General features: G+C 67.8%; 99 protein-coding genes and 1 pseudogene. 51 read left to right on the forward strand and 49 right to left on the reverse strand.

Annotated elements, in window-relative coordinates:
* Positions 1 to 153: 153 nt before the first annotated feature.
* Both exbD and exbB read right to left on the reverse strand, forming a co-directional pair.
* Positions 154 to 576, reverse strand: a complete 423-nt coding sequence (exbD, locus tag SZ55_RS02270) for a TonB system transport protein ExbD (RefSeq protein WP_044400642.1) — start codon at positions 574 to 576, stop codon at positions 154 to 156.
* Positions 577 to 579: 3 nt separating this feature from the next.
* The gene (gene exbB / locus SZ55_RS02275) at positions 580 to 1,725 is read right to left on the reverse strand and encodes a tonB-system energizer ExbB (RefSeq protein ID WP_044400645.1); all 1,146 of its coding nucleotides are present in this window, start codon (positions 1,723 to 1,725) and stop codon (positions 580 to 582) included.
* Between the two features lie 195 nt (positions 1,726 to 1,920).
* Between exbB and SZ55_RS02280 the strand changes: the two genes are divergently transcribed.
* The 3 genes from SZ55_RS02280 (at position 1,921) to SZ55_RS02290 (ending at position 4,285) form a co-directional block, all read left to right on the forward strand.
* Positions 1,921 to 2,778: an NAD-dependent epimerase/dehydratase family protein gene (locus SZ55_RS02280; protein ID WP_044400648.1), complete on the forward strand. Its 858-nt coding sequence runs from the start codon at positions 1,921 to 1,923 to the stop codon at positions 2,776 to 2,778.
* Between the two features lies 1 nt (position 2,779).
* On the forward strand, positions 2,780 to 3,580 hold the full coding sequence (locus SZ55_RS02285; protein ID WP_044400650.1) for an AraC family transcriptional regulator: 801 nt from the start codon (positions 2,780 to 2,782) through the stop codon (positions 3,578 to 3,580).
* Between the two features lie 84 nt (positions 3,581 to 3,664).
* On the forward strand, positions 3,665 to 4,285 hold the full coding sequence (locus SZ55_RS02290; RefSeq protein WP_044400653.1) for a LysE family translocator: 621 nt from the start codon (positions 3,665 to 3,667) through the stop codon (positions 4,283 to 4,285).
* Between the two features lie 13 nt (positions 4,286 to 4,298).
* Here the strand turns inward: SZ55_RS02290 and SZ55_RS02295 are convergent, their stop codons facing one another.
* The 6 genes from SZ55_RS02295 to SZ55_RS02320 all read right to left on the reverse strand — a co-directional run bounded on the left by SZ55_RS02295 (position 4,299) and on the right by SZ55_RS02320 (position 9,659).
* Positions 4,299 to 5,036 (reverse strand): hypothetical protein, encoded by a 738-nt coding sequence (locus SZ55_RS02295; protein ID WP_044400656.1) that lies wholly within the window; start codon positions 5,034 to 5,036, stop codon positions 4,299 to 4,301.
* Positions 5,037 to 5,096: 60 nt separating this feature from the next.
* Entirely contained in the window at positions 5,097 to 5,477 is a 381-nt protein-coding gene (locus tag SZ55_RS02300) for a RidA family protein (protein ID WP_044400660.1), read from the reverse strand.
* A gap of 120 nt (positions 5,478 to 5,597) precedes the next feature.
* Positions 5,598 to 7,706: a bifunctional GTP diphosphokinase/guanosine-3',5'-bis pyrophosphate 3'-pyrophosphohydrolase gene (spoT, locus tag SZ55_RS02305; protein ID WP_044400662.1), complete on the reverse strand. Its 2,109-nt coding sequence runs from the start codon at positions 7,704 to 7,706 to the stop codon at positions 5,598 to 5,600.
* A gap of 61 nt (positions 7,707 to 7,767) precedes the next feature.
* On the reverse strand, positions 7,768 to 8,031 hold the full coding sequence (rpoZ, locus tag SZ55_RS02310) for a DNA-directed RNA polymerase subunit omega (RefSeq protein WP_044400664.1): 264 nt from the start codon (positions 8,029 to 8,031) through the stop codon (positions 7,768 to 7,770).
* Positions 8,032 to 8,163: 132 nt separating this feature from the next.
* On the reverse strand, positions 8,164 to 8,784 hold the full coding sequence (gmk, locus tag SZ55_RS02315; protein ID WP_044400666.1) for a guanylate kinase: 621 nt from the start codon (positions 8,782 to 8,784) through the stop codon (positions 8,164 to 8,166).
* An 11-nt stretch (positions 8,785 to 8,795) separates the two neighbouring features.
* Positions 8,796 to 9,659, reverse strand: a complete 864-nt coding sequence (locus SZ55_RS02320; RefSeq protein ID WP_044400669.1) for a YicC/YloC family endoribonuclease — start codon at positions 9,657 to 9,659, stop codon at positions 8,796 to 8,798.
* 131 nt (positions 9,660 to 9,790) lie between these two features.
* Between SZ55_RS02320 and rph the strand changes: the two genes are divergently transcribed.
* A complete protein-coding gene (rph, locus tag SZ55_RS02325; RefSeq protein ID WP_044400672.1) occupies positions 9,791 to 10,510 on the forward strand; it encodes a ribonuclease PH in 720 nt (239 codons plus the stop codon).
* Between the two features lie 29 nt (positions 10,511 to 10,539).
* On the forward strand, positions 10,540 to 10,905 hold the full coding sequence (locus SZ55_RS02330) for a DUF4870 domain-containing protein (protein WP_044400674.1): 366 nt from the start codon (positions 10,540 to 10,542) through the stop codon (positions 10,903 to 10,905).
* Positions 10,906 to 10,959: 54 nt separating this feature from the next.
* Here SZ55_RS02330 and SZ55_RS02335 read toward each other — a convergent pair whose 3' ends face one another.
* Entirely contained in the window at positions 10,960 to 11,739 is a 780-nt protein-coding gene (locus tag SZ55_RS02335) for an exodeoxyribonuclease III (protein ID WP_044400676.1), read from the reverse strand.
* A gap of 84 nt (positions 11,740 to 11,823) precedes the next feature.
* Here SZ55_RS02335 and pyrE point away from each other — a divergent pair, with 84 nt between their 5' ends.
* On the forward strand, positions 11,824 to 12,465 hold the full coding sequence (gene pyrE, locus SZ55_RS02340; RefSeq protein ID WP_044400679.1) for an orotate phosphoribosyltransferase: 642 nt from the start codon (positions 11,824 to 11,826) through the stop codon (positions 12,463 to 12,465).
* A gap of 26 nt (positions 12,466 to 12,491) precedes the next feature.
* Positions 12,492 to 13,076 (forward strand): DUF4124 domain-containing protein, encoded by a 585-nt coding sequence (locus tag SZ55_RS02345; protein WP_044400682.1) that lies wholly within the window; start codon positions 12,492 to 12,494, stop codon positions 13,074 to 13,076.
* A gap of 1 nt (position 13,077) precedes the next feature.
* On the opposite strand, the gene SZ55_RS02350 is transcribed toward SZ55_RS02345, so the two are convergent.
* From SZ55_RS02350 to coaBC, 5 genes are all read right to left on the reverse strand, one after another.
* Entirely contained in the window at positions 13,078 to 13,524 is a 447-nt protein-coding gene (locus SZ55_RS02350) for an acyl-CoA thioesterase (RefSeq protein ID WP_044400684.1), read from the reverse strand.
* 109 nt (positions 13,525 to 13,633) lie between these two features.
* Positions 13,634 to 14,539 (reverse strand): acetylglutamate kinase, encoded by a 906-nt coding sequence (argB, locus tag SZ55_RS02355; RefSeq protein WP_044400686.1) that lies wholly within the window; start codon positions 14,537 to 14,539, stop codon positions 13,634 to 13,636.
* A gap of 15 nt (positions 14,540 to 14,554) precedes the next feature.
* A complete protein-coding gene (gene algC / locus SZ55_RS28500) occupies positions 14,555 to 15,949 on the reverse strand; it encodes a phosphomannomutase/phosphoglucomutase (RefSeq protein ID WP_201774858.1) in 1,395 nt (464 codons plus the stop codon).
* Between the two features lie 1,271 nt (positions 15,950 to 17,220).
* Positions 17,221 to 17,676 (reverse strand): dUTP diphosphatase, encoded by a 456-nt coding sequence (gene dut / locus SZ55_RS02365; RefSeq protein WP_044400693.1) that lies wholly within the window; start codon positions 17,674 to 17,676, stop codon positions 17,221 to 17,223.
* Positions 17,677 to 17,682: 6 nt separating this feature from the next.
* Positions 17,683 to 18,891: a bifunctional phosphopantothenoylcysteine decarboxylase/phosphopantothenate--cysteine ligase CoaBC gene (coaBC, locus tag SZ55_RS02370; RefSeq protein ID WP_044400696.1), complete on the reverse strand. Its 1,209-nt coding sequence runs from the start codon at positions 18,889 to 18,891 to the stop codon at positions 17,683 to 17,685.
* 141 nt (positions 18,892 to 19,032) lie between these two features.
* Here coaBC and radC point away from each other — a divergent pair, with 141 nt between their 5' ends.
* On the forward strand, positions 19,033 to 19,707 hold the full coding sequence (gene radC / locus SZ55_RS02375; protein WP_044400699.1) for a RadC family protein: 675 nt from the start codon (positions 19,033 to 19,035) through the stop codon (positions 19,705 to 19,707).
* Here the strand turns inward: radC and SZ55_RS02380 are convergent.
* Both SZ55_RS02380 and SZ55_RS02385 read right to left on the reverse strand, forming a co-directional pair.
* Positions 19,704 to 20,264: a DUF2867 domain-containing protein gene (locus tag SZ55_RS02380; protein WP_044400702.1), complete on the reverse strand. Its 561-nt coding sequence runs from the start codon at positions 20,262 to 20,264 to the stop codon at positions 19,704 to 19,706. The two genes, radC and SZ55_RS02380, sit on opposite strands and share 4 nt — an antisense overlap.
* Positions 20,261 to 21,838, reverse strand: a complete 1,578-nt coding sequence (locus SZ55_RS02385; RefSeq protein ID WP_044400705.1) for an ABC transporter substrate-binding protein — start codon at positions 21,836 to 21,838, stop codon at positions 20,261 to 20,263. The genes SZ55_RS02380 and SZ55_RS02385 overlap by 4 nt, the downstream gene beginning before the upstream one ends.
* Positions 21,839 to 22,178: 340 nt before the next feature.
* Here SZ55_RS02385 and rpmB point away from each other — a divergent pair, with 340 nt between their 5' ends.
* Positions 22,179 to 22,415, forward strand: coding sequence for a 50S ribosomal protein L28 (gene rpmB / locus SZ55_RS02390; RefSeq protein WP_044400708.1), 237 nt, complete (start codon positions 22,179 to 22,181; stop codon positions 22,413 to 22,415).
* 10 nt (positions 22,416 to 22,425) lie between these two features.
* Positions 22,426 to 22,581 carry a 50S ribosomal protein L33 gene (rpmG, locus tag SZ55_RS02395; RefSeq protein ID WP_012703270.1) on the forward strand — a complete coding sequence of 52 codons (156 nt, stop codon included), beginning with the start codon at positions 22,426 to 22,428 and terminating at the stop codon, positions 22,579 to 22,581.
* A gap of 132 nt (positions 22,582 to 22,713) precedes the next feature.
* On the opposite strand, the gene SZ55_RS02400 is transcribed toward rpmG, so the two are convergent.
* Positions 22,714 to 23,076 carry a cupin domain-containing protein gene (locus SZ55_RS02400; RefSeq protein WP_044400718.1) on the reverse strand — a complete coding sequence of 121 codons (363 nt, stop codon included), beginning with the start codon at positions 23,074 to 23,076 and terminating at the stop codon, positions 22,714 to 22,716.
* Between the two features lie 314 nt (positions 23,077 to 23,390).
* Here SZ55_RS02400 and SZ55_RS02405 point away from each other — a divergent pair, with 314 nt between their 5' ends.
* Positions 23,391 to 24,884: an aldehyde dehydrogenase gene (locus SZ55_RS02405; RefSeq protein WP_044400721.1), complete on the forward strand. Its 1,494-nt coding sequence runs from the start codon at positions 23,391 to 23,393 to the stop codon at positions 24,882 to 24,884.
* 178 nt (positions 24,885 to 25,062) lie between these two features.
* Positions 25,063 to 26,220: an MFS transporter gene (locus tag SZ55_RS02410; RefSeq protein ID WP_044400724.1), complete on the forward strand. Its 1,158-nt coding sequence runs from the start codon at positions 25,063 to 25,065 to the stop codon at positions 26,218 to 26,220.
* A gap of 3 nt (positions 26,221 to 26,223) precedes the next feature.
* Here SZ55_RS02410 and SZ55_RS02415 read toward each other — a convergent pair whose 3' ends face one another.
* Together SZ55_RS02415 and dadR are read right to left on the reverse strand one after the other, a co-directional pair.
* Complete coding sequence (locus tag SZ55_RS02415; RefSeq protein ID WP_044400727.1) at positions 26,224 to 27,555, reverse strand: NAD(P)/FAD-dependent oxidoreductase; 1,332 nt, start codon at positions 27,553 to 27,555, stop codon at positions 26,224 to 26,226.
* A gap of 114 nt (positions 27,556 to 27,669) precedes the next feature.
* Positions 27,670 to 28,158, reverse strand: a complete 489-nt coding sequence (dadR, locus tag SZ55_RS02420) for a transcriptional regulator DadR (RefSeq protein WP_044400730.1) — start codon at positions 28,156 to 28,158, stop codon at positions 27,670 to 27,672.
* 156 nt (positions 28,159 to 28,314) lie between these two features.
* Here dadR and dadA point away from each other — a divergent pair, with 156 nt between their 5' ends.
* From dadA to SZ55_RS02445, 5 genes are all read left to right on the forward strand, one after another.
* Positions 28,315 to 29,613 (forward strand): D-amino acid dehydrogenase, encoded by a 1,299-nt coding sequence (dadA, locus tag SZ55_RS02425; RefSeq protein WP_044400733.1) that lies wholly within the window; start codon positions 28,315 to 28,317, stop codon positions 29,611 to 29,613.
* Complete coding sequence (locus tag SZ55_RS02430) at positions 29,588 to 29,941, forward strand: RidA family protein (protein WP_044400736.1); 354 nt, start codon at positions 29,588 to 29,590, stop codon at positions 29,939 to 29,941. The genes dadA and SZ55_RS02430 overlap by 26 nt, the downstream gene beginning before the upstream one ends.
* 60 nt (positions 29,942 to 30,001) lie before the next feature.
* Entirely contained in the window at positions 30,002 to 31,069 is a 1,068-nt protein-coding gene (alr, locus tag SZ55_RS02435) for an alanine racemase (protein WP_044400738.1), read from the forward strand.
* A gap of 185 nt (positions 31,070 to 31,254) precedes the next feature.
* Entirely contained in the window at positions 31,255 to 31,803 is a 549-nt protein-coding gene (locus SZ55_RS02440; RefSeq protein WP_044400741.1) for a cupin domain-containing protein, read from the forward strand.
* Between the two features lie 127 nt (positions 31,804 to 31,930).
* Positions 31,931 to 32,353, forward strand: a complete 423-nt coding sequence (locus SZ55_RS02445) for a c-type cytochrome (protein WP_044400744.1) — start codon at positions 31,931 to 31,933, stop codon at positions 32,351 to 32,353.
* Between the two features lie 110 nt (positions 32,354 to 32,463).
* Here the strand turns inward: SZ55_RS02445 and SZ55_RS02450 are convergent, their stop codons facing one another.
* A complete protein-coding gene (locus SZ55_RS02450) occupies positions 32,464 to 33,036 on the reverse strand; it encodes a xanthine phosphoribosyltransferase (protein ID WP_044400746.1) in 573 nt (190 codons plus the stop codon).
* A gap of 115 nt (positions 33,037 to 33,151) precedes the next feature.
* Complete coding sequence (gene rep, locus SZ55_RS02455) at positions 33,152 to 35,164, reverse strand: DNA helicase Rep (RefSeq protein WP_044400749.1); 2,013 nt, start codon at positions 35,162 to 35,164, stop codon at positions 33,152 to 33,154.
* Positions 35,165 to 35,445: 281 nt separating this feature from the next.
* Between rep and SZ55_RS02460 the strand changes: the two genes are divergently transcribed.
* The gene (locus SZ55_RS02460; RefSeq protein WP_044400752.1) at positions 35,446 to 37,119 is read left to right on the forward strand and encodes a putative bifunctional diguanylate cyclase/phosphodiesterase; all 1,674 of its coding nucleotides are present in this window, start codon (positions 35,446 to 35,448) and stop codon (positions 37,117 to 37,119) included.
* A gap of 3 nt (positions 37,120 to 37,122) precedes the next feature.
* Here the strand turns inward: SZ55_RS02460 and SZ55_RS02465 are convergent, their stop codons facing one another.
* Positions 37,123 to 38,514, reverse strand: coding sequence for a NorM family multidrug efflux MATE transporter (locus SZ55_RS02465; protein ID WP_044400755.1), 1,392 nt, complete (start codon positions 38,512 to 38,514; stop codon positions 37,123 to 37,125).
* Positions 38,515 to 38,651: 137 nt separating this feature from the next.
* On the opposite strand from SZ55_RS02465, the gene SZ55_RS02470 reads away from it, so the two are divergent.
* The 3 genes and pseudogenes from SZ55_RS02470 to SZ55_RS28965 all read left to right on the forward strand — a co-directional run bounded on the left by SZ55_RS02470 (position 38,652) and on the right by SZ55_RS28965 (position 41,707).
* Positions 38,652 to 39,569 (forward strand): LysR substrate-binding domain-containing protein, encoded by a 918-nt coding sequence (locus SZ55_RS02470; RefSeq protein ID WP_044400758.1) that lies wholly within the window; start codon positions 38,652 to 38,654, stop codon positions 39,567 to 39,569.
* Between the two features lie 161 nt (positions 39,570 to 39,730).
* Positions 39,731 to 40,852, forward strand: a pseudogene (locus tag SZ55_RS28960) (Cache 3/Cache 2 fusion domain-containing protein); the annotation flags it as partial.
* A 132-nt stretch (positions 40,853 to 40,984) separates the two neighbouring features.
* Positions 40,985 to 41,707, forward strand: coding sequence for a methyl-accepting chemotaxis protein (locus tag SZ55_RS28965; protein ID WP_373870815.1), 723 nt, complete (start codon positions 40,985 to 40,987; stop codon positions 41,705 to 41,707).
* A 40-nt stretch (positions 41,708 to 41,747) separates the two neighbouring features.
* Here the strand turns inward: SZ55_RS28965 and betT are convergent, their stop codons facing one another.
* From betT to SZ55_RS02490, 3 genes are all read right to left on the reverse strand, one after another.
* Positions 41,748 to 43,724, reverse strand: coding sequence for a choline BCCT transporter BetT (gene betT, locus SZ55_RS02480; protein WP_044400764.1), 1,977 nt, complete (start codon positions 43,722 to 43,724; stop codon positions 41,748 to 41,750).
* A 106-nt stretch (positions 43,725 to 43,830) separates the two neighbouring features.
* A complete protein-coding gene (locus SZ55_RS02485) occupies positions 43,831 to 45,324 on the reverse strand; it encodes a YifB family Mg chelatase-like AAA ATPase (protein WP_044400767.1) in 1,494 nt (497 codons plus the stop codon).
* A gap of 37 nt (positions 45,325 to 45,361) precedes the next feature.
* A complete protein-coding gene (locus SZ55_RS02490) occupies positions 45,362 to 45,625 on the reverse strand; it encodes an accessory factor UbiK family protein (protein ID WP_044400771.1) in 264 nt (87 codons plus the stop codon).
* Between the two features lie 410 nt (positions 45,626 to 46,035).
* Here SZ55_RS02490 and glnK point away from each other — a divergent pair, with 410 nt between their 5' ends.
* From glnK to sutA, 4 genes are all read left to right on the forward strand, one after another.
* Positions 46,036 to 46,374, forward strand: coding sequence for a P-II family nitrogen regulator (glnK, locus tag SZ55_RS02495; RefSeq protein ID WP_003457590.1), 339 nt, complete (start codon positions 46,036 to 46,038; stop codon positions 46,372 to 46,374).
* A 34-nt stretch (positions 46,375 to 46,408) separates the two neighbouring features.
* On the forward strand, positions 46,409 to 47,728 hold the full coding sequence (locus SZ55_RS02500) for an ammonium transporter (protein WP_044400778.1): 1,320 nt from the start codon (positions 46,409 to 46,411) through the stop codon (positions 47,726 to 47,728).
* A 117-nt stretch (positions 47,729 to 47,845) separates the two neighbouring features.
* A complete protein-coding gene (locus SZ55_RS02505) occupies positions 47,846 to 48,271 on the forward strand; it encodes a secondary thiamine-phosphate synthase enzyme YjbQ (RefSeq protein ID WP_044400781.1) in 426 nt (141 codons plus the stop codon).
* Between the two features lie 75 nt (positions 48,272 to 48,346).
* Positions 48,347 to 48,667 (forward strand): transcriptional regulator SutA, encoded by a 321-nt coding sequence (gene sutA / locus SZ55_RS02510; RefSeq protein ID WP_044400784.1) that lies wholly within the window; start codon positions 48,347 to 48,349, stop codon positions 48,665 to 48,667.
* Positions 48,668 to 48,724: 57 nt separating this feature from the next.
* On the opposite strand, the gene SZ55_RS02515 is transcribed toward sutA, so the two are convergent.
* From SZ55_RS02515 to lptM, 6 genes are read right to left on the reverse strand one after another with little or no spacing between them, the layout of a single operon-like run.
* Positions 48,725 to 49,429 (reverse strand): HAD family hydrolase, encoded by a 705-nt coding sequence (locus SZ55_RS02515; RefSeq protein ID WP_044400787.1) that lies wholly within the window; start codon positions 49,427 to 49,429, stop codon positions 48,725 to 48,727.
* Positions 49,426 to 50,328 carry a tyrosine recombinase XerC gene (gene xerC / locus SZ55_RS02520; protein WP_044400790.1) on the reverse strand — a complete coding sequence of 301 codons (903 nt, stop codon included), beginning with the start codon at positions 50,326 to 50,328 and terminating at the stop codon, positions 49,426 to 49,428. The genes SZ55_RS02515 and xerC overlap by 4 nt, the downstream gene beginning before the upstream one ends.
* 22 nt (positions 50,329 to 50,350) lie before the next feature.
* Complete coding sequence (locus SZ55_RS02525; protein WP_044400793.1) at positions 50,351 to 51,052, reverse strand: DUF484 family protein; 702 nt, start codon at positions 51,050 to 51,052, stop codon at positions 50,351 to 50,353.
* A 13-nt stretch (positions 51,053 to 51,065) separates the two neighbouring features.
* Positions 51,066 to 51,896, reverse strand: coding sequence for a diaminopimelate epimerase (gene dapF, locus SZ55_RS02530; protein WP_044400797.1), 831 nt, complete (start codon positions 51,894 to 51,896; stop codon positions 51,066 to 51,068).
* 4 nt (positions 51,897 to 51,900) lie between these two features.
* Positions 51,901 to 53,148, reverse strand: coding sequence for a diaminopimelate decarboxylase (gene lysA / locus SZ55_RS02535; protein WP_044400800.1), 1,248 nt, complete (start codon positions 53,146 to 53,148; stop codon positions 51,901 to 51,903).
* Between the two features lie 9 nt (positions 53,149 to 53,157).
* Entirely contained in the window at positions 53,158 to 53,283 is a 126-nt protein-coding gene (gene lptM, locus SZ55_RS27240; protein ID WP_074966982.1) for an LPS translocon maturation chaperone LptM, read from the reverse strand.
* A 150-nt stretch (positions 53,284 to 53,433) separates the two neighbouring features.
* Between lptM and SZ55_RS02540 the strand changes: the two genes are divergently transcribed.
* From SZ55_RS02540 to rnk, 4 genes are all read left to right on the forward strand, one after another.
* Positions 53,434 to 54,471, forward strand: a complete 1,038-nt coding sequence (locus SZ55_RS02540; RefSeq protein ID WP_044400803.1) for an AraC family transcriptional regulator — start codon at positions 53,434 to 53,436, stop codon at positions 54,469 to 54,471.
* Positions 54,472 to 54,510: 39 nt separating this feature from the next.
* Complete coding sequence (gene cyaY, locus SZ55_RS02545) at positions 54,511 to 54,843, forward strand: iron donor protein CyaY (protein ID WP_044400810.1); 333 nt, start codon at positions 54,511 to 54,513, stop codon at positions 54,841 to 54,843.
* Positions 54,824 to 55,027, forward strand: coding sequence for a DUF1289 domain-containing protein (locus SZ55_RS27245; RefSeq protein WP_044400811.1), 204 nt, complete (start codon positions 54,824 to 54,826; stop codon positions 55,025 to 55,027). Before cyaY ends, SZ55_RS27245 begins: the two co-directional genes overlap by 20 nt.
* A gap of 147 nt (positions 55,028 to 55,174) precedes the next feature.
* Entirely contained in the window at positions 55,175 to 55,582 is a 408-nt protein-coding gene (gene rnk / locus SZ55_RS02555) for a nucleoside diphosphate kinase regulator (protein WP_044400812.1), read from the forward strand.
* Positions 55,583 to 55,600: 18 nt separating this feature from the next.
* Here rnk and SZ55_RS02560 read toward each other — a convergent pair whose 3' ends face one another.
* The 4 genes from SZ55_RS02560 to SZ55_RS02575 form a co-directional block, all read right to left on the reverse strand.
* Positions 55,601 to 58,447, reverse strand: coding sequence for a class I adenylate cyclase (locus tag SZ55_RS02560; RefSeq protein WP_044400819.1), 2,847 nt, complete (start codon positions 58,445 to 58,447; stop codon positions 55,601 to 55,603).
* Positions 58,448 to 58,532: 85 nt separating this feature from the next.
* Complete coding sequence (locus SZ55_RS02565) at positions 58,533 to 58,787, reverse strand: TIGR02647 family protein (protein WP_044400821.1); 255 nt, start codon at positions 58,785 to 58,787, stop codon at positions 58,533 to 58,535.
* Positions 58,788 to 58,854: 67 nt separating this feature from the next.
* Positions 58,855 to 59,625 carry a substrate-binding periplasmic protein gene (locus SZ55_RS02570; RefSeq protein ID WP_044400824.1) on the reverse strand — a complete coding sequence of 257 codons (771 nt, stop codon included), beginning with the start codon at positions 59,623 to 59,625 and terminating at the stop codon, positions 58,855 to 58,857.
* Positions 59,626 to 59,693: 68 nt separating this feature from the next.
* On the reverse strand, positions 59,694 to 59,969 hold the full coding sequence (locus SZ55_RS02575; protein WP_044400827.1) for a hypothetical protein: 276 nt from the start codon (positions 59,967 to 59,969) through the stop codon (positions 59,694 to 59,696).
* Between the two features lie 144 nt (positions 59,970 to 60,113).
* Between SZ55_RS02575 and SZ55_RS02580 the strand changes: the two genes are divergently transcribed.
* A complete protein-coding gene (locus tag SZ55_RS02580; RefSeq protein WP_044400830.1) occupies positions 60,114 to 60,779 on the forward strand; it encodes a glutathione S-transferase family protein in 666 nt (221 codons plus the stop codon).
* 59 nt (positions 60,780 to 60,838) lie between these two features.
* Here SZ55_RS02580 and argH read toward each other — a convergent pair whose 3' ends face one another.
* The gene (gene argH, locus SZ55_RS02585) at positions 60,839 to 62,233 is read right to left on the reverse strand and encodes an argininosuccinate lyase (RefSeq protein WP_044400833.1); all 1,395 of its coding nucleotides are present in this window, start codon (positions 62,231 to 62,233) and stop codon (positions 60,839 to 60,841) included.
* A gap of 225 nt (positions 62,234 to 62,458) precedes the next feature.
* Here argH and SZ55_RS02590 point away from each other — a divergent pair, with 225 nt between their 5' ends.
* From SZ55_RS02590 to SZ55_RS02615, 6 genes are all read left to right on the forward strand, one after another.
* Positions 62,459 to 63,538 carry a sensor histidine kinase gene (locus SZ55_RS02590; RefSeq protein ID WP_044400836.1) on the forward strand — a complete coding sequence of 360 codons (1,080 nt, stop codon included), beginning with the start codon at positions 62,459 to 62,461 and terminating at the stop codon, positions 63,536 to 63,538.
* A complete protein-coding gene (locus tag SZ55_RS02595) occupies positions 63,535 to 64,281 on the forward strand; it encodes a LytR/AlgR family response regulator transcription factor (RefSeq protein ID WP_044400839.1) in 747 nt (248 codons plus the stop codon). The genes SZ55_RS02590 and SZ55_RS02595 overlap by 4 nt, the downstream gene beginning before the upstream one ends.
* A gap of 91 nt (positions 64,282 to 64,372) precedes the next feature.
* Positions 64,373 to 65,311, forward strand: coding sequence for a hydroxymethylbilane synthase (gene hemC, locus SZ55_RS02600; RefSeq protein WP_044400842.1), 939 nt, complete (start codon positions 64,373 to 64,375; stop codon positions 65,309 to 65,311).
* A complete protein-coding gene (locus tag SZ55_RS02605; RefSeq protein ID WP_044400845.1) occupies positions 65,308 to 66,078 on the forward strand; it encodes a uroporphyrinogen-III synthase in 771 nt (256 codons plus the stop codon). The genes hemC and SZ55_RS02605 overlap by 4 nt, the downstream gene beginning before the upstream one ends.
* A 16-nt stretch (positions 66,079 to 66,094) precedes the next feature.
* The gene (locus SZ55_RS02610; protein ID WP_044400848.1) at positions 66,095 to 67,267 is read left to right on the forward strand and encodes a uroporphyrinogen-III C-methyltransferase; all 1,173 of its coding nucleotides are present in this window, start codon (positions 66,095 to 66,097) and stop codon (positions 67,265 to 67,267) included.
* Entirely contained in the window at positions 67,264 to 68,496 is a 1,233-nt protein-coding gene (locus SZ55_RS02615) for a heme biosynthesis HemY N-terminal domain-containing protein (protein WP_044400851.1), read from the forward strand. The genes SZ55_RS02610 and SZ55_RS02615 overlap by 4 nt, the downstream gene beginning before the upstream one ends.
* On the opposite strand, the gene SZ55_RS02620 is transcribed toward SZ55_RS02615, so the two are convergent.
* Positions 68,484 to 69,569, reverse strand: a complete 1,086-nt coding sequence (locus SZ55_RS02620; RefSeq protein WP_044400854.1) for a PQQ-dependent sugar dehydrogenase — start codon at positions 69,567 to 69,569, stop codon at positions 68,484 to 68,486. The two genes, SZ55_RS02615 and SZ55_RS02620, sit on opposite strands and share 13 nt — an antisense overlap.
* Before the next feature lie 104 nt (positions 69,570 to 69,673).
* Here SZ55_RS02620 and SZ55_RS02625 point away from each other — a divergent pair, with 104 nt between their 5' ends.
* Together SZ55_RS02625 and SZ55_RS02630 are read left to right on the forward strand one after the other, a co-directional pair.
* Positions 69,674 to 70,165, forward strand: coding sequence for a disulfide bond formation protein B (locus SZ55_RS02625; RefSeq protein WP_044400857.1), 492 nt, complete (start codon positions 69,674 to 69,676; stop codon positions 70,163 to 70,165).
* Positions 70,166 to 70,406: 241 nt separating this feature from the next.
* Positions 70,407 to 70,871 (forward strand): Rsd/AlgQ family anti-sigma factor, encoded by a 465-nt coding sequence (locus tag SZ55_RS02630; protein WP_044400860.1) that lies wholly within the window; start codon positions 70,407 to 70,409, stop codon positions 70,869 to 70,871.
* On the opposite strand, the gene SZ55_RS02635 is transcribed toward SZ55_RS02630, so the two are convergent.
* A complete protein-coding gene (locus tag SZ55_RS02635) occupies positions 70,872 to 71,513 on the reverse strand; it encodes an FKBP-type peptidyl-prolyl cis-trans isomerase (protein WP_044400863.1) in 642 nt (213 codons plus the stop codon).
* Positions 71,514 to 71,641: 128 nt separating this feature from the next.
* Here SZ55_RS02635 and SZ55_RS02640 point away from each other — a divergent pair, with 128 nt between their 5' ends.
* Positions 71,642 to 72,598, forward strand: coding sequence for an AlgP family protein (locus tag SZ55_RS02640; RefSeq protein WP_044400865.1), 957 nt, complete (start codon positions 71,642 to 71,644; stop codon positions 72,596 to 72,598).
* Here the strand turns inward: SZ55_RS02640 and SZ55_RS02645 are convergent.
* Entirely contained in the window at positions 72,595 to 73,053 is a 459-nt protein-coding gene (locus tag SZ55_RS02645; RefSeq protein ID WP_044400868.1) for a TIGR02444 family protein, read from the reverse strand. The two genes, SZ55_RS02640 and SZ55_RS02645, sit on opposite strands and share 4 nt — an antisense overlap.
* A 50-nt stretch (positions 73,054 to 73,103) precedes the next feature.
* Between SZ55_RS02645 and SZ55_RS02650 the strand changes: the two genes are divergently transcribed.
* From SZ55_RS02650 to SZ55_RS02665, 4 genes are all read left to right on the forward strand, one after another.
* A complete protein-coding gene (locus tag SZ55_RS02650; protein WP_044400871.1) occupies positions 73,104 to 75,020 on the forward strand; it encodes an ATP-binding cassette domain-containing protein in 1,917 nt (638 codons plus the stop codon).
* Entirely contained in the window at positions 75,020 to 75,559 is a 540-nt protein-coding gene (locus tag SZ55_RS02655; RefSeq protein ID WP_044400874.1) for a mechanosensitive ion channel family protein, read from the forward strand. The genes SZ55_RS02650 and SZ55_RS02655 overlap by 1 nt, the downstream gene beginning before the upstream one ends.
* 80 nt (positions 75,560 to 75,639) lie before the next feature.
* The gene (locus tag SZ55_RS02660; RefSeq protein ID WP_044400877.1) at positions 75,640 to 76,272 is read left to right on the forward strand and encodes a LysE family transporter; all 633 of its coding nucleotides are present in this window, start codon (positions 75,640 to 75,642) and stop codon (positions 76,270 to 76,272) included.
* A gap of 88 nt (positions 76,273 to 76,360) precedes the next feature.
* The gene (locus SZ55_RS02665; protein ID WP_044400880.1) at positions 76,361 to 76,699 is read left to right on the forward strand and encodes a hypothetical protein; all 339 of its coding nucleotides are present in this window, start codon (positions 76,361 to 76,363) and stop codon (positions 76,697 to 76,699) included.
* Positions 76,700 to 76,743: 44 nt separating this feature from the next.
* Here the strand turns inward: SZ55_RS02665 and SZ55_RS02670 are convergent, their stop codons facing one another.
* From SZ55_RS02670 to SZ55_RS02685, 4 genes are read right to left on the reverse strand one after another with little or no spacing between them, the layout of a single operon-like run.
* Positions 76,744 to 77,487 carry a hypothetical protein gene (locus tag SZ55_RS02670; protein ID WP_044400883.1) on the reverse strand — a complete coding sequence of 248 codons (744 nt, stop codon included), beginning with the start codon at positions 77,485 to 77,487 and terminating at the stop codon, positions 76,744 to 76,746.
* Positions 77,488 to 77,490: 3 nt separating this feature from the next.
* Positions 77,491 to 78,084 carry a penicillin-binding protein activator LpoB gene (lpoB, locus tag SZ55_RS02675; RefSeq protein ID WP_044400886.1) on the reverse strand — a complete coding sequence of 198 codons (594 nt, stop codon included), beginning with the start codon at positions 78,082 to 78,084 and terminating at the stop codon, positions 77,491 to 77,493.
* Positions 78,085 to 78,115: 31 nt separating this feature from the next.
* Complete coding sequence (locus tag SZ55_RS02680; RefSeq protein WP_044400889.1) at positions 78,116 to 78,472, reverse strand: YcfL family protein; 357 nt, start codon at positions 78,470 to 78,472, stop codon at positions 78,116 to 78,118.
* 8 nt (positions 78,473 to 78,480) lie between these two features.
* The gene (locus SZ55_RS02685; RefSeq protein WP_044400892.1) at positions 78,481 to 79,878 is read right to left on the reverse strand and encodes a COG3014 family protein; all 1,398 of its coding nucleotides are present in this window, start codon (positions 79,876 to 79,878) and stop codon (positions 78,481 to 78,483) included.
* A gap of 258 nt (positions 79,879 to 80,136) precedes the next feature.
* On the opposite strand from SZ55_RS02685, the gene SZ55_RS02690 reads away from it, so the two are divergent.
* Positions 80,137 to 80,589, forward strand: a complete 453-nt coding sequence (locus SZ55_RS02690) for a YaiI/YqxD family protein (protein WP_044400895.1) — start codon at positions 80,137 to 80,139, stop codon at positions 80,587 to 80,589.
* Here SZ55_RS02690 and SZ55_RS02695 read toward each other — a convergent pair whose 3' ends face one another.
* From SZ55_RS02695 to SZ55_RS02705, 3 genes are all read right to left on the reverse strand, one after another.
* Positions 80,590 to 81,060 (reverse strand): thioesterase family protein, encoded by a 471-nt coding sequence (locus SZ55_RS02695; RefSeq protein ID WP_044400898.1) that lies wholly within the window; start codon positions 81,058 to 81,060, stop codon positions 80,590 to 80,592.
* 146 nt (positions 81,061 to 81,206) lie between these two features.
* Positions 81,207 to 81,866, reverse strand: a complete 660-nt coding sequence (elbB, locus tag SZ55_RS02700; protein WP_044400901.1) for an isoprenoid biosynthesis glyoxalase ElbB — start codon at positions 81,864 to 81,866, stop codon at positions 81,207 to 81,209.
* Between the two features lie 13 nt (positions 81,867 to 81,879).
* The gene (locus SZ55_RS02705) at positions 81,880 to 82,713 is read right to left on the reverse strand and encodes a dienelactone hydrolase family protein (RefSeq protein ID WP_044400904.1); all 834 of its coding nucleotides are present in this window, start codon (positions 82,711 to 82,713) and stop codon (positions 81,880 to 81,882) included.
* Positions 82,714 to 82,829: 116 nt separating this feature from the next.
* Here SZ55_RS02705 and SZ55_RS02710 point away from each other — a divergent pair, with 116 nt between their 5' ends.
* A complete protein-coding gene (locus SZ55_RS02710; RefSeq protein WP_044400908.1) occupies positions 82,830 to 84,062 on the forward strand; it encodes a sterol desaturase family protein in 1,233 nt (410 codons plus the stop codon).
* A gap of 1 nt (position 84,063) precedes the next feature.
* Here SZ55_RS02710 and SZ55_RS02715 read toward each other — a convergent pair whose 3' ends face one another.
* Complete coding sequence (locus SZ55_RS02715; protein WP_162484930.1) at positions 84,064 to 84,660, reverse strand: DedA family protein; 597 nt, start codon at positions 84,658 to 84,660, stop codon at positions 84,064 to 84,066.
* A 236-nt stretch (positions 84,661 to 84,896) separates the two neighbouring features.
* Here SZ55_RS02715 and hemB point away from each other — a divergent pair, with 236 nt between their 5' ends.
* Both hemB and ppk1 read left to right on the forward strand, forming a co-directional pair.
* Positions 84,897 to 85,910, forward strand: a complete 1,014-nt coding sequence (hemB, locus tag SZ55_RS02720; RefSeq protein ID WP_044400911.1) for a porphobilinogen synthase — start codon at positions 84,897 to 84,899, stop codon at positions 85,908 to 85,910.
* 19 nt (positions 85,911 to 85,929) lie between these two features.
* Positions 85,930 to 88,134, forward strand: coding sequence for a polyphosphate kinase 1 (gene ppk1 / locus SZ55_RS02725; RefSeq protein WP_044400914.1), 2,205 nt, complete (start codon positions 85,930 to 85,932; stop codon positions 88,132 to 88,134).
* 60 nt (positions 88,135 to 88,194) lie between these two features.
* Here ppk1 and ppx read toward each other — a convergent pair whose 3' ends face one another.
* The gene (gene ppx / locus SZ55_RS02730; RefSeq protein ID WP_044400917.1) at positions 88,195 to 89,700 is read right to left on the reverse strand and encodes an exopolyphosphatase; all 1,506 of its coding nucleotides are present in this window, start codon (positions 89,698 to 89,700) and stop codon (positions 88,195 to 88,197) included.
* Positions 89,701 to 89,987: 287 nt separating this feature from the next.
* On the opposite strand from ppx, the gene trxA reads away from it, so the two are divergent.
* From trxA to SZ55_RS02750, 4 genes are all read left to right on the forward strand, one after another.
* Complete coding sequence (trxA, locus tag SZ55_RS02735) at positions 89,988 to 90,314, forward strand: thioredoxin TrxA (protein WP_044400919.1); 327 nt, start codon at positions 89,988 to 89,990, stop codon at positions 90,312 to 90,314.
* A gap of 240 nt (positions 90,315 to 90,554) precedes the next feature.
* Positions 90,555 to 91,817 carry a transcription termination factor Rho gene (rho, locus tag SZ55_RS02740; RefSeq protein WP_044400922.1) on the forward strand — a complete coding sequence of 421 codons (1,263 nt, stop codon included), beginning with the start codon at positions 90,555 to 90,557 and terminating at the stop codon, positions 91,815 to 91,817.
* 129 nt (positions 91,818 to 91,946) lie between these two features.
* Complete coding sequence (gene ubiD / locus SZ55_RS02745; RefSeq protein ID WP_044400925.1) at positions 91,947 to 93,413, forward strand: 4-hydroxy-3-polyprenylbenzoate decarboxylase; 1,467 nt, start codon at positions 91,947 to 91,949, stop codon at positions 93,411 to 93,413.
* A 52-nt stretch (positions 93,414 to 93,465) separates the two neighbouring features.
* Positions 93,466 to 94,431, forward strand: coding sequence for a CDP-6-deoxy-delta-3,4-glucoseen reductase (locus tag SZ55_RS02750; protein ID WP_044400928.1), 966 nt, complete (start codon positions 93,466 to 93,468; stop codon positions 94,429 to 94,431).
* A 27-nt stretch (positions 94,432 to 94,458) separates the two neighbouring features.
* Here SZ55_RS02750 and SZ55_RS02755 read toward each other — a convergent pair.
* Positions 94,459 to 95,177 (reverse strand): LysR substrate-binding domain-containing protein (locus tag SZ55_RS02755; RefSeq protein ID WP_044400931.1); only part of this gene is annotated, 719 nt, incomplete at its 5' end.

The raw sequence follows: 95,177 nt of genomic DNA on the forward strand, positions 1-95,177 counted from the left end.
GTGTTCGAGCTGCACCATCATGGCCGGCGGCGGCAGCTCGATGGGCTCGGCGCTGACCTTCCAGAACAGGGCCCAGCAGAACAGGGCGACGTGCAGGCCGAGCACCACCAGCAGGCTGATGGCCCAGGACAGGTTTCGCTTTGCCTGGCTCATCTAGTTCCCGACCGTCTCGAGTCCCACCAGGCCGATCTTCAGGTAGCCGGCGCCGCGCAGGGCGTCCATCACTTCCATCAGCCGGCCATAGTCCACCGCCTTGTCGCCACGGACGAAGATGGTCTTCTCTTTGTCGCCGCCGGTGCGCTGGTCGAGCACGGCAGCCAGTTGCGCCTGGTTCACCGGGTCGTTGTCCAGGAACAGGCTCTTGTCTTCCTTGATGCTCAGGTAGATGGGCTTGTCCGGACGTGGCGCGGGCTTGGCGGTGGAGGCTGGCAGGTCGACCTTGATGTCCACCGTGGCCAGGGGCGCCGCGACCATGAAGATGATCAGCAGCACCAGCATGACGTCGATGAATGGGGTGACGTTGATCTCGTGGCTTTCCTGGAGATCGTCACCGCCTTCGTTCAGATGCAGTCCCATGGATCAGCCCACTTTGACCATGTGCGGGGCCGGTGCGCGGTCGGCCGGGGGGTGGTCCAGGTCACGGCTGACCAGCAGCAGGACCTGGGCGGAGGCGTCCGCGACCTGGGCCTTGTAGCCGGTGATGGAACGGGCGAAGACGTTGTAGATGACCACGGCGGGGATGGCCGCGACCAGGCCCATGGCGGTGGCCAGCAGGGCTTCGGCGATGCCGGGGGCGACAACGGCGAGGTTGGTGGTCTGGGATTTGGCGATGCCGATGAAGCTGTTCATGATGCCCCACACGGTGCCGAACAGGCCGACGAAGGGCGCGGTGGAGCCGATGGTGGCGAGCACGCCGGTGCCCATGCTCATCTTGCGGCCGCTGGCGGCGACGAGGCGCTCCAGGCGGAAGCTGACGCGTTCCTTGATGCCGTCCTTCTCGCGGGTGTTGGTCGAGAGCTTCAGCTCGTCGAGGGCGTCCTGCACCAGCACCTGGGACAGGTTGTTCGGGGCGGCGGTCTTGTCGGCGGCTTCCGGCAGGTTGCGCGCGGCCTTCAGGGCCACCAGTTCGCGGCGCAGGCGGCGCTTGGCACCGAGCAGCTCGATGCTCTTGGCCAGCCAGATGGTCCAGGTGAGGATCGAGGCGAGCACCAGGCCGATCATCACGCCTTTCACCACGATGTCGGCGTTCTGGTACATGCCCCAGGGCGACAGGTCGTGGGCCGGCAGGCCTTCTTCGACGGCTTCGGGCGCGGTGCCGGCCAGGGCGGCGGCGAGGCCGTCGCCCAGGCTCAGGCCCTGGTCGATGGCGGCGAGGGTCTTGTCGATCTCTTCCGGGGCAACGCCCTGTGCCTGCAGGGTCTGGCGGGCGGTGTCGCGGATCTGCTCCGGGGTGGCCTGGGGGCCGAGGGCCTGGAGCGTGCTCAGCAGTTCGGCGTTGGCCGGTGCGGCGGGCGCGCTGGCGATCGGCTGTGCACCTTCGGTCGGTGCGGTAGCGCTCGGCGTTGCGGCCGGTTGGGCGCTGGCCGTAGCGGCGGCCGGTGCAGTGGGCTCTTCGGCGAAGGCTGCGCCGGCAGGCAGCAGGGCCAGGCCGAACAGGAGCGCCGCCAGGGGGCGGGCGCGACGGGAAAGCAGAGCGGGCTGGGCGTTGGGTGCAATAGGTTTCATGGCCGGACCTGAAGGTTAATTGCGGTTTCGCCCGCTGGGGGTGTGCGGGTGCGGACAAAGGCTGAATATTATTGCAAGTAATTCTTGTTTGTAAAAGTGATAATGTAACCCCCAATGCGCGATCCGGACGGACGCGCGCGATTTCGCATCCCCCTTCCCAGCCCTTATCCTCAGCACTTTTACGGAGACGCTCCCATGTCCGAATCCCCGCGTTTGCTCATTGCCGGCTGTGGCGATGTGGGTAGCCGACTGGCCCTGAGGATGTTGGCTGAAGGCTGGCGGGTCCATGGCCTGCGGCGAAATGCCTCGGCGCTGCCGGAGGGCGTGCTGCCCATCGCGGGTGACCTGGAGCGCGCCGAGCGGCCGGTCGACTGGCCGACGGACGCGCTCGATGCGGTGGTGTTCTGCGTGGCGGCGAGCCGTCATGACGAGGAGGGCTACCGCGCCGCCTATGTCGAAGGCCTGCGCCACGTGCTGGCCTGGTTGCGCGAGAGCGGGCAGCAGCCCCGGCGCCTGCTGTTCGTCTCCAGCAGCGGCGTCTACGGGCAGCGCGATGGCGAGTGGATCGACGAAGACGCCCCCGCCGAGGCGGATGGCTATTCGGGTCGCGTCATGCGCGAGGCCGAGCAGCTGGCGCTGGACAGCGGCCTGCCGGCCACCCTGGTGCGCCTGACCGGGCTCTACGGGCCGGGCCGCGAGTGGCTGCTGAACCAGGTGCGCATGGGTTACCGGGTGGCGAGCGAGCCGCCGCTCTACGGCAACCGCATTCATGTGGACGATGCCGCCGGCCTGCTGGCCCACCTGCTGCGTGTTGAACAGGCCGGGACGCCGCTGGCGTCCTGCTACTTGGGCGTGGACGATGCGCCGGCACCGCTTGATGAGGTGGTGGCCTGGCTGCGCGAGCGCCTGGGGGTGACGCACTGGTCGGAGTCCTCCACCGTGCGTCGGGCCGGCAGCAAGCGCTGCAGCAATGCCCGGGCCCGGGCGTTGGGTTGGGAGCCACAGTACCCCAGCTTCCGCGAGGGCTACGCGGCGATCCTCAAGGACGCCTGAGGTGGATGCCAACCGGCTGCTGGCCAAGGCCTGGCTGCCTGGGGTCGAGCTGTTCCATGCCGACTTCTCCGGCCAGCCCTTTGGGCGTCACAGCCACGATGCGTTCGCCATCGGTGCCATCCTGCATGGCGTAGGTGGATACCAGTGTCGGGGTGCGCGGCATGCCCTGCCCGCTGGCACCCTGTCGCTGATGAACCCGGAGGAGCCTCACACGGGACACGCCGAGTCGCCCCGGCTGGTGTACCGGATGCTCTACGTGGAAGAAGCCCGTCTGCCGGCCCTGCTAGGGCGCAAGGCCCTGCCACGGGGGTTTGGCGCGCTCAATCCGGGCGATGACGGTGCCGTGGCCCAGGCCTTGGCACGTCTGGCCGGGGAGTTCGAGCGAGGCGACGCACTGGCGCTGGAAAGCGAGCTGCTGGAGCTGCTGGAGCTGGTGTTCGTGCGCCATGGGGGGCTGCGCCCCACGGGCAGCAGTGCGCGCGACGGCGGGGTGAGCGCCCAGTTGCGCGATTACCTGGAGTCGCACTACCGCGAGGCGGTGAGCCTGGAGCACCTGGCCGGTCTGCTGCAACGCCATCCACGCCACCTGATCGAGGCGTTCCGTCGTGCCTACGGAGTGCCGCCCCACACCTACCAGCTGCAGCGCCGGGTGCGTGAGGCGAAGCAGCGGTTGCTGGCAGGCGAACCCTTAGCGAGTCTGGCGCTGGAGCTGGGGTTCTACGACCAGGCGCACTTCTCCAGCACCTTCCGCCGTTTCACCGGGGTGACGCCCGGCCGTTTCCGCCGCGAGGCGCTGCGCTGACGGGCGCCCTGCCCGACCCGACTTTCTTCCAATACGCGAGCACCGGGCCCTGGCGAGACTCCACCGCCTTGCCGTGGAGGTCATATGCTCGCTCTGTTCCTGCTGGTCGCCAGCACCCACTTCGCTGCCTTGTTGTCACCCGGTCCGGATTTCTTCCTATTGTTGCGCGCGGGACTCACCCGTGGGCGCCTGCACGCCGCCGGCTGTGCCTGGGGCATCGCGTTGGCGAACCTGGCGAGCATGTTGCTGGTATTGCTGGCGCTGAGCCTGCTGCCTGCGGAGGGCGGCTGGGTGTGGCGCGCCCTGCAACTGCTGGGTGGGGGCTACTTCCTGTGGCTGGGCGCTCAGGCCTTGATGGCGCGGCGCCGGCTCGACCTGCCCGAAGCCAGCGCTGATGCGGGCCTTGGCTCCTGGCGAAGGGGTGTGCTGGAAGGGTTGCTGGCCAGCAGCGTCAATCCGAAGTTGCCGATCTTCTATGCCGGGCTGTTCGGGGTGCTGCGCTCGGCGCAGATGCCCGACTGGGGCCTGGCCCTGTGCATGGCCTGGATGACCCTGGTGGTGCTGGGTTGGGACCTGGGGCTGGTGCGCCTGGTGTCACACCGCCGCTGGCAGGCCTGGCTGCAACGGCGGGTGGTGGTGCTGGATCGGCTGTGTGGCGGGTTGCTGGCGTTGCTGGGGGGCTGGCTGGTGGTCGGGGCCTTTTAACGGCGGCCTGGCCTCACTGGCGCTCCAGTACCCAAGCGCGCTTGCCGGGGTAGTACTCGGGCATCTCATCGATCTGGGCGCGGTTGCCGGTCTCGAGGATTTCCAGGCGGTTGCCGTCGTGGACGAAGATCCAGGGCGCGCCCTGGTCGCCGAGTTGCAGCCACATGCTGTCGTTCTCGCCGCTCATGGCGGCACAGTCGCCGGCCAGGCAGAGGGCGAAGCGGTCGGCGCCGGGCAGCCCTTCCAGGCGACCGTCGGGGTGGAACAGCACCAGGCCGCCCTGCCCCGTGCCTTCGAGGATCTTCCAGGTGCCGCCGAGGTAGGTCTTGTAGAGGGCGTATTCGAAGCTGCTGCCTTCCGGTGCGCCGTCGGCGGCGGGTTCGGCTGGGCGTACGAAGTGCTGTTCGGGGAAGTTCTCGCTGGCTTCCTGGATCAGCTGGCGCCCCTTGAGGTTCAGGTGCTCGTGGTAGTCGTCGCCGTAGAAGTCCACTTGCCAGCGGCCCTTGCCCTGGGGGACCAGGCGGCCCTCGCCCAGTTCGAAGCCGTTGCTGTAGTTGGCGGTCCCGGCGTGGGTGTCGAGGCTCCACTCCAGGTTGGGGCCGTAGGCGAGCAGGGCCTCGCGCAACTTGCCTTCACGGGCGGCTTCGTCGATGGCGGTCTGGTTGATCCAGACGCCGCTGGGGTCGCTGGGCGTGCCGGCACAACCGGCCAGCAGGGCGGCGCAGATGAGGGGGATGAGGGCTTGGCGCATGGCGGGGTTCCTTCCTTTGGCCGGGTGCAGCGGGCAAGGTGCCCGCTGCGGCCATCGGGTTTACTCGAGGACCAGGATGGCGTCCATCTCGACCTGAGAGCCACGGGGCAGCGCGGCCACGCCGATGGCGGCGCGGGCCGGATAGGGCTGCTCGAAGTAGCGGCCCATCACTTCGTTGACCTTGGCGAAGTGGGACAGGTCGGTGAGGAAGATGTTGAGTTTGACGATGTCCTTGAAGGAGCCACCGGCGGCTTCGGCGACGGCCTTCAGGTTCTCGAACACCTGGACGGTCTGGGCTTCGAAGCCTTCCACCAGCTCCATGGTCTTGGGATCGAGGGGGATCTGCCCGGACATGTAGACGGTGTTGCCGGCCTTGATCGCCTGGGAGTAGGTGCCGATGGCGGCGGGAGCCTTGTCGCTGTTGATCACGGTCTTGCTCATGGAAACTCCTTGTACAGGTGAAAGCACCCCGGGCTGTACCCGGATGGGCGCGGTTGGAGACGGGCCTGGCCATGGGCGGGTGTGCCCGGGCGGCCTCGCCTCCGTGGGTTCAGCGGGCCGTCAGGCGCGCACCCGGGTGATGCGGATCACCCCCTTGAGGGCGCGCAGTTTCTTGATGACCCGGGCCAGGTGCACGCGGTCGTGCACGCTGATCACCAGCTGGACGACACTGATGCGGCCATCGCGCTCGTCCATGCCGATCTTCTCGATGTTGCCGTCGGCGGCGTTGACGCTGCTGGCCAGCAGGGCGATCAGGCCGCGTTGATGTTCCAGCTCGACGCGCAGCTCGACGTTGAATTCGCCGGTGACGTCCTTGGCCCAGGAGAGTTGCACGCACTTCTCCGGGTTGTGGCGGATGTCGCCGATGTTCTTGCAGCTTTCCAGGTGCACCACCATGCCGCGGCCGGCGGAGAGGTGGCCGACGATGGGGTCGCCGGGGATCGGCGTGCAGCACTTGGCGTAGCTGAGCACCAGGCCTTCGGTGCCACGGATCGCCAGCGGGCCTTCGGGGCTGGGCAGCTGTTCGCCATCGCTGGCCAGCAGGCGGCGGGCCACGACGTAGGCCATGCGGTTGCCGAGGCCGATGTCTTCCAGCAGGTCTTCCAGTACTTCCAGGCGGTATTCGCCGAGGACGGCCTGGATGCGCTCGGGGGTGATCTTGTCGAGGCTGCTTTCGAAGCCGGCCAGCACCTTGTTCAGCAGGCGTTCACCGAGGTTGATGGACTCGGAGCGGCGCTGCAGCTTGAGGGCGTGGCGGATGTGGGTGCGGGCCTTGCCGGTGACCACGAAGTTGAGCCAGGCCGGGTTGGGCCGTGCGCCGGGGGCGGTGACGATTTCCACCGTCTCGCCGCTCTGCAGCGGCTCGGACAGGGGCGCCAGGCGACGGTTGATGCGGCAGGCGATGCAGGTGTTGCCGACGTCGGTGTGGACCGCGTAGGCGAAGTCGACCGCGGTGGAGCCCTTGGGCAGCTCCATGATGCGGCCCTTGGGCGTGAAGACGTAGACCTCGTCGGGGAACAGGTCGATCTTCACGCTCTCGATGAATTCGAGGGAGTTGCCGGCACGTTGCTGCAGTTCCAGCACGCCCTTGACCCACTGGCGCGCGCGGGCGTGGGTGCCCTTGGGCTGGTCGTCCTCGGCGGACTTGTACAGCCAGTGGGCGGCGATGCCGTTGTTGGCCATCTCTTCCATTTCGCGGGTACGGATCTGGATCTCGATGGGCACGCCGTGCATGCCGAACAGGGTGGTGTGCAGGGACTGGTAGCCATTGGCCTTGGGAATGGCGATGTAGTCCTTGAAGCGGCCGGGCAGCGGTTTGTACAGGTTGTGCACGGCGCCGAGCACGCGGTAGCAGGTATCCACCTTGTCGACGATGATGCGGAAGGCGTAGACGTCCATGATCTCGTTGAACGCCCGGCGCTTGCCGCGCATCTTCTTGTAGATGCTGTAGAGGTGCTTCTCGCGGCCGATCACCTCGCCTTCCATGCCTTCGCGGGCGAGGCAATGGGTGAGGGATTCCTCGATCTTGGCGACGATTTCCTTGCGGTTGCCCCGGGCCCGGCGGACGGCGGCACGGATGCGCTCGGAGCGCATGGGGTGCATGGCCTTGAAGCCGAGGTCCTCGAATTCCACGCGCATGCTGTGCATGCCCAGCCGGTTGGCGATGGGGGCGTAGATTTCCAGGGTTTCCTTGGCGATACGCCGGCGCTTTTCGCCGGAGAGCACTTCCAGGGTGCGCATGTTGTGCAGGCGGTCGGCCAACTTGACCAGGATCACGCGGATGTCGCGGGCCATGGCCATGGCCATCTTCTGGAAGTTCTCGGCCTGGGCCTCGGCCTTGGACTCGAAGTTCATCTGGGTCAGCTTGCTGACCCCGTCCACCAGCTCGGCCACGGTGTCGCCGAACTGGGCGGTGAGCGCCTCCTTGGCGATGCCGGTGTCCTCGATCACGTCGTGCAGCATGGCGGCCATCAGGCTCTGATGGTCCATGTGCATGTCGGCGAGGATGTTAGCGACGGCCAGGGGGTGGGTGACGTAGGCCTCGCCGCTGCGGCGACGCTGCCCGTCATGGGCCTGTTCGGCGTAGTAGTACGCCCGGCGGACCAGGTTGACCTGGTCCGGGCCGAGATAGGTCGAGAGCCGTTCGGCGAAGGTTTCTATGCCAGGCAAGGCAGTTCTCCTTTCCGGCTATGGCCTCCCTGCGCCGTGCGACGTCGACCGGGCATGGGAATCAGAGCGCCTCGTTGGACTCGTCCTCGAAGGCAGCGAACAGCGGCTCTTCTTCCACGATGTCTTCCTGGGCGATGACTTCGTAATCAACCAGGCCGGCGGCGATCTCACGCAGGGCGACGACGGTGGGCTTGTCGTTTTCCCAGGCTACCTTCGGCTCCTTGCCGCCGGTGGCCAGCTGACGGGAACGCTTGGTCGCGAGCATGACCAGCTCGAAGCGGTTATCGACGTTTTCCAGGCAGTCTTCAACGGTAACGCGGGCCATGGTGTTCCTCGTAGCACAGAGTGGGGTGGCGATGGCTTTGCCCGGAACGGGCGGAGCGGACTGGATAGTCTAAAAAATCACCAGCATTAAGGGAAGCGCTGAATGTTCAGCGCTTCCCGGTGGTCATGTCGATCAGGCCAGCAGACGGGCGAGAAGCGCGCCGTGGGTGATCTGCTGGCTGGCCTGGGCGAGGCGCTGGCTGCGGAAGATCGCGCGCAGGTCCTCCAGGGCGACGGCGAAGTCGTCGTTGATCACCAGGTAGTCGTATTCGACGTAGTGGCTCATCTCGCTGACGGCTTCGCGCATGCGGCGCTCGATGATCTCGGCGCTGTCCTGGCCGCGGTTGTCCAGGCGCTGGCGCAGGGCTTCCTGGCTCGGCGGCAGGATGAAGATGGACTTGGCCTGGGGCATCAGGTGGCGGACTTGCTGGGCACCCTGCCAGTCGATCTCGAGGATCAGGTCGTGGCCTTCGGCGAGTGCCTGCAGCAGCCAGCGCTGGGAGGTGCCGTAGAGGTTGCCGAAGACTTCGGCGTGCTCGATGAAGTCGCCGTGCTCGAGCATGTGCACGAAGGCTTCGCGGCTGACGAAGTGGTAGTTCACGCCATCGACCTCGCCGGGGCGCATGCCGCGGGTGGTGTGGGAGACCGAGACGCGGATGCGCGGGTCGGTGTCCACCAGGGCCTTGACCAGGCTGGTCTTGCCGGCGCCGGAGGGGGCCGAGACGATGTACAGGGTGCCGGGGGTGACGGTCATGGATGGGTCTCTTACTCGATGTTCTGCACTTGTTCGCGCATCTGTTCGATCAACACCTTGAGGTTGACCGCTGCCTGGGTGGAGCGTGGGTCGAAGGCCTTGGAGCCGAGGGTGTTGGCTTCGCGGTTGAGTTCCTGCATGAGGAAGTCGAGGCGGCGGCCGGCGGCGCCACCGGCCTTGAGTACGCGGCGTACTTCGGTGATGTGGGTGCCGAGCCGGTCCAGCTCCTCGGCCACGTCGCTCTTCTGCGCCAGCAGCACCAGCTCCTGCTCCAGGCGCTGGGGGTCGAGCTCGGCCTTCATTTCGGCGAAACGGTCGAGGATCTTCTGCCGCTGCAGGCCGAGCATCTGCGGTACCAGTTCTCGCAGGGCGACGACTTCCTCCTGCATGGCGTCGAGGCGCTCGTTGAGCAGGCGGGCCAGGTCGGCACCTTCACGGGCGCGGCCGGTCTTGAGTTCTTCCAGGGCCTTGCCGAAGGCCTCCAGGGCCGCGGCGTTCAGGGCCTGGGGGTCGGCGGCGTCGGCTACCAGCACGCCGGGCCAGGCGAGGATCTCCAGCGGGTTGAGCGGCGCCGGCTGGCTGACCAGGGCGGCCACGGCTTCGGCGGCGGCCACCACCTGGGCGGCCCGCTCGCTGTCGACCTGCAGGGGCTTGCCGGCCTCGGCTTCGGCGAAGCGCAGGGTGCATTCGACCTTCCCGCGTGACAGGCCCTGGCGCAGCGCTTCGCGCACGGCACCCTCCAGGTCGCGGAAGGCTTCTGGCAGGCGCAGGTGGGGTTCGAGGTAGCGGTGGTTGACCGAGCGCAGTTCCCAGCTCAGGGTGCCGTGGGTGCCGGCCTGCTCGACGCGGGCGAAGGCGGTCATGCTGTGCACCATGGGGAGTCCTCTCGGTGTGGGTAAGGGCGGCGATTGTAGCCGACTCCGTGGCCCCTCCCAACGCGATGATGTCCCGGGGGCGGAGGCCCCCCTATAATGGCCGGGATTTTCCCTCCGACAGGTATTCCCAGATGAAACGTCCCAGTGGCCGCGCAGCTGACCAGCTGCGTTCGATCCGCATCACCCGCAACTACACCAAGCATGCCGAAGGCTCGGTGCTGGTCGAATTCGGGGATACCAAGGTGATCTGCACCGCCAGCGTCGAGGCCGGCGTGCCGCGCTTCCTCAAGGGCCAGGGTCAGGGTTGGCTGACTGCCGAATACGGCATGCTGCCCCGCTCCACCGGTGAGCGTAACCAGCGCGAGGCGAGCCGTGGCAAGCAGGGTGGCCGCACCCTGGAAATCCAGCGCCTGATCGGCCGCTCCCTGCGTGCCGCGCTGGACATGAGCAAGCTGGGCGAGAACACCATCTACCTGGACTGCGACGTGATCCAGGCTGACGGCGGCACCCGCACGGCTTCCATCACCGGCGCCATGGTGGCCCTGGTGGATGCGCTGAAAGTGCTGAAGAAGCGCGGTGCCCTGAAGGGCGAGCCGCTCAAGCAGATGATCGCCGCCGTCTCCGTCGGCGTTTACCAGGGCGAGCCGGTGTTGGACCTCGATTACCTGGAGGACTCGGCGGCCGAGACCGACCTGAACGTGGTCATGACCGACGGTGGTGGCTTCATCGAAATCCAGGGCACCGCCGAGGGCGAGCCCTTCCAGCCCGAGCAGCTCAATGCCATGCTGGCCCTCGCCCGCCAGGGCATGGACGAACTGTTCCGGATCCAGAAGGCCGCTCTGGCCGACTGAGCCGGCCCATCACGACGAGGACGCACCCCATGAATGAGCCCACCCCCGTACAGCAACCGAACCAGGACGTCAGGCAGTGGGCGATGTTCTGCCATTTCGCTGCGTTCCTCGGTGCGGTCTTTCCCTTCGGCAACCTGCTGGGGCCGCTGATCCTCTGGCAGATGAAGAAGGACGTGGACCCCTTCATCGATGCCCAGGGCAAGGAGGCGCTGAACTTCCAGATCACCGTGAGCCTGGCGGGGCTGCTGTGCATCCTGCTGATGTTCGTGGTGATCGGCGTCTTCCTGCTGCCCCTGCTGGGCATTGCCGCGCTGGTGCTGACCATCATCGGTGGCATCAAGGCCAACGAGGGCAAGGACTATCGCTACCCCTTCGCCTGGCGGCCATTGAAGTAGCGCATGCACGAACGAAAAAGCCGGCGAATGCCGGCTTTTTTATGGACGCTGCACTCAGATGCTCAGCAGCCAGTCGTAGTCGACGATCAGCGGAGCGTGCTGGGAGAAGCGCGGCTGGCGAGGCAGGCGGGCACTGCGTACGGTGCGACGCATGCCGGGCGTGAGGATGTGGTAGTCGAAGCGCCAGCCGAGGTTGAGCATCTCGGCCTGCTCGCTGTCCGGCCACCAGCTGTACTGGTCGCCTTCGCGGCTGACTTCGCGCAGGGCATCCACATAACCCATGTTGCCGAACACTTCGTCCATCCATGCGCGCTCGGGCGCCAGGAAGCCGGGGAGCTGCTGGCAGTCGCGCCAGTTCTTCACATCCAGCTTCTGGTGGGCGAGGTAGAGCGACGAGCAATAGATGTACTCGCGACGCTTGCGGCGCTGCTTGTTCAGGTAGTGCGCCAGGTCTTCCATGAACTTGAACTTGTGGTTCAGGTTCTCATCGCCACCCTGGCCCGAAGGCAACAGCAGGGAGGCGATGCTCACTTTGTCGAAATCCGCCTGCAGGTAGCGCCCATAACGATCGCAGGACTCGAAACCGAGACCCCAGATCACTGCCTTGGGTTGCAAGCGCGAATAAAGCGCCACGCCGCCTTGGCTTGGCACTTCAGCATCGCTGGCATAGAGGAAATAGCCATCCAGTTGGAAGGCCGGGTCGTCCAGGTCATAGGCAGAGGCACGGGTGTCTTGCAGGCAGATCACGTCGGCATTCTGTGCTTGCAACCAGCTGAGGAGTCCTCGCTCGGCTGCAGCATGAATACCATTCACGTTCACACTGATGATCCGCATAAATGGCCCCCAAAAACTCGTGCGTGTATGATACCCGAGCTCTTTCTATTTAGCTAAATCCGTGCCGTCCGGGGCTTTTTCACCATGCAGGCGTATCAGCGCGACTTCATTCGCTTTGCCATCGAACGCGGTGTACTGCGTTTTGGCGAATTCACCCTCAAGTCCGGGCGCACCAGCCCCTATTTCTTCAACGCCGGCCTGTTCAACAGCGGCCTCGCGCTGGCTCGCCTGGGGCGCTACTACGCGTCGGCGATCGTCGACAGCGGGCTTTCCTTCGACGTCCTGTTCGGCCCTGCCTACAAGGGCATCCCGCTGGCGGCTTCCACCGCCGTGGCGCTGGCCGAACACCATGACCGCGACCTGCCCTGGTGCTTCAACCGCAAGGAAGCCAAGGATCACGGCGAGGGCGGCACCCTGGTGGGCGCACCGCTGGCCGGGCGTGTGCTGATCATCGACGACGTTATTACCGCCGGTACCGCGATCCGCGAGGTGATGCAGATCATCCAGGGCCAGCAGGCCCAGGCGGCGGGCGTGCTGATCGCCCTCAACCGCCAGGAGCGTGGCAAGGGCGAGCTGTCGGCGATCCAGGAAGTGGAGCGTGACTTCGGCATGCCGGTGGTGAGCATCGTGTCCCTGGAGCAGGTGCTGGAATATCTGGCCGGTGATGCTGAACTGAAGTCGTACCTGCCTGCGGTGGAGCGTTACCGCGCAGACTACGGAATCTGACTCTCCAGCGACCACAGGGTGTGCCGATGCTGAAGCCGGGTGCGATCCGACTTGCCTTGATCCTGGGTGCGATGGCACCGCTGGCCGCCCAGGCCGAGCTGTACCGCTACACCAATGAAAAGGGTGTCACCGTACTGGATCGCCTCGGCGTTCCGCCGCAGTTCATCGACAAGGGCTACGAGGTCCTCAACGACCAGGGCCGGGTGGTGAAGACCGTGCCGCCGGCACCCACCCTCGAGGAACGCCAGCGCATGCAGGCCGACAAGGCCCGTGCTGGCTCCGATGCCCAGCTGCTGCGGCTCTACACCAGCGTCGAGGACGTCGACCGCGCGCTCCAGCGCAAGCTCTCCGAGCTGGACGGGTTGATCACCGTGGCCAAGGGCAACCAGCAGTCCCTGCGTACCCAGCAGGCCAACCTGCAGGCCCAGGCCGCCGACAACGAGCGTGCCGGACGCCAGGTGCCCGAGGCGCTGGTGGCCCAGATCGACAACGTGCGCAGCGAGTACAAGCGCCTCGACGACGACATCGCCCGCTACCAGGACGAGCGCAAGAAGGCCCAGGCGACTTTCGCCGCCGACCGCGCCCGCCTCGCCGAGCTGTTGAACCGCTGAGTCACTCCTCGGCGGCGCAGCGCTCGAAGCCTCTCACCTTTTCCCTCAGCCAGGCTGGCAAGGACCGGCTCGTCCGCGTCGTTGCATCGGCGTGTACGTAGACGATCTCCCCGCTGGTCAACGCCTCCTCGCCCCGCCAGATGCCCAGCGCAAACGTCAGGCTCGAACCGCCCAACCGGCGTGTCCGGATGCCCAGGGTGAGTTCGTCGTCGAAGCGGGCTGGTGACAGGTACTCCAGCAGTGTGCGCACGGCGAAGAAGTCCCCGTCGTCGGCGATCAGGTCCTGTGGATAACGTACACCCAGCGCGCGGAAGTACTCGGTGATGGCGACGTCGGCGTAGGTCAGGTAGTGGCCGTTGAAGACGATCCCCTGAGGATCGACCTCGGCCCAGCGTACGCGCAGCGGGTGAAGGAAGGTGAAGACGTTCCGGTCGGGTGGTGCGGGCATGGCACGGCTCCTGATGAGGTTGTGCCGAGCATTCCCGTCGGGGTGGAGGGATGCAAGCCGGATCGGGGAAATGAATAAGCCGGATCGCTCCGGCTTATTCGGGTGGGGCTCAGGCGCGGCGGCGGTTGCTGATCAGGGTGCCGACGCCACTGTCGGTGAAGATCTCCAGCAGCACGGCGTTGGGCACGCGCCCGTCGATGATGTGCGCGCTGGTGACGCCACCCTGCACCGCGTCGAGGGCGCAGCGGATCTTCGGCAGCATGCCGCCGTAGATGGTGCCGTCGGCGATCAGCTCGTTGACCTGCTCGGTGGTCAGGCCGGTGAGCACCTTGCCTTCCTTGTCCATCAGGCCGGCGATGTTGGTCAGTAGCATCAGCTTCTCGGCCTTGAGGGCCTCGGCCACCTTGCCCGCCACCAGGTCGGCGTTGATGTTGTAGGACTCGCCGTCCTGGCCGACGCCGATGGGGGCGATGACCGGGATGAAGTTACCCTTCACCAGCATGTTCAGCAGCTCGGTGTTCACGCTGGTCACTTCGCCCACATGGCCGATGTCGATGATCTCCGGCTGGGTCATCTCCGGGGTCTTGCGGGAGACGGTGAGCTTCTTCGCACGGATCAGCTCCGCGTCCTTGCCGGTCAGGCCGATGGCGCTGCCGCCATGGCGGTTGATCAGATTGACGATGTCCTTGTTCACCTGGCCGCCGAGCACCATCTCCACCACGTCCATGGTCTGCGCGTCGGTGACGCGCATGCCGTCGATGAAGTGGCTCTCGATGGACAGGCGCTTGAGCAGGTCGCCGATCTGCGGGCCGCCGCCATGCACGACCACCGGGTTGATGCCCACGGCCTTCATCAGGACCATGTCGCGGGCGAACCCGGCTTTCAGCTCGTCGCTTTCCATGGCGTTGCCGCCGTATTTCACGACCAGGGTCTTGCCGACGAAGCGGCGGATGTAGGGCAGTGCTTCGGACAGGACCTGGGCGACTTGGGATGCGGCGTCACGGCTGAGGGTCATGCGGGGCTCCGTGGATCAGAACGGCAGGTTGATATCGGGGGCGACGGCGTAGAGCTGGGCGCGGAACACTTCCTTGATGCGCTCCAGTTCCGCCTCGGAGTCGGCCTCGAAGCGCAGCACCAGCACCGGCGTGGTGTTGGAGGCGCGCACCAGGCCCCAGCCCTTGGGATAGTCGACGCGCACGCCGTCCAGGGTGGTGAGGTTGGCATCGCCCCAGGTGCCGTCGCGCTGCAGGCGCTCGATCAGGCGGAACTTGCTCTCGTCGGTGACGGTGATGTTGATCTCCGGGGTGGAGATGTCCTTCGGGAAGGCGGTGAACACGTGTTCGGCATCGCGCTTGTCCTGGCTGAGGATCTCCAGCAGGCGGGCGGCGCTGTAGATGCCGTCGTCGAAGCCGTACCAGCGCTCCTTGAAGAAGATGTGGCCACTCATCTCGCCGGCCAGCAGCGCGCCGGTTTCCTTCATCTTCTTCTTGATCAGCGAGTGGCCGGTTTTCCACATCACCGGACGGCCGCCGTAGCCGCTGATGAGGGAGGTCAGGCGGCGGGTGCACTTGACGTCGAAGATGATGTCGGCGCCCGGGTTGCGGGACACCACGTCCTTGGCGAAAAGCATCAGCAGGCGGTCGGGGTAGATGATGGTGCCTTCGTTGGTCACCACGCCCACCCGGTCGCCGTCGCCGTCGAAGGCCAGGCCCAGGTCGGCGTTCTCTTCCTTCACCTTGGCGATCAGGTCTTCCAGGTTCTCCGGCTTGCCCGGGTCCGGGTGGTGGTTGGGGAAGGTGCCGTCGACGTCGCAGTACAGCGGGATCACGCTGCAGCCCAGGGCCTCGATCAGCTTGGGTGCGATGACGCCGGCCACGCCGTTGCCGCAGTCCACCACCACGCGCATGGGCTTGGCCATGGCGATGTCGTCGCGGATCTGCTGGAAGTAGCGGTCGAGGATCTCGACCTGCTGGACGCTGCCCACGCCAGTGGCCAGGTCGTTGTTCTTGATGCGGGTGTGCAGGGCGGTGATCTGCTCGTTGGCCAGGGTCTCACCGGCGACCACGATCTTGAAGCCGTTGTAGTCCGGCGGGTTGTGGCTGCCGGTGAGCATCACGCCGGACTTGCCGTCCAGCACGTTGGCGGCGAAGTACAGCACCGGGGTCGGCACCATGCCGATGTCGGTGACATGGCAACCGCAGTCCATCAGGCCCTGGATCAGCGCCTGCACCAGCTCGGGGCCGGAGAGGCGGCCGTCGCGGCCGACCGAGACGTTCGGCTCACCACGGGCGAGGCTTTCGGAGCCGATGGCACGGCCTACCCAGTAGGCGGTTTCGGCAGTCAGGGTATCGCCGACCACGCCGCGGATGTCGTAGGCGCGGAAAATGCTGGCGGGCAGGTTGGGGGCGGCTTGCGGGGTGCTCATGGCAGGGGTTTGCTCCAATCCCAGGAGGTCCTGGTCTTCGTCGAGAATGTCGATATCGAGGATGTCGGTATCTTGGAAAAGCGGGTTGGCCAGCTCCAGGGGTTCGATCACCTTGGCCGGTGCGGCAGCCGGGGCTGCTGCAGGGCTGGCCTTGCGCTCGTCGCCGACGCTGGGCGCCACCGGTTCCGGTTTGCGCCGCAACTGCCGGGCCAGTGACTGGGCCAGCGCATCCAGCGCCGGCAGCCGCAGGCTGTTGGGTTTGACGCTTTTGCCGCTGGAGAGTTCTTGCACCAGTTGGCTGAGCTGGGTGACGTCTTCCCTCAGCTTGCGTTGCAGGCCGCCATGCACCAGGTACAGGCCGGCCAGGGCGCCCACCAGGGACAGCAGGGCGGCGAGTCCGAGCAGCGGCACCGGCATGCCCGAACTGCCCAGCTGGCTGCTGGGCGTGAAGGTCAGTTTCCAGTTGGGGTTGCCACTGGCCACGGCGATGGGCGTGCCGTCGGCGGCACTGCCGCGCTGGGCCAGGGTCTGGGCGGGGGCGTTGCCGAACTGCTGGGTGAACTGCAGCTGGCCGGTGCCATCCGGCAGCGGGGCCAGGGCGCTCAGCAGGCGCTCCAGGTCCACCACCAGCAACAGCGTGCCCTGGATCGGGGCGTTGTCGGCCAGGCGGATCGGCGCGGCGCTGTAGACCAGCCAGCGCTGGCCGACCTTGTAGGCCTCGGGTGCGGGCTTCTGCCCGCTTTCGGCGCGGCGCAGCATGTCCAGGGCGGCGAAGTTCATCGGCGCTGCGCGCTGGCTGTTCTGCTGGGCCTGACCGGGCAGGTTGAGGTGGGCATCCACCACGGCATTCCAGTAGCCCAGGCCGCGCTCGGCGACCTGCACGCGGGACGGGTCGCCGCTGTTGAGGGCGTCCGCCAGCGCCGGATTGCGGGCGGCGGCGGCGGTGTCGGCAACCAGCTGGCCGAGGGCCTGGCGCAACGAGGCGCCCTGGCTGTCCGCCCAGGCCTGCGCCAGTTGGGCGCGCTGGGCTTTTTCGCCGCTGTCCACCAGGGTGAGCCAGAGCAGCGCACTGCCCGCGGCCACGCCGACGGCGGAGGCGATCAGCCCGGGCATCAGGTCGGTGAGCAGGCCGCTGCCGGCCTTGGCGCCCTTGGCGGGCTCCTTGGCTTCGGTGGGGCTGGCCAGCATGCCGGTGTCGGTGTCCTTGGCATTGCGCTTGAAGAGTTTCACTGAAGGTCTCCCCCGCGATTCATCCTGAGGTCAATGCGGAATCAGTGGCTGCCCGAATGGCCGAAGCCGCCGGCGCCGCGCTCGCTCTGGCCGAACTCGTCGACGAGTTCGAAATGCGCTTGCACGACAGGCACCAAGACTAGCTGGGCCAGGCGTTCGCCGACGGCCAGGGTGAAGGCGCTCTGGCCACGGTTCCAGCAGGACACCATCAGCTCGCCCTGGTAGTCGGAATCGATCAGGCCCACCAGGTTGCCGAGCACGATGCCGTGCTTATGGCCCAGCCCGGAGCGCGGCAGGATCAACGCGGCCAGGCCCGGGTCGGCGATGTGGATCGAGAGGCCGGTGGGAATCAGCACGGTCTGGCCGGGTTCCAGCGTCAGGTCTTCCTTGAGCATGGCGCGCAGGTCGAGGCCGGCGGAACCGGGGGTGGCGTACTGGGGCAGCGGGAATTCGCTGCCGAGGCGGGGGTCGAGGATCTTGGCTTGCAGTGCGTGCATGGAGTCTCAGGCCTGGTTGAGGCGGTCGGCGATGAAGGCAACCAGCTGGCGGGCGATCTTGCTCTTGCTGGTCTGGGAGAAGCTGGTCTGGTGCAGCCCGCGATCGATGATGGTGATCGCATTCTCCTCGCTGTTGAAGCCGATGCTGGGGTTGGCCACGTCATTGGCAACGATCAGGTCGAGGTTCTTGTCGCGCAGCTTGCGCGAGGCGTACTCCAGCAGGTTCTCGGTCTCGGCGGCGAAGCCGACGCTGAAGGGGCGATCGGGCCGGCCGGCCAGGGTCGCGAGGATATCGGGGTTGCGCACCAGCTGCAGCAGCAGGCCTTCGCCGCTGGTGGGGTCCTTTTTCATTTTGTGCGGTGCGACCACTTCGGGGCGGTAGTCCGCCACGGCTGCCGCAGCGATCAGCAGGTCGCAGGGCATGGCCGCTTCGCAGGCCGCGAGCATGTCGCGGGCGCTGACCACATCGACCCGGTTGACCCGGTCGGGGGTCGGCAGGTGGACGGGGCCGGTGATCAGGGTGACCTTGGCGCCCGCCTCCACCGCCGCTTCGGCCAGGGCGAAGCCCATCTTCCCGGAGCTGTGGTTGGTGATGTAGCGGACCGGGTCGATGTTCTCCTGGGTCGGACCGGCCGTGATCAGCACGTGGCGGCCGGTCAGTGCCTGGTGTTCGAACAGGTTGGCGGCCTGCTGGGCCAGGTCGTTGGCCTCCAGCATGCGGCCCGGGCCGACATCGCCGCAGGCCTGGCTGCCGGCTGCCGGGCCGAACAGGTGCAGGCCGCGCTGGGCCAGGCACTGGGCATTGGCCTGGGTGGCCGGGTCGCGCCACATGGCCTGGTTCATCGCCGGGGCCAGGGCGACCTTGGCGTCGGTGGCCAGCACCAGGGTGGTCAGCAGGTCGTTGGCCAGGCCCTGGGCCAGGCGCGCCATCAGGTCGGCGGTGGCCGGGGCGATCAGCACCAGGTCGGCCCAGCGGGCGAGCTCGATGTGGCCCATGGCGGCTTCGGCGGCCGGGTCCAGCAGGTCGAGGTGCACGGGGTGGCCGGACAGGGCCTGGAGGGTCAGCGGTGTGATGAACTCGCGGCCGCCCTGGGTCATCACCACCCGGACTTCCGCGCCCTGGTCGCGCAGGCGGCGGATCAGCTCCGCACTCTTGTAGGCGGCAATGCCGCCGCCCACGCCCAGGACGATGCGTTTCCGATAGAGCCGCTGCATAGGCCTGCCTTAATAATAGAGGTGGAGTGGTGCGCTGCGGTGTCGGCGCCTCCCCAGGGCCGGATCACCGCGCAAAAAAGGTTGGCTAAGATAGCACAGCGCCCGCATGGGAACAGTGGCGCAGCTGACCAGGGAGGTGTCATGAGCATCCGTCATTGGCCCGCAGCGGAACGCCCGCGGGAGAAGCTACTCGAACAGGGCGCGGCGGCCCTTACCGACGCCGAACTCCTCGCCATTTTCCTGCGCACCGGGCTGCCGGGGCAGAGTGCCGTGGACCTCGCGCGCCAGATTCTGGTCCAGTTCGGCGGGCTGCGCCCGCTGCTGGAGGCGGACCTGGCCACGTTCTGCCAGCGGCCGGGTCTCGGACCGGCCAAGTTCGCCCAGTTGCAGGCGGTGCTGGAGATGGCCCGTCGGCACCTGGCCGAGGGATTGCGGCGGGATTCTGCACTGGAGAACCCCCGGGCGGTGCGGGATTACCTCAAGGCCCAGTTGCGGCACGAGCCCCACGAAGTGTTCGGCTGCCTGTTCCTCGATACCCGCCACCGGGTGCTGGCCTTCGAGGTGCTGTTCCGCGGCACCATCGACGGCGCCAGTGTCTACCCGCGCCAGGTGGTCAAGCGCGCCCTGGCACACAACGCCGCCGCGCTCATCCTCACCCACAACCACCCTTCCGGCATCGCCGAACCCAGCCAGGCCGACCGCGACCTGACGCATCGCCTGAAGGATGCGCTGGCGCTGGTGGATGTGCGGGTGCTGGACCACTTCGTGGTGGGCGATGGCGAGCCGCTGTCCCTGGCCGAGTACGGCTGGCTCTAGGCCGCGCTCGCGAGCTGGCGGCGAATGGCTGCCAGCATGCGCCGCCGGATCAGCCCGCTGGCGGGGCGGATGGCCAGCCAGTAGGGGGTGAACAGCAGGCGGCTGTGGCGATCCGGGCAGTGGACGCGCGTCTCCGTGTGCAGGCGAACTCCCGCCGGGCGTGGTGAGCAGTGGAAGGTCATCACCAGCTTGGCGACGCCCGGTTCCTCATACCTCATGAAGGCCTGTGCGTCAGGGACCGCTTCCAGACCGAAATCCGTACGCCAGAAGCGCCCGATCAGGCCGTAGGCCATTGCCTGGTCGCCGTTGCGTTCCAGCAGCGTGAATTCATGCAGGCCGAAGGCCGGCCGGGCCTCCAGTGCGTTGCGCCAGCCCAGTCGGTTGGCCAGGCGCGCGGGGGCTTCGCGCAGGCGGAGCAGGCTCCTGACCAGCGGATCGTCGTGGGTGGAGAGCTGGCTGGCAGCGTCCAGTGCCTGTGCAGCGGAGGTGTCCAGGTCGAGGTGATGACGCTCGACGAACTGGAAATCCGGCAGGTAGCGCTCGGCCAGCTCGTTCAAGGCGCCAGCTCCACCTTGGAGAAGTCCTGCCGGCCGAAGGGGTTGGCCTCATAGCCGCGCACATTGGCACGCACCAGGGCGAATGCCGTGGGGTGGGCCAGGGGCAGCCACAGGGCCTGCTCGTGGATGATCGCCTGGGCTCGGGCGTAGAAGTCGCTGCGCGCCGTGGTGTCCGGCGTGGCCTTGGCCTGGCTGATCAACTGGTCGAGGTCCGTATTGCAGTAGCGGGCGAAGTTCAGGCCCGACTGCACCGAGGCGCAGGCGAATTGAGGCGTGAGGAAGTTGTCCGGGTCGCCGTTGTCGCCCGCCCAGCCCATGAACAGCAGGTCGTGCTCGCCGGCCTTGGCGCGCCGGATCAGTTCGCCCCACTCGATGACGCGGATGTCGGCGCGGATGCCCACCTTGGCCAGGTCGGCCTGCAGCATCTGCGCACCCAGGTTCGGGTTGGGGTTGAGCACGCTGCCGGAGGGGCGTGTCCACAGGGTGGTGCTGAAACCGTCCGGCAACCCGGCTTCGGCCAGCAGCGCCTTGGCCTTGCCAGGGTCGTAGGCGTAGCCGGGCAGGTCCTTGGCGTAGCCCCAGGTGGTGGGCGGGAACGGGCCGTCAGCCGGTGTGGCGGTGCCTTCGAACACGGCCTTTATATAGCTGGCCTTGTCGAAGGCGAGGTTGATCGCCTGCCGCACCTTGGCCTGGTCCAGCGGCGGATGCTGGCTGTTCAGCGCGACGAAGGCGGTCATGAAGGCCGGGGTCTCCACGACCCGCAGGTTGCTGTCCTGGCGTGCCTGCCCCACATCCAGCGGCTTGGGTGACAGGGCGATCTGGCATTCGCCCCGGCGCAGCTTCTGCAGGCGCACATTGGCATCCGGGGTGATGGCGAACACCAGGTTGTCCACCGCCGGCTTGCCGGCGAAGTAGTCCGGGTTGGCGCTGTAGCGGATCGCCGCGTCCTTCTGGAAGCGCTTGAACACGAAGGGGCCGGTGCCGATGGGCTGGGCGTTGAGCTTCTCCGGCGTGCCGGCTTTCATCAGCTGGTCGGCGTACTCGGCGGAATAGATAGAAGCGAAGCCCATGCTGAGCATCGCCAGGAAGGTGGCATCGGGGTGGGTCAGGTTGAAGCGGACGGTGCGCGCGTCGACCTTCTCCACCGAGCGCACCAGGCCCGGCAGCTGCATGGACTGGGCGTGGGGGAAGCCGCTTTGCGCCACCTTGTGCCAGGGGTTGGCCGGGTCGAGCATGCGCTGGAAGCTGAACAGCACGTCGTCGGCATCCAGCTCGCGGCTCGGGGCGAAGTAGTCGGTGTGGTGGAAGCGCACCCCCGGGCGCAGATGGAAGCTGTAGCTGAGGCCGTCCTCGGACACTTCCCAGCGCTCTGCCAGGCCCGGCACCAGGCGGGCGGCCTGGGCATCGAACTCCACCAGGCGGTTCATCAGCACGTCGGCCGAGGCGTTGGTGGTGGTCAGGGCGTTGTACTGCACCACGTCGAACCCGTCCGGGCTGGCTTCGGTGCACACGCTCAGGTTGGCCGCCTGTGCCAGCAGCGGGGCGAACAGCAGGGGGAGCAGGGCAAGGCGCATGGCGGATTCCTCGGGATGCGTTGGCCAGGAGGCGAACGCTAGCCTAGCCAGCGCGGTGGGGCAATCGCAGTTGCCGACGAATGGTCGCCAGGGCGAGGCGCCCCGCCTCGCGGCAGAACGCACGCCGTGGCCGGGCGGCAGGGTGTGGGTAAGTTGGTGGAGCCCTTGCTGCACTAGGGGTGTTCTGGTATAAAGCAGCGCTCTTTTCTGGGGCCCGGTCTTTCGCAATCACTGTGCGGCCGGTAAGACCCTGACGAGACGGGCGCTAAACACGCCCACAATTGAGAGTTCAAGCGGCCAACCCATGCCGGGTTGGGCATGAGGTTTAGAGGGCTGAGGCATGTCTAGAGTCTGTCAAGTAACCGGTAAGGGTCCGGCTACCGGGAACAACATTTCCCACGCAAACAACAAAACCCGTCGTCGTTTCCTGCCGAACCTGCAGCACCATCGCTTCTGGGTCGAGTCCGAGAAGCGCTTCGTGCGTCTGCGCGTTTCCGCCAAGGGCATGCGCATCATCGACAAGCGTGGCATTGACGTCGTTCTGTCCGAGCTGCGCGCTCGCGGCGAAAAGGTTTAAGGAGCAAATCATGCGTGAACTGATCCGTTTGGTGTCCAGCGCCGGTACCGGCCACTTCTACACCACCGACAAGAACAAGCGCACCACTCCCGACAAGATCGAGATCAAGAAGTACGATCCTGTCGTGCGTAAGCACGTGATCTATAAGGAAGCCAAGATCAAGTAATTGATCCGGCCCTTGCGAAAAGCCCGCCTCATGGTGGGCTTTTTCATGCCTGCGATTTGGCGTGGCGGGCGCGGGACATAAAAAAGCCCGCTTTCGCGGGCCAGGGGTGACAAGCATCGGGTGTCGGCAGGCTTATTTGGCCTGCTCGAAGATGACGTAGACCTTGCGGCAGGCTTCCAGCACTTCCCAGGTGCCGGAGAAGCCGGCCGGGATCACGAAGCGGTCGCCCGCGCGCACGGTCTTGGCGCTGCCGGCGGCGTCGCGGATGACGGAGACGCCCTGGAGGATCTCGCAGTACTCATGCTCGGTGTAGTTCACCGTCCACTGGCCGACCGCGCCCTCCCAGATGCCGACGTTGAACTGCCCGCAGGGGCTACCGTAGTGGTTGCGCACACTCTGTTCGGGGTCGCCCTTGAGGATCTTCTCGGGCGCGGGGCGGTAGTGCTCGGCGGTGGCGGGGCTGGTGGCGAAGTCGACGATGGATTCGATGTTCATGGCGATTCCGTAGCGGCGTTGTGGAGGTCGCGCAGGGCGGCCTGTTTCTTATTCTGCCCGGCAGGTGTTCGGAATCCCGACATGCACGGTGGCGGGAAATGCGGAACGCGGGCGTACCGGTCCTGAGTCTATGTTTAATAAAATGAACATTACAAGGCCCCTGCTCCCGGCAGTGTCAAAAATATTGAAAATCCAGGGGCCTCTGGTTTAGGGTGTCGCACAGCTTTGGCCGCGTGTAGGCCTTGCAGAATTCTTGACAGTGTCGGTCCCTCCCCTGCCGGCACTTCCACTAATAAAAGTAAGAGGAACGCCCCATGACCACCCTCACTCGTGCCGACTGGGAACAGCGCGCCAAGTCCCTGCAGATCGAGACCCGCGCCTTCGTCCATGGCGAATACACCCCGGCTGCATCCGGTGCCACCTTCGAGTGCATCAGCCCTGTGGATGGTCGTGTGCTGGGCCTGGTTGCCAGCTGTGACCTGGCCGACGCCGAGGTGGCGGTCAAGGATGCCCGCGCCACTTTCGAATCCGGTGTCTGGTCGCGCCTCGCCCCGGTGAAGCGCAAGGAAGTGATGATCCGCTTCGCCGACCTGCTGGACGCCCATGCCGAAGAGCTGGCCCTGCTGGAAACCCTGGACATGGGCAAGCCGATCGGTGACTCGCTGAACATCGACGTGCCGTCAGCGTCCCGTGCCATCCGCTGGAGCGGCGAGGCCATCGACAAGATCTACGACGAAGTCGCCGCCACCCCGCACAACGAGCTGGGCCTGGTGACCCGCGAGCCGGTGGGCGTGGTCGCCGCCATCGTGCCGTGGAACTTCCCCTTGCTGATGACCTGCTGGAAGCTCGGCCCGGCGCTGGCCACCGGCAACTCCATCATCCTCAAGCCGTCCGAGAAGTCGCCGCTGACCGGCATCCGCATCGCCCAGCTGGCCATCGAGGCCGGCATCCCCGCGGGCGTGTTCAACGTGCTGCCGGGCTTCGGCCACACCGTCGGCAAGGCCCTGGCCCTGCACATGGACGTCGACACCCTGGTGTTCACCGGCTCCACCAAGATCGCCAAGCAACTGATGATCTACGCCGGTGAATCCAACATGAAGCGCGTCTGGCTGGAAGCCGGCGGCAAGAGCCCGAACATCGTCTTCGCCGACGCCCCGGACCTCAAGGCCGCTGCCGAGTCCGCTGCCGCCGCCATCGCCTTCAACCAGGGCGAGGTCTGCACCGCCGGCTCGCGCCTGCTGGTGGAGAACTCCATCAAGGAGAAGTTCGTGCCCATGGTGGTCGAGGCCATCAAGGGCTGGAAGCCGGGCAACCCGCTGGACCCCGCCACCAACGTCGGCGCGCTGGTGGACACCACCCAGATGAACAACGTGCTGTCCTACATCCAGGCCGGCCATGACGACGGCGCCAAGCTGGTGGCCGGCGGCAAGCGCGTGATGGAGGAGACCGGCGGCACCTACGTCGAGCCGACCATCTTCGACGGCGTGACCAACGCCATGCGCATCGCCAAGGAAGAGATCTTCGGGCCGGTGCTGTCGGTGATCGGCTTCGACAACGAGGCCGAGGCCGTCGCCATCGCCAACGACACCATCTACGGCCTGGCGGCTGCGGTGTGGACCAGCAACCTGTCCCGCGCCCACCTGGTGGGCAAGGCCCTGCGGGCCGGCAGCGTGTGGATCAACCAGTACGACGGCGGCGACATGACCGCGCCGTTCGGTGGCTTCAAGCAGTCCGGCAACGGTCGCGACAAGTCCCTGCACGCGTTCGACAAGTACACCGAGCTGAAGGCCACCTGGATCAAGCTCTGAACAGCGGCGGTCTGACCGCCTGACACGGCGCGGCCGGTTCCGGTCGCGCCAAGGTCCGCCCTCCTCTCGGGGAGGGCCGGCTCCGCGAGAGCCACACCTGCGGCCGGGTTTCCCTTCGGGAGCCCGGCCGTTTTTGCTTTTCCGCCAGCCAGTAGCCGTAAACGGGAGGAACACCGTCATGCGTTGGGGCACCTATTTCGCTGTGTGTGGCGCCGTCATCAGCATCGGCCTGGCGCTGGGCGTGACCATGCCACTGGTGTCGCTGCGCCTGGAGAGCTGGCACTACGGCTCGTTCGCCATCGGCGTCATGGCCGCCACCCCGGCGGTGGGCGTGCTCCTCGGCGCCTCCCTGGCCGGACGCCTGGCGGCGCGCTTCGGCACCGTCCCGCTGATGCAGCTGTGCCTGCTGCTGGGGGCAGCCTCGGTGGCGCTGCTGGCGCTGGTGCAGAGTTACCCGGTCTGGTTGCTGCTGCGGTTGTTCATCGGCGTGGCGCTGACCGTGGTGTTCATCCTCGGCGAGAGCTGGATCAACCAGCTGGCGGTGGAGCAGTGGCGTGGCCGCCTGGTGGCGCTGTACGGCACCGGCTATGCGCTGAGCCAGCTGTCCGGCCCCCTGCTGCTGACCCTGCTGGGCAGCGACACGGACCGCGGCTTCTGGACCGGCACCGGCCTGTTGATCGGCGGTTCGCTGCTCTTGCTCGGGCGGGGCGGCGCGCCCCAGGTCGACGAGCACGGCGCCTCCGGGCGTGGCCTCTGGGTCTTCTGCCAGCGTATGCCGACCATCGCCTGGGCGGTGGTGCTGTTTGCGGCCTTCGAAGCGATGATGCTCACCCTGTTGCCCGTCTACGGCCTGCGCCAGGGCTTCACCCAGGAGGTGGCCCTGCTGATGGCCAGCGTGGTGGTGGTGGGTGATGCGGCCCTGCAATTGCCCATCGGCTGGATGGCGGACCGAGTACCCCGGCGTGCGCTGTTCCGGGCCTGCGGCCTGGCCCTGCTGCTGTCCAGCCTGAGCGTGCCGCTGGTGCTGCACACGGTGCTGATCTGGCCGGTGTGGGTGGTGTTCGGTGCCAGCGCCGGCGGGCTGTTCACCTTGGCGCTGATCCTGATCGGCGAGCGTTTCCGGGACGATGAACTGGTGCGGGCCAATGCCCATGTCGCCCAGCTCTGGGGCATCGGCTGCCTGATCGGGCCGCTGGTGACCGGCGCCGCCAGCCAGTGGATCAGCGGCCATGCGTTGCCGCTGATGATGGCCGTGGGGGCGGCGGGGTTCGTCTGGCTGGCCTGGACCCGGGAGCCGATGGGCGAAGACGCCCCGGCCGGCTCCCCGGGCGCCTGAGGGTCAGCGCGCCAGGCTGTTGCCCAGCGTCTCGCGCAAGCGGTACCAGAGCATCCCCAGCGCCAGCAGCGGCGAGCGCAGCAGCTTGCCGCCGGGGAAGGTGATGTGGGGCACCTTGGCGAACACCTCGAAACCGCTGCCCTGCTCGCCGCAGATGGCTTCCGCCAGCAGCTTGCCCGCCAGGTGGGTGGCGTTCACCCCGTGGCCCGAGTAGGCCTGGGCGAAGTAGACGTTCGGGTGTTCGGGCAGTCGGCCGATCTGCGGCAGGCGGTTGGCACCGATGCCGATCATGCCGCCCCACTGGTAGTCGATGCGCACGTCGGCCAACTGAGGGAAGGTCGCCAGCATCTTCGGCTGCATGTAGGCAGCGATGTCCGCCGGATCACGCCCGGAGTAGTGGCAGGCGCCGCCGAACAGCAGGCGGCGGTCGGCGGAAAGGCGGTAGTAGTCCAGGGCCACGCGCTGGTCGCAGACCGCCATGTTCTGCGGCAGCAGCTGCCGCGCCAGGTCTTCGGGCAGCGGCTCGGTGGCGATGATGTAGCTGCCGGCCGGGAGCACCTTGCCGCCCAGGGTCGGGTCGAGGTCGTTGATGTAGGCGTTGCAGCCCAGCACCAGGGTGGCGGCCTTCACCTGGCCGCTGGCGGTATGCACCGTCACCTCAGGGCCGTGGTCGATGCGCGTGGCCGCGGAGTGTTCGAATATCCGCACGCCCAGGGAGGTGGCCGCCGCCGCCTCGCCCAGGGCGAGGTTGAGCGGGTGCAGGTGGCCCGAGCCCATGTCGATGAGCCCGCCGGCATAGCGGTCGGACCCCACTACGCTGCGCATGTCACCGGGTTGCACCAGCTTCATCTCGTGGCGATAGCCGAGCCCGCGCAGTTCCTCCATGTCCTCGGCGAAGCCGGCGAAGTCACGTGCCGTGTTGGCCAGGTCGCAGTAACCCCAGGTCAGGTCGCAGTCGATGGCGAACTCGTCCACCCGCTGGCGCACCAGTTCCACGGCCTCCAGGCCCATCAGCTTGAGGGCACGCACGCCTTCGGCGCCGATCACCGGCGCGAAGTGGTCGACGTCATGGCCGACGCCCCGGATCAACTGGCCGCCATTGCGCCCGCTGGCGCCCCAGCCCACCTGGCGGGCCTCCAGCAGGACCACCGAAATGCCGCGGCGGGCCAGTTCGATGGCGGTGTTGAGGCCGGAGAATCCCCCGCCGACGATGCACACGTCGGCCCGGACCTCGCCCTGCAGGGGCGGGTAGGCCAGTTGGCGGTTGGCGGTGGCGGCGTAGTAGGAGGGGGCGTGGCGGTCGCTGTGGACCGGTTGGCGAACGCGGGCGTTCATGGGCGCAATCCTGATTCTTGTGTTTGAAAAAAGCGACGCAGGATAGGCAGGCCCCTCTCCATGCGCCAAGGGGGCTTCGGGAAAAATCCCTGTGCCCCCGGGGCAAGGATCGGCTCAGTCGGGAATGGGCAGGCTGAGGGTTTCCTTCACCTCTTCCATCACGATGTAGGACTTGGATTCGCGAACGTGGGGCAGCTTGAGGAGGATGTCCCCCAGCAGCTTGCGGTAGGAGGCCATCTCGTTGATGCGGGCCTTCACCAGGTAGTCGAAGTCGCCGGACACCAGGTGGCATTCGAGCACGTGGGGCAGCTTGAGTACGGCGCGGCGGAACTCCTCGAAGGTGTCGCCGGACTTGTAGTCCAGGCTGATCTCGACGAACACCAGCAGGCTGGCCTTGAGGTGCTGCGGGTTCAGGCGGGCGTTGTAGCCCATGATGATGCCCTCGCGCTCCAGGCGGCGGACGCGTTCGGTGCAGGGCGTGGTCGACAGCCCCACCCGCTCGCCCAGTTCGGTGAAGGAGATGCGACCGTCCTCCTGGAGGATGCGTAAAATATTCCGGTCTATCTTGTCCAGCTCACGACGCGATTGATGCTGGGTTCTCATGGTGGATGCCCCTCCGCAAAAGCCGATATTGCCAAGAATTATCGCCAAATATAGCTGGCTATATAGTGAATATCACTGGTCACGCCTTCTTATACTGCCGACATCTACGCTCAAAATAACAAACGCGCCGGCAAGGCCGTCGCGGTGGAGGCAGACATGCGAGTAATGGTGCTGGGCAGCGGCGTGATTGGTACCGCGAGTGCCTACTATCTGGCCCGGGAAGGCTTCGAGGTGGTTGTGGTGGACCGTCAGCCGGCCGTCGCCATGGAAACCTCCTTCGCCAACGCAGGCCAGGTCTCGCCTGGCTACGCATCCCCCTGGGCCGCCCCCGGCGTGCCGCTCAAGGCCATCAAGTGGCTGATGCAGCGCCACGCGCCCCTGGCCATCAAGGCCACCGGCAGCCTGGACCAGTACCTGTGGATGGCGCAGATGCTGCGCAACTGTACCGCGTCCCGCTATGCGGTGAACAAGGAGCGCATGGTGCGCCTGTCCGAGTACAGCCGCGACTGCCTCGACGAGCTGCGCGCCGAAACCGGCATCGCCTATGAAGGCCGCCAGCTCGGCACCACCCAGCTGTTCCGCACCCAGGCCCAGGTCGACGCGGCCGCCAAGGACATCGCCGTCCTCGAGCGTTCCGGCGTGCCCTACGAGATCCTCGACCGTGACGGCATCGCCCGCGTCGAGCCGGCCCTGGCCAGCGTCAAGCACAAGCTCGCCGGCGCCCTGCGCCTGCCCAACGACCAGACCGGCGACTGCCAGATGTTCACCACCCGCCTGGCCGAGATGGCCGTGCAGCTGGGGGTCGAGTTCCGCTTCGGCCAGGACATCCAGCGCCTGGACTTCGCCGGCGACCGCATCAACGGCGTGTGGATCGACGGCAAGCTGGAAACCGCCGACCGCTACGTGCTCGCCCTCGGCAGCTACAGCCCGCAACTGCTCAAGCCGCTGGGCATCAAGGCCCCGGTGTACCCGCTCAAGGGCTACTCGCTGACCGTGCCGATCACCAACGGTGCCATGGCCCCGACCTCGACCATCCTGGACGAGACCTACAAGGTGGCCATCACCCGCTTCGACGACCGCATCCGCGTCGGCGGCATGGCGGAGATCGCCGGCTTCGACCTGTCGCTGAACCCGCGCCGTCGCGAGACCCTGGAAATGATCACCACCGACCTCTACCCGGAAGGTGGCGACGTGGCCAAGGCCGAGTTCTGGACCGGCCTGCGCCCGGCAACCCCGGACGGCACCCCCATCGTCGGGGCCACGCCGTACCGCAACCTGTTCCTCAATACCGGACACGGTACCCTTGGCTGGACCATGGCCTGCGGTTCAGGCCGCCTGCTGGCGGACCTGATGGCGCGCAAGCGTCCGCAGATCAGCGCCGAAGGCCTGGACATCTTCCGCTACGGCAATTCCAAGGAGACCTCGAGCAATGCCAATCCAGCGACTGCACACTGAAACCCGCTACAGCGAAATCGTCATCCACAACGGCACGGTCTACCTGGCCGGCCAGCTTGACGAGAAGCTCAGCGCCGGGATCGGCCAGCAGACCCGCGAGACCCTCGCCAGCATCGACAAGCTGCTGGCCGAGGCCGGTACCGACAAGAGCCACCTGCTCTCGGTGACCATCTACCTCAAGGACATGGCGGCCGACTACGCCGCCATGAACGCGATCTGGGACGCCTGGCTGCCGAAGGGCGCCGCCCCGGCCCGCGCCTGTGTCGAGGCCCGGATGTATTCCCCCGAGGTGCTGGTGGAGATGACCGTCGTCGCCGCCCTGCCCTGACCCCTTCCTCAGCCCGGCGCCCGAGCCGGGTTTTTTCCATAACCAGAAGAAGTGCCCGCCATGCGTCCCGCCCGTGCCCTCATCGACCTCGAAGCGCTGCGCCACAACTACCGCCTCGCCCGTGAAGCCTCCGGTGCCCGCGCACTGGCGGTGGTCAAGGCCGATGCCTACGGACATGGCGCCGTCCGCTGCGCCCGCGCCCTGGAGGCCGAGGCCGACGGGTTCGCCGTGGCGTGCATCGAAGAAGCGCTGGCCCTGCGTGAAGCGGGCATCCGCGCGCCGATCCTGCTGCTCGAAGGCTTCTTCGAGGCCGACGAGCTGCCGCTGATCGAACAGCATGATTTCTGGTGCGTCCTGCATGCCCCTTGGCAGCTGGAAGCGGTGGAGCGAGCGACCCTCGCCCGGCCGCTGACCTTCTGGCTGAAGATGGATTCCGGGATGCACCGGGTGGGCTTCCACCCCGCCGAGTTCCGCGACGCCCACCAGCGCCTGCTGGCCAGTGGCAAGGCGGCCAAGGTGGTGCTGATGAGCCACTTCGCCCGTGCCGACGAACTGGACAGCGACAGCTGCGCCCAGCAAGTCGCCGTGTTCCAGCAGGCCTGCGCCGGCATCGAGGCGGAAGTCAGCCTGCGCAACTCGCCGGCCCTGCTGGGTTGGCCCCAGGTTCCCAGTGACTGGGTGCGCCCCGGCATCATGCTCTACGGCGCCACCCCCTTCGAGCAGGCGCATCCACTGGCCGACCGCCTCAAGCCGGTGATGACCCTGGAGTCCAAGGTCATCAGCGTGCGTGAACTCCCGGCCGGGCAACCGGTGGGCTATGGCGCGCGCTTCGTCACCGAACGGCCGACCCGGGTCGGCGTGGTGGCCATGGGGTATGCCGATGGCTATCCGCGCCACGCGCCCACCGGCACGCCGGTGGCCATCGACGGCCAGCCCTCGCGGCTGATCGGCCGGGTCTCCATGGACATGCTCACCGTCGACCTCACCGACCTGCCCCAGGCCGGCCTCGGCAGCCGCGTCGAACTGTGGGGCAACCAGGTGTCCGCCGCCGAGGTGGCGATGCACGCCGGAACCATCCCCTACCAGATCTTCTGCAACCTGCGCCGGGTCCCGCTGAGCGAGCGCTAAGCCTCGCCCGGCGGGGCCTGCGGACCACCGGTTGCTTGCCAACTTCCTGATTTTCCTGGGATTTCCCAGGGGGTTCGTTTTTTTGCGCAGTATTGACGGCCGAAGTGTTGTAAATACTGAACGCTAGCCGCATGATTGCGCGCATCCAGCCCCCCCTAACAAGAATCCAGAGGAGGATCCCAGCATTGGACGTCGGTGTTCGACTGCAAGCTATCCGCAAGCTCAAAGGCCTTTCCCAGCGTGAACTCGCCAAACGTGCAGGCGTTACCAACAGCACGATTTCCATGATCGAGAAGAACAGCGTCAGCCCCTCCATCAGTTCGCTGAAGAAGGTGCTCGGGGGCATCCCCATGTCGCTGGTGGAGTTCTTTTCCCTCGACCTGGAACAGGACAACCAGACCCAGGTGGTCTATCGGGCCTCCGAACTCACCGACATCTGCAGTGGCGCCATCACCATGAAGCTGGTGGGCAAGGCCCATCCCAGCCGCGCCATCGCCTTCCTAGACGAGACCTACCCGCCGGGCACCGACACCGGTGACGAGATGTACGCCCACGAGGGCGAAGAGGCCGGCATGCTGGTCGAAGGGCGTCTCGAACTGACCGTCGGCAACGACGTGTACATCCTCGAACCGGGCGACAGCTACTACTTCGAAAGCAGCCGTCCGCACCGCTTCCGCAATCCGTTCGACCTGCCGGCTCGCCTGATCAGCGCGACCACTCCGGCAAACTTCTGAAAGACCGCCGCCGCCGATATCCCTGCGACGCGTTGGGTTGTTTCGGCCAGACGGCCATGACGTTATACTTGCGCCCGCTCGCGAAACCGTGGCCGCGGGCGTATCTAGCCACGATGAGGGTGAAAGGGTGAACCTGATAAATAAGATGCTGGCAGCGCATGTTGCCGTATTGGCCCTGTGGGCAGTTAGCGCCCAGGCCGCGACCGATGACGCCATCGCCGAGCGCATCAAGCCGGTGGGCGAGGTCTGCGTGCAGGGTCAGGAATGCAAGGGTGTCGGCGCCGTGGCAGCGGCTGCAGGCGGCGGCGCACGTACGCCGGACGACATCATCGCCAAGCACTGTGGCGCCTGCCACACCGCTGGCGTGCTGGGTGCACCGAAGATCGGTGACACCGCAGCCTGGAAAGAGCGTGCAGACCACCAGGGCGGCCTCGACGGCATCCTGGCCAAGGCCATCACCGGCATCAACGCCATGCCGCCGAAGGGCACCTGCGCCGACTGCACCGACGACGAGCTGAAAGCCACCATCAAGAAGATGTCCGGCCTGTAAGCGTCGCGAAGCATCGAAAAAGCCGCCCGAGGGCGGCTTTTTTGTGCCTGCGCGGTGCGACTCGTTGTCGCAGCGCCGCCGGGCCCGAGGTGTTCGGGCCCGGCAACGGGTCAGTCGATGAAGCTGACCTTGCCGTCCGCGAGGGAGGCCACACGAGCCAGCGACTCGATGCGGTAACCCTCCTCCTCCAGCAGGCGGCGCCCGTCCTGGAAGGACTTCTCGATGACGATGCCGAGGCCGGCGATGCTCGCGCCCGCCTGGCCGATCAGGTCGATCAGCGCCTTGGCCGCGTGGCCGTTGGCGAGGAAGTCATCGATCACCAGCACATGGTCGGCGGCCGTCAGGTGCTTGGCGGAGATGGCGATGGTGCTCTCGGTCTGCTTGGTGAAGGAGAACACCTTGGAGATCAGCAGGTCGTTCTTCAGCGTCAGCGACTGGAACTTGCGCGCGAAGATCACCGGCACGCCCAGCTCGAGGCCGGCCATCACGGCCGGGGCGATGCCCGAAGCCTCGATGGTGACGATCTTGGTGATGCCCTGGCCGCGGAAGCGCTCGGCGAACTCATGGCCGATGAACTGCATGAGCTTGGGGTCGATCTGGTGATTGAGGAAGGCGTCGACCTTGAGCACCTGGTCGGAAAGCACGATGCCTTCGGAAAGGATCTTTTCTTTGAGAATGTCCACGGGAGGGGCTTCCTGCGAAGCGGCTGTCGCTGATGAAGCGGCGCATTCTACCTTGGCCAGGGGCCATCGCGCGATGCCCTTCTGGCCGTTCGGTCAGACTTCTCCGCAGGCCCGGTCAGGGCTTCTTCAGCATCGCCCGGATGTCCGCCAGCGCCGTATTGCCACGCACCGCCTTCACCTCGGTCGGCGTGTCGTCCATGCCTTCCCACTCCAGGTCTTCCGGCGGCAGCTCGTCGAGGAAGCGGCTGGGTGAGCAGTCGATGATCTCGCCGTACTGCTTGCGCTTGGCGGCGAAGGTCATCGCCAGGTTCTGCCGGGCGCGGGTGATGCCCACGTAGGCCAGGCGGCGCTCTTCCTCGATGGTGTCGGCCTCGATGCTGGAGCGGTGCGGGAGGATGTCTTCCTCCACGCCCATGATGAACACGTAGGGGAACTCCAGGCCCTTGGACGCGTGCAGGGTCATCATCTGCACCCCCTCGGCGCCCTCTTCCTCCTCCTGCTGGCGTTCGAGCATGTCGCGCAGCACCAGCTTGGCGATGGCTTCCTCGATGGTCATGCCGCCTTCCTCGTCGCGCTCGAGGGTGTTCTTCAGCGCATCCACGAGGAACCACACGTTGCCCATGCGGAAGTCGGCGACCTTGTCGCTGGAGGCGTTCTGGCGGATCCAGTTCTCGTAGTCGATGTCCATCACCATGCTGCGCAGGGCGGCGATCGGGTCGCTCTCGGCGCATTGTTGGCGGACCTTGTCCATGAAGCGCTTGAAGCGCTGCAGGCGCTCGGTGTAGCGGCTGTCCAGGTGCTCGGCCAGGCCGATCTCATCGGCGGCGGCGTACATCGAGATCTTCCGCTCGGTGGCGTAGTTGCCGAGCTTCTCCAGGGTGGTGGAGCCGATCTCCCGGCGCGGCACGTTGATCACCCGCAGGAAGGCGTTGTCGTCGTCCGGGTTCACCAGCAGGCGGAAGTAGGACATCAGGTCCTTCACTTCCTGGCGCCCGAAGAAGCTGGTGCCGCCCGAGAGCCGGTAGGGAATCTGGTGGTGCTGCAGCTTCAGCTCCATCAGCTTGGCCTGGTGGTTGCCCCGGTAGAGGATGGCGAAGTCGCTGTAGGGCCGCTGGGTGCGCAGGTGCAGGGTGAGGATCTCCATGGCGATGCGCTCGGCCTCGGCGTCCTCGTTGCGGCAGCGGATCACCCGGATCGGGTCGCCCACGCCCATCTCGCTCCACAGCTGCTTCTCGAACACGTGGGGGTTGTTGGCGATCAGCACGTTGGCGCACTTGAGGATGCGGCTGGTGGAGCGGTAGTTCTGCTCCAGCATCACCACCTTGAGGGAGGGGAAGTCCTCCTTCAGCTGCATCAGGTTCTCCGGCCGCGCGCCGCGCCAGGCGTAGATCGACTGGTCGTCGTCGCCCACCACGGTGAACTGCGCGCGGTGCTGCACCAGCAGCTTCACCAGCAGGTACTGGCTGGCGTTGGTGTCCTGGTACTCGTCCACCAGCATGTAGCGCACCCGGTACTGCCACTTTTCGAGGATGTCAGGGTTGTCCTGGAAGAGCTTCACCGGCAGCAGGATCAGGTCGTCGAAGTCCACCGCGTTGTAGGCCTTCAGCGTGCGCTGGTAGTGCAGGTAGACGATGGCCGCGGTTTGTTCCTTGGGGTTGCGCGCGTTGGCCAGGGCCTCCTCGGGCAGCACCAGGTCGTTCTTCCAGTTGCCGATGCAGTTCTTGATCTCGTCGACGCCGTCGTCGCCCGAGTACTCCTTCTGCATGATGTCCGACAGCAGCGCCTTGATGTCCGTCTCGTCGAAGATCGAGAACCCCGGCTTGTAGCCCAGCCGCGCGTGCTCCTTGCGGATGATGTTCAGGCCCAGGTTGTGGAAGGTGGACACCGTCAGCCCACGGCCTTCGGCACCGCGCAGCAGGCTGCTGACGCGCTCCTTCATCTCGCGGGCGGCCTTGTTGGTGAAGGTCACGGCGACGATGTGCTGGGCGCGGATGCCGCACTGCTGGACGAGGTAGGCGATCTTGCGGGTGATCACGCTGGTCTTGCCGGAACCGGCACCGGCGAGCACCAGGAGCGGGCCGCCGACGTAGTTCACGGCTTCCTGCTGCCGGGGGTTGAGTCGGGACATGCGGGCTGTACGGGGGAAGGGAATGGCCGCGCATTCTACCAAACCCCGCCGGGCATGCCGAAGTCCGTTCCACAGTGTGATCCAGCCCCCCTTTGGGGCAGGTTGCGACTTGGCTATTTCCACACTTCCAGTACGATTGTTCCGGCACCTGGGTCTGAGAGGCGATCTCATTCGAGCCCGGTGAGCCAACAACGTGCCGGTAGTGCACGAATAAAACGACGTCGACTACGACGCGAACAGGCGCCTGGCGCCACTGCTTCTTGTGACCTGGGGAGGTCCGATTGTCTGCGCTCGCGAAGCCCCTGCACCTGTTGCTGCTGGCGGACACGCCTGGCTGGGCGGAAGGGGTTCGCCCGCTGTTCGAGGCCCTCGGGCCCGATTACCTCCTGATCACCGCCCCCACCTGGGAAGCCGCCTCGAGCCTGTTCGACGACGGCACCGAAGGCATCCTCTTCTGCACCGCCGAGCTGTTGCCCGTGCCCGGCCGCTGCCACCTGCCCACCGTACTGCTGCTGGAGCAGGACCCGGGCGAGCTGCCCGCCGGCGTCCATGACTGGCTGCCGCGCGAGCGCCTCGACCTGGACCTGCTGCGCCGCTGCCTGCGCTACCTCGGCGAACGCCAGCGGATGCAGGGCACCCTGCAGGGCCTGGCCGAGCAGGACCCGCTCACCGGCATCGCCAACCGCCAGGGCTTCCAGACCCTCCTGGCCGCGCGGCTGGTGGAATACGGCGGCACCGGCCTGACCCTCGGCCACCTCGACCTGGATAACTTCCGCCACGCCAACGATGCCCTCGGCTACCAGGCCGGCGACCGGCTGATCCTGCAGGTGGTGGCGCGGCTCAAGGCCGAGCTGTCCCCCGGTGACCAGGTCGCCCGCCTGGGCAGTGACGAATTCGCCCTGCTGCTGGACACCCGCCGCGACCCGCAACGCGCCGAGCGCCTGGCCTCGCGCCTGATGGAGGCCCTCGGCGAGCCCTTCTGGGTCGATGGCGAGAGCCTGCTGATCGGCTGCAGCCTGGGCCTGGCCCATGCCCGCCCGGACGAAGGCGCCGACCCGCTGATGTGGCACGCCCACATCGCCATGCAGCAGGCCAAGGGCGCCCAGGGCTGCACCTTCCACCTCTTCGACGCGCACCTCAACCGGGGCGCCCGCAGCCTCGCCGACCTGGAAGGCGAGCTGCGCCGGGCCCTGCGCCGGGACGAACTGGAGCTGCACTACCAGCCGCGCCTGTGCCTGAAGACCGGCCGCATCGTCGGCCTCGAAGCCCTGGTGCGCTGGCGCCACGCCGAGCGCGGCCTGCTGGCGCCCAGCGAGTTCGTGCCCCTGGCCGAGCAGAGCGGGCTGATCGTGCCGCTGGGCTACTGGGTCATCGCCCGGGCCCTGCGCGACATGCAGTGGCTGCGCGGGCGCGGCCTGCCGGCCTTGCACATGGCGGTGAACCTGTCGTTCCGCCAGTTCCAGGACAGCCAGCTGCTGCCCACCCTCACCCGCCTCATCGACGAGCGCGGCGTGGATGCCCGCTGGCTGGAGTTCGAACTGACCGAGACCGCCGTCATGCGCCGCAGCGAGCAGGTGCTCACCACCATGCAGGCACTGGGCAAGGTGGGCGTGCGCTTCTCCCTGGACGACTTCGGCACCGGCTTCTCCTCCTTCGTCCACCTCAACAGCCTGCCCATCACCCTGCTGAAGATCGACAAGAGCTTCGTCGGCGGCATGCAGACGCGCCCGGAGAACCAGCAACTGGTGCGGGCCATGATCAACCTGGCGCACAACCTCAAGCTCGAAGTGGTGGCCGAAGGCGTGGAGAACACCGACCAGCTCGCCCTGCTGCGGCAGTTCGGCTGCGACCAGGTGCAGGGCTACTGGATCAGCAAGCCCCTGCCGCTGGTGGAGCTGGCGCGCTTCCTGGTGTTCGGCGTGCGCCAGCCGGCCCTCGGCCAGCCCGAGGGCTGAGCCTCAGGCCGCCACCGAAGCCCGGGCGGCAACCGCCGGCTCGCCGCGCAGCAGGCGGCGGGTCTTGAACTCGAAGCCCAGGGTCAGCCCCAGCGCCGCGCAGGCCAGGCCCGAGGCCAGCCCCCACCACACGCCCTGCGGGCCCCAGCCGAAGTGGAAGGCCAGCAGCCAGGCCGCCGGGGCGCCCACCAGCCAGTAGCAGCCGAGGCCGACCAGGAAGGTGGTCTTGGCATCCTTCAGCCCCCGGATGGCGCCCATGGCGATGGTCTGGATGCCGTCGAACAGCTCGAACCAGGCGGCGATCGCCAGCAGGCCCACGGCCATCTGCACCACCGCTTCGAACTCGGCGTTGCCACGCTCCAGGAACAGCCCCACCACCCACTCCGGCGCCAGCCAGAACAGCGCGGCGAAGCTCAGCATGCAACCGGCGCCCAGGCCGATGCCCAGCCGCCCGGCGCGGCGTGCGTCCTCCAGGCGGCCGGCGCCGAAGTGCTGGCCAATGCGGAAGGTCACCGCGTAGGAGATACCCACCGGCACCATGAAGGCCACGTACACCGACATGATCGCCACCTGATGCGCGGCCAGCGCCTGGCTGCCCAGGGCTCCCATGCACAGCGCGGCGAAGGCGAACAGGCCGGACTCCACCGCATAGGTGCCGCCGATGGGCAGGCCCAGGCGCAGCAGCTCGCGCAAGTCGTCCAGGCGCGGCTGCAGCAGGCCGTGGCGCAGCGAGTAGGCGGCATAGGCCGGGTGGCGTGTCACGTGCCAGGCCAGCAGCAGCGCCATGGCGGTCATCACCAGCGCGGTGATCAGGCCGATGCCCGCCAGGCCCAGCCGGGGCAGGCCGAACCAGCCGTGGATCAGCACATAGTTGAGGGCGAAGTTGGCCAGCGCCCCGCCGATGCTGATGGCCATCACCGGGCCGGGCCGGCCGATGGCGCTGGTGAAGCCGCGCAGGGCCATGAAGGTCATGTAGCCGGGCAGCGCGAACACCAGGGTGGAGAGGAACTGCATGGCGCCCTCGATGTTGTGCGCCTCCTGGCCGAACACCCGCAGCAGCGGCCCCAGGTTCCACAGCAGCAGCCCGGCCGCCAGGGCCAGGCCCCAGCCCAGCCACATGCCGGCCTGGGTCAGCCGCGCGGCGCCGGCCACGTCCCCGGCGCCGTGGCGGATCGCCACCAGGTTGCCCACGGCGGCGATCACCCCCACGCAGAAGATCGAGACGAAGGAATAGCTCGCCGCGCCCAGGCCGCCGGCAGCCAGTTCGGCCGGGCCCAGCAGGCCCATCATCACCGTGTCGGTGAACACCATCAGCACGTTGGCCAGTTGCGCGGCGATCAGCGGGCCGGCAAGGCGGAGGATGGCCAGGAGTTCCGGCCGGAGGGATGCAGGCATGAGTAATGATCACCACGGAGAGGAGAGACGCCAGGCGGGCGGCCCTGATGCGGCGAATTCTCCCAGGCCTTGAAGCCCCGCCACAAAAGGAAAAAAATGATCCCTTTCATGACTCTGACTCATGCGAGAGTGTCGCCATGTCCCGCCGCCTGCCCCCGCTCTATGCCCTGCGTGCCTTCGAGGCAGCGGCGCGCAACGCCTCCTTCACCCGCGCGGCCGAGGAACTGGCCATCACCCAGAGCGCGGTGAGCCGGCACATCCGCACCCTGGAGGAGCACTTCGCCTGCCGCCTGTTCGAGCGCCGGGGCCGCCACCTGCAACTGACCGAGGCCGCGCGGGTCATCCTCCCCGGCCTGCGCGAGGGCTTCGACGCCTTGGAGCGCGCCTGTTCCATCCTGCGGGTGGACGACGGCAACCTCTGCCTCAAGGCCCCCTCCACTCTCACCATGCGCTGGCTGCTGGCGCGGCTGTCGCGCTTCCGCCACCTCAGCCCGGAGAACGAGGTGCAGCTCACTAGCGCCTGGATGGACGTGGACAAGGTGGACTTCCAGCACGAGCCGTTCGACTGCGCGGTGCTGCTCTCCGACGGCCACTTCACCCAGGACTGGGAAGTGACGCGGCTGTTCCCGGAGTGGCTGATCCCGGTCTGCGAGCCCGCCCAGGCCCGGCAGCCCTGGACGGTGCAGCAGCTGCGCCAGGCCGAGCTGCTGCACCCAACGCCGGACCGCCGCGACTGGCGGCGCTGGCTGCAGCGCATGGGGCTGGAGGAGCAGGTCTCGCTGAAGGGCGGCCAGGTGTTCGACACCCTGGAGCTGGGCATCGTCGCCGCCACCCGGGGCTATGGGGTGTCCATCGGCGACCTGGTGATGATCGCCGAGGACGCCACCAGCGGCCGCATCGGCCTGCCCTGGCCGGCTGCGGTGGCCAGCGGCGAGAGCTATTACCTGGTCTGGCCACGCGGTCGCCGGGACCAGGAACGCCTGCAGCGGCTGCGGGATTTCCTCCTCGCCGAAGTGGCCGCCATGGACCTGCCGGCCGTGGAATTGCTGGACTGAGCGGCCGTTCGTCGGCCTGACGGCAACATCGGAAAGAACAGCTCGCAGCGAAGCACAGCCGTCCTATACCTCAGTAGGGCACTCAAGTATTCTCGCCGCCCCGCGAAGGGGGCAGAGACCTCCTCGCGTGTCGCCTTGCCCTATTTCCGGAGATTCCCCCCATGAACCAGCCCAGGTCACGCATTGCCTGGCAGCTCGCCGCCGCCCTCGCCCTGATCCTCGTGTTGCTGATCAGCGGCAGCACCCTCTTCGCCCTGCGCTCGCTGGACAAGGCCAACCTGGCCACCCGCGAGGAGCACCTGGCCAGCGAGGCCCGCCTGCTGGCCGACCAGCTCACCACCTTCCATGGCAGCCTGCGCGAGAGCACCCAGCGCCTGGCCAGCCTGTTCGAGCAGCGCTTCGCCCAGGGCCTCACCCTGCACAGCGGCGAGCGCGTACCGGTGGCGGCCCTGACCCCGCCGGCGCTGTACCTCAACGGCCAGGTGCTGAACAACGACTTCACCCTGGTGGACGAATTCCGCCAGCTCACCGCTGGCGTCGCCACGGTGTTCGTCCGCGATGGCGCCGACTTCGTGCGCATCACCACCTCGCTGAACAAGCAGGACGGCACCCGCGCCATCGGCACCGTGCTCGACCACGCCCACCCGGCCTACCAGCGCCTGCTGGCCGGGCAGAACTACGTGGGCCGAGCCCTGCTGTTCGACCGCTACTACATGACCCAGTACACCCCGGTGCGCGACGACACCGGTGCGGTGATCGCCGTACTCTTCGTCGGCTTCGACTACACCGACGCGCAGAACGCCCAGTTCAGGAACCTGGAGCGCTTCCGCATCGGCCGCACCGGCTCCCTGGCTTTGCTGGACGAAACCGGCAAATGGCTGGTGGCCCCCGCCGGCGTGCGCCGCCCGGAAGCCATCGGCGATGCCCTCAAGAGCCTGCAGGCCAACCCCGGCAAGGGGCTGTTCTGGAGCGACGGCACCGAGGACTTCTTCAGCATCGCCGTGCCCTTCGCCGACGGGCCCTGGCAGGTGGTGGCGAGCATGCCCGAGGAGGAGATCGGCGAGGTCACCTGGCGGGTCGGCAGCCAGTTGGCCCTTGGTAGCCTGCTGGCGATGGTGCTGGCGGTGGCTGCGGTGATCGGCCTGCTGCGCCTGCGCCTCAAGCCCCTGGGCGACCTGGTGGACCAGGCCCGCGCCCTGGGCGCCGGCAACCTCGGGGTGCGCCTGGACGTGTCCAGCCGTGACGAGATCGGCGAGCTGGCCGGCAGTTTCAACCAGATGGGTGAGGCGCTGTCGACCATGGTGGCGCACATCCGCAGTTCCGCTCAGCAGGTGAGCAGCCGCTCCCAGGTGCTCTCGGGCCTGGCCAGCGGCGCCCACGAAGGCATGGAGCAGCAGTCCGGCGAGATCAGCAGCATGGCCGGCGCGGTGGAGGAGTTCAGCGCCACCTCGCTGAACATCGCCGACAACATGCGCGCCACCGAACGCCTGGCCAGCGACAACGCCCAGCAGACGCGCATTGGCCAGGTGGCGATGGACGAGGCGTCCACGGCCCTGGAACAGATCGCCAACGCGCTCAATGGCACCGCCGAGGTGATCAACACCCTGGGCCAGCGCTCCCAGGAGATCGGCGGCATCGTCGGCGTCATCACCGCCATCGCCGACCAGACCAACCTGTTGGCCCTCAACGCCGCCATCGAGGCCGCCCGGGCCGGCGAACAGGGCCGTGGCTTCGCCGTGGTGGCCGACGAGGTGCGCAGCCTGGCCGGCCGCACCCGCGAGGCGACCACCGAGATCTCCAGCATGATCGGCAGCATCCAGCAGGAGACCGCCAGCGCCATCAGCACCATGGAGCACGGCAAGGCGCTGATGCAGGAAGGCCTGGCACGCAACGCCAAGGTGGCCGACGCGCTGGCACGGATCGCCCAGCAGAGCGCCGCCGCCGGCGAGCAGGTCACCGCCATCACCACCGCCACCCAGGAGCAGAGCAGCACCGCGACCCTGCTCAGCAGCAACCTGCAGAGCATCGCCCTGGCCAACAGCGAGCAGCGTGAGGTGGTGGCGAACCTGGCGCAGACGGCCCGGGAGCTGGACCGCCTGGCCGAGGAGCTGCGCCAGGAAGTGGGCCGCTTCCGCTGACCCACCGGGGCCCGGCCAGGCCGGGCCCTGTCATCGGTGCCTAGCGCACCACGTGGAGGAAGTGCAGGTGCTTCTCGTACTGGTCGAGCAGGTCGCCGATCACTTCCTCCCGGCTCCAGCCCATCACGTCATAGTCCTGGCCGCCCTCGCGCAGGTACACCTCGGCACGGAAGTACTTGCGGGCGTCACCGTTCTCCTCGCCCCCTTCGCGGGCCATGAAGCGTGGCAGCAGCAGCGAGCGCGGGCGCACCTCGTAGCTGAAGTCCACCTCCTCGCCATGGCCGACGTTGAGCTTGCAGCGGCCGTCCTCGCCGTTCAGCACTTCCACCGCGCAGCCCTGCTTGCGCAGCTCGTCGGCCACCTCCAGGCAGGCCGGGCGCACCACTTCGTCGATGAAGCGGGTGACGTGGCTGCGCCGGGGGAACATGAGGATGTTGCGCAGCCGCCGCTGCCAGCCACCCAGTTGCTGCTGCGCCGGGCGCGAGAGGGCCAGCGCCTGGTAGCGGATGCCGCGCTTGGTGGCGTCCAGCCGCAGGGCTTTGAGCAGGCCCCAGGTGGCGGCCAGCAACACCGCTGCGAAGGGCAGCGCGCTGGCGATGGTGGCGGTCTGCAGGGCCTTGAGGCCGTCGGCCAGCAGCAGTGCCATGGCCACCACGCCGGTGAGGATCGACCAGAACAGGCGCTGCCACAGCGGGGTGTTCTCTTTTCCCCCCGAGGCCAGCATGTCCAGCACCAGGGCACCGGAGTCGGCCGAGGTGACGAAGAACACCACCACCATCGCCACTGCCAGCAGCGACAACAGGGTGGACAGGGGGAAGTGGTCGAGGAAGGCGAACAGTGCCAGCGAGCTGTCCTGCTGCACCGTTTCCACCAGGTCGAGGTAGCCCTGGTTGAGCACCATGTGGATGGCGGTGTCGCCGAAGATGGTCATCCACAGCAGGGTGAAGCCGGCCGGGACGAACAGCACCCCGCAGACGAACTCGCGGATGGTGCGGCCGCGTGAGATGCGGGCGAAGAACAGCCCGACGAAGGGCGACCAGGACAACCACCAGCCCCAGTAGAGCAGCGTCCAGCCGCCGATCCAGTCGGTGGGTTCGTAGGCATAGAGGTTGAAGGTCTTGCTGACGATCTCCGACAGGTAGCCGCCGGTGTTCTGCACGAAGGTCTGCAGCAGGAACACCGTGGGGCCGAGGACCAGCACCAGCAGCATCAGCAGGGTCGCCAGCGCCAGGTTCAGCTCCGACAGGACCTTGATGCCCTTGTTCAGCCCACTGGCTGCCGAGAGGGTGGCCAGGCCGCAGGTGCCGGCGATCAGTGCCAGCTGCACCGGAGTGCTGACCGGTACGCCGAAGAGGTGGTGCAGGCCGCCGTTGATCTGCAGCACGCCGTAGCCCAGGGAGGTGGCGATGCCGAACACGGTGCCGAGGATGGCGAAGATGTCCACCGCATGGCCGATGGGGCCGTAGATGCGATCACCGATCAGCGGGTAGAGCGCCGAGCGCAGGGTCAGCGGCAGGTCATGGCGGAAGCAGAAAAAGGCCAGGATCAGCGCGACGATGGCGTAGATCGACCAGGCGTGGAGGCCCCAGTGGAAGAAGGTCAGCTTCATGGCCTCCTTCGCGGCGGCCACGGTGTGGGGGTCGCCTACCGGCGGGTTGACGTAGTGCATCAGGGGTTCGGCGACGCCGAAGAACATCAGGCCGATGCCCATGCCGGCGGCAAAGAGCATGGCGAACCAGGTGCCGTTGCCGTAGTCGGGGCGGCTGTGGTCGGGGCCGAGACGGATGTCGCCGAAGCGGCTGACGGCGAGGAAGACGACGGTGATGAGGATCAGCGCGACGCTGAGGACGTAGAACCAGCTGGCGTTCAGGACGATCCACTGCTGGATCTGGCCGAACAGCCACTGGGCCTGGTCGCGGGCCAGGGTGCTGTAGAGCACCAGGGCGATGACGAGGACGGCAGAGCCGTAGAACACCGGTGGGTTGAGGGTGGATGGGGAAGACGAACGTGCCTCCATTGAGCTAGCTCTCCTTTCGATCGGATGGCCGCCAAGGGCGGAAGGCGGCGCAGTCTAACAGAGTCGATAGATCGGCTCTTTCGGCACCTTGTTCCTCATAGTTTTTTCAGCTGCTGGTCGGCCGGTACTGCAGGGCTTCCGCCAGGTGGTGGCGCTGGATGTCGGGCGCGTCCGCCAGGTCGGCGAGGGTGCGGGCCACCTTGATCAGCCGGTGCGCGGCACGCAGGGACAACCCGAGGCGCTCGCAGGCCTGCTCCAGCCAATGCTGGTCGTCGGGCGTCAGCGGACAGTGCTGGTGCAGCCGGGACAGGTCGAGGAAGGCGTTGGCGCAGCCCTGGCGAGCCAGTTGCCGACGCCGGGCTCGTCCGACTTCCCCGGCGGCGGTGGCACTGTCGATCCCGCCGCTGACGGGCGCGCCCAGGTGTGTGGCTTCGCGGGCGACCGTCAGGTGCAGGTCGATGCGGTCCAGCAGCGGACCGGAGAGCCGGGCCCGGTAGCGCTGGATCTGCTCCGGTGTGCAGCGGCAGCGATGGGTGTCGTCACCCAGGTAGCCGCAGGGGCAGGGGTTCATGGCCGCCACCAGTTGGAAGCGCGCCGGGAAGCGCACCCGGTCATTGGCCCGGGCGATGATGATCTCGCCACTTTCCAGGGGCTCTCGGAGGACCTCCAGCACCTTGCGGTCGAATTCCGGCAGCTCGTCGAGGAACAGCACGCCCTGGTGCGCCAGGGTTATCTCGCCAGGTTTCGGACGACTGCCCCCACCCACCAGGGCCGGGCCGGACGCGCTGTGGTGAGGCTGCCTGAAGGGACGCTGGGGCCAGCATGCCAGCGGCGATTGGCTGGCCACCGAATGGATGGCGGCCACTTCCAGGGCCTCGTGTTCCTCCAGCGGAGGCAGCAGGCCCGGCAGGCGGCTGGCCAGCAGCGTCTTGCCGGTGCCGGGCGGGCCGGACAGCAGCAGGTTGTGGGCTCCGGCTGCTGCCACCAGCAGCGCGCGTTTGGCCGCCAGCTGGCCCTGGACGTCAGCGAGATCGGGATAGGGCGCAGCCTGCAGCGGCAGGCCCTGGCTCTGGAACGGTGCCAGCGGGGTCTGGCCGTTGAGGTGGGCGGCCAGCTCCAGCAGGTGGTCCACGGCGAACACCGTCAGGCCGCTGGCCAGGCTGGCCTCCTCGGCGTTCTCCCGGGGCACCACCAGCGCCCGTCCGGCAGCGCGAGCCGCCAGCGCAGCGGGCAACACGCCCTGCACCGGACGCAGGGCACCGGACAGCGCCAGCTCGCCGAGGCACTCCAGCTGCTCCAGGGCAGGGGCGGGCACCTGGCCGCTGGCCGCGAGGATGCCGAGGGCGACGGCCAGGTCGAAGCGTCCGCCTTCCTTGGGAAGATCGGCCGGTGCAAGGCTGAGGGTGATGCGCCGCAGGGGGAATTCGAAACCGCTGGTGAGCAGGGCGCTGCGGACGCGGTCCTTGCTCTCCTTGACGGCGGTTTCCGGGAGGCCGACCAGGGCCAGGGACGGCAGGCCGTTGGCCAGGTGCGCCTCCACCGTGACGGCGGGGGCTTCCACGCCGACCTGGGCGCGGCTGTGGACGAGGGCCAGGGACATGGATCGCTCCTTGATCGGTCCGCCCGGCCGGAGTGGCTTACTCCGTGGGCGGCGGGTTCAGCTGGGCTTCCAGCTCCGCGACCTTCGCCTCCAGGGCTTCCAGGCGCGCGCGGGTACGGGCGAGCACCACCATCTGGCTGTCGAATTCCTCGCGACTGACCAGGTCCAGCTTGCTGAAGGCGCTCTGCATCAGGGCCTTGAACTGGGCCTCGAATTCGGCGCGGGGCAGCGGGGTGTCGCCATTGAACAGGCGGGAGGCGTGGGAGCCGAGGGCATCGAGCAGGGCTTTGGGCGGCAGCATGGTGGGCATCCGTTGACAGGGCGGGCCGGAGTTTACCACGGGGTCCCGGCCGAGTCGGGCGACAGGCCGACGCACGATTTCCGAGCAATGGCTGAAGTGCGCGTGCACCTTTTCCGTGCATCGTTTTGGGGCAGTGCCGCCCGGCGCCACGGCCAAGGGCCACTATCTGCTTGAAAAACGGGGCTTTTGGGCGAGCTGGCAAGCTTTCTGCTTTAGCGCTGGTGAAGGGTGCACCGATGCAGTACCGGTGCGTCAGGCGAGGCGGGGGAGTGTTTCGCCAGGAGCGGTTGGTTGGCGTCGAAGCGGGCCGGGCCAGGGCGGTTCGACGCGTTACAAAGCCAGGCACTGCGCTTAGACTTGAGCCGGGTTCGTTTTCCTGGGGCAAGTCCACCAAATACGGGAGAAGTTTCATGAAGCTAGTCACTGCCATCATCAAGCCGTTCAAACTCGATGACGTGCGCGAGTCGCTGTCCGAGATTGGCGTGCAGGGCATCACCGTTACCGAGGTCAAGGGCTTCGGGCGCCAGAAAGGCCACACCGAGCTGTACCGTGGCGCCGAGTACGTCGTCGACTTCCTGCCCAAGGTGAAGATCGACGTCGCCATCGCCGATGACCAGCTCGACCGTGTCATCGAGGCCATCACCAAGGCGGCCAACACCGGGAAGATCGGTGACGGCAAGATCTTCGTCGTGAATCTGGAACAGGCCATCCGCATCCGTACCGGCGAAACCGGCACCGACGCGATCTAAGCCTCCGAACCCCAACGCCCCAGGAGAAAACCACATGACTCTGCGTAAAGCCGCAGGGCTAGGAGCCCTTTTGTCCCTCGTTACCCCCGGCCTGGCCATGGCCGCCGACGAGGTCGTGCTGAACAGTGGCGACACCGCATGGATGATCGTCGCCACGGCACTGGTGCTGTTCATGACCATCCCCGGCCTGGCGCTGTTCTACGGCGGCATGGTCCGCTCCAAGAACGTCCTCTCGGTGATGATGCAATGCTTCGCCATCACCGGCCTGATCAGCGTGCTCTGGGTCGTCTACGGCTACAGCCTGGCCTTCGACACCACCGGCATGGAGCAGGGCGTCGTCAACTTCAATTCCTTCATCGGCGGCCTGTCCAAGGCCTTCCTCAGTGGCCTGAACACCAGCAGCCTGGTGTACGCCGTGCCGGAAAGCGTGTTCATCACCTTCCAGATGACCTTCGCCATCATCACCCCGGCCCTGATCGTCGGTGCCTTCGCCGAGCGCATGAAGTTCTCCGCGATGCTGATCTTCATGGCCGTGTGGTTCACCCTGGTCTACGCGCCGATCGCCCACATGGTGTGGAGCGGCAACGGCGGCCTGATGTGGGACTGGGGCGTGCTGGACTTCGCCGGTGGCACCGTGGTGCACATCAACGCCGGTATCGCCGGCCTGGTGGCCTGCATCGTGCTGGGCAAGCGCAAGGGCTACCCGACCACCCCGATGGCTCCGCACAACCTGGGCTACACCCTGATCGGCGCCGCCATGCTGTGGGTGGGCTGGTTCGGCTTCAACGCCGGCTCCGCCGTGGCTGCCAACGGCACTGCGGGCATGGCCCTGCTGGTCACCCAGATCGCCACCGCGGCGGCTGCCCTGGGCTGGATGTTCGCCGAGTGGCTGACCCACGGTAAGCCGAGTGCGCTGGGCATCGCCTCCGGTGTGGTTGCCGGCCTGGTCGCCGTGACCCCGGCCGCTGGCACCGTCGGCCCCATGGGTGCCCTGGTGATCGGCCTGGCCGCTGGCGTGATCTGCTTCTTCAGCGCCACCAGCCTCAAGCGCAAGCTGGGCTACGACGACTCCCTGGACGCCTTCGGCGTGCACGGCATCGGCGGCATCGTCGGCGCCCTGCTGACCGGCGTGTTCGCAGCACCGGCCCTGGGTGGCTTCGGCACCGTCGAGAACATCGCGGCCCAGCTGTTCATCCAGTTCAAGGGCGTGGCCTTCACGGTCGTCTATACCGCTGTGGTCACCTTCGTGATCCTCAAGGTGCTGGACCTGGTGATCGGCCTGCGGGTCAACGAAGAGGAAGAGACCGTCGGCCTCGACCTGGCGCAGCACAACGAGCGCGGCTACAACCTGTAAGCCCGCCGGCCCCTCCGGGGCGTGCGAACCGCTGCCAAGGGCGCCGAAAGGCGCCCTTTGCTTTTTCAGAGGCCGCGCTAGAATGCGCGCCGAGCGAAATCCGAGGGAGTGGCGCCCATGTGGCACCAGACGCTGATCACCTTGAAGCCGCGTGCGCGAGGCTTCCACCTGGTCACCGACGAGCTGCTGGCCGGATTGCCGGAACTGGGTCGCTGCCGTATCGGTCTGTTGCACCTGCTGCTGCAACACACATCGGCTTCACTGAGCGTCAACGAGAATGCCGACCCCTCCGTGAGGCGCGATTTCGAACGGTTCTTCAACCGCCTCGTGCCCCAGGGCGAGGGTGGCTACGAACATGACTACGAAGGCCCGGACGACCTGCCGGCGCACTTCAAGTCGAGCCTGCTGGGCTGCCAGCTGACCTTGCCGGTGCGTGACGGGGCGCTCGCCCTGGGTACCTGGCAGGGGATCTACCTCGGCGAACACCGCGATCAGGGCGGTGCGCGCCGGGTGCTGGCGACCCTCTACGGCGAGGCATCGTGATTTTTTCCGGGCGCGTAGAAACCTGGCGCGACTGGGCTATAACTAACCTGCTCTTGCAAGACACGAGGTAGAAGAATGAGCGACGAAGAACTGGAACAAGACGAGCTCGAAGCGGGCGACGAGGACGAAGGCGAGGAGCTGGCTGCCGCCGAGGACAGTGGCGACGACAGCGATGACGGCGAATCCCCCGCCCCTGCCGGCAAGGGCAAGAAAGCCGCTGCCGTCGAGGTCGAGGAGCTGCCCAGCGTCGAAGCCAAGCAGAAGGAGCGCGATGCGCTGGCCCGTGCCATGGAGGAATTCCTGGCCCGTGGCGGCAAGGTGCAGGAGGTGGAGCCCAACGTGGTCGCCGACCCGCCCAAGAAGCCGGACAGCAAGTACGGCAGCCGCCCCATCTGATTGAGTTGCCTGGAAGAGCCCGCTTGATGCGGGCTTTTTCATGCCTGCGATTCGGGGTCAGGCGCCCCGGTGCCAGCGCTCCAGCAGTGTGGGTAGCTGGTCCAGGGTACGAATCTCCGCGTCGGGGTGGTCGTCGCCGTCCCAGGGTTTGCCCTGGGGGTTGAACCACACCGCGCGCATGCCGGCATTGCGGGCGCCCTGGATGTCGTCGCTGGGGTGATCGCCGATGTGCACCGCCTGGGCGGCGGGGACGCCGGCACGGCGCAGCGCTTCTTCGAAGGGGTGCGGGTCCGGCTTGCCGATGCCCAGTTCCTCGGCGCAGAGGGCGAACTGGAAGTAGTCCGCCAGGCCCAGGCGGCGGACGTCGGCGTTGCCGTTGGTGATCACCGCCAGCCGGTAGTGGTTGGCCAGGCGCTCCAGGGTCGGGTGCACCTCGGGGAACAGGTCGATGCGGTGCCGCGCGGCCAGGAACACCTGGAAGCCGGCCTCCGCCAGCTCCGCGGCCTCGGCCTGTGGATAACCGGCCTCTTCCAGGGCATGGAAGAGGATGCGCCGGCGCAGCTCGCTCAGGCGGTGCCTGAGCCCGGGGGTGGCGTCCACCAGGCGGGCGCGGATCGCCCACAGGTGCTCGATCGGCACGGGCCCCAGGCGCGGCGCCTCGTTGCCAAGCCATTCGCGCAGGGCGGCTTCGGCGCCCTGCATCACCACCGAGACGTCCCATAGGGTGTTGTCCAGGTCGAAGGTCACCAGTTGGATGCTCATTCCTCGTCCTTGGCTCCGTTGCGTCGTGCCCGGGGGTGGGCCTTGTCGTAGACCGCCGCCAGGTGCTGGAAGTCCAGGTGGGTGTAGATCTGCGTGGTGGAGATGTCGGCGTGGCCGAGCAGTTCCTGCACCGCCCGCAGGTCCTGGGAGGACTCCAGCATGTGGCTGGCGAAGGAGTGCCGCAGCATGTGCGGATGGACGTGCTGGCCCAGCTCGCGCACCCCGGCCACCCGCACCCGTTCGCGCACGGCGCGGGGGCCGATGCGCCTCCCCTGGCGGGTGACGAAGACGGCGCCGTCCACCGGGGACACGCTGGCGCGGTGGGGCAGCCAGCGCTCCAGCGCCTGGCGCGCCATGCGCCCGAGGGGCAGCTCGCGGATCTTGTTGCCCTTGCCGATCACCCGCACGCTGCCGTCGGCCAGGTCCAGGCGGTCCAGGTCCAGGCCCACCAGTTCCGACAGGCGCAGGCCGGAGGAATAGAACAGCTCGAGGATGGCCTGGTCGCGGCGGGCCATGAACTCGTCTTCCACTGCGCCATCCAGCAACTGCTGGGTGCGGTCGGCATCCAGGGTGCGGGGCAGGCGTCGCTCGCCCTTGGGCGCGCTGATGCCGCTGGCCGGGTCGTGACGGCAGCGGCCCTCGCGGATCAGGTAGCGGTACAGGCCGCGTACGGCGGAGAGCAGGCGGGCGAGGCTGCGGGCAGACTGCCCCTGCTGGTGCAGGCGCGCCACCATGCTGCGCAGCGGGCGGGGTTGCAGTGTGGTCCAGTCATCGAGGCCGAAGCCTTCGGCCAGGGCCACGACCTTCTCCAGGTCGCGCCGGTAGCCTTCCAGCGTGTGCGGGGAAACCTGGCGCTCACTGCGCAGGTGTTCGAGGTAGCGCTCCAGATCGGCCTTCATCGGTCCTCCCGGCGCGCTGCGCTCAGCGCACCGAGCGCAGCGGAGTGGCGTGGCGCGGCAGCACCCGGGCCAGGACTTCGGCGATGTAGCTGAGGAACAGGGTGCCGAGGGAGCTCTTGTAGTGCTGCGGGTCCGGGCTGCCGATGGCCAGCAGGCCGTGCTGGCCCTGGTGGTTGAGGGAGACGACGGCGGCCGAGCCGACCTTGGTGCCCTCTTCCGCGCCGAACAGGAACTCCAGCTCGTGGGCCCGCAGCACGCCGCAGATGGTCTTGCCCGCCACCAGCAGGCCACCGATGGCCTGGTGCGCTTCGGCGCTGGAGACGCTGCGGCCCACCGGCAGGGTGCTGTCGCTGAACAGGATCAGGCTGACGAAGGGCACCTGGAACTCATGGCGCAGGCTGTCCTCGATGGCGCCGACCACTTCCTCCAGCGTATTGGCGTCCAGCAGGTCGAGCACCAGGCGGCGGGTCTTGTCGAACAGGCGGTCGTTGTCGCGGGCCACGTCCATCAGCTGGGACAGGCGGTGGCGCATCTCGATGTTGCGCTCGCGCAGCAGCTTCACCTGGCGCTCCACCAGCGAGACGGCCTCGCCAGGCTGGTGGGGGATGCGCAGTTCGGGGATCAGCTCCTCGTGGTCGACGAAGAACTCCGGGTGCTGACGCAGGTAAGCCGCGACCGACTCGGAATCGAGGGCGCGCGGCGCGTCGGGGTGCTTCTCGCTCATGCTCTCGGCTCGTTCATAGGCGGACCTGGCCTTCGTACACGCGTACGGCCGGGCCGGTCATCATCACGGGCTGGCCGGGACCGGCCCATTCGATGGTCAGCTTGCCGCCCGGCAGCTCCAGCTGCACGGGGGAGTCCATCCAGCCCTGGCGAATGGCCGCGACGGCGGCGGCACAGGCGCCGGTGCCACAGGCGCGGGTTTCCCCGGCACCGCGCTCCCAGACCCGCAGGCGGGCCTGGTGGCGATCCTGGACCTGCAGGAAGCCGACGTTGACCCGCTGCGGGAAGCGCGGGTGGTGTTCGAGTTTCGGGCCCAGCTCGTGGACCGGGGCGCGGTCCACATCCTCGACGCGCAGCACGGCATGGGGGTTGCCCATGGACACGGCGGCGAGCTGGACGGTCTGGCCGTCCACGTCGACCGGGTAGCTCAGGGCCTCGGCCTCGGCGACGAAGGGGATCTGCTGGGGCACGAGGCGCGGCGGGCCCATGTCGACCCGGACCTGGCCATCGGCGCGGACATCCAGCTCGATGATGCCGGCCTTGGTCTCGACGCGGATCTGCTTCTTCACGGTCAGGCGCTTGTCCAGCACGAAGCGGGCGAAGCAGCGGGCGCCGTTGCCGCACTGCTCCACCTCGGAGCCGTCGGAGTTGAAGATGCGGTAGCGGAAATCCACGTCCGGGTTGGTGGGGGCCTCGACGATCAGCAACTGGTCGAAGCCGATGCCGGTGTGGCGGTCGCCCCACTGCTTGGCGTGCTTGGGCTGGATGTGCGCGTGCTGGCTGACCAGGTCGAGCACCATGAAGTCGTTGCCCAGGCCGTGCATCTTGGTGAAACGCAGCAGCATGGACTTACTCCGGAAGCAGGCTTTCGCCGGCGTAGAGTTCCTCGAGGGTTTCGCGGCGACGCACTTCGTAGGCCTGCTCCCCATCCACCATCACCTCGGCGGCCCGGCCGCGGGTGTTGTAGTTGGAGCTCATGACGAAGCCGTAGGCACCGGCCGAGCGCACGGCCAGCAGGTCGCCCTCGGCCAGGGCCAGGTCGCGGTCCTTGGCGAGGAAGTCGCCGGTCTCGCAGATCGGGCCGACCAGGTCGTAGCGCTGGGCCTCGCCGTCGCGCGGCTGCACCGGCACCACGTCCATCCAGGCCTGGTACAGGGCCGGGCGGATCAGGTCGTTCATGGCCGCGTCGATCACGGCGAAGTTCTTGTGCTCGGTGTGCTTGAGGTATTCCACCTGGGTCAGCAGCACGCCGGCATTGGCGACGATGTAGCGGCCCGGCTCGAACACCAGCGCCAGGTCACGCCCGGCAATGCGCTCGCGCACGGCCTTGATGTAGTCACCGGCAACGGGCGGCTGCTCGTCCTTGTAGCGCACGCCGAGGCCACCGCCGAGGTCCAGGTGGCGGATGTGCACGCCCTGGGTGGCGAGGCGGTCGACCAGTGCCAGCAGGCGGTCGAGGGCGTCGAGGAAGGGCGGCAGGCTGGTCAGCTGGGAGCCGATGTGGCAGTCCACGCCGATCACGTCCAGGTTCGACAGCGAGGCGGCGCGCAGGTAGACGGCCTCCGCCTGCTCGATGGCGATGCCGAACTTGTTCTCTTTCAGGCCGGTGGAGATGTACGGGTGGGTGCCGGCGTCCACGTCGGGGTTCACCCGCAGGGAGATCGGCGCTTTCACGTCCATCTCGGCGGCGACCACCTGCAGGCGCTCCAGCTCGTCCACCGACTCCACGTTGAAGCAGTGCACGCCCACTTCCAGTGCGCGGCGCATGTCGTCGCGGCTCTTGCCGACGCCGGAGAAGACGATGCGGTCAGCCGAGCCACCGGCGGCCAGCACGCGCTCCAGCTCACCGCTGGAGACGATGTCGAAGCCCGAGCCCAGGCGCGCCAGCAGGTTCAGCACCGCCAGGTTGGAGTTGGCCTTGACCGCGTAGCAGACCAGGTGCGGCACGCCCTGCAGTGCATCGGCATAGGAGCGGTACTGCGCCTCGATGTGCGCGCGGGAATAGACGTAGGTGGGGGTGCCGAAGCGCGAGGCGATGGCGGACAAGGCCACGCCTTCCGCGAACAGCTCACCGTCGCGGTAAGTGAAAGCGTCCATCTAGGCCCCTCAGTGCGCGTGTTCGGAGGAGGACTTGGTGTCGTCAGGCAGGTACAGCGGGCCTTTCTGGCCACAGCCGCCCAGCAGGCAGGCAACAGCGAGGAGCGCAACGATGGGGGTGAGCAGCCGCTTCATGGCGAGATCCTTGAACAATGCGTAATTGGGTCGGGAGTATACCGACCACCCATCGCCTTGCCTATGCGCCGAAACACCCGCCGGGCGGGCGCTGCGCCTAGCCAAACGGGCTTTAGCGCCACTAGGATGGGCGGCAAAAACGGAGGCCGAATGGACCCCTCTTCCCCCCTTGCCGGCTCGGTTTCGGTTGCCTACCTCCAGGGCCTGGTGGACCACGTGGCGCGCCACGGCATCGAGCCGGCGGCCTTCCTTGCCAGCATCCAGCTGACCCCCTCCATCCTTGCTCAGCGCGAACAGCGCATCGCCGCCAGTGCCTATCTCGAACTCCTGGGCCAGGCCATGGCGCGGCTGGACGATCCACGCCTGGGGCTGCACCTGGGCGAGGCGGTGCGCCCCGGTTACTACGGCGTGCTCGGCTACCTGCTGATGAGTTGCCCGACCCTTTCCGACGCCCTCCACCGCCAGGCGCGCTATGCCGCCCTGGTGGGCAACCTCGGCCAGGTAGAGCTGGATGACGAGCCTCCGCGCGCCGGCCAGGAGCCCCTGGTGCGGCTGGCCTGGGAGCCGTCGCTGCCACTGCTGCGCGACCAGGTGGCGGAGGAGTCCCTGGCCGGTTGGGTCACCTTCGGGCGCTGGATCAGCGGGCTCGACATCCCGCCCACCGAGGTGCGCTTCCAGCATCCCGCGCCTGCCGACGACGCCGAGCACCGTCGGGTATTCCGCTGCCCGGTGCTGTTCGGCCAACCCGACAACGCCCTGGTGTTCCCCCGCCGCCTGCTGGCCACGCCCTTGGGCCAGGCCGACTCACACGTCCGGCAGATGCTCGATGCCTACGCCGACCGCCTGCTGGGGGAGTTGCGCCAGGGCCAGAGCGTGCTCGACCGGGCGCGCCTGGCACTGGCCGGGCGCCTGGCCGAGGACGGCGCCGACCTGGAACACCTGGCCGCCGACCTGGGCCTGAGCCCGCGTACCCTGCAGCGGCGCCTGCGTGACGCAGGCCTGACCTTCAGCCAACTGGTGGACGAGACGCGGCAGCAACTGGTGCTGCATTATCTGCGCGATCCGGCCCTGGAGCTGGCCGACATCGCCTTCCTGGTCGGCTTCAGCGAGGCCGGCTCCCTGGCGCGGGCCTTCCGCCGCTGGACCGGGCAGAGCCCAGGCGAGTACCGTCGTCACCTCGGGCGCTGAAAGGTCGCCCACGTTTCCATTTTTCCTGAGGTACATCCGATGAGTTTGAGCGAAGCGCGTTTCCACGATCTGGTCGACGAAGTCCAGGAGGCCGTCGAGGACCTCTTCGATGGCAGCGACCTGGACGTGGACCTGGAGAACAGCGCGGGCGTCCTCACCATCCGTTTCGAGAACGGCAGCCAGGTCATCCTCAGCCGCCAGGAGCCCCTGCGCCAGCTGTGGGTAGCGGCTCGCTCCGGCGGCTTCCACTTCGACTACGACGCGGAGTCGCAACGCTGGATCTGCGACACCAGCGACGAGCCGCTGGGCGAACTGCTCGCCCGCGTGACCCGCGAGCAGGCGGGCGAAGACCTTGAGTTCGACGAGCTCTGAGCCGCCGCCCGAGCCTCGGCCCGCGTCACCCTGCGTGCGTCGTTGCTGCCTGGACGACGCCGATATCTGCATCGGATGCGGGCGCAGCCTGAGTGAGATTCTGCAGTGGGGCGAAGCCAGCGACGACCGTCGCCGGCAGATTTGCCGCGACGCTGCCCAGCGCCTCGCGGCGCGACGGCCATGACCGGATGGTCTTGCCAAGAGCCTCCGTGGTGACGTAGTGTCGGTCGGGCCGTCGCCATGGCGTACGGCCTGAACAGCATCTGGAAACCCCGCCTTCGGGCGGGGTTTTCGCTTTTTCGAGCCTAGGAACCGGAGTATCGGATTTGCCATGACCACTCAACCCTCGATCATCATCACCCGCCTCGACCTTCAGCGACTGGAGCGTCTGCTCGATGAACTGGAGGAGTTCGGCCCCGGCGCCGAGGCGCTGGAGCGGGAGCTCGCCCGCGCCCAGGTGGTGGGCCACGACGAGGTGCCGCCGGGCGTGGTGACCATGAATTCCCGCGTGCATTGCCGCGAGGATGCCAGTGGCAAGGACTACCACCTGACCCTGGTCTACCCCCAGGACGCCGGTGGCGAAGGCAAGGTGTCGGTGCTGGCGCCGGTGGGCAGTGCGCTGCTCGGCCTCTCCGTGGGGCAGGGCATCGACTGGCCGGTGCCCGGCGGCAAGACCCTCAAGCTGACGCTCCTGGCTGTGGAGTACCAGCCCGAGGCTGCGGGCGAATACGACCGCTGAGCCCCTCCGGGCCTGGCGTCACGCCAGGCCCAGCGCCCGATTCAGTTCCCGTTCCAGCTCCGCCTTGTAGCGCAGGTAGTGCACCGTCTGCGCATGCCCCTCGCCGAGGACCCGCGACAGGTCCAGGTCGGTGATGTAGCAGGGGTAGCGCTCGGCGGTGCTGCGCTGGGCGAGGATGTGGCGCGCCACGGCGGCGAACAGCTCGCCGCCGTATTCCAGTTCGGAAAACTCCCGGTGGTTGCAGTAGAGCGTGATGTGGACGCGGTTCGTGTCCAGCGGCTCGACGATCGCCTGCACGTCGTAGAACGGGTGGCTCACCGGTGACTGCGGCGCAACCCGCCGTTCCACCTGCTGCGCGCGCAAGGGCGGCGACGGCAGCACCTCGTAATAAAGAACCTCAAGACCGCTCTGCGGGGCCGGTTGGTCCAGCGGCAGCAGCGCGTTGCGCCGGTAGAGCACCGACTGCAGGAAGCGCTGCAGCGGCGTCAGCAGACTTTGCGGATCGCGGAAGGGCAGGCGCTGGCGCCACACGGCGTTGTGCTCGTCGAGCACCGTGAGCTCCGCCGTCTCGCCGTCCTGGCGGTAGAACACCTGGATGCAGCCCGGGCGCCCCAGCGGCAGGATCAGCGCCAGGTCCTCGTTCTCCAGGGCGTAGCGATCCAGCTGCAACGGGCTGTAGGCCGGCAGGTCCTCGCCCAGGTGTTCCAGCAGCGCCGGCATGTCCGGCAGCGCGGTGTGGGCTACTTGGCCCGGCAGCAGTTCCAGCACGTGGTACTGCTGCTGCACCTGCAGCAGGTAGCGGGTCACCTGGCCGTTGCCGAGCAGGGCGAGGGTGTCGAGGAACAGATCCTCCACCCGCTGGGCGATGGGTTGCGCGCGGTTGCGGCAGAAGCAGCGCACCCGCAGGTCCGGTGGCGCAGCGGGGTCCACGCTGTTGAGGAATTCGCGCAGGCAGTCCAGCGGGGCGTAGGGCCCGTCGTAGCGGGTCACCAGCAGCTCGTTCCAGCTGTTCAGGGTCACCTGGTCGAGGGTCAGCACCAGGTTCTCCCGCGAGCCGGCGTAGCCGAGCGAATCGGTGCGCTCGGTGGTCATGTGCAGGTTCATCTGGCTGTGCTGCTTCAGCGGATCGATGCCCACGTTCACCAGCAGCAGCACCTGGCGCGGCACGCTCGGCCGCAGCAGCGCGGCCTCGTCCACCATCGGCAGCGGCAGCGGGAAGCCCTGCTGCAGGCTGCTGACCAGGTTGGACAGCTCGTACTCGGTGAGGTCGCTGTCGCCCGGGTGCAGGGACAGGCGCGTTGAGGCGTCGATCACCCCGTTGCGGTGACACCAGGCCAGCAGTTCAACCAGTTCGCGGGCCCGCTTGATCGGGGCGAAGTCGCGCCATTCGAGGGCGTTGAGGCTACCCGGGTAGAGCGCCCAGAGGGTCTCGCCTTCGCGCTCGGGGCTCGGGCTCTGAGCCAGGGTGAGGGTGTCCTCGGCCAGGTCCGGGGCGATGCCGGGGTTGATGAACTCCACCTTGCCCGCCTTGCGTTCGAAGGCGGCGTACAGGCGACGGCCGAGCACGCCCAGGTCGCGGCTGTTGAGCGAGCTGATGGCATGCTGGGCGCGGGCGAATTCGGAGAGGAAGCGGTAGCTGTAGGTCAGCTCGTTGACCAGCGCCCGGCGCTCGGTGCCCACCTGGCGCACCTTCCATTGGCTGCGGCTGTCGAGCAGCGCCAGTTGCCGGTCATCCCACCGCCACTCCCGGGTCAGGCGCTCGAACAGCAGGCGTTGCCAGCTCTTGGCGCGGTTGCGTGGCGGGCGGCTGAGCTTCTTGTCGATCTTCAGGTAGAGGCAGCGGCGGATCAGCTCCAGGCGCTCGCGCTCGCCCCGGGCCAGCAGGTATTCCTCCAGCCGGCGGTAGATCACGATGTACGGGTCGAGCTCGTCCAGGTCCAGGTGGTTGGCGTACACCGCCTGCTTGAAGCGCAGCGACAGGCACTGCACCTTCGGGTGCTCGCTGGCGTAGACCTCGGTCAACAGCAGCTTGAGCACCGACTTGTAGGGCGACTCGATGCCCTTGAACAGCTGCCACATGCCGGCGCCGACGAACTCGCCCACGGGGATGTGCGACAGGTGCCCCAGGTCCAGCACTTCCTCGGCACGGATGAAGCGGCGCGACAGCAGCTTGGCGGTGTAGTCGGCGTAGCGCCCTTCCTCGTACACCGGCACCAGCCACCACAGCGGCGTGCGCCCGCCGAGCCAGATGGCGGTGCGGTAGAACTCGTCCAGCAGCAGGTAGTGCTGGGTGGTGCCGCAATCGTCGGAGGTGAGGTGGGTCTCGCGGTCGCCCACCACGAAGCGCTGGGGGTCGATCAGGAAGAAGTGCGCCTCGGCGCCCAGGGTCGCGGCCCAGGCCTCAAGCAGGTCGCACTTGCGGCGCAGCTCGGCGATGGCCGGTGCCGGCAGCTCCGGGTCGTGGCAGACCCACAGATCCATGTCGCTCTGCTCGGCCTGGGCCACGGTGCCCAGGCTGCCCATCAGGAACAGGCCCTGGATCGGTGTCGGCGCCGAACCGCGGCGGCCCTTGTAGGCGAACGAGCGGGTCAGGCGCTGGGCTTCGGCGAGCACGTCGTCGTCCGGCTCGTAGCCGCTGACCCCGGCAGGGGTCTGCCCCGAGACGTAGCCCGGCAACAGCGGGTGGTTGACGTGGAACAGCAGGGGCAGCAGGCGCAGCACCATCTGCTGGCGGCTGGAGAGACCGAGCAGGGCGCGTTCGAGCCGACCGGCGTTGACCTTCAGGAAGCGCGCGCGCAGCTGGGTCAGGACCTTGCGGTCGATGCCGTCGTCGATGTCGGGGCGGATTTCCTGGGTGCGGGTCATCGAAGCGTCTGCCGGAAGAATGCGCACAGCCTACCAGCCGGCGATGCCGGCGGGCAGGGGCGGTGCGGGGCGAGACGTCGCGGGGTCAGTTCGAAAGGGCGGGTGCGGTCGTGAGGATGGTCAGCAGGCCTTGTGCGTGTTCGGCTGCGTCCAGGCCGAGGCTGGTGAGGTAGCCGCCATCGGGCTGGGTCAGCAGGCCCTTGTGGTGCAGGCGCAAGGCGGCCTCGATCAGGCTGGGGGCAGCGTTGTTGTGGACCTTGAGGCCTTCCTGGGTGTTGTCCAGGTTGAACAGGGTCAGCAGTTCCAGCTCGGCGATCAATTCGGGGGTGTACGACGTCATGTGGGGCTCCTGGTCGTCCTGTACCGGCCTTCGGACGGGCCGGCTCCCGGAGAGTGTAGATGCGGATTCAGCCGCCCACGCCCCACTGCGACAGAATCGCGCGGTAGCGGCCGTTGTCCTGGATGATCGCCATGCCCTCGTCGAAGCGCTGCAACAGGGCCGGCGCCCCCGGATGCTGTCGTGAGAAGGACAGGTAGAGTTCGGGCCGGTGCAGGGTGGCGACAGCGGTGAACAACCCGCGCAGCTCGGGATTGTCGCGTACCAGCGCCTCGGTGGTGCCGCGGTAGGCGGCCACGTAGTCGACGCGGTCGTGCTGCAGCATCAGGAAACCGCTGATGTCCTTGCGCACCGTCACGCGCACCACGTCGGCCAGGCGGTCGAAGGTTTCGCCGTACTCGTAGCCCACCGTCACGGCGACCCGCCGACCGGCGAGCTGGCCGAGGTCGGTCACCGGCGTGGCGCGGTAGCTGGGGGCCCAGAGCAGGATGTCATCGCGGAACAGCGGGTGCCGGGGCAGCAGGTAGTCACGCTCGATCTCGGCATTGGGCGCGGTGTTGAAGCAGGCGGCCAGGCGTCCGGACTGGGCCAGTTGCATGCAGCGTGCGTAGGGATAGGGCACCAGCTCCACGTCCTCGCCCACGGCGGCGAATGCCGCCCGCACGATGTCGGCGGACATGCCCTGGATGCGCCCGTCCCGCCAGGCGGTGTAGGGGTACCAGTCATCCTCGGCGCCCACTTGCAGCGGCTCCGCCTTTGCCACGTGGCCGCCAGCCACAAACAACAGGAGCAGGCCCAGGCGAAGAAGGCCCCGGAACGGGCACGCCGAACGCTTGGCCATGCAGGGGCTCCTGTGGGGGATGAGGGCGTGATGCTAGCGGCGGCAGCCCGCGCAAGCCGTGGCCTGGATCAATCCTGCGCTTCTTCCGGCAGGTCCGGCAGGGCCCGCAGTGCGCTTTCATACCAGGCCATGTCGAAAGGCTGGTCGGCCTCCAGGCGCTGGATGGCGCAGGCCAGCACCAGGGCCATCATCTGCAGGCATTCCTCGCGCTCGTAGCCCACCAGGGTCAGCTTGTTGAAGGTGGCCTTTGCCGCAGCGGGCTCGCCGGCCTCGATCTGGTTCTCCACGGCCTGGATCAGGGTTTCCTCGGCGAAGGCTTCTTCGCTGTCGTCGTGTTCGCTCATGGCGGGTTCCTGTTCGGTTCGGATGCGCAGTGTGCCACGGCGGCCGGCAGGTCGCCGCCGTCCATTCACCGGATCGATGCAACTGGCAGGCCACCGATGCCACGGCTATAACTGGCCGGTCCACGCACTGGCCCAGGAGGCCCCATGCTCAAGCTCCACGGATTCTGCGTCAGCAACTACTACAACATGGTCAAGCTGGCCCTGCTGGAAAAAGGCCTGCCCTTCGAGGAAGTGAAGGTTCACGCCAGCCAGGAGCCGGCCTTCCTCGCCTGCAGCCCACGCGGCAAGGTGCCGGTGCTGGAGACCGAGCACGGTTTCATCAACGAGACCAGCGCCATCCTCGACTACCTGGAGGAGCGCTTCCCCGAGCACCCGCTGCTGCCTGACGACCTGTATGCCCGTGCGGTGGTCCGTGCCCTGTGCCGGGAAATCGAGCTGTACATCGAGCTGCCGGCACGCACCTGCCACATGCAGGCGTTCTTCGGTGTGGAGGTGCCCGAGGCCATTCGCGAGAAGGCCCGTGTCGAGCTGACCGCCGGTTTCGCGACGCTGGGGCGTCATGCTCGCTTCGCGCCCTTCGTGGCGGGCGAAACGCTGACCCTGGCGGACCTGTATTTCCTCTACAGCGTCGACCTCGCCTACGAGGTGGGCCGCAAGGTGATGGGCGTCGACTTCCTGGCCGAACTGCCGGCCGCCCGCGCGCTGCTTCAGCAACTGGCGCAGAACCCCCACGTGCAGCGCATCGCCGAGGACAAGGCGCAGGACATGCCGGCGTTCCTGGCAATGATCAAGGCGCGGACCCAGGGCTGAGTGTTCTGGGCTGGAAATGAAAACGCCGGCTGATGCCGGCGTTTTCGTGTCCCGTTGCCTCAGCGGCTGGCCAGCAGCTGGCGGCCACGGGCAACGGCGGCGCGGACCTGGTTCGGGGCGGTGCCGCCGATGTGGTCGCGGGCGTTGACCGAGCCTTCCAGGGTCAGCACGGCGAACACGTCGTCGCCGATCTGGTCGCTGAAGCGGCGCAGTTCGTCGAGGCTCATCTCGGCCAGGTCCTTGCCGGACTCGACGCCGTACTTCACGGCATGGCCGACGATCTCGTGGCAGTCGCGGAAGGGCAGGCCCTTGCGCACCAGGTAGTCGGCCAGGTCGGTGGCGGTGGAGAAGCCGCGACGGGCCGCTTCGCGCATGACCTCGCGCTTGGGCTTGATGGCCGGGACCATGTCGGCGAAGGCGCGGAGCGAGTCGCGCAGGGTGTCGGCGGCGTCGAACAGCGGCTCCTTGTCCTCCTGGTTGTCCTTGTTGTAGGCCAGCGGCTGGCCTTTCATCAGGGTCAGCAGGCCGGCCAGGTGGCCGAACACGCGACCGGACTTGCCGCGCACCAGCTCGGGCACGTCGGGGTTCTTCTTCTGCGGCATGATCGAGGAGCCGGTGCAGAAGCGGTCGGGCAGGTCGATGAACTGGAACTGGGCGCTGGTCCAGAGCACCAGCTCCTCGGAGAAGCGCGACAGGTGCATCATCGCCAGGGAGGCGGCGGCGCAGAATTCGATGGCGAAGTCACGGTCGGAGACGCCGTCCAAGGAGTTGCCGGAGATGGCTTCGAAGCCCAGCAGGCGGCAGGTGACTTCGCGCTGGATCGGGTAGGTGGTGCCGGCCAGGGCGGCGCTGCCCAGGGGCATGCGGTTGACCCGCTTGCGGCAGTCCACCAGGCGCTCGTGGTCGCGGCTGAGCATCTCGAACCAGGCCAGCAGGTGGTGGCCGAAGGTGACCGGCTGGGCAGTCTGCAGGTGGGTGAAGCCGGGCATGATGGTGTCCGCCTCGGCTTCCGCCAGGCCCAGCAGGCCCTCTTGCAGGCGGGTCAGCTCGGCGAGGATCAGGTCGATCTCGTCACGCAGCCACAAGCGGATGTCGGTGGCCACCTGGTCGTTGCGCGAGCGGCCGGTGTGCAGTTTCTTGCCGGTGATGCCGATGCGGTCGGTCAGCCGGGCCTCGATGTTCATGTGCACGTCTTCCAGGTCGACGCGCCACTCGAAGGTGCCGGCTTCGATCTCGGCCTGGATTTCCTTCAGCCCCTGCTCGATGGCATCGCGCTCTTCGACGGTCAGCACGCCGGCCTCGGCCAGCATGGTGGCGTGGGCGATGGAGCCCATGATGTCGTGGCGGTAGAGGCGCTTGTCGAAGTCGACGGAGGCGGTGAAGCGGGCGACGAAGGCGTCGACGGGCTCGCTGAAGCGGCCGCCCCAGGACTGGTTGGTCTTGTCGGTGCTCATGACTGGGCTCGATAGCTGGCGGTGAAGGAAGGCCGAGGGCCGTGATGGGGGGCGATGATAGCAGCCTTGCCGGCAAAACCGGCGTGCCCCGATGGCGCGGCCGACCGGCCGGGGAGTGTCGGGTGCTTCACAGATTTGCAGTCGTGTCGGCGTTTCGGTGATCGATTTCGCCCGGCGAGTGTGTGCCGGCTTGCTGGCCATGCGCCGCCCGGTAACACTGCCCGGATGCCACGATCCCCTGCCCAGGGCCGCACAGCCGCCCCCGACGATGACTTCTTCCTGCCGGAGCTCTGCCAGCCGGAGGCCCTGCTCGGCCTGGTGCTGCTGGCGGAGCTGCTGGTGCTGGTGCTGGTGCTCGCCGAACCGCTGGTGCCGGACTTCAACTGGATCCGCTTGGCGCTGACCTCGTTGTTCGTGCAGTGGATCGTCCTGCTGTCGGCGGCGTTGCTGTGCCGCCTGCGGCCATTCCTCGCCCGGCTGAGCCCGGCCACCGCCGGTATCGCCTGCTCGCTCCTCGTGGTGGGGCTGACCCTGGCCTGCACCGCCGTGGCGGACTACTACGAACTCGGCGGGCCGCTGCCAAGGGCCGGGGAAGTGAACCTCTACCTGCGCCACGGGCTCATCAGCCTGATCATGTCGACCCTGGTGCTGCGCTACTTCTACCTGCAGAGCCAGTGGCGGCGTCAGCAGCAGGCCGAACTGAAGGCGCGCATCGAATCCCTGCAGGCGCGCATCCGCCCGCACTTCCTCTTCAACAGCCTCAACAGCATCGCCAGCCTGGTCGCCATCGACCCGGTGAAGGCGGAACAGGCGGTGCTGGACCTCTCCGACCTGTTCCGTGCCAGCCTGGCCAAGCCCGGCACCCTGGTGCGCTGGAGCGATGAGCTGGAACTGGCCAGGCGCTATCTCTCGATCGAGCAATATCGTCTCGGAGAACGGCTACAGTTGGAGTGGCAGGTTGACGATGTGCCTGATGATTTGCCGATTCCGCAACTCACACTGCAGCCGCTGCTGGAAAATGCCCTGATCTATGGCATCCAGCCGCGGATCGAGGGTGGGCTGGTGCGGGTCGAAGCCGAGTACCAGGATGGGGTGTTCCTGCTCCGCGTGAGCAATCCCTTCGATGAAGGGGCGGAAAACCGGCCTTCGCGCGGAACCCATCAGGCACTGACCAACATTGATGCCCGACTCACGGCACTTTTCGGCCCCGGAGCCAGTCTCAGCGTGGAGCGCCGTGACGGTCGCCACTTCACCTGTCTACGCTATCCTTGTGCGAGACTCACGCAGGAAGCCCGAGCAATATGAATGTCCTGATCGTCGATGACGAACCACTTGCCCGAGAGCGCCTCAGCCGCCTGGTCGGAGAGCTCGATGGCTACCGAGTCCTGGAGCCCGCCGCCACCAATGGCGAGGAGGCTCTCACCCTGATCGACAGCCTGAAGCCGGATGTCGTGTTGCTCGACATCCGCATGCCCGGGCTCGATGGCCTGCAGGTCGCCGCGCGGCTGTGCGAGAAAGAGGCACCGCCGGCCGTGATCTTCTGCACCGCCCATGACGAGTTCGCCCTGGATGCCTTCCAGGTCAGCGCCGTGGGCTACCTGGTCAAGCCCGTCCGGCCCGAGGCCCTGGCCGATGCACTGAAGAAGGCCGAGCGGCCCAATCGGGTGCAACTGGCTGCCCTCACCCGCCCGGCTGCGGAAAGTGGCGTGGGACCGCGCTCCCACATCAGCGCGCGGACCCGCAAGGGCATCGAGCTGATCCCGCTGGACCAGGTGATCTACTTCATCGCCGACCACAAGTACGTGACCCTGCGCCACGAGCAGGGCGAGGTGCTGCTGGACGAGCCGCTCAAGGCGCTGGAGGACGAGTTCGGCGACCGCTTCGTGCGCATCCACCGCAACGCCCTGGTGGCCCGCGAGCGCATCGAGCGGCTCCAGCGCACCCCGCTCGGGCACTTCCAGCTCTACCTCAAGGGACTCAATGGCGATGCGCTTACCGTCAGCCGTCGCCATGTGGCGGGTGTGCGCAAGCTGATGCACAACCTCTGACCAACCGCCGCCGGCGCGCGAGCCTTGCCTCGCGCGCCGGTCGTGCGTGGCCTGTTATCATGCCGGGCAGTCTCGCTTCCGGAATTCCTACATGCCCCGCGAAATCCGCATTGCCACCCGCAAGAGTGCCCTGGCCCTGTGGCAGGCCGAATACGTCAAGTCCGCCCTGGAACAGGCCCATCCCGGCCTGCGCGTCAGCCTGGTGCCCATGGTCAGCCGGGGCGACAAGCTGCTCGACGCGCCGCTGGCGAAGATCGGTGGCAAGGGCCTGTTCGTGAAGGAACTGGAAACCGCCCTGCTGGAGAACGAGGCCGACATCGCCGTGCACTCCATGAAGGACGTGCCGATGGACTTCCCCGAGGGCCTGGGCCTGTTCTGCATCTGCGAGCGTGAAGACCCGCGCGACGCCTTCGTCTCCAACCGTTTCGACAGCCTCGAGGCCCTGCCCGCCGGCAGCATCGTCGGCACCTCCAGCCTGCGCCGCCAGGCCCAATTGCTGGCCCGTCGCCCGGACCTGCGCATCCACTTCCTGCGCGGCAACGTGAACACCCGCCTGGCCAAGCTGGACGCCGGCGAGTACGACGCCATCATCCTCGCTGCCGCCGGCCTGATCCGCCTGGGCTTCGAGGACCGCATCCGCTCCTCCATCAGCGTCGACGACAGCCTGCCCGCTGGCGGCCAGGGTGCCGTGGGCATCGAGTGCCGCACCGCCGATGCCGAAGTGCACGCCCTGCTCGCTCCGCTGCACCACCGCGACACCGCCGTACGGGTGAGCGCCGAGCGGGCCCTCAACAAGCGCCTCAATGGCGGTTGCCAGGTGCCCATCGCCTGCTACGCCGTGCTCGAGGGCGACCAGCTCTGGCTGCGCGGCCTGGTGGGCCAGCCCGATGGCAGCCAACTGCTGCGTGCCGAGTCCCGCGCGCCGGCGGATGAAGCCGAGCAACTGGGCGTGCGCGTGGCCGAAGACCTGCTCGGCCAGGGCGCGGAAACCATCCTCAAGGCGGTCTATGGCGAGGCTGGCCATCCGTGACAGGCTGGCGCCTGCTGATCACCCGTCCTCGCGACGACAGTGAAGCCCTGGCCGCCCTGCTGGCCGCCCGGGGCGTGCACAGCGCCTGCCTCCCGCTGCTGGAGATCGAGCCGCTGGACGAAGCCCCCGGGCAAAGCCAGTCTCTCCTCGAACTCGACCGTTACAACGCCATCGTCGTGGTCAGCAAACCGGCCGCGCGCCTCGGGCTGGCCCGCATGGACCGCCATTGGCCGCAGCCGCCTGCCGGCCCGGTGTGGTTCAGCGTCGGCGCCGCCACCGGCCAGGTGCTGGCCGAGCGTGGGCTCGACGTGCATTGGCCAACCGACGGCGACGACAGCGAAGCCCTGCTGGCCCTGCCCCGTTTCACCGAGGTACTCGCCGGCCCGGCGCCCCGTGTATTGATCATGCGGGGCGAGGGTGGCCGAGAATTCCTGGGCGAACGTTTGCGCGGCCAAGGCGCCTCGGTGGACTATCTGGAACTCTACCGCCGCCGTTTGCCGGCCTACCCGGAAGGCGTCCTGCCGCGCCTCATCCAGGCGGAACGCCTGAACGGCCTGGTGGTCAGCAGTGGGCAGGGCCTCCAGCACTTGCTGGAGCTGGCGGCCGACGCCTGGCCGCACCTGGCCCGTCTACCCTTGTTCGTTCCCAGCCCCCGAGTGGCCCAGTGGGCCCGGGACGCTGGGGCGCTTGATGTTGTGGATTGCCGCGGTGCCAGCGCCGCGGCTCTTTTGGCGGCACTGGAGAACCAACCAGCCCCGGCCCCCTGATGCAAAGGATGGATACGTGAGCGAAGCAGACCTGGTGAAACCCGAGCAGCAATCCCCGGCTTCCGAGGCCGTCGTGCCCCCCACCGGCAAGCCCGCCGCGCGAGGCAACGGCCTTGCCCTTCTCGCCCTGCTCATCGGCGCCGCCGGTTCCGGCGTCGGCGGCTGGAGCCTCTGGCAACTGCACGCCATCGAGGCCCGTGACCAGCAGCAGCAAAGCCTGGTGCAGGACGCCCAGGGGCGCGCCCAGAGCCTGGAACAGAGCGACAAGCGCCTGGCCGAGCGCATCGACCGCCTGCCGACCCCCGAGGAGCTGGACGAGCGTCGCCGCCTGCTGGCCAACCTGCAGAACGACCAGCAGCGCCTGAGCCAGCGGGTGGAAAGCGTCCTCGGCGCCAGCCGCAAGGACTGGCGCCTGGCCGAGGCCGAGCACCTGCTGCGCCTGGCCAGCCTGCGCCTCTCCGCCCTGCAGGACATCACCAGCGCCAAGGCCCTGGTGGAAGCCGCCGACGACATCCTCCGCGAGCAGGACGACCCGGCCGCCTTCGGCGCCCGCGAGCAGCTTTCCCGCAGCCTCGAAGCCCTGCGCACCACCCCGCAGCCGGACCGCACCGGCCTGTTCCTCCAGCTCTGCGCCCTGCGCGAGCAGGCTGCCAGCCTGCAGCCCCTGGCCCCGGCTTTCGAGGACAAGGGCGGCGTGCTGCGCAACATGGCCGCCGAAGGCGACGGCGGCAGCTGGTGGGGCGAATGGCTGGAGAAGCTTTCCCACTACTTCCGCATCCAGTTCGATGCCGACCAGAACATCAAGCCGCTGCTCAGCGGCCAGGGCCTGTCCCAGGTCCGCCTGGCCCTCTCCCTGGCCCTGGAGCAGGCCCAGTGGGCGGCGCTGCACGGCCAGACCCAGGTCTACCAGCAGGCGCTGAAGCAGGCCCGGGACGTGCTGGACACCCAGTTCAACGATGAGAACCCCGAGAGCCGCGCCCTCATGGCCCGCCTTGGCGAGCTCGCCGAGCAGCCGGTCGAAGTCAGCACGCCGGACCTGGCCCCGGCCCTGGAGGCCGTCCAGGCCTACCTCGCCCGTGGCCAGCGCATCGCCGAGCCCAAGGGCCAGGCCAAGGCCCCGGCGCAGGCTGAGCCGGCCGCCGGCCAGGACCTCGAAGACACGCCGGCAGCGGAGGGCCAGGGCCAATGAGACGCATCGTCCTGATCCTTCTGCTGGTGGCCGCTGCGGTCGCCCTGGTGGGCGTCGCCGTGGTCCAGCACCCCGGCTACGTGCTGTTCGCCTACAAGGGCTTCCGCTATGAATCCAGCCTCTGGGCCTTCCTCGCCCTGGTAGCCGTGCTCGCGCTGCTGGTGTGGGGCGTACGCCTGGTGCTGAGCCTGATCTTCGTCTCCGGCGGGGTGATCAACCCCTGGTCGCGACGCAATGCCCGGCGCCGCGTGCGCCTGGCCTCGGAGCAGGGCCTGCTCGACCTGGCCGAAGGCCGCTGGGCCCGTGCGCTGCGCCACCTGCGCCGCGCCGCCGAGGCGGATCCGCAACCGCTGATGTTCTACCTGGGCGCGGCCCGCGCGGCCAACCGCATCGGCCAGTACGAAGAGAGCGACCAACTGCTGGAGCGGGCCCTGGAGCGCCAGCCCCAGGCTGAACTGGCCATCGCCCTGGCCCATGCCGAGCTGCAGCAGGAGCGTGGCGACCTGAATGGCGCGCTCGACACCCTCAAGGCCATGCACGAGCACCACCCCAAGCACCACCAGGTGCTGCGCCAGCTGGTCCAGCTGCAGCGCCAGCGCGGCGACCTGGCGGCCCTGGTGGGGCTCGTCCCGGAGCTGCGCAAGAACAAGGCCCTGCCGGAGTCGGAGATCGCCCAGCTGGAACTGAATGCCTGGAGCGAGCGCCTGGTGCATGCCGGGCAGGCCGGCTTGAACGAGGGCGAGAACGCCCTCAATCCCCTGATCCAGGCCTGGCAGCACCTGTCTGCCGACCAGCGTGCCGAACCGCGCCTGGTGCTGGCCTTTGCCGAGCAGCTGCGCCACCTGGGCGCCGAGCCCGAAGCCGAGGAAGCCGTGCGCATCGCCCTCAAGCGCGGCTACGACCGCGAGCTGGTGCGCTTCTACGGCCGCCTGCGCGGGGCTGACCCGGCGCGCCAGCTGCAGACCGCCGAGGGCTTCCTCAAGGAGCAGCCGGGCGATCCGGTGCTGTTCCTCACCCTGGGCCGCCTGAGCCTGCAGAACAGCCTGTGGGGCAAGGCCCGCGACTACTTCGAGACGGGCCTGAGCTTCGGCCGCGAGCCGGAACTGTGTGGCGAGCTGGCACGCCTGCTGGCGCACATGGGCGAGCTGGAGCGCAGCAACCAGCTGTTCCAGGAGGGCCTGGCGGAGCGCCTGCCCCGCCTGCCGCAACCCGCCGATCAGCGCGCCTGATCGGCCTCGTAGCGAATGCGGTAGATCGCCCCGGCCTGGTCGTCGCTCACCAGCAGCGACCCGTCCGGGGCCACCAGCACATCGGCAGGCCGACCCCAGGCCTGCTGCCCCTGCAGCCAGCCTTCGGCGAACACGCTCTGGCGTTTCAGGCTGCCGTCCCCATTCAGTTCCACGCGCTTGATGCGGTAGCCGATCTTCTGGCTGCGGTTCCATGAGCCGTGCTCGGCGATGAACAGGTTGTCGCGGTACGCCGCCGGGAACTGCGTGCCCGTGTAGAAGCGCAGGCCCAGCGGGGCCACGTGGGGTCCGAGCCTGGCCACTGGCGGCACGAATTCGCTGCAGGCCCGCCCGCCGAATTGCGGGTCGGCCACCGTGCCGGCGTGGCAGTAGGGGAAACCGAAATGCGGGTTGGTGGTGCTGATCCGGTTGAGTTCGCAGTCCGGCACGTCGTCCCCCATCAGGTCGCGGCCGTTGTCGCTGAACCACAGTTGCCCGGTCTTCGGGTGCCAGTCGAAGCCGACGGTGTTGCGGATGCCCCGGGCCACCAGCTCCAGCCCGCTGCCGTCGGGGTTCATGCGGTGCAGGGCAGCGTACAGGTCCGGGTCGCGCTCGCAGACGTTGCAGGGCGCGCCCACCGGCACGTACAGCTTGCCGTCCGGGCCGAAGGCAATGAACTTCCAGCCATGGTGGGTCTCCGTGGGGAAGTCCGGGCCGACTTGCTCGGGGCTGGGTGGCGCGTCCAGCCGCGACTCGATGTCGCGCAGGCGGAGGATGCGGCTGACCGCCGACACATAGAGGTCGCCCTCGTGGAAGGCGACGCCCACGGGCATCTGTAGGCCCTTGGCGATGATGCGTGCGCGACCGTTGCCCGGGTCTACTGCATAGACGTTGCCGGCGGCGTTGCTGCCGACGAACAGGGTGCCGTCCTCGCCCCAGGCCATTTCCCGGGCGTTGGGCACCTCGTCGCTGAGCACCTCGATGCGAAAACCCGGTGGCAGCCGGATCTGTTCCAGGGGCAGCCGGGCCTCGGCCAGCAGCGGGGCGAGCAGCAGGAGCGGGATCAACCGACGCATGGCGTTCTTCTCCGGATGGGTACCCGCTGCAGACTAGCCCGTCGTCTTGAAAGGCCAAGGCCCTTCCTCTACCGTAACGGCCTTTCATTTCCCTGGGAGCCGCCATGAGCCTGGCCAGCCCGCGTCCGCTTTTCTTCGCCGCCTTCCTCGCCTGCGTCGCCGTGATGGCCGGTGCCCTCTACCTGGAGCACGTGGAGGGGCTGGAGCCCTGCCCGCTGTGCATCGTCCAGCGCATCTTCATCATCCTGTTCGGCATCGCCTGCCTGGCGGCGGCGCTGCACAACCCGCAGGTCAAGGGGCGTCGCGTCTACTCGGTGCTGGCGCTGCTGTTCGCCGCCGGTGGTGCCGCCACTGCAGGGCGCCAGGTCTGGCTGCAGGGTGTTCCGGCCGACCAGCTGCCGGCCTGCCTGCCGAGCCTGGAGTTCATGATGGAGGCGCTGCCGTTCCAGGAGATCGTCAAGCTGATGCTCCATGGCACCGCCGATTGCGCCGAGGTCACCTGGACGCTGTTCGGCATGAGCATCCCCGAGTGGAGCCTGCTGGCCTTCGCCGGTTGCATCCTCTTCTCGCTGTACCAGCTGCTGCGCCGCGCCTGACTCCCCTTCCCGCCATGCCTGGCCCCAGCAGGCCAGATATGGCGCGGCCCGACGATCAAACGCCTGTATGAAATTTTCCCGCCGGGTGCCTTGAAGGCATTTCGGCAGCGGCATACTCTGGCCCGCACGTGACGTCGGAAAGCTGCCGCTTCCATGTCCCGTCTCCCTTCACATGCCCCGATCGACAAAAAACCGTCTCGGCGCAGACGACAGCATCAATGGTTAGGGACGCGAGGTCATCATGCTCGAGAGCTGCAAGAACGCCCAGGAACGCTGGGGTGGCGTACACCAGTTGATCGACCGCTGGTTGCAGGAACGCCAGGAACTCATCGGCGTCTTCACCCGCCTGGACCACAGCCCCGAGGTGCCATCGCCCGAGGCGCTGCAAGGCTTCTGCGAAGTGCTGGTGGACTACGTCTCGGCCGGCCACTTCGAGGTCTACGAGCAACTGATGAATGAGGCGCGGGCCTTTGGAGATCAGCGCGGCCTGGAACTGGCCAAGCAGATCTACCCGCGCATCGAGGCCATCACCGAGGCCGCGCTCGGCTTCAACGACTGCTGCGACGGCAGCGAGAACCGCGAGATCTGCTTCAAGACCGAGCTGAAACGCCTGGGGCAACTGCTGCACGAGCGCTTCGACCTGGAGGACTGCCTCATCGAGGTGCTGCACACCGCCCACCAGGACCAGGCGACCCAGCTCGCCTGATCACTTCGTTTCGAGCAGCTCCAGCTCGAACACCAGGGGCGCATGGGGTGGGATCACATCCCCGGCGCCCTCCGCTCCATAGGCCTTCTCCGAAGGAATCACCAGCCGCCAGCGTGCGCCCACCGGCATCTGCTGCAGGGCTTCCCGCCACCCCGCGATGACGCTGTCCAGGCGGAACCACTGCGGCGTGCTGCTCTCGTCGAACACGCTGCCATCGGCCAGCTGGCCGCGATAGGCCACCCGCACCTGGCCGTTGGCCGAAGGCTTCGGGCCGCTGCCGTGGCGCAGCTCGGTCACCAGGATGCCGCCGGGCAACTCCTTCACGCCGTACTTGCCCCGCTCCAGGGCCAGGAAATACTTCTCTGCCGTCTGCGCCCGCTTCGTACTCGAGCCCGCCTGCTCCAGGCTCGCTTCGTGGTGTTCCAGGAGCTTCTCCATGCGTGCCGGGTCCAGCTCGGGTTTCTCGCCCTTGTAGGTCCGCGAAAGCCCGCGCAGCAGCTCGTCCAGCGGCAGCCCCGGCGCCTCGGCGCGCAGACGCTCGCCGATCTTCGCGCCCATGCTGTAGGCGAGGTCCTTCTGGTCGTCCGCCGCATGCGCGGCACCCAGCAGCAGGCACAGGGGCAACAGGGCGAGACGGCGCATGGAAAACACTCCGGAAGGCAGGGGCTGCGATTATGCCAGCGCCGTGAACCGGTGCGCGGCAGGGAGCTAGCGACGCGTTGAATCGGGGTCTAGTATGGGCCGCACCATCGACCGCCCGGAGGCGCGCCATGTCGGCCAAGAAGAAGCCCGTTAGCACCCCGCTGCACCTGCTCCAGCAACTGTCCCACAGCCTGATCGAACACCTCGAGAACGCCTGCAGCCAGGCGTTGGTCGATGCCGAGAAACTGCTGACCAAACTGGAGAAGCAGCGCGGCAAGGCCCAGGAGAAACTCCACGGCGCCCGCACCAAGCTGCAGGACGCCGCCAAGGCCGGCAAGGCCAAGGCCCAGGCCAAGGCGAAGGACGCCATCGCCGAGCTGGAGGAGCTGCTCGAAGCCCTCAAGGCCCGCCAGGCCGAGACCCGTGCCTACATCATCGAGCTCAAGCGTGATGCCCAGGAAAGCCTCAAGCTGGCCCAGGGCGTCGGCAAGGTGAAGGAAGCCGCCAACAAGGCCCTCGCCGCCCGTGAAGCCAAGGCCAAGCCGGCCACCAAGGCTGCAGCCAAACCTGCCGCCGCCAAACCGGCTGCCAAGCCCGCCGTGAGCAAGGCCGTGCCCGCCAAGGCCGCGAAGCCGGCCGCGGCCAAACCCGCCGCCAGCAAGGCCGCCGCGAAACCCGCTGCCAAGCCTGCCGCGAAGGCGCCGGCCAAGGCTGCGAGCAAACCGGCCGCCAAACCGGCCAGCAAGCCTGCCGCTGCCAAACCGGCTGCCAGCAAGGCCGCCCCGGCCAAGCCGGCTGCAGCAGCTGCCAAACCAGCGGCAGCCAAAGCACCGGCCGCCAAGGCCCCGGCCAAGGCAACCGCCGCGAAACCGGCTGCTGCCAAGCCCGCTGCTGCCAAGCCCGCTGCGGCCAAGCCTGCTGCTGCGAAACCCGCCGCCAAGCCGGCCGCCAAACCCGCTGCCAAGCCCAAGGCTGTAGCCAAGGCTCCTGCGGCCAAGCCGGCCACGCCGGCTGCACCCGCCGCGGCTCCGGCTGCTCCTGCTGCGACCCCCGAGTCCGCCGCTCCGGCGACGCCGTCCGCCTAAGGCGTCCGGCCTGCGGCGCGCAGTCGATCCAGCGCGTCGCAGGCCTTCCCGGCATCCCCCGCCAAGGCCTCCAGCCAACCGTCCTGCTCGTCCTGGCCTACCGGCCAATGCGCGGCAGCCTGCTCCAGGCGCGCCAGCAATGCCCGCTCCGCGTCCAGCTCCAGGTCCTTCAACCGCTGCCGCAGGGCCGCCCGTTCCCCATCCTGTTGCGCACCGTCTCGCCAGTCCTGGCGCAGGCGACGCAGGGGCATCACCACGTCTCGCTGCCAGGGTTCCGCCAGATTGCGCAGGGCGTCGCAGCGCTCGGGCGTGCAGGTGACGCCGCGCGTCTCCAGCCAACGGGCTGCCAGCAACAGGCAGACGTCCGCGCCCTCTTCCTGAAGCGCCAGGCAGGCCGCCTCGACGCCGGGCCGGGCGTAGAGTTGCAGGGCGAAATTCCATAGATCGGGGGGCATGGCGTGTACCGGGCGGTGGCGGAATGAAGCTGATAAACTCCGCCGCCATTATGATCCGACTCCAGAACCTCACTCTACAGCGCGGTCCCCAGCGCCTGCTCGAAGGCGCCGAACTGACCCTGCACACCGGCCAGAAGGTCGGCCTCATCGGCGCCAACGGTGCCGGTAAATCCAGCCTCTTCGCCCTGCTGCGCGGCGAGCTCGGCCCCGACGCCGGCGATTGCTTCGTGCCGGCCGACTGGCGCATCGCCCACATGCGCCAGGAGGTGGACACCCTCGACCGCCTGGCGGTGGACTACGTCCTCGACGGCGACGTGCACCTGCGCCGCGTGCAGGCCGAACTGGCCGCCGCCGAGGCCGGCCATGACGGCACCGCAATCGCCCGCCTGCACATCGAGCTGGACAGCGCCGACGGCTACACCGCCGATGCCCGCGCCCGCAAGCTGCTGGCCGGCCTGGGCTTCACTGCCGAGCAGATGGACCGCCGCGTCGGCGACTTCTCCGGTGGCTGGCGGATGCGCCTGAACCTGGCCCAGGCGCTGATGTGCCCGTCTGAGCTGCTGTTGCTCGACGAGCCCACCAACCACCTGGACCTCGACGCCATCCTCTGGCTGGAGGAGTGGCTCAAGGGCTACCCCGGCACCCTGCTGCTGATCTCCCACGACCGCGACTTCCTTGATGCCGTGGTGGACAACGTCGCCCACCTGGAGCAGCAGAAGCTGACCCTCTACCGCGGCGGCTACTCGGCCTTCGAGCGCACCCGCGCCGAGCGCCTGGCGCAGCAGCAACAGGCCTACGAGAAGCAGCAGGCCCAGCGTGCGCACATGGAGAAGTACATCGCCCGCTTCAAGGCCCAGGCCACCAAGGCCCGCCAGGCGCAGAGCCGGATCAAGGCCCTGGAGCGCCTGGAGGAACTGGCGCCTGCCCACGTCGATTCGCCCTTCGATTTCGTCTTCCGCGAGGCAGACAAGATCTCCAGCCCACTGCTGGACGTGTCCGAAGGCCAGCTTGGCTACGGCGACAAGGTGGTGCTGCAGCAGGTCAAGCTGCAGCTCGTTCCCGGCGCGCGCATCGGCCTGCTCGGCCCCAATGGCGCGGGCAAGTCCACCCTGATCAAGACCCTTTCCGGTGAGCTGGCGCCTGTCGCCGGACGCCTGGCCCGGGGCGAGAACCTCGCCATCGGCTACTTCGCCCAGCACCAGCTGGACTCCCTCGATCCCAAGGCCAGCCCGTTGCTGCACCTGCAGCGCATCGCCCCGGCCGAGCGCGAGCAGACCCTGCGCGATTTCCTCGGCGGCTTCGACTTCCGCGGCGACCGCTGCGACGAGCCGGTGCTGAACTTCTCCGGTGGCGAGAAGGCGCGCCTGGCCCTGGCGCTGATCGCCTGGCAGAAACCCAACCTGCTGCTGCTCGACGAACCCACCAACCACCTGGACCTGGAGATGCGCCTGGCGCTGACCATGGCCCTGCAGGAGTTCGCCGGCGCGGTGCTGGTGGTCTCCCACGATCGCCATCTGCTCAAGAGCACCACTGACGAGTTCCTGCTGGTGGCCGACGGCCGCATCCAGCCCTTCGATGGCGACCTCGACGACTACGCCCGCTGGCTGGTCGACTACCGTGCCCGCCAGGCGCCGGCCAGCAGCGCTCCCTCGGCCCCCAATGGCGCCGGCACCGACAAGCGCGCCCAGCGCCAGGCCGCCGCCGCCCTGCGTCAGCAACTGGCGCCGTTCAAGAAGCAGGCCGAGAAGCTGGAGAAGGATCTGGGCAAGGTCCACGAGCAACTGGCCGAGGTGGAAACCCGCCTGGGCGACGCCGGCCTCTACGAATCGGCGCGCAAGGACGAGCTGCGTGAGGCCCTGGCCGAACAGGCCCGCCTGAAGGCCCGCGAGGCCGAGCTGGAAGAACAGTGGCTGGAAGCCCTGGAGCACCTCGAGTCGCTGCAGGCCCAACTGGAGGCCGCCGACTGATGGACGAGCTCGACCTGCTGGCCGCCTGGAGCGAGCCGCTGATCCGCAGCGCCCAGGTGCTGCTCATCCTGTTCCTCGCCTGGCTGGTCCAGCGCCTGGTGACGCGGGGCATCACCCGCCTGGGCAATCGCTACCCGCAGCTGCCCCAGGAGTTGCTGCTGCCGCTGCGCGGCCTGCTGCGCTGGATGATCCTGGGCAGCGCCTTCATGTTGGTGCTGGAGCGCCTGGGGGTGTCGGCCGAGGTGCTGTGGACGGCCATCACCGGCTTCACCGCCGTGGCAGCGGTGGCGTTCTTCGCCATCTGGAGCGTCCTCTCCAACATGTTCTGCGCGGTGCTGATCTTCTCCCTCGGGCCGTTCCGCCTGGGCGACACGGTGGAGGTGGTGGATAGCGCCGACAAGCCCGGTGTGAAGGGCCGCGTGGTGGCCATCAACCTCTTCTACACCACTCTGCAGGACGTCACCGAAGGGGCCGCTGGCGCGCTGATCCAGGTGCCCAACAGCCTGTTCTTCCAGAAGGCCGTGCGCCGCTGGCGCTGAGCGCCGGCCGGGGGCTGTGCAGCGAACCCGCTGCGGAGTAGGCTGCCTGACCCCAACCCTGAAATTCCCGAGGTCCTGCCATGGCTCTGCACACCTGGCTCGCATTTCTGGTCGCCTGCTGGGTGATCAGCCTGTCCCCTGGCGCGGGCGCCATCGCGTCCATGTCCTCCGGCCTGCAATACGGCTTCCTGCGTGGCTACTGGAACGCCATCGGCCTGCAACTGGGCCTGGCGCTGCAGATCGCCATCGTCGCTGCCGGCGTGGGCGCCATCCTCGCCACCTCGGCCATGGCCTTCGGCCTGATCAAGTGGTTCGGCGTGGCCTACCTCGCCTACCTGGCCTACCGTCAGTGGCGCGCGCTGCCCAGTGACCTCGACGCCGGTGCCGGCGAGCGTCCTCTCGGGCGGCCGCTGACCATGGTGCTGCGCGGCTTCCTGGTGAACGTGAGCAACCCCAAAGCGATCGTCTTCATGCTCGCCGTGCTGCCGCAGTTCATCGATCCCCACGCCCCGCTGCTGCCGCAGTATCTGGTGATGGGCGCGACCATGATCACCGTCGACCTGATCGTCATGGCCGGCTACACCGGCCTGGCTGCCAAGGTGCTGCGCCTGCTGCGCTCCCCGGCCCAGCAGCGCACCATGAACCGCACCTTCGCTGCGCTGTTCGTCGGCGCTGCCGCCCTGCTGGCCACCGTACGCCGCGCCCCGGCGTGATGCAGTCGATGCCCCAAGCGTGACCCGGCGCCGCGACAGCGCGGCGCCCGGTCAATAGGCTGCCGGTCTTCTTTTGCGGAGCACCGGCATGCCGCCATCCCATACCCACGCCGGGGTCTACGGCGACTCCCCCGACCTCGCCATCGCCCCCGTCAGCCACCCGCCGCTGGAGCGTGCGCTGCATGCCGCCTGCCGTGACATGGGCTTGACCGAGGCCTACCTGGCCGCCCTGCGCGACCCCGCCATCGGCCCCGAGCCGCGCCTGCTGCTGGGCGTGACGGGCTCCGACCTGGGCGGCCGTCGGCGCCTGGCGACGCTGGTGGCGCAGATGCTGCCGGATGAGCTGGAACTGGACCTGATCGAACTGGAGGACGACAGCCTCTCCAACGCCCTGCGCGAGTGCTGCCAGGCGTTCTACCGGGTCTGAGGGAGTCGGACGGGCGACCCCTGTGGGCCGCCCGTCGCGCCGGGTCAGCGCAGGATGCGCGCCGGCTCGTCCGGCGGCAGCGCCGGCTGCATGGGCTGGACGTCGAAGGTGGTGGTGCCACCGCCCAGCTGCTCTTCCATCTGCCGGGCGACGTCTTCGCCCAGCGAGCGCGACACCTCGCGCACCACGCGGCCACGGTTGTGGCTGATGCGTGCATCACGGCCGTTCACCAGCTTCACGTCCTGGGCTTCGCCCATGGCGGTGAAGGCCGAGGACACCTGGAAGGTCTTGGTGTCGATCAGGCTGAAGTCCGCCACCAGGGTCAGGCCCAGCACGCTGGAGTAGCTGTCGGTGTTGTCCAGGGCGTTGGTGTCCTGGCGGAAGTCCGCATCCGACACGGTGCCGAACAGCACGTAGTCGGCACCGGGGAACTGCCCGTCACGGATACGCTGGATCACGTCGTAGATCGCCTGGCTTTCCGGGTCGCCGCTGAAGGGGCGGGCCTGGACGAGCTGGAAGCGCCCGCGCTTGATGATCTCGCCACGGATGTCCCCGGAGAACTTGCGCAGCTCGCCGCGCTCGACGTAGCTGTAGTTGCCCTCTTCCTCGTGGTAGCTGCTGGAGGAATGCCCGGTGTAGGGGCCGTACTGGGCGTTGTCCTTGGAGTCGACGGTGCGGAAGTACTGGCTCACCTGCTGCTCGTAGGCCAGGTCCGCCACCGCCACCTTGGGTGCGGCCTGGCTGGCGAAGGCCAGGGCCGCGGCCAACAGGCCGATCAGTGCTCGCATGGGTCAGCGCTCCGTGGTCTTGCGGATTTCCTTCTCGTCCATCCACTCAGCCAGGCCGCTTTCCACGTCGATCAGCTGCAGGCTGAACTTGTAGAACACGTCCTTGTAGTCGCTGCTGCGCTTGACGATGGAGCTGATGGAGCCTTCGAGACGGTACTTGGCGGCGACCATGTTGCCGGTCTTGGCGACGGTGGAGTTCTTGTACAGGCCGCTCTGGTTCTGCAGCTTGAGCTGGTCCACCTGGCTCTGCATGTCGGTGTTGTCGCTGGCGAAGCGGGCGGTGCCGGACTTCAGCAGCTGGGTCTTGATGCTGGTGGTGATCTCGCGGGTGTCGATGTATTCGCTGGTCTTGTTCTTCACGTCGTAGACCTGGATCACCGGGCGGCCGCGCAGCACGCCGGACTGGGCCAGGGAACGGGTCATGGACTCGGCGATCATCTGCAGGTCGGTGGAGCCGAATTCGTTGGTGATCAGCTCGACGGCCTTGCTGTCACCGTAGCTGATGTTGCCGCCGCCGAGCACCGGCGAGGGCTTGGAGGCGCAGCCGGAAACGGCGATGACAAAGGCGGCGATGCAGGTGGTGCGGAAAAGGCGCATGGGGGCTCTCGCTTGACGGTCGGGTTCAGGGTCAGTCAGGGGTGTTCATTTCCAGGCGGAAGTCGGTGGCCTGGGGCACCGGCGCGATGGCGGGCAGGTAGGTGGTCTGCGAGCCGTAGAGGGGCAGGGCCTTCCAGGCTTCCTCGCCGGCGACCGGGAAGCCGTCCTTGTCCAGCCAGGCGAAGCGGTAGTAGAGGGTGCGGTTCTGCTTGTGGGTGTTGACCAGCTTCACCTTGACGGTGAGGAAACCGTTCTCGCGGGCGACGCGCATGGTGTCGACCTCGATGTCCTCCACCTCGCCCATGGGGGCCAGCTTGCTGGAGGCGGTTTCGTGGCTGCAGCCGGTGAACAGGGCCAGGGTGAGCCCGGCGATCAGTAAGGTGCGCATGTGTGTCCTCAGGGCGTGTGGGTGCTGGCCACGGCGGGCACGCCGGGCGTTGGGGTTCGGGTGGCGGCGCCGTGGGCGAAGACCTGGCCGGCCACCACGCGGACGGGGATGACCTGGTAGGGCCGTTCCACCTTCAGATCCAGCTCGGCGAGCCCGTGGGCGGTGGGCAGGGTGAGGCGGTGCTCGCCCCGGCTCAGGCGCAGGCGGGCGACGCGGATGCTGTTGGGCAGGGTGCGCCAGGTGCGTTCGTCGGCGCCTTCGGTGAGGGTCGACATCAGGCCCACGGCGAGGCTCGCCCAGGGGTTGCCGTTGTCGTTCAGCTGCTTCTGTGCCACCCCACGGGAGACGGCGCGCACGGTGGTGCGCAGGATGATCCCGGGCATGTCGTCCAGCAGGGCGCGGTAGGACATGGCGCGGATGCTGCCCAGCTCGGTGAGCTCGGCGGCCTCGCCGTCGATCAGCAGGTCGGAAGGCGGGCGGGTGGTGTTGTCGTCCCGCAGTACCGGGAAGGACACGGTGCTGACCACCAGGCCCGAATCCAGGGGCAGCGGCAGGGGGATGCGCACCGAGTCACGGGCCGGGGCGAAGCCACTCTGGATCACCACCAGCACCTCGCTTTCGTCCGCCTCCGGTGGCGGTGAGTCGAGGTCCAGCAGGGCCTGTTCCAGCAGCGGCGTCTCCGGGCGCAGTTCGGCGGCCTTGCGGTAGCCGGGGGCGGCCAGGCCGCGCTCGCCGAGGGCTTCGTAGACGAAGCCGGCGAGGTAGTGGCTGAAGGCGCTCTGGTAGCTGTTCTTCAGCCCCAGCACCTCGGGGGCGTTGAGGGCGCCCACCGGGTAGCCGTTGAGGTCCTTCAGTTCGGTGGTGACGCCCTGGCGCTCGGCCTCTTCCTCGCGCTCGAGGTATTCCTTGTCGCGCAGTTCGGCGATCAGCGCCTCGCGTTCGTGGGTCTTCTTGATCTCGGTGCGGGCGCTGTCGAAGTCGTCGAGGGCCAGGTCGTTGAGGGCCATTTGCGTGGTCAGCATGACCTTCTCGTAGTCGTAGCCCTCGTAGCGGCGCATCTTGTCGTTGATCAGGTAGGCGCTGAACTCGGCCAGGTAGCGGCCCGGGTCGGCCTTGACCGCCTCCTCCCACCGGTACACCTGCTGGTCGGCCTGGCGCCAGGCGGCCTGGCTGCCGGCAAAGTCGCCCCGGGAGCGCAGCAGTTCGCCCTTCTCCAGGTAATACAGCAGGTCCTTGTCCTCGCCGTCGTTGTTGGCTTCGAGCAGGCCGATGGCGCCGTCGACGTTGCCGCTGGCGAGGTACTGGCTGGTTTCGGTGAGTTCGCTCTGGTAGCTGCGAAAGGCAGTGCAGCCGCTGAGCGCGAGGGGGATGCAGACCGCGAGGGCGGTGAGTGCACGGGGGAGCATGACGGCCTCTTCCAATCCTTGATACTGCCAGCCGGTGAGGGCTGATCCAGGCGTGCACTGGCTGTACGGCGGCGTCCTGCCAATCCCCACGCGAGGGGGCTTCGTCACGGTGTCGGGACGAGCCGGCGCAGTATATGCGAAAAGGCCGTGCGGTGATGGCGCCCCGATGGCAACGAAGCCGCGTACGATTCGTCTCCCGTCGGCGTCGGAGCCCGTCCGCTGGCATACTGCGCGCCCATTTCCCTGCAGGAGACGCCCATGCGTGTGTGGATCGATGCCGATGCCTGCCCCCGGGCAGCCAAGGACCAGGTCATCAAGTTCGCCCTCAAGCGCCACTTCGAGGTGGTGCTGGTGGCCGGCCAGAGCCAGGTCAAGCCGGCCTTCGCCTGCGTGCGCCTGGTGGTGGTGCCCAGCGGGCCGGATGCGGCGGACGATCACCTGGTGGAGCAGGCCGAGCCGGGCGACCTGGTGATCTGCAGCGATGTGCCGCTGGCCGACCGGCTGATCAAGAAGGGCGTGGCGGCCCTCGACCCTCGGGGCCGCGAGTTCGACGAGCGCAACATGGGCGAGCGCCTGGCGGTGCGCAACCTGATGACCGACCTGCGCGACCAGGGCCAGATGGGCGGCGGCCAGGCCCCCTATGGCGAGCGCGAGCGCCAGGCCTTCGCCAATGCGCTGGACCGCCTGTTGACACGTCTCAGCCGGGGCTGATCAGCCGCAGAGGTAGGTAGCCGTCCCCACCGCCACCAGCGTGCCGTCGTCGGCATGCAGTTCCGAACGCACCACCGCCACCTTGTTGCCCGCGCGCAGCGGCACCGCCGTGGCGGTGAACCGCGCGCCGCGCCCGGGGCGCAGGTAGTCGATGCGCAGGTCGATGGTGCCGAGCTTCGAGAGCCGCGCCATGCGTTCGCCGGTGGACAGGTGCTGGTGCCGCTGAAAGGCGCCGATCAGCGCCATGGCGCCGCCGGTCACGTCCAGCAGCGAGGCGATCACGCCGCCGTGGAGGATGCCGTGGACGAAGTTGCCGATCAGCTCGGGCTTCATCGGCAGGTGCATGGTCACCCGCTCGGCGGACAGCTCGTCCAGCTGGATGCCGAGGGACTGGTTGAAGGGGATGCGCTCGAAGAACTGGCGCACCGCGTCCTGCAGCTCCGGGGTGAGGATGAAGGTGTTGTCGGGCATGGCGCACCTGGGCACGAAAGGCAGGGATTCGACGCTGCCGCAGCCGTGGGTGCTCGGACAAGGGGGCTGGCCCGTGCAGCGGAGGGAATGGCCGGATCGGCCTGGAGGGGCGGCCGGGCGGCCGCTCCTCACGGGTCAGGCGCGGGTCAGGCGTGGGTCAGTTCCAGCACCCGGTCCACCAGCTTGTAGATGCCGGAGGCGGCTTCGCTGATGGACTGCGCCAGCATGTAGGCCGGGGTGCTCACCAGCTTGCGCCCTTCGTCCTCGACGATGTCGCCGACGGCGCATTCGACGTGCTGGGCGCCCATGCTTTCCAGGGCCTTGGCGGTGTCGGCGTCGTTGCCGATGGTGCAGGCGACGCCCTCGCCGTAGATCTTCGCCGCCAGGTGCGGCGCGATGCAGATCAGGCCAACGGGCTTGCCGGCCTGGGCGAAGGCCTGGGCGGCGGCGAGCACGTCCGGCTGGACCTGGCAGGCAGGGCCGTTGAAGGCGAAGTCGCTGAGGTTCTTCGCGGCACCGAAGCCTCCGGGGATGATCAGCGCGTCGAAGTCCTCGGCCTTCAGCTCGCGCACGTCCTTCACGGCGCCACGGGCGATCCGCGCGGACTCGGTGAGCACGTTGCGGCTTTCGGGCATTTCCTCGCCGGTGAGGTGGTTGAGCACGTGGTGCTGGGCGACGTTGGGGGCGAAGCACTGCACCTTGGCCCCGCGCTGGTCCAGGCGCAGCAGGGTGATGACGCTCTCGTGGATCTCGGCGCCGTCGTAGACACCGCAGCCGGACAGGATGACGGCAACGTGCTTGTTCATGGTTCTCTCCTTTTCACGGGGCTGCCCCCAGGGTTTCCTGGAGGAAGGCCTGGGCTTGCCGATGGGCATCCTCGGCCAGCCCGGGTTGGTAGGTATTCAGGTCACTGCGCTGGTCGAACACATGGCCGGCCCCGGCGTACTGCACCACCTGCAGCCGCTCCGGCGAAAGCCCCTCCATGGCCGATAGACACTGGCGCGGGTCGGTGATTCGATCCGCCGTGCCGAGGAACATCAGCACGGGGGCGCTACGGGCCACGCCCTGGCGCAGGTGGGCGGGGAAACCGCAGTAGGGGTAGAAGGCGATGGCGCCGCGCACGCCGTCGAGCGCGCCGTCTCCGGCAGCAGGGAAGCCGTGGCCGGCAGCGCCGTCGTAGGCGAGCGCGTCGAGGACGGTCCAGCCGCCATGGGAGTAGCCCAGCAGGGCCAGGCGCTGGCGGTCTACCTTGGGCATCGCACGGGCCAGGTCGAGGGCGGCATAGACATCCAGGGCGCGCTCGTTGCCCCACAGGCGCTTGCCGTCGCAGACCGGGTGCCAGTCGCGGATGTCGCGGGCGCCGAAGCTGTCGACGAACAGCAGGGCATAGCCCTGGGGCAGCAGCCAGTCACGCACGTTGTCGACGAAGCCGGGGCTCTGCCCGCTGCAACCGTGGAACACCAGCACCGTGGGGAACGGGCCGTCACCGGCGGGGGTGTACAGGCTCAGGTGGTCGGCCAGGCGCTGGCGCGCGGTGGGCAGGTCGTCCGCCACCGGCAGCAAGGCCTGGCGATAGGGGTAGAGGCCCAGCAGGGCGGCGCTGGCAGTGGCCAGCAGGAGGAGCGAGAGCAGTCGTCTGAGAGGTGTACGCATCTGTCGTCATATGCCGGTCGGGCTGTCATGCCGCGCCAGGGGCGGCGGGCCGCTCGGGCGTAGCATCGAGGCTGGCAATCCTAGCCCCTGCAACGTCCGAACGATACGGCCTTCCCATGAATTACGTCCTCTACGCGGTTCCCGTGTTCTTCCTGCTGATCGGCCTCGAACTGCTCGCCGATCGCTGGCGTGGCGTGCGCACCTACCGCACCGCCGATGCGATCAACAGCCTCAGCGCGGGGGTGCTGTCCACCACCTGCGGGCTGCTCACCAAGACGGTGGGCGTGCTCACCTACACCCTCGCCTGGCAGCACCTGGGGCTGCTGGCGCCGGACCCGGCCAGCCCCTGGACCTGGGTGGCGGCCTTCGTCTTCTACGACTTCTGCTACTACTGGAACCACCGCCTGGGCCATGAGCGCAACGTGCTCTGGGCGGCGCATTCGGTGCACCACCAGAGCGAGGAGTACAACCTGTCCACGGCGCTGCGGCAGACCAGCACCGGCTTCATCTTCGGCTGGATCTTCTACCTGCCGATGGCTTTGGCCGGCATCCCGCCGCTGGTGTTCCTGACGGTGGCGGCGATGAACCTGCTCTACCAGTTCTGGGTGCACACCCGCCATGTGCCGAAGCTGGGGCCGCTGGAGTGGGTGTTCATTACCCCGTCCAACCACCGGGTGCACCACGCGCAGAACCCGGTGTACATGGATCGCAACTACGGTGGCGTGTTCATCCTCTGGGACCGGCTGTTCGGCACCTTCCAGGAGGAGCTGGACGAGGAGCCGGTGGTGTTCGGGGTGACCACGCCGCTGGCCAGCTGGAACCCGCTGTGGGCCAACCTGCAGTTCTACGTCCAGCTGTGGCAGGACGCGGCGCGCGCACGCTCCTGGTGGGACCGGCTGCGCATCTGGTTCATGCGCACCGGCTGGCGGCCGGCGGACGTGGCCGAGCGCTACCCGCTGGCCAAGCCGGACCTGGCCCGCTTCCGCAAGTACGAGGTGCCGTTGCCGCCGGCCCGCACCGCCTACGCGGCGCTGCAGTTCACGCTGTACCTGCTGGGGGGCAGCTACCTGTTGGCAAAAGGGGACGGGATGGGGCTGCCGGCACTGCTGCTGGGCGGGGGCTGGCTGGCGTTCGGCCTGTTCGCCATCGGTGCCTGGCTGGAGAACCGGCCCTGGGCGATGGGGCTGGAGCTGGCGCGGCTGGCGTCCTGCGGGGTGCTTGCCGGGGCGGCTGGGTCGGTGGGGCTGGGTGTGGTGACGATGCCGGTCGGGGTGGGCCTGGGGCTGTACCTGGTGGTCAGCCTGGGGCTGCTGGCCGGGCTGCGCATGGCCCGGCCGGTGACGGCCTGAGTCAGCTTTCCTCGCTGCTTTCCCGGCGGCGTTCCTCACGGATGGCGCGGCTGTTGCGGATGCGACGGCGCAGCCAGAGCGCCAGGCCGATCAGCACCAGGCCGCCCAGCACCATCAGCTCGTAGCGCTTGAGGTTACCGAGCATGCCTTCGAGCACGGCGCCGAAGTGGTAGGCGGCAAAGCCCAGGGCCAGGGCCCAGACGATGGCACCGATGCCGTTGAGGATGAGGTAGCGCAGCGGCGGGTAGCCGGACAGGCCGATGGCCACCGGCATCACGGTGCGCAGGCCGTAGACGAAGCGGAAGCTCAGTACCCAGATGTCCGGGTGGCGGCGGATGTGGTCCAGCGCCTTGTCGCCCATGGCCTGCCAGCGCGGCCGGCGGGAGAGGATCTGGCGGCCCTTGTGGCGGCCCAGGTAGTACCACAGCTGGTCACCGGCGTAGCTGCCGCAGAAGGCGGTGGCGACGACCACGTTGATGTCCATGTAGCCGCGGAACGCGAGGAATCCGGCCAGGACGAGAATGGTCTCGCCCTCAAAGAAGGTACCGAGGAAGAGGGCGAAGTACCCGAAATCCTGGAGGAATTGTTGCAGCATCATCAGGCAGCGCGGCAAAAATGAACGCGCAGCCTAACCGGGATGCCGTCGCGGGGAAAGCTCCCCGGGTTGGCCAGTGGCCAGCCGATGGTCGGCTTGTGAACCCGTCGGGGCTTGCGCGGTCGGGTTTTGCGCCTGTCGACGCGACCAAGGGTCGCTGTCATGCATTGTTACCATTCGGTCATAATTGCCCGCTTAAAATGTCGCACTGTGTCCGCCCCCGGACCCTGGAGTATGCCGTGAGCTTTACCCCCGCCAACCGCCTGTTCCCTGCTACCCGCCTGCGCCGCAACCGCCGTGATGACTTCTCCCGCCGCCTGGTGCGCGAGAACACCCTGACCGTCGATGACCTGATCCTGCCGGTGTTCGTGCTCGATGGCGAAAACCGCCGCGAAGCCGTGCCCTCGATGCCGGGCGTGGAGCGCCTGTCCATCGACCTGCTGCTGGACGCGGCCGAGCATTGGGTGGCCCTGGGGATCCCGGCGCTGGCGCTGTTCCCGGTGACCCCGCTGGAGAAGAAGTCCCTCGACGGTGCCGAAGCCTGGAACCCGGACGGCATCGCCCAGCGCGCCATCCGCGCCCTGCGTGCCCGCTTCCCGGAGCTGGGGGTGATCAGCGACGTGGCCCTGGACCCGTTCACCACCCACGGCCAGGACGGCATCCTCGACGAGGACGGCTACGTCCAGAACGACATCACCGTGGACGCACTGGTCAAGCAGGCCCTCTCCCATGCGGAGGCGGGTGCCCAGGTGGTGGCCCCTTCCGACATGATGGACGGCCGCATCCAGGCCATCCGCGAGGCCCTGGAGCTGGCCGACTTCCCCAACGTGCGGATCATGGCCTACTCGGCCAAGTACGCCAGCGCCTACTACGGCCCCTTCCGTGACGCGGTGGGTTCGGCGGCCAACCTGGGCAAGGCCAACAAGGCCAGCTACCAGATGGACCCGGCCAACGGTGATGAAGCCCTGCACGAAGTGGCAGCGGACCTCGCCGAAGGTGCCGACATGGTCATGGTCAAGCCGGGCATGCCCTACCTGGACATCGTCTGGCGCGTGAAGGAGGCCTTCCGCGTGCCGACCTTCGCCTACCAGGTCAGCGGCGAGTACGCCATGCACATGGCGGCCATCCAGAACGGCTGGCTGAGCGAATCGGTGATTCTCGAATCGCTGACCGCATTCAAACGCGCCGGCGCCGATGGCATTCTTACCTACTTCGCGGTGCGTGCCGCAGAAATGCTCAAGAAGGGAGCCTGACTCCCCAGCAGGAACTTGAATGAACACCGACGGATTGAATACAGCCGCAACCCCCGACACCCAGACCGCCCCGGAGCAGCCGGTGGTGGAGGCCCAGGTTCCCGCACCGGCTCCCGTGGAGGCGCCCCCGCCTCCCGCGCCGATCCCGGGCCTGGATGACAGCAGCCTGTACATCCATCGGGAGCTGTCGCAGCTGCAGTTCAACATCCGTGTCCTGGAGCAGGCGCTCGACGAGACCTACCCCCTGCTCGAGCGCCTCAAGTTCCTGCTGATCTTCTCCAGCAACCTCGACGAGTTCTTCGAGATCCGCGTCGCCGGCCTGAAGAAGCAGATCAATTTCGCCCGTGAACAGGCCGGTGCCGACGGCCTGCTGCCGCACCAGGCGCTGGCCCGCATCAGCGAGCTGGTGCACGAGCAGGTGGGGCGGCAGTACAGCATCCTCAACGACGTGCTGCTGCCGGAGCTGGCCAAGCACCAGGTCAACTTCATCCGCCGCCGCTACTGGACGCCCAAGCTCAAGACCTGGGTGCGCCGCTACTTCCGCGACGAGATCGCGCCGATCATCAGCCCCATCGGCCTCGACCCGACGCACCCCTTCCCGCTGCTGGTGAACAAGAGCCTCAACTTCATCGTCGAGCTGGAGGGCGTCGATGCCTTCGGTCGTGATTCCGGCCTGGCGATCATCCCGGCGCCGCGCCTGCTGCCACGGGTGATCCGCGTGCCGGAGGAGATCAGCGGGCCGGGGGACAACTTCGTGTTCCTCTCCTCGATGATCCACGCCCACGCCGACGACCTGTTCCCCGGCATGAAGGTGAAGGGCTGCTACCAGTTCCGCCTGACCCGTAACGCCGACCTCGCGGTGGACACCGAGGACGTGGACGACCTGGCCCGCGCGCTGCGCGGCGAGCTGTTCTCCCGTCGCTATGGCGATGCGGTGCGCCTGGAGGTGGCGGACACCTGTCCGAAGCACCTGTCCGACTACCTGCTCAAGCAGTTCGGCCTCTCCGAGGGCGAGCTGTACCAGGTCAACGGGCCGGTGAACCTGACCCGCCTGTTCAGCATCACTGGGCTGGACAGCCACCCCGAGCTGCAGCACCCGAGCTTCACGCCGGTGATCCCCAAGCTGCTGCAGAAGGCCGAGAACCTGTTCAACGTGGTGGGCAAGCAGGACATCCTGCTGCTGCACCCCTTCGAGTCCTTCACCCCGGTGATCGACTTCCTGCGCCAGGCGGCCAAGGATCCCAACGTCCTCGCCATCAAGCAGACCCTGTACCGTGCCGGTGCCAACTCCGAGATCGTCGACTCCCTGGTGGAGGCGGCGCGCAACGGCAAGGAAGTGACGGCGGTGATCGAGCTGCGCGCGCGCTTCGACGAGGAGTCCAACCTGCAGCTGGCCAGCCGCCTGCAGCAGGCCGGCGCCGTGGTCATCTACGGCGTGGTGGGCTTCAAGACCCACGCCAAGATGATGCTCATCCTGCGTCGCGAAGGCGGTGAGCTGCGCCGTTACGCCCACCTGGGCACCGGCAACTACCACGCCGGCAACGCGCGCCTGTACACCGACTACAGCCTGCTGACGGCGGACGAGGCCCTCGGCGAGGACCTGCACAAGCTGTTCAACCAGCTCATCGGCATGGGCAAGACCCTGCGCATGAAGAAGCTGTTGCATGCGCCCTTCACGCTGAAGAAGACCATCCTCGACATGATCGCCCGCGAGGCCCAGCACGCCAGCGAGGGCAAGCCGGCGCACATCATGGTGAAGGTCAACGCGCTGACCGACCCGAAGGTGATCCGCGCCCTCTACAAGGCCAGCCAGAGCGGCGTGAAGATCGACCTGGTGGTGCGTGGCATGTGCTGCCTGCGCCCGGGTATCCCGGGGGTGTCCCACAACATCCAGGTGCGCTCGATCATCGGCCGCTTCCTCGAGCACAGCCGGATCTACTACTTCCTCAACGATGGCGACGAGAAGCTCTACCTCTCCAGTGCCGACTGGATGGAGCGCAACCTCGACATGCGGGTGGAGACCTGCTTCCCGGTGGAAGGCAAGAAGCTCATCACCCGGGTGAAGAAGGAGCTGGAGACCTACCTGGCCGACAACACCCACAGCTGGGCCTTGCAGCCCGATGGCCGCTACCTGCGCAACAGCCCCAGCGGCAACCAGAACCCGCGCAACGCGCAGGCCATCCTGCTGGATAAACTGCTCAACCCGCCGATCAGCGCGCGCTGAGCGCGGACATGAAAACGGGGCCTTTGGGCCCCGTTTTTCTTGCCTGGCGAATCGCCCCGGTCAGCGCACGCTGAAGGTGAAGTCGATGCGCTTGAGCCAGGTGGCTTCCTGCTCGAAGTCCGCCTGGGTCAGCGGGTTGGCCGCCAGCCAGTTTTCCGGGAACTGCACGTCCAGGCTCTGCGGGCCCACCTTCAGGCGGACCTGGGGCGTCTCCTGGTTGGTACGGATGTGGTGGAAGAGGATGGCGAAGCGCAGCAGCACGCAGAGGCGGATCAGCTTCTCGCCCTCGTCGCCGAACTCGGCGAACTTGTCCTTGGGGATGTTGCGCCGGTGGCCGCGTACCAGCAGCGCCAGCATCTGCTGGTCCTGGCGGGAGAAGCCCGGCAGGTCCGAGTGCTCGATCAGGTAGGCGCCGTGCTTGTGGTACTGGTAGTGGGCGATGTCCATGCCGATCTCGTGGACGCGCGCGCCCCACACCAGCAGGTCGCGGTGCCACTCGTCGTCCAGCTGCCAGTCGCCGGCCACCTGCTCCAGGGCTTCCAGGGCTTTGGCCTCGACCCGTGCCGCCTGCTCCAGGTCCACGTGGCAGCGCTCCATCAGCGCGCTCAGGGTGCGCTCGCGCACGTCCTCGTGGTGGTGGCGACCGAGCAGGTCGTAGAGCACGCCTTCGCGCAGGGCGCCTTCGGAGTGGGTCATGTGCTTGAGTTCGAGGGCCTCGAAGATGGCTTCGAGGATCGCCAGGCCGGCCGGGAAGATGGCGCGCCGGTCGGGCTTGATGCCGTCGAGGTCGATCTTCTCCACCTCGCCCAGCTTGAACAGCTTGCGCTTGAGCCAGGCGATGCCTTCCGGGTTGATCTCGCCATTGCCCAGGCCGGCGGCCTGGATCGCCAGCCCCACGGCGCGGATGGTGCCGGAGGCGCCCACCGCCTGCTGCCAGCCGAGGCGGCGCAGGCTGTATTCGATGCCCATCAGCTCCAGGCGGGCGGCGGTGTAGGCCTGGGCGTAGCGCGCCGGGGTGATCTTGCCGTCACGGAAATAGCGCTGGGTGAAGCTGACGCAGCCCATCTGCAGGCTCTCGCGCAGCTGCGATTCGAAGCGCTGGCCGATGATGAACTCGGTGCTGCCACCGCCGATGTCCGCCACCAGGCGCTTGCCGGGGGTGTCGGCGATGCTGTGGGACACGCCCAGGTAGATGAGGCGGGCTTCCTCGCGGCCGGAGATGACCTCCACCGGGTGGCCGAGGATGGCTTCGGCGCGGCGGATGAATTCGCTGCGGTTGCGGGCCTCGCGCAGGGCGTTGGTGCCCACCACGCGCACGGCACCTTCCGGCAGGCTGTTGGTCATCTGGGCGAAGCGCCGCAGGCAGTCGAGGCCGCGTTGCATGGCCTCTTCGCTGAGCACGCGCTCTTCGTCCAGGCCAGCGGCCAGTTGCACCTTGTCCCCCAGGCGCTCGAGGATGCGGATCTCACCGTGGTCGACCTTGGCCAGCACCATATGGAAGCTGTTGGAGCCGAGGTCGATGGCGGCGATCAGGGACAGGTTGGCGGGGCGTCGGGTCGAGGGCATGGTCCGGTGTCTCGTTTCTTAACCGCGCCATCCTGCCACGATCACGGTGACACGCCAACGCGCGCCTTCCCCACAGGCCGTCTCCGCTGATCGGCCGGCGCGCCATCCCGCTGCCCGGCCGGACCTGTGACCCGCGCGACCGATTGCCGCGTGGCTCTTCGTGATCCGCTATCGATCAACTTTCGCCAGCGAGCCCATAGGCACACTCAATCGGCCGCGGCTTTCGGTCACGCCCGAGGCGGGCTATGATGGCCGCCTATTTCCGCTTCCGAATCCGGAGAACATCCATGAGCGAACTCATCTCCCACGTCACCGACGCCAGCTTCGAGCAGGACGTACTGAGCGCCGAGGGCGCGGTGCTGGTCGACTACTGGGCCGAATGGTGCGGTCCGTGCAAGATGATCGCCCCCGTCCTGGACGAGATCGCCAAGGACTACCAAGGCAAGCTGAAGGTCTGCAAGCTGAACATCGACGAGAACCAGGACACCCCGCCGAAGTACGGCGTGCGTGGCATCCCGACCCTGATGCTGTTCAAGAACGGCAACGTCGAGGCCACCAAGGTCGGCGCCCTGTCCAAGTCCCAGCTGGCTGCCTTCCTGGACGCCAACATCTGATTTTCCCTCCGGGAATCTCCGTAAAAACCCCGCTCGATGCGGGGTTTTTTGTCGGCGCAGTACTGGACTCACCCGAAACCCGGTGTTAAATTCGGGCCCGCAGCGTCATTCCGCTGCCCTCTGCAAGCCGCCGTCGACGCATTCCAACTCGAATCACGCGCAGCGATCTGTCGCCTCCTTCGGCGCGGCCTCTCAAGCTCACAAGCTTTCCTTCCCTCATTTCTCATCTACGTCATTCCTATGAATCTGACCGAACTCAAGCAAAAGCCGATTGCCGAACTGCTGGAAATGGCCGAACAGATGGGCCTCGAGAACATGGCCCGTTCGCGCAAGCAGGATGTGATCTTCGCCCTGCTGAAAAAGCACTCGAAGAGCGGCGAAGAAATTTCGGGCGACGGCGTGCTGGAGATTCTGCAGGACGGTTTCGGCTTCCTCCGCTCCGCCGACTCCTCCTACCTGGCCGGCCCTGACGACATCTACGTCTCGCCCAGCCAGATCCGCCGCTTCAACCTGCGTACCGGCGACACCATCATCGGCAAGATCCGCCCGCCGAAAGAGGGCGAGCGCTACTTCGCGCTGCTGAAGGTGGACTCGATCAACTTCGACCGCCCGGAAAACGCCAAGAACAAGATCCTGTTCGAGAACCTCACGCCCCTGTTCCCCAACGAGCGCCTGAAGATGGAAGCCGGCAACGGCTCCACCGAAGACCTCACCGGCCGCGTGATCGATCTCTGCGCCCCGATCGGCAAGGGCCAGCGCGGCCTGATCGTCGCCCCGCCGAAAGCGGGCAAGACGATCATGCTGCAGAACATCGCGGCCAACATCACCCGCAACAACCCCGAGTGCCACCTGATCGTCCTGCTGATCGACGAGCGCCCGGAAGAAGTGACCGAGATGCAGCGCACCGTGCGCGGCGAAGTGGTCGCCTCCACCTTCGACGAGCCGCCGACCCGCCACGTGCAGGTCGCCGAGATGGTGATCGAGAAGGCCAAGCGCCTGGTCGAGCACAAGAAGGACGTGGTCATCCTGCTGGACTCCATCACCCGCCTGGCGCGTGCCTACAACACCGTGATCCCCAGCTCCGGCAAGGTGCTCACCGGTGGTGTCGACGCCCATGCCCTGGAGAAGCCCAAGCGCTTCTTCGGTGCCGCCCGTAACATCGAGGAAGGCGGTTCGCTGACCATCATCGCCACCGCGCTGGTCGAGACCGGCTCGAAGATGGACGAGGTGATCTACGAAGAGTTCAAGGGCACCGGCAACATGGAACTGCCGCTGGACCGCCGCATCGCCGAGAAGCGCGTGTTCCCCGCCATCAACATCAACAAGTCCGGTACCCGCCGCGAGGAGCTGCTGACCGCCGAGGACGAACTGCAGCGCATGTGGATCCTGCGCAAGCTGCTGCACCCGATGGACGAGATCGCCGCCATCGAGTTCCTGCTCGACAAGCTCAAGGACACCAAGACCAACGACGAGTTCTTCATGTCCATGAAGCGCAGCAAGTAACAGGTCGTGGTGCCACGAAGGCCGGGGAAACCCGGCCTTCGCGTTTCCGGGTGTTCATTCGTCCTTCTGGAAGGCCCCCATCGGCGCTAAACTCTGCGCCCCGACCTGCACGCCCCGAGAGGCTCACGCATGCAGTATCGCGACCTGCGCGAATTCATCAGCGGCCTGGAACAGCGTGGCGAGCTCAAGCGCGTCACCGCCCCGGTCTCGCCGATCCTGGAAATGACCGAAATCTGCGACCGCACCCTACGCAAGCAAGGCCCGGCGCTGCTCTTCGAGAACCCCACCGGCTACGACATCCCCGTACTCGGCAACCTGTTCGGCACGCCCGGGCGCGTGGCCCTCGGCATGGGCGCGGACGACGTCTCCGAACTGCGCGAGATCGGCAAGCTGCTGGCCTTCCTCAAGGAGCCCGAGCCGCCCAAGGGGCTCAAGGACGCCTGGTCCAAGCTGCCGATCTTCAAGAAGGTCATCAGCATGGCGCCCAAGGTCCTCAAGGACGCCCCCTGCCATGACGTGATCGAAGAAGGCGACGACGTCGACCTCGGCAAGCTGCCGATCCAGCACTGCTGGCCCGGCGACGTGGCACCGCTGATCACCTGGGGCCTGACCATCACCCGCGGCCCCAACAAGGAGCGGCAGAACCTCGGCATCTACCGCCAGCAGGTGATCGGCCGCAACAAGGTCATCATGCGCTGGCTCAGCCACCGTGGCGGCGCGCTGGACTTCCGCGAGTGGTGCCAGAAGCACCCGAACACGCCCTACCCCGTCTGCGTAGCCCTCGGCGCCGACCCGGCGACCATCCTCGGCGCGGTGACCCCGGTGCCGGACACCCTCTCCGAGTACGCCTTCGCCGGCCTGCTGCGCGGCCACCGCACCGAGCTGGTCAAGGCCATCGGCTCCGACCTGCAGGTCCCGGCCAGTGCCGAGATCGTGCTGGAAGGCGTGATCCATCCCGGCGAGACGGCACCGGAAGGCCCCTACGGCGACCACACCGGCTACTACAACGAGGTCGACACCTTCCCGGTGTTCACCGTCGAGCGCATCACCCGTCGCCGCAAGCCCATCTACCACAGCACCTACACCGGCCGCCCGCCGGACGAGCCGGCCATCCTCGGCGTGGCGCTGAACGAAGTCTTCGTGCCGATCCTGCAGAAGCAGTTCCCCGAGATCACCGACTTCTACCTGCCGCCCGAAGGCTGCTCCTACCGCATGGCGGTAGTGACCATGAAGAAGCAGTACCCCGGCCACGCCAAGCGCGTGATGCTCGGCGTCTGGTCGTTCCTGCGACAGTTCATGTACACCAAGTTCGTTATCGTCACCGACGACGACATCAACGCCCGCGACTGGAACGACGTGATCTGGGCCATCACCACCCGCATGGACCCCAAGCGCGACACGGTGATGATCGACAACACCCCCATCGACTACCTGGACTTCGCCTCGCCCATCTCCGGCCTCGGCTCCAAGATGGGCCTGGATGCCACCCACAAGTGGCCGGGCGAGACCACCCGCGAGTGGGGTCGCGCCATCGTCAAGGACGAGGCGGTAACCCGTCGCGTGGACGAGATGTGGTCCAGCCTGGGTATAGATTGAGCACAGGGGCCAGGGCGCCCCTGAACGCCCGCCATAACAAAGAGAACACCTCTTGAGAGTGACCTTGCAGCCCTCCGGAGCGGTCCTGCAAACCGCCCCCGGGGAAAACATCCTCGCCGCCGCCCGGCGCCTGGGCTACGACTGCCCGCAGAGCTGCCGCAACGGCAATTGCCACATCTGTGCCGCCCTGCTGGTGGAAGGCCGGGTGCGCCAGGGCGGCCGCGAGCTGAACCATGGCGAGCTGTTCACCTGCCTCGCCGAACCCCTGGAAGACTGCGTCCTGCACTGGGACGGCGTGCTCGCCCCCGGCGAACTGCCGGTGCGCAGCCTGAGCTGCCAGCTCACCGCCTGCACCCCGGTCGGCGGGGACGTCTGGCGGGTCGGCCTGCGTGCCCCGGCCGGCAAGCCGCCGCGCTACCACGCCGGGCAGTACCTGCTGATCGAGCGGGACGATGGCGAAGCGTCCGCCTTCTCCATCGCCTCCGCCCCCAGCGCCGGGCGTGAACTCGAACTGCACGTCCTCGGCCGTGAGCCCAGCGCCGCCGCCCTCCTGCAGCAACTGCAGCGCGACGGCCTGGCGCGGGTCCGCCTGCCCTTTGGCGACACCCACCTGGCCGAGCTGCCCGACGGCCCCCTGGTGCTGATCGCCGCCGGCACCGGCATGGGCCAGATGCAGAGCCTGATCGAGCATTGCCGTGCCGCCGGGTTCGCCCACCCCGTGCACCTGTACTGGGGCATGCGCCGGCCGGAGGACTTCTACGAGCTGGCGCACTGGGACGACTGGCAGGGCCTGCCGAACCTCACCCTGCACCGGGTGGTCAGCGACCCCAGCGACTGGCCCGGCCGCCACGGCCTGCTGCACGAGGCCGTGCGCGAGGACTTCCCCGACCTCAAGCCGTTGCACGTCTACGCCAGCGGCTCGCCCGCGATGGTCTACGCCACCCTCGATGCCCTGGTGGAAGCCGGCATGGATGCCCACCAGATGCGCGCCGACGTCTTCGCCTACGCGCCCCGCTGAGCCCCGCGACGCCGGGCGTGCCCGGCGTCAGGCCAGCTCCGGGAACTCCCGGCGCAGCTCCGCCGACAGCCAGTCGATGAACCACTCCACATCCGTGCTGTGCGGCCCGGGCGGCAGCAGCGCCTGGTAGCGCTCCAGCGGCGCCTGCAACGGCAGCGCCCGCACCAGGCTGCCGGCGGCCAGCTCCTGGTGCACCAGCACCTCGTTGGCCAGGGCGATGCCGTGGCCCTTCTCCGCCATGCTCAGGGCATGGTCGTTGCTGATGTAGAGCACCTCGGAGCTGACCCGCAGCGGGCAGCCCAGTGCCGCGAGCCAGGCGTTCCACCACTCGCCGTCGTCGACGTGGATCAGCTTGTGCGTGGCCAGCTCTTTCGGGCCCGCCAGCGGGCCATGGGCAGCCAGGTACGCGGGCGAGCAGACCGGGAACACGTTGGGGTGCAACAGGGTGATCGTGCGGCGGCCGTATTGCCCGGGCAGGCCGTAGGCGATGCCCAGGTCCGCCCGCTGGCCGTCCACCGCCTCGAAGGTGGGGTTGGGCTCGATGGCGATCTTCAGCCCCGGTCGCTGTTCCAGCAGGGCCTCCAGGCGCGGCATCAGCCAGCGCTTGGCGAAGGCCGGCACCACCATGATCTTCAGCCAGCGCGCCGTCCCGCCCGGGGTCAGCTCGTGGCCGGCATCGGCGATCTGTTGCAGCGCGCTGGCGATCTTCTCGTAGTAGCGCTGCCCGGCCGGGGTCAGCGACACGC

It is taken from the genome of Pseudomonas sp. FeS53a (genome assembly GCF_000931385.1).
In the GTDB taxonomy this organism is placed as follows: Bacteria; Pseudomonadota; Gammaproteobacteria; order Pseudomonadales; family Pseudomonadaceae; genus Metapseudomonas; species Metapseudomonas otitidis.

Bases quoted from the DNA above. Each gene is read 5' to 3' on its own strand.
- exbD (WP_044400642.1), bottom strand. From the start codon at position 576: ATGGGACTGCATCTGAACGAAGGCGGTGACGATCTCCAGGAAAGCCAC.
- exbB (WP_044400645.1), bottom strand. From the start codon at position 1,725: ATGAAACCTATTGCACCCAACGCCCAGCCCGCTCTGCTTTCCCGTCGC.
- SZ55_RS02280 (WP_044400648.1), top strand. From the start codon at position 1,921: ATGTCCGAATCCCCGCGTTTGCTCATTGCCGGCTGTGGCGATGTGGGT.
- SZ55_RS02290 (WP_044400653.1), top strand. From the start codon at position 3,665: ATGCTCGCTCTGTTCCTGCTGGTCGCCAGCACCCACTTCGCTGCCTTG.
- SZ55_RS02295 (WP_044400656.1), bottom strand. From the start codon at position 5,036: ATGCGCCAAGCCCTCATCCCCCTCATCTGCGCCGCCCTGCTGGCCGGT.
- SZ55_RS02300 (WP_044400660.1), bottom strand. From the start codon at position 5,477: ATGAGCAAGACCGTGATCAACAGCGACAAGGCTCCCGCCGCCATCGGC.
- rpoZ (WP_044400664.1), bottom strand. From the start codon at position 8,031: ATGGCCCGCGTTACCGTTGAAGACTGCCTGGAAAACGTCGATAACCGC.
- gmk (WP_044400666.1), bottom strand. From the start codon at position 8,784: ATGACCGTCACCCCCGGCACCCTGTACATCGTCTCGGCCCCCTCCGGC.
- SZ55_RS02320 (WP_044400669.1), bottom strand. From the start codon at position 9,659: ATGGTGCACAGCATGACCGCCTTCGCCCGCGTCGAGCAGGCCGGCACC.
- rph (WP_044400672.1), top strand. From the start codon at position 9,791: ATGAAACGTCCCAGTGGCCGCGCAGCTGACCAGCTGCGTTCGATCCGC.
- SZ55_RS02330 (WP_044400674.1), top strand. From the start codon at position 10,540: ATGAATGAGCCCACCCCCGTACAGCAACCGAACCAGGACGTCAGGCAG.
- SZ55_RS02335 (WP_044400676.1), bottom strand. From the start codon at position 11,739: ATGCGGATCATCAGTGTGAACGTGAATGGTATTCATGCTGCAGCCGAG.
- pyrE (WP_044400679.1), top strand. From the start codon at position 11,824: ATGCAGGCGTATCAGCGCGACTTCATTCGCTTTGCCATCGAACGCGGT.
- SZ55_RS02345 (WP_044400682.1), top strand. From the start codon at position 12,492: ATGCTGAAGCCGGGTGCGATCCGACTTGCCTTGATCCTGGGTGCGATG.
- SZ55_RS02350 (WP_044400684.1), bottom strand. From the start codon at position 13,524: ATGCCCGCACCACCCGACCGGAACGTCTTCACCTTCCTTCACCCGCTG.
- argB (WP_044400686.1), bottom strand. From the start codon at position 14,539: ATGACCCTCAGCCGTGACGCCGCATCCCAAGTCGCCCAGGTCCTGTCC.
- algC (WP_201774858.1), bottom strand. From the start codon at position 15,949: ATGAGCACCCCGCAAGCCGCCCCCAACCTGCCCGCCAGCATTTTCCGC.
- dut (WP_044400693.1), bottom strand. From the start codon at position 17,676: ATGCACGCACTGCAAGCCAAGATCCTCGACCCCCGCCTCGGCAGCGAA.
- coaBC (WP_044400696.1), bottom strand. From the start codon at position 18,891: ATGCAGCGGCTCTATCGGAAACGCATCGTCCTGGGCGTGGGCGGCGGC.
- radC (WP_044400699.1), top strand. From the start codon at position 19,033: ATGAGCATCCGTCATTGGCCCGCAGCGGAACGCCCGCGGGAGAAGCTA.
- SZ55_RS02385 (WP_044400705.1), bottom strand. From the start codon at position 21,838: ATGCGCCTTGCCCTGCTCCCCCTGCTGTTCGCCCCGCTGCTGGCACAG.
- rpmB (WP_044400708.1), top strand. From the start codon at position 22,179: ATGTCTAGAGTCTGTCAAGTAACCGGTAAGGGTCCGGCTACCGGGAAC.
- rpmG (WP_012703270.1), top strand. From the start codon at position 22,426: ATGCGTGAACTGATCCGTTTGGTGTCCAGCGCCGGTACCGGCCACTTC.
- SZ55_RS02400 (WP_044400718.1), bottom strand. From the start codon at position 23,076: ATGAACATCGAATCCATCGTCGACTTCGCCACCAGCCCCGCCACCGCC.
- SZ55_RS02405 (WP_044400721.1), top strand. From the start codon at position 23,391: ATGACCACCCTCACTCGTGCCGACTGGGAACAGCGCGCCAAGTCCCTG.
- SZ55_RS02410 (WP_044400724.1), top strand. From the start codon at position 25,063: ATGCGTTGGGGCACCTATTTCGCTGTGTGTGGCGCCGTCATCAGCATC.
- SZ55_RS02415 (WP_044400727.1), bottom strand. From the start codon at position 27,555: ATGAACGCCCGCGTTCGCCAACCGGTCCACAGCGACCGCCACGCCCCC.
- dadR (WP_044400730.1), bottom strand. From the start codon at position 28,158: ATGAGAACCCAGCATCAATCGCGTCGTGAGCTGGACAAGATAGACCGG.
- dadA (WP_044400733.1), top strand. From the start codon at position 28,315: ATGCGAGTAATGGTGCTGGGCAGCGGCGTGATTGGTACCGCGAGTGCC.
- SZ55_RS02430 (WP_044400736.1), top strand. From the start codon at position 29,588: ATGCCAATCCAGCGACTGCACACTGAAACCCGCTACAGCGAAATCGTC.
- alr (WP_044400738.1), top strand. From the start codon at position 30,002: ATGCGTCCCGCCCGTGCCCTCATCGACCTCGAAGCGCTGCGCCACAAC.
- rep (WP_044400749.1), bottom strand. From the start codon at position 35,164: ATGTCCCGACTCAACCCCCGGCAGCAGGAAGCCGTGAACTACGTCGGC.
- SZ55_RS02465 (WP_044400755.1), bottom strand. From the start codon at position 38,514: ATGCCTGCATCCCTCCGGCCGGAACTCCTGGCCATCCTCCGCCTTGCC.
- SZ55_RS02470 (WP_044400758.1), top strand. From the start codon at position 38,652: ATGTCCCGCCGCCTGCCCCCGCTCTATGCCCTGCGTGCCTTCGAGGCA.
- SZ55_RS28965 (WP_373870815.1), top strand. From the start codon at position 40,985: ATGGCCGGCGCGGTGGAGGAGTTCAGCGCCACCTCGCTGAACATCGCC.
- betT (WP_044400764.1), bottom strand. From the start codon at position 43,724: ATGGAGGCACGTTCGTCTTCCCCATCCACCCTCAACCCACCGGTGTTC.
- SZ55_RS02485 (WP_044400767.1), bottom strand. From the start codon at position 45,324: ATGTCCCTGGCCCTCGTCCACAGCCGCGCCCAGGTCGGCGTGGAAGCC.
- SZ55_RS02490 (WP_044400771.1), bottom strand. From the start codon at position 45,625: ATGCTGCCGCCCAAAGCCCTGCTCGATGCCCTCGGCTCCCACGCCTCC.
- glnK (WP_003457590.1), top strand. From the start codon at position 46,036: ATGAAGCTAGTCACTGCCATCATCAAGCCGTTCAAACTCGATGACGTG.
- SZ55_RS02500 (WP_044400778.1), top strand. From the start codon at position 46,409: ATGACTCTGCGTAAAGCCGCAGGGCTAGGAGCCCTTTTGTCCCTCGTT.
- SZ55_RS02505 (WP_044400781.1), top strand. From the start codon at position 47,846: ATGTGGCACCAGACGCTGATCACCTTGAAGCCGCGTGCGCGAGGCTTC.
- sutA (WP_044400784.1), top strand. From the start codon at position 48,347: ATGAGCGACGAAGAACTGGAACAAGACGAGCTCGAAGCGGGCGACGAG.
- SZ55_RS02515 (WP_044400787.1), bottom strand. From the start codon at position 49,429: ATGAGCATCCAACTGGTGACCTTCGACCTGGACAACACCCTATGGGAC.
- xerC (WP_044400790.1), bottom strand. From the start codon at position 50,328: ATGAAGGCCGATCTGGAGCGCTACCTCGAACACCTGCGCAGTGAGCGC.
- SZ55_RS02525 (WP_044400793.1), bottom strand. From the start codon at position 51,052: ATGAGCGAGAAGCACCCCGACGCGCCGCGCGCCCTCGATTCCGAGTCG.
- dapF (WP_044400797.1), bottom strand. From the start codon at position 51,896: ATGCTGCTGCGTTTCACCAAGATGCACGGCCTGGGCAACGACTTCATG.
- lysA (WP_044400800.1), bottom strand. From the start codon at position 53,148: ATGGACGCTTTCACTTACCGCGACGGTGAGCTGTTCGCGGAAGGCGTG.
- lptM (WP_074966982.1), bottom strand. From the start codon at position 53,283: ATGAAGCGGCTGCTCACCCCCATCGTTGCGCTCCTCGCTGTTGCCTGC.
- SZ55_RS02540 (WP_044400803.1), top strand. From the start codon at position 53,434: ATGGACCCCTCTTCCCCCCTTGCCGGCTCGGTTTCGGTTGCCTACCTC.
- cyaY (WP_044400810.1), top strand. From the start codon at position 54,511: ATGAGTTTGAGCGAAGCGCGTTTCCACGATCTGGTCGACGAAGTCCAG.
- rnk (WP_044400812.1), top strand. From the start codon at position 55,175: ATGACCACTCAACCCTCGATCATCATCACCCGCCTCGACCTTCAGCGA.
- SZ55_RS02560 (WP_044400819.1), bottom strand. From the start codon at position 58,447: ATGACCCGCACCCAGGAAATCCGCCCCGACATCGACGACGGCATCGAC.
- SZ55_RS02565 (WP_044400821.1), bottom strand. From the start codon at position 58,787: ATGACGTCGTACACCCCCGAATTGATCGCCGAGCTGGAACTGCTGACC.
- SZ55_RS02570 (WP_044400824.1), bottom strand. From the start codon at position 59,625: ATGGCCAAGCGTTCGGCGTGCCCGTTCCGGGGCCTTCTTCGCCTGGGC.
- SZ55_RS02575 (WP_044400827.1), bottom strand. From the start codon at position 59,969: ATGAGCGAACACGACGACAGCGAAGAAGCCTTCGCCGAGGAAACCCTG.
- SZ55_RS02580 (WP_044400830.1), top strand. From the start codon at position 60,114: ATGCTCAAGCTCCACGGATTCTGCGTCAGCAACTACTACAACATGGTC.
- argH (WP_044400833.1), bottom strand. From the start codon at position 62,233: ATGAGCACCGACAAGACCAACCAGTCCTGGGGCGGCCGCTTCAGCGAG.
- SZ55_RS02590 (WP_044400836.1), top strand. From the start codon at position 62,459: ATGCCACGATCCCCTGCCCAGGGCCGCACAGCCGCCCCCGACGATGAC.
- SZ55_RS02595 (WP_044400839.1), top strand. From the start codon at position 63,535: ATGAATGTCCTGATCGTCGATGACGAACCACTTGCCCGAGAGCGCCTC.
- hemC (WP_044400842.1), top strand. From the start codon at position 64,373: ATGCCCCGCGAAATCCGCATTGCCACCCGCAAGAGTGCCCTGGCCCTG.
- SZ55_RS02615 (WP_044400851.1), top strand. From the start codon at position 67,264: ATGAGACGCATCGTCCTGATCCTTCTGCTGGTGGCCGCTGCGGTCGCC.
- SZ55_RS02620 (WP_044400854.1), bottom strand. From the start codon at position 69,569: ATGCGTCGGTTGATCCCGCTCCTGCTGCTCGCCCCGCTGCTGGCCGAG.
- SZ55_RS02625 (WP_044400857.1), top strand. From the start codon at position 69,674: ATGAGCCTGGCCAGCCCGCGTCCGCTTTTCTTCGCCGCCTTCCTCGCC.
- SZ55_RS02630 (WP_044400860.1), top strand. From the start codon at position 70,407: ATGCTCGAGAGCTGCAAGAACGCCCAGGAACGCTGGGGTGGCGTACAC.
- SZ55_RS02635 (WP_044400863.1), bottom strand. From the start codon at position 71,513: ATGCGCCGTCTCGCCCTGTTGCCCCTGTGCCTGCTGCTGGGTGCCGCG.
- SZ55_RS02640 (WP_044400865.1), top strand. From the start codon at position 71,642: ATGTCGGCCAAGAAGAAGCCCGTTAGCACCCCGCTGCACCTGCTCCAG.
- SZ55_RS02645 (WP_044400868.1), bottom strand. From the start codon at position 73,053: ATGCCCCCCGATCTATGGAATTTCGCCCTGCAACTCTACGCCCGGCCC.
- SZ55_RS02650 (WP_044400871.1), top strand. From the start codon at position 73,104: ATGATCCGACTCCAGAACCTCACTCTACAGCGCGGTCCCCAGCGCCTG.
- SZ55_RS02655 (WP_044400874.1), top strand. From the start codon at position 75,020: ATGGACGAGCTCGACCTGCTGGCCGCCTGGAGCGAGCCGCTGATCCGC.
- SZ55_RS02660 (WP_044400877.1), top strand. From the start codon at position 75,640: ATGGCTCTGCACACCTGGCTCGCATTTCTGGTCGCCTGCTGGGTGATC.
- SZ55_RS02665 (WP_044400880.1), top strand. From the start codon at position 76,361: ATGCCGCCATCCCATACCCACGCCGGGGTCTACGGCGACTCCCCCGAC.
- SZ55_RS02670 (WP_044400883.1), bottom strand. From the start codon at position 77,487: ATGCGAGCACTGATCGGCCTGTTGGCCGCGGCCCTGGCCTTCGCCAGC.
- lpoB (WP_044400886.1), bottom strand. From the start codon at position 78,084: ATGCGCCTTTTCCGCACCACCTGCATCGCCGCCTTTGTCATCGCCGTT.
- SZ55_RS02680 (WP_044400889.1), bottom strand. From the start codon at position 78,472: ATGCGCACCTTACTGATCGCCGGGCTCACCCTGGCCCTGTTCACCGGC.
- SZ55_RS02685 (WP_044400892.1), bottom strand. From the start codon at position 79,878: ATGCTCCCCCGTGCACTCACCGCCCTCGCGGTCTGCATCCCCCTCGCG.
- SZ55_RS02690 (WP_044400895.1), top strand. From the start codon at position 80,137: ATGCGTGTGTGGATCGATGCCGATGCCTGCCCCCGGGCAGCCAAGGAC.
- SZ55_RS02695 (WP_044400898.1), bottom strand. From the start codon at position 81,060: ATGCCCGACAACACCTTCATCCTCACCCCGGAGCTGCAGGACGCGGTG.
- elbB (WP_044400901.1), bottom strand. From the start codon at position 81,866: ATGAACAAGCACGTTGCCGTCATCCTGTCCGGCTGCGGTGTCTACGAC.
- SZ55_RS02705 (WP_044400904.1), bottom strand. From the start codon at position 82,713: ATGCGTACACCTCTCAGACGACTGCTCTCGCTCCTCCTGCTGGCCACT.
- SZ55_RS02710 (WP_044400908.1), top strand. From the start codon at position 82,830: ATGAATTACGTCCTCTACGCGGTTCCCGTGTTCTTCCTGCTGATCGGC.
- SZ55_RS02715 (WP_162484930.1), bottom strand. From the start codon at position 84,660: ATGATGCTGCAACAATTCCTCCAGGATTTCGGGTACTTCGCCCTCTTC.
- ppk1 (WP_044400914.1), top strand. From the start codon at position 85,930: ATGAACACCGACGGATTGAATACAGCCGCAACCCCCGACACCCAGACC.
- ppx (WP_044400917.1), bottom strand. From the start codon at position 89,700: ATGCCCTCGACCCGACGCCCCGCCAACCTGTCCCTGATCGCCGCCATC.
- trxA (WP_044400919.1), top strand. From the start codon at position 89,988: ATGAGCGAACTCATCTCCCACGTCACCGACGCCAGCTTCGAGCAGGAC.
- rho (WP_044400922.1), top strand. From the start codon at position 90,555: ATGAATCTGACCGAACTCAAGCAAAAGCCGATTGCCGAACTGCTGGAA.
- ubiD (WP_044400925.1), top strand. From the start codon at position 91,947: ATGCAGTATCGCGACCTGCGCGAATTCATCAGCGGCCTGGAACAGCGT.